The 115343-nt window shown below is 67.7% G+C and carries 104 protein-coding genes, 1 tRNA gene and 1 rRNA gene (1 of these 106 running past the window's edge); 67 read left to right on the forward strand and 39 right to left on the reverse strand.

Annotated features, from left to right (window positions below; genetic code table 11):
* Positions 1–39: 39 nt before the first annotated feature.
* The 13 genes from rrf to C566_RS0100065 all read left to right on the forward strand — a co-directional run bounded on the left by rrf (position 40) and on the right by C566_RS0100065 (position 13151).
* A 5S ribosomal RNA gene (rrf, locus tag C566_RS0100005) occupies positions 40–156 on the forward strand.
* Positions 157–523: 367 nt separating this feature from the next.
* On the forward strand, positions 524–2617 hold the full coding sequence (locus C566_RS22840; RefSeq protein ID WP_026266228.1) for a hypothetical protein: 2094 nt from the start codon (positions 524–526) through the stop codon (positions 2615–2617).
* Between the two features lie 4 nt (positions 2618–2621).
* The gene (locus tag C566_RS0100015; RefSeq protein WP_018772272.1) at positions 2622–3611 is read left to right on the forward strand and encodes an HAD-IIA family hydrolase; all 990 of its coding nucleotides are present in this window, start codon (positions 2622–2624) and stop codon (positions 3609–3611) included.
* 9 nt (positions 3612–3620) lie between these two features.
* Positions 3621–4001, forward strand: coding sequence for a hypothetical protein (locus C566_RS22845; protein ID WP_196802312.1), 381 nt, complete (start codon positions 3621–3623; stop codon positions 3999–4001).
* A complete protein-coding gene (locus tag C566_RS0100025; protein WP_018772274.1) occupies positions 3998–4810 on the forward strand; it encodes a TlyA family rRNA (cytidine-2'-O)-methyltransferase in 813 nt (270 codons plus the stop codon). The genes C566_RS22845 and C566_RS0100025 overlap by 4 nt, the downstream gene beginning before the upstream one ends.
* A gap of 22 nt (positions 4811–4832) precedes the next feature.
* Positions 4833–5858 (forward strand): NAD kinase, encoded by a 1026-nt coding sequence (locus tag C566_RS0100030; protein WP_018772275.1) that lies wholly within the window; start codon positions 4833–4835, stop codon positions 5856–5858.
* Positions 5859–5861: 3 nt separating this feature from the next.
* Entirely contained in the window at positions 5862–7598 is a 1737-nt protein-coding gene (gene recN / locus C566_RS0100035; RefSeq protein ID WP_018772276.1) for a DNA repair protein RecN, read from the forward strand.
* A 99-nt stretch (positions 7599–7697) separates the two neighbouring features.
* A complete protein-coding gene (locus C566_RS20340) occupies positions 7698–9485 on the forward strand; it encodes a CTP synthase (protein ID WP_043465642.1) in 1788 nt (595 codons plus the stop codon).
* A gap of 27 nt (positions 9486–9512) precedes the next feature.
* A complete protein-coding gene (locus C566_RS0100045) occupies positions 9513–10178 on the forward strand; it encodes an NUDIX domain-containing protein (protein ID WP_026266230.1) in 666 nt (221 codons plus the stop codon).
* An 89-nt stretch (positions 10179–10267) separates the two neighbouring features.
* Positions 10268–11218, forward strand: coding sequence for a site-specific tyrosine recombinase XerD (gene xerD, locus C566_RS0100050; protein ID WP_018772280.1), 951 nt, complete (start codon positions 10268–10270; stop codon positions 11216–11218).
* A gap of 129 nt (positions 11219–11347) precedes the next feature.
* Positions 11348–11851: an RNA polymerase sigma factor gene (locus tag C566_RS0100055; RefSeq protein ID WP_043465771.1), complete on the forward strand. Its 504-nt coding sequence runs from the start codon at positions 11348–11350 to the stop codon at positions 11849–11851.
* A 2-nt stretch (positions 11852–11853) separates the two neighbouring features.
* On the forward strand, positions 11854–12633 hold the full coding sequence (locus C566_RS22540; protein ID WP_155846695.1) for a hypothetical protein: 780 nt from the start codon (positions 11854–11856) through the stop codon (positions 12631–12633).
* 35 nt (positions 12634–12668) lie between these two features.
* Positions 12669–13151 carry an 8-oxo-dGTP diphosphatase gene (locus C566_RS0100065; RefSeq protein WP_018772283.1) on the forward strand — a complete coding sequence of 161 codons (483 nt, stop codon included), beginning with the start codon at positions 12669–12671 and terminating at the stop codon, positions 13149–13151.
* Positions 13152–13246: 95 nt separating this feature from the next.
* Here C566_RS0100065 and C566_RS0100070 read toward each other — a convergent pair whose 3' ends face one another.
* The 4 genes from C566_RS0100070 to C566_RS0100085 form a co-directional block, all read right to left on the reverse strand.
* Entirely contained in the window at positions 13247–14386 is a 1140-nt protein-coding gene (locus tag C566_RS0100070; RefSeq protein WP_018772284.1) for a bifunctional 2-methylcitrate synthase/citrate synthase, read from the reverse strand.
* 62 nt (positions 14387–14448) lie between these two features.
* Entirely contained in the window at positions 14449–15351 is a 903-nt protein-coding gene (gene prpB, locus C566_RS0100075; RefSeq protein ID WP_018772285.1) for a methylisocitrate lyase, read from the reverse strand.
* Complete coding sequence (locus C566_RS0100080; protein ID WP_018772286.1) at positions 15352–16872, reverse strand: MmgE/PrpD family protein; 1521 nt, start codon at positions 16870–16872, stop codon at positions 15352–15354. It lies immediately after the preceding gene.
* Entirely contained in the window at positions 16865–17524 is a 660-nt protein-coding gene (locus tag C566_RS0100085; protein ID WP_018772287.1) for a GntR family transcriptional regulator, read from the reverse strand. The genes C566_RS0100080 and C566_RS0100085 overlap by 8 nt, the downstream gene beginning before the upstream one ends.
* Before the next feature lie 187 nt (positions 17525–17711).
* Here C566_RS0100085 and C566_RS0100090 point away from each other — a divergent pair, with 187 nt between their 5' ends.
* Positions 17712–19622 carry an AMP-binding protein gene (locus tag C566_RS0100090; RefSeq protein ID WP_018772288.1) on the forward strand — a complete coding sequence of 637 codons (1911 nt, stop codon included), beginning with the start codon at positions 17712–17714 and terminating at the stop codon, positions 19620–19622.
* Between the two features lie 92 nt (positions 19623–19714).
* On the opposite strand, the gene C566_RS0100095 is transcribed toward C566_RS0100090, so the two are convergent.
* Both C566_RS0100095 and C566_RS0100100 read right to left on the reverse strand, forming a co-directional pair.
* On the reverse strand, positions 19715–20434 hold the full coding sequence (locus C566_RS0100095; RefSeq protein ID WP_018772289.1) for a response regulator: 720 nt from the start codon (positions 20432–20434) through the stop codon (positions 19715–19717).
* Positions 20431–22143 (reverse strand): sensor histidine kinase, encoded by a 1713-nt coding sequence (locus tag C566_RS0100100; RefSeq protein WP_018772290.1) that lies wholly within the window; start codon positions 22141–22143, stop codon positions 20431–20433. The genes C566_RS0100095 and C566_RS0100100 overlap by 4 nt, the downstream gene beginning before the upstream one ends.
* A 137-nt stretch (positions 22144–22280) precedes the next feature.
* Here C566_RS0100100 and C566_RS0100105 point away from each other — a divergent pair, with 137 nt between their 5' ends.
* The gene (locus tag C566_RS0100105; RefSeq protein WP_018772291.1) at positions 22281–23645 is read left to right on the forward strand and encodes a C4-dicarboxylate transporter DctA; all 1365 of its coding nucleotides are present in this window, start codon (positions 22281–22283) and stop codon (positions 23643–23645) included.
* 122 nt (positions 23646–23767) lie between these two features.
* Here the strand turns inward: C566_RS0100105 and C566_RS0100110 are convergent, their stop codons facing one another.
* From C566_RS0100110 to C566_RS0100120, 3 genes are read right to left on the reverse strand one after another with little or no spacing between them, the layout of a single operon-like run.
* Entirely contained in the window at positions 23768–24517 is a 750-nt protein-coding gene (locus C566_RS0100110; RefSeq protein ID WP_018772292.1) for an ABC transporter ATP-binding protein, read from the reverse strand.
* Positions 24510–25616 carry a FecCD family ABC transporter permease gene (locus C566_RS0100115; protein ID WP_231386223.1) on the reverse strand — a complete coding sequence of 369 codons (1107 nt, stop codon included), beginning with the start codon at positions 25614–25616 and terminating at the stop codon, positions 24510–24512. Before C566_RS0100115 ends, C566_RS0100110 begins: the two co-directional genes overlap by 8 nt.
* Complete coding sequence (locus tag C566_RS0100120; RefSeq protein ID WP_081627220.1) at positions 25576–26775, reverse strand: ABC transporter substrate-binding protein; 1200 nt, start codon at positions 26773–26775, stop codon at positions 25576–25578. Before C566_RS0100120 ends, C566_RS0100115 begins: the two co-directional genes overlap by 41 nt.
* A 194-nt stretch (positions 26776–26969) precedes the next feature.
* Here C566_RS0100120 and C566_RS0100125 point away from each other — a divergent pair, with 194 nt between their 5' ends.
* On the forward strand, positions 26970–27740 hold the full coding sequence (locus tag C566_RS0100125; protein WP_018772295.1) for a DUF6390 family protein: 771 nt from the start codon (positions 26970–26972) through the stop codon (positions 27738–27740).
* A 52-nt stretch (positions 27741–27792) separates the two neighbouring features.
* Here the strand turns inward: C566_RS0100125 and C566_RS0100130 are convergent, their stop codons facing one another.
* From C566_RS0100130 to C566_RS0100180, 11 genes are read right to left on the reverse strand one after another with little or no spacing between them, the layout of a single operon-like run.
* The gene (locus C566_RS0100130; RefSeq protein WP_026266232.1) at positions 27793–28050 is read right to left on the reverse strand and encodes a HypC/HybG/HupF family hydrogenase formation chaperone; all 258 of its coding nucleotides are present in this window, start codon (positions 28048–28050) and stop codon (positions 27793–27795) included.
* Positions 28051–28063: 13 nt separating this feature from the next.
* A complete protein-coding gene (locus C566_RS0100135; protein WP_018772297.1) occupies positions 28064–28636 on the reverse strand; it encodes a hydrogenase maturation protease in 573 nt (190 codons plus the stop codon).
* A gap of 8 nt (positions 28637–28644) precedes the next feature.
* Positions 28645–28764: a DUF6893 family small protein gene (locus C566_RS23415; RefSeq protein WP_018772298.1), complete on the reverse strand. Its 120-nt coding sequence runs from the start codon at positions 28762–28764 to the stop codon at positions 28645–28647.
* Positions 28761–30317: a hypothetical protein gene (locus C566_RS0100145; protein ID WP_018772299.1), complete on the reverse strand. Its 1557-nt coding sequence runs from the start codon at positions 30315–30317 to the stop codon at positions 28761–28763. Before C566_RS0100145 ends, C566_RS23415 begins: the two co-directional genes overlap by 4 nt.
* A complete protein-coding gene (locus C566_RS0100150; RefSeq protein ID WP_018772300.1) occupies positions 30314–30955 on the reverse strand; it encodes a DUF6084 family protein in 642 nt (213 codons plus the stop codon). Before C566_RS0100150 ends, C566_RS0100145 begins: the two co-directional genes overlap by 4 nt.
* Positions 30948–31670, reverse strand: coding sequence for a DUF5947 family protein (locus C566_RS0100155; protein ID WP_018772301.1), 723 nt, complete (start codon positions 31668–31670; stop codon positions 30948–30950). Before C566_RS0100155 ends, C566_RS0100150 begins: the two co-directional genes overlap by 8 nt.
* A 43-nt stretch (positions 31671–31713) precedes the next feature.
* Positions 31714–32688, reverse strand: a complete 975-nt coding sequence (locus tag C566_RS0100160) for a NifU family protein (protein WP_026266233.1) — start codon at positions 32686–32688, stop codon at positions 31714–31716.
* Positions 32689–32694: 6 nt separating this feature from the next.
* Complete coding sequence (locus C566_RS0100165) at positions 32695–34488, reverse strand: nickel-dependent hydrogenase large subunit (RefSeq protein WP_018772303.1); 1794 nt, start codon at positions 34486–34488, stop codon at positions 32695–32697.
* 25 nt (positions 34489–34513) lie between these two features.
* Positions 34514–35572, reverse strand: coding sequence for a hydrogenase expression protein HypE (locus C566_RS0100170; protein ID WP_026266234.1), 1059 nt, complete (start codon positions 35570–35572; stop codon positions 34514–34516).
* A 56-nt stretch (positions 35573–35628) separates the two neighbouring features.
* Entirely contained in the window at positions 35629–36591 is a 963-nt protein-coding gene (hypB, locus tag C566_RS0100175) for a hydrogenase nickel incorporation protein HypB (protein ID WP_018772305.1), read from the reverse strand.
* Between the two features lie 2 nt (positions 36592–36593).
* A complete protein-coding gene (locus C566_RS0100180; RefSeq protein WP_018772306.1) occupies positions 36594–36923 on the reverse strand; it encodes a hydrogenase maturation nickel metallochaperone HypA/HybF in 330 nt (109 codons plus the stop codon).
* Positions 36924–37268: 345 nt separating this feature from the next.
* On the opposite strand from C566_RS0100180, the gene C566_RS0100185 reads away from it, so the two are divergent.
* From C566_RS0100185 to C566_RS0100225, 9 genes are all read left to right on the forward strand, one after another.
* Positions 37269–38168: a ParA family protein gene (locus C566_RS0100185; protein WP_018772307.1), complete on the forward strand. Its 900-nt coding sequence runs from the start codon at positions 37269–37271 to the stop codon at positions 38166–38168.
* A 44-nt stretch (positions 38169–38212) separates the two neighbouring features.
* Entirely contained in the window at positions 38213–39109 is an 897-nt protein-coding gene (locus C566_RS0100190) for a segregation and condensation protein A (protein WP_018772308.1), read from the forward strand.
* Between the two features lie 74 nt (positions 39110–39183).
* Positions 39184–39792: an SMC-Scp complex subunit ScpB gene (gene scpB, locus C566_RS0100195; protein ID WP_051082232.1), complete on the forward strand. Its 609-nt coding sequence runs from the start codon at positions 39184–39186 to the stop codon at positions 39790–39792.
* Positions 39793–39921: 129 nt separating this feature from the next.
* Positions 39922–41181 (forward strand): pseudouridine synthase, encoded by a 1260-nt coding sequence (locus C566_RS0100200; protein ID WP_018772310.1) that lies wholly within the window; start codon positions 39922–39924, stop codon positions 41179–41181.
* A 2-nt stretch (positions 41182–41183) separates the two neighbouring features.
* On the forward strand, positions 41184–42293 hold the full coding sequence (locus C566_RS0100205; protein WP_018772311.1) for a prephenate dehydrogenase: 1110 nt from the start codon (positions 41184–41186) through the stop codon (positions 42291–42293).
* Positions 42293–43036: a (d)CMP kinase gene (gene cmk / locus C566_RS20345; protein WP_018772312.1), complete on the forward strand. Its 744-nt coding sequence runs from the start codon at positions 42293–42295 to the stop codon at positions 43034–43036. Before C566_RS0100205 ends, cmk begins: the two co-directional genes overlap by 1 nt.
* Before the next feature lie 73 nt (positions 43037–43109).
* Entirely contained in the window at positions 43110–43790 is a 681-nt protein-coding gene (locus C566_RS0100215; RefSeq protein WP_018772313.1) for a lysophospholipid acyltransferase family protein, read from the forward strand.
* Positions 43787–45337, forward strand: coding sequence for a ribosome biogenesis GTPase Der (der, locus tag C566_RS0100220; RefSeq protein ID WP_018772314.1), 1551 nt, complete (start codon positions 43787–43789; stop codon positions 45335–45337). The genes C566_RS0100215 and der overlap by 4 nt, the downstream gene beginning before the upstream one ends.
* Before the next feature lie 148 nt (positions 45338–45485).
* Positions 45486–45562: transfer RNA gene (locus C566_RS0100225), tRNA-Pro, on the forward strand.
* Positions 45563–45670: 108 nt separating this feature from the next.
* On the opposite strand, the gene C566_RS0100230 is transcribed toward C566_RS0100225, so the two are convergent.
* Complete coding sequence (locus C566_RS0100230) at positions 45671–46540, reverse strand: Fpg/Nei family DNA glycosylase (protein WP_018772315.1); 870 nt, start codon at positions 46538–46540, stop codon at positions 45671–45673.
* A 196-nt stretch (positions 46541–46736) separates the two neighbouring features.
* Between C566_RS0100230 and gcvH the strand changes: the two genes are divergently transcribed.
* The 5 genes from gcvH to C566_RS0100260 all read left to right on the forward strand — a co-directional run bounded on the left by gcvH (position 46737) and on the right by C566_RS0100260 (position 49951).
* Positions 46737–47123 carry a glycine cleavage system protein GcvH gene (gene gcvH / locus C566_RS0100235; RefSeq protein WP_018772316.1) on the forward strand — a complete coding sequence of 129 codons (387 nt, stop codon included), beginning with the start codon at positions 46737–46739 and terminating at the stop codon, positions 47121–47123.
* Between the two features lie 160 nt (positions 47124–47283).
* Positions 47284–47760: an FHA domain-containing protein gene (locus C566_RS20350; protein ID WP_018772317.1), complete on the forward strand. Its 477-nt coding sequence runs from the start codon at positions 47284–47286 to the stop codon at positions 47758–47760.
* Between the two features lie 17 nt (positions 47761–47777).
* Positions 47778–48500, forward strand: a complete 723-nt coding sequence (gene ftsR, locus C566_RS0100250) for a transcriptional regulator FtsR (RefSeq protein ID WP_026266235.1) — start codon at positions 47778–47780, stop codon at positions 48498–48500.
* Entirely contained in the window at positions 48500–49003 is a 504-nt protein-coding gene (locus tag C566_RS0100255) for a bifunctional nuclease family protein (protein ID WP_018772319.1), read from the forward strand. Before ftsR ends, C566_RS0100255 begins: the two co-directional genes overlap by 1 nt.
* Positions 49004–49354: 351 nt before the next feature.
* Positions 49355–49951 carry a MerR family transcriptional regulator gene (locus C566_RS0100260; protein WP_018772320.1) on the forward strand — a complete coding sequence of 199 codons (597 nt, stop codon included), beginning with the start codon at positions 49355–49357 and terminating at the stop codon, positions 49949–49951.
* 98 nt (positions 49952–50049) lie between these two features.
* Here the strand turns inward: C566_RS0100260 and C566_RS0100265 are convergent, their stop codons facing one another.
* Positions 50050–50919, reverse strand: a complete 870-nt coding sequence (locus C566_RS0100265; RefSeq protein ID WP_026266236.1) for a ParA family protein — start codon at positions 50917–50919, stop codon at positions 50050–50052.
* Positions 50920–51236: 317 nt separating this feature from the next.
* Here C566_RS0100265 and C566_RS0100270 point away from each other — a divergent pair, with 317 nt between their 5' ends.
* Positions 51237–54632 (forward strand): pyruvate carboxylase, encoded by a 3396-nt coding sequence (locus C566_RS0100270; RefSeq protein ID WP_018772322.1) that lies wholly within the window; start codon positions 51237–51239, stop codon positions 54630–54632.
* A 194-nt stretch (positions 54633–54826) separates the two neighbouring features.
* On the opposite strand, the gene C566_RS0100275 is transcribed toward C566_RS0100270, so the two are convergent.
* Positions 54827–56647, reverse strand: a complete 1821-nt coding sequence (locus C566_RS0100275; RefSeq protein ID WP_018772323.1) for an AMP-dependent synthetase/ligase — start codon at positions 56645–56647, stop codon at positions 54827–54829.
* Positions 56648–56857: 210 nt separating this feature from the next.
* On the opposite strand from C566_RS0100275, the gene C566_RS0100280 reads away from it, so the two are divergent.
* Positions 56858–57952 (forward strand): ROK family glucokinase, encoded by a 1095-nt coding sequence (locus tag C566_RS0100280; RefSeq protein WP_018772324.1) that lies wholly within the window; start codon positions 56858–56860, stop codon positions 57950–57952.
* Between the two features lie 58 nt (positions 57953–58010).
* On the opposite strand, the gene C566_RS0100285 is transcribed toward C566_RS0100280, so the two are convergent.
* The 3 genes from C566_RS0100285 to C566_RS0100295 are packed head-to-tail and all read right to left on the reverse strand — an operon-like array spanning position 58011 to position 60341.
* Positions 58011–58748 (reverse strand): hypothetical protein, encoded by a 738-nt coding sequence (locus C566_RS0100285; protein ID WP_018772325.1) that lies wholly within the window; start codon positions 58746–58748, stop codon positions 58011–58013.
* Complete coding sequence (locus tag C566_RS0100290; protein ID WP_018772326.1) at positions 58741–59544, reverse strand: alpha/beta hydrolase; 804 nt, start codon at positions 59542–59544, stop codon at positions 58741–58743. Before C566_RS0100290 ends, C566_RS0100285 begins: the two co-directional genes overlap by 8 nt.
* On the reverse strand, positions 59541–60341 hold the full coding sequence (locus tag C566_RS0100295) for an alpha/beta hydrolase (RefSeq protein WP_018772327.1): 801 nt from the start codon (positions 60339–60341) through the stop codon (positions 59541–59543). The genes C566_RS0100290 and C566_RS0100295 overlap by 4 nt, the downstream gene beginning before the upstream one ends.
* Positions 60342–60453: 112 nt before the next feature.
* On the opposite strand from C566_RS0100295, the gene C566_RS0100300 reads away from it, so the two are divergent.
* Positions 60454–61308: a lysophospholipid acyltransferase family protein gene (locus C566_RS0100300; RefSeq protein ID WP_018772328.1), complete on the forward strand. Its 855-nt coding sequence runs from the start codon at positions 60454–60456 to the stop codon at positions 61306–61308.
* Positions 61309–61392: 84 nt separating this feature from the next.
* Positions 61393–62787 carry a class II 3-deoxy-7-phosphoheptulonate synthase gene (locus C566_RS0100305; RefSeq protein ID WP_043465645.1) on the forward strand — a complete coding sequence of 465 codons (1395 nt, stop codon included), beginning with the start codon at positions 61393–61395 and terminating at the stop codon, positions 62785–62787.
* A gap of 164 nt (positions 62788–62951) precedes the next feature.
* Here the strand turns inward: C566_RS0100305 and C566_RS0100310 are convergent, their stop codons facing one another.
* Positions 62952–65114, reverse strand: coding sequence for a Stk1 family PASTA domain-containing Ser/Thr kinase (locus C566_RS0100310; protein WP_026266237.1), 2163 nt, complete (start codon positions 65112–65114; stop codon positions 62952–62954).
* Positions 65115–65230: 116 nt separating this feature from the next.
* Positions 65231–66628, reverse strand: coding sequence for a lytic transglycosylase domain-containing protein (locus C566_RS0100315; RefSeq protein ID WP_018772331.1), 1398 nt, complete (start codon positions 66626–66628; stop codon positions 65231–65233).
* A gap of 307 nt (positions 66629–66935) precedes the next feature.
* On the opposite strand from C566_RS0100315, the gene C566_RS0100320 reads away from it, so the two are divergent.
* Positions 66936–67289 carry an Rv2175c family DNA-binding protein gene (locus C566_RS0100320; protein WP_026266238.1) on the forward strand — a complete coding sequence of 118 codons (354 nt, stop codon included), beginning with the start codon at positions 66936–66938 and terminating at the stop codon, positions 67287–67289.
* Between the two features lie 124 nt (positions 67290–67413).
* On the opposite strand, the gene C566_RS0100325 is transcribed toward C566_RS0100320, so the two are convergent.
* Positions 67414–68508, reverse strand: coding sequence for a polyprenyl synthetase family protein (locus tag C566_RS0100325; RefSeq protein ID WP_018772333.1), 1095 nt, complete (start codon positions 68506–68508; stop codon positions 67414–67416).
* Positions 68505–69032, reverse strand: coding sequence for a hypothetical protein (locus tag C566_RS0100330; protein WP_018772334.1), 528 nt, complete (start codon positions 69030–69032; stop codon positions 68505–68507). The genes C566_RS0100325 and C566_RS0100330 overlap by 4 nt, the downstream gene beginning before the upstream one ends.
* A gap of 211 nt (positions 69033–69243) precedes the next feature.
* On the opposite strand from C566_RS0100330, the gene dinB reads away from it, so the two are divergent.
* From dinB to dnaE, 23 genes are all read left to right on the forward strand, one after another.
* Positions 69244–70404 carry a DNA polymerase IV gene (gene dinB, locus C566_RS0100335; RefSeq protein ID WP_043423214.1) on the forward strand — a complete coding sequence of 387 codons (1161 nt, stop codon included), beginning with the start codon at positions 69244–69246 and terminating at the stop codon, positions 70402–70404.
* Between the two features lie 294 nt (positions 70405–70698).
* Positions 70699–71070, forward strand: a complete 372-nt coding sequence (locus C566_RS0100340; RefSeq protein WP_026266239.1) for a DUF3040 domain-containing protein — start codon at positions 70699–70701, stop codon at positions 71068–71070.
* Between the two features lie 436 nt (positions 71071–71506).
* A complete protein-coding gene (mraZ, locus tag C566_RS0100345) occupies positions 71507–71935 on the forward strand; it encodes a division/cell wall cluster transcriptional repressor MraZ (protein ID WP_026266240.1) in 429 nt (142 codons plus the stop codon).
* A gap of 209 nt (positions 71936–72144) precedes the next feature.
* Positions 72145–73143: a 16S rRNA (cytosine(1402)-N(4))-methyltransferase RsmH gene (gene rsmH, locus C566_RS0100350; protein WP_018772338.1), complete on the forward strand. Its 999-nt coding sequence runs from the start codon at positions 72145–72147 to the stop codon at positions 73141–73143.
* Positions 73140–73826 (forward strand): hypothetical protein, encoded by a 687-nt coding sequence (locus tag C566_RS0100355; protein ID WP_018772339.1) that lies wholly within the window; start codon positions 73140–73142, stop codon positions 73824–73826. The genes rsmH and C566_RS0100355 overlap by 4 nt, the downstream gene beginning before the upstream one ends.
* Positions 73827–73867: 41 nt before the next feature.
* On the forward strand, positions 73868–75673 hold the full coding sequence (locus C566_RS0100360; protein WP_018772340.1) for a peptidoglycan D,D-transpeptidase FtsI family protein: 1806 nt from the start codon (positions 73868–73870) through the stop codon (positions 75671–75673).
* A 180-nt stretch (positions 75674–75853) separates the two neighbouring features.
* Entirely contained in the window at positions 75854–77527 is a 1674-nt protein-coding gene (locus C566_RS0100365; RefSeq protein ID WP_018772341.1) for a UDP-N-acetylmuramoyl-L-alanyl-D-glutamate--2,6-diaminopimelate ligase, read from the forward strand.
* Between the two features lie 6 nt (positions 77528–77533).
* Positions 77534–79102, forward strand: coding sequence for a UDP-N-acetylmuramoyl-tripeptide--D-alanyl-D-alanine ligase (locus C566_RS0100370; RefSeq protein WP_018772342.1), 1569 nt, complete (start codon positions 77534–77536; stop codon positions 79100–79102).
* Positions 79099–80208: a phospho-N-acetylmuramoyl-pentapeptide-transferase gene (gene mraY, locus C566_RS0100375; protein WP_018772343.1), complete on the forward strand. Its 1110-nt coding sequence runs from the start codon at positions 79099–79101 to the stop codon at positions 80206–80208. The genes C566_RS0100370 and mraY overlap by 4 nt, the downstream gene beginning before the upstream one ends.
* Positions 80190–81791, forward strand: a complete 1602-nt coding sequence (gene murD / locus C566_RS0100380; protein ID WP_051082202.1) for a UDP-N-acetylmuramoyl-L-alanine--D-glutamate ligase — start codon at positions 80190–80192, stop codon at positions 81789–81791. Before mraY ends, murD begins: the two co-directional genes overlap by 19 nt.
* 2 nt (positions 81792–81793) lie before the next feature.
* Complete coding sequence (gene ftsW, locus C566_RS0100385) at positions 81794–83353, forward strand: putative lipid II flippase FtsW (RefSeq protein WP_018772345.1); 1560 nt, start codon at positions 81794–81796, stop codon at positions 83351–83353.
* A gap of 10 nt (positions 83354–83363) precedes the next feature.
* Positions 83364–84521 (forward strand): undecaprenyldiphospho-muramoylpentapeptide beta-N-acetylglucosaminyltransferase, encoded by a 1158-nt coding sequence (murG, locus tag C566_RS0100390; RefSeq protein ID WP_018772346.1) that lies wholly within the window; start codon positions 83364–83366, stop codon positions 84519–84521.
* 4 nt (positions 84522–84525) lie between these two features.
* A complete protein-coding gene (gene murC, locus C566_RS0100395) occupies positions 84526–85926 on the forward strand; it encodes a UDP-N-acetylmuramate--L-alanine ligase (protein WP_018772347.1) in 1401 nt (466 codons plus the stop codon).
* Complete coding sequence (locus C566_RS0100400) at positions 85919–86845, forward strand: cell division protein FtsQ/DivIB (protein WP_018772348.1); 927 nt, start codon at positions 85919–85921, stop codon at positions 86843–86845. Before murC ends, C566_RS0100400 begins: the two co-directional genes overlap by 8 nt.
* Positions 86846–87099: 254 nt before the next feature.
* Positions 87100–88317, forward strand: a complete 1218-nt coding sequence (gene ftsZ / locus C566_RS0100405; protein ID WP_026266241.1) for a cell division protein FtsZ — start codon at positions 87100–87102, stop codon at positions 88315–88317.
* 125 nt (positions 88318–88442) lie between these two features.
* Positions 88443–89201: a polyphenol oxidase family protein gene (locus C566_RS20355; RefSeq protein ID WP_051082203.1), complete on the forward strand. Its 759-nt coding sequence runs from the start codon at positions 88443–88445 to the stop codon at positions 89199–89201.
* A gap of 94 nt (positions 89202–89295) precedes the next feature.
* Positions 89296–90000: a YggS family pyridoxal phosphate-dependent enzyme gene (locus tag C566_RS0100415; protein WP_043465798.1), complete on the forward strand. Its 705-nt coding sequence runs from the start codon at positions 89296–89298 to the stop codon at positions 89998–90000.
* Positions 90001–90087: 87 nt separating this feature from the next.
* Complete coding sequence (locus tag C566_RS0100420; RefSeq protein ID WP_026266243.1) at positions 90088–90618, forward strand: cell division protein SepF; 531 nt, start codon at positions 90088–90090, stop codon at positions 90616–90618.
* 137 nt (positions 90619–90755) lie between these two features.
* Positions 90756–91064, forward strand: a complete 309-nt coding sequence (locus tag C566_RS0100425; RefSeq protein ID WP_018772353.1) for a YggT family protein — start codon at positions 90756–90758, stop codon at positions 91062–91064.
* Between the two features lie 166 nt (positions 91065–91230).
* On the forward strand, positions 91231–91926 hold the full coding sequence (locus C566_RS0100430; RefSeq protein ID WP_018772354.1) for a DivIVA domain-containing protein: 696 nt from the start codon (positions 91231–91233) through the stop codon (positions 91924–91926).
* Positions 91927–92078: 152 nt separating this feature from the next.
* Positions 92079–92657, forward strand: a complete 579-nt coding sequence (gene lspA / locus C566_RS0100435) for a signal peptidase II (RefSeq protein ID WP_026266244.1) — start codon at positions 92079–92081, stop codon at positions 92655–92657.
* A gap of 25 nt (positions 92658–92682) precedes the next feature.
* Entirely contained in the window at positions 92683–93651 is a 969-nt protein-coding gene (locus tag C566_RS0100440) for an RluA family pseudouridine synthase (RefSeq protein WP_018772356.1), read from the forward strand.
* 133 nt (positions 93652–93784) lie between these two features.
* On the forward strand, positions 93785–97342 hold the full coding sequence (gene dnaE / locus C566_RS0100445; protein ID WP_018772357.1) for a DNA polymerase III subunit alpha: 3558 nt from the start codon (positions 93785–93787) through the stop codon (positions 97340–97342).
* Between the two features lie 95 nt (positions 97343–97437).
* Here dnaE and C566_RS0100450 read toward each other — a convergent pair whose 3' ends face one another.
* From C566_RS0100450 to C566_RS0100465, 4 genes are all read right to left on the reverse strand, one after another.
* Positions 97438–98295: an anti-sigma factor gene (locus C566_RS0100450; protein ID WP_018772358.1), complete on the reverse strand. Its 858-nt coding sequence runs from the start codon at positions 98293–98295 to the stop codon at positions 97438–97440.
* Entirely contained in the window at positions 98282–98854 is a 573-nt protein-coding gene (locus tag C566_RS0100455; RefSeq protein ID WP_018772359.1) for an RNA polymerase sigma factor, read from the reverse strand. The genes C566_RS0100450 and C566_RS0100455 overlap by 14 nt, the downstream gene beginning before the upstream one ends.
* Before the next feature lie 182 nt (positions 98855–99036).
* A complete protein-coding gene (locus C566_RS0100460) occupies positions 99037–99747 on the reverse strand; it encodes a DUF4397 domain-containing protein (protein ID WP_018772360.1) in 711 nt (236 codons plus the stop codon).
* 125 nt (positions 99748–99872) lie between these two features.
* Entirely contained in the window at positions 99873–100331 is a 459-nt protein-coding gene (locus C566_RS0100465) for a flavin reductase family protein (RefSeq protein ID WP_018772361.1), read from the reverse strand.
* A 195-nt stretch (positions 100332–100526) separates the two neighbouring features.
* On the opposite strand from C566_RS0100465, the gene C566_RS0100470 reads away from it, so the two are divergent.
* The 3 genes from C566_RS0100470 to nrdR all read left to right on the forward strand — a co-directional run bounded on the left by C566_RS0100470 (position 100527) and on the right by nrdR (position 103122).
* Positions 100527–101102, forward strand: a complete 576-nt coding sequence (locus C566_RS0100470; RefSeq protein WP_018772362.1) for a hypothetical protein — start codon at positions 100527–100529, stop codon at positions 101100–101102.
* Between the two features lie 29 nt (positions 101103–101131).
* A complete protein-coding gene (gene hisD / locus C566_RS0100475) occupies positions 101132–102484 on the forward strand; it encodes a histidinol dehydrogenase (protein ID WP_018772363.1) in 1353 nt (450 codons plus the stop codon).
* A 134-nt stretch (positions 102485–102618) separates the two neighbouring features.
* Positions 102619–103122: a transcriptional regulator NrdR gene (gene nrdR, locus C566_RS0100480; protein WP_018772364.1), complete on the forward strand. Its 504-nt coding sequence runs from the start codon at positions 102619–102621 to the stop codon at positions 103120–103122.
* A gap of 210 nt (positions 103123–103332) precedes the next feature.
* Here the strand turns inward: nrdR and ppgK are convergent, their stop codons facing one another.
* Both ppgK and map read right to left on the reverse strand, forming a co-directional pair.
* Positions 103333–104136, reverse strand: a complete 804-nt coding sequence (gene ppgK / locus C566_RS0100485) for a polyphosphate--glucose phosphotransferase (protein WP_018772365.1) — start codon at positions 104134–104136, stop codon at positions 103333–103335.
* A 97-nt stretch (positions 104137–104233) separates the two neighbouring features.
* The gene (map, locus tag C566_RS0100490) at positions 104234–105112 is read right to left on the reverse strand and encodes a type I methionyl aminopeptidase (RefSeq protein ID WP_026266247.1); all 879 of its coding nucleotides are present in this window, start codon (positions 105110–105112) and stop codon (positions 104234–104236) included.
* A 191-nt stretch (positions 105113–105303) separates the two neighbouring features.
* On the opposite strand from map, the gene C566_RS22545 reads away from it, so the two are divergent.
* Together C566_RS22545 and C566_RS20360 are read left to right on the forward strand one after the other, a co-directional pair.
* Positions 105304–105468, forward strand: coding sequence for an SPOR domain-containing protein (locus tag C566_RS22545; RefSeq protein ID WP_018772367.1), 165 nt, complete (start codon positions 105304–105306; stop codon positions 105466–105468).
* Positions 105469–105612: 144 nt separating this feature from the next.
* A complete protein-coding gene (locus C566_RS20360) occupies positions 105613–107646 on the forward strand; it encodes a phage holin family protein (protein WP_018772368.1) in 2034 nt (677 codons plus the stop codon).
* Positions 107647–107695: 49 nt separating this feature from the next.
* Here the strand turns inward: C566_RS20360 and C566_RS0100505 are convergent, their stop codons facing one another.
* The 3 genes from C566_RS0100505 to panB form a co-directional block, all read right to left on the reverse strand.
* On the reverse strand, positions 107696–108463 hold the full coding sequence (locus C566_RS0100505) for an MBL fold metallo-hydrolase (RefSeq protein ID WP_018772369.1): 768 nt from the start codon (positions 108461–108463) through the stop codon (positions 107696–107698).
* Between the two features lie 23 nt (positions 108464–108486).
* Positions 108487–108876, reverse strand: a complete 390-nt coding sequence (locus C566_RS0100510; RefSeq protein WP_018772370.1) for an SHOCT domain-containing protein — start codon at positions 108874–108876, stop codon at positions 108487–108489.
* A 205-nt stretch (positions 108877–109081) separates the two neighbouring features.
* Positions 109082–110035: a 3-methyl-2-oxobutanoate hydroxymethyltransferase gene (gene panB / locus C566_RS0100515; protein WP_018772371.1), complete on the reverse strand. Its 954-nt coding sequence runs from the start codon at positions 110033–110035 to the stop codon at positions 109082–109084.
* 262 nt (positions 110036–110297) lie between these two features.
* Here panB and glnA point away from each other — a divergent pair, with 262 nt between their 5' ends.
* From glnA to C566_RS0100535, 4 genes are all read left to right on the forward strand, one after another.
* Positions 110298–111638: a type I glutamate--ammonia ligase gene (gene glnA / locus C566_RS0100520; RefSeq protein ID WP_018772372.1), complete on the forward strand. Its 1341-nt coding sequence runs from the start codon at positions 110298–110300 to the stop codon at positions 111636–111638.
* A gap of 9 nt (positions 111639–111647) precedes the next feature.
* A complete protein-coding gene (locus C566_RS0100525) occupies positions 111648–114659 on the forward strand; it encodes a bifunctional [glutamine synthetase] adenylyltransferase/[glutamine synthetase]-adenylyl-L-tyrosine phosphorylase (RefSeq protein ID WP_018772373.1) in 3012 nt (1003 codons plus the stop codon).
* Positions 114660–114731: 72 nt separating this feature from the next.
* Positions 114732–115148 carry a VOC family protein gene (locus C566_RS0100530; protein ID WP_026266248.1) on the forward strand — a complete coding sequence of 139 codons (417 nt, stop codon included), beginning with the start codon at positions 114732–114734 and terminating at the stop codon, positions 115146–115148.
* Between the two features lie 76 nt (positions 115149–115224).
* Positions 115225–115343, forward strand: the start of a protein-coding gene (locus tag C566_RS0100535; protein WP_018772375.1) for a GNAT family N-acetyltransferase. The gene runs 397 nt beyond the window's last position; only the first 119 of its 516 coding nucleotides appear in the window; it begins with the start codon at positions 115225–115227; the stop codon falls past the right edge of the window.

The raw sequence follows: 115343 nt of genomic DNA on the forward strand, positions 1-115343 counted from the left end.
CCCCACCCCCAACCAACGGGCCGGTGGCGGAGCAAGGGTTACGGCGGTCATAGCGTGGGGGAAACGCCCGGTCCCATCCCGAACCCGGAAGCTAAGACCCACAGCGCCGATGGTACTGCACCCGGGAGGGTGTGGGAGAGTAGGTCACCGCCGGAACACCATTCAGGTCGAGGACCCCAACCACCAGGTTGGGGTCCTCCCGCATTTAACCCACAAACACGCTCAGGGCCCGACCCGGATCTGAAGTGGGGAAGAGGCCACAACCGCCGTCGAACACCAACTGCCTGTCACCCACCTGCCGCCAGCCGGAGGCCGCGGACACAAGTGCCGCAGGAGGTTGTGAGACTTCCCACCGCGGGCCCCGTTGGCGCGATGCCGTTAGCCGGGGGCGGGTTGCTCGCCTAGAATTGGGGGAGATGTACGGACTTCGAAGCGCTTGATTTCGGGTTGCGTAGGAAACGAAACACGGAACAGAGCGGCTGCGATTGCGCCAGTGGTCAGCTCGCAACAGGAGGATTCCAGCATGGCTGAGCACAATGATGGCAACCGCGGCGGCAAGGCCCACGGCAACTCTGGCGGACGCAGTTCCGGTGGAGCCCCTTTCCGCGGCACCAGCAACTCCGGCGGCGATCCCCGCGGATTCCGTTCCAGGGAAGACCGCGACCGTAAGCCGTACGGTGATCGTGCTCCGCGCGAAGGCGGGGATCAGCGAGGCTTCGGAAACAGCGAGCGTAAGCCCTACAGCGGTGGCGGTGAGCGTAAGCCCTATGGTGACCGTGCTCCCCGTGAGGGCGGTGGCCAGCGCAGCTTCGGTGGCGACAGCCGCCCGTCCTATGGCGAGCGTAAGCCCTACAGCGGCGGTGGCGATCGTGACCGCAAGCCCTATGGTGACCGTGCCCCGCGTGAAGGCGGAGAGCAGCGCGGCTTCGGCGGCGGCGAGCGTAAGCCGTATGCCGGCGGTGAGCGCAAGCCCTATGGTGACCGTGCCCCGCGTGAGGGCGGTGGCCAGCGCAGCTTCGGTGGCGATAGCCGCCCGTCCTACGGTGACCGTAAGCCGTACAGCGGGGGCGGTGAGCGCAAGCCGTATGGTGATCGTGCCCCGCGTGAAGGCGGAGAGCAGCGCAGCTTCGGTGGCGATAGCCGCCCGTCCTATGGTGACCGTAAGCCGTACAGTGGCGGCGGCGACCGGGATCGTAAGCCCTATGGCGACCGGGCTCCCCGTGAAGGCGGGGGCCAGCGCAGCTTCGGTGGCGGTGAACGTCCGTCCTATGGTGACCGTAAGCCGTACAGCGGCGGCGGCGACCGGGATCGTAAGCCCTATGGCGACCGGGCTCCCCGTGAAGGTGGCGGCCAGCGTAGCTTCGGTGGCGGCGCCGACCGTGACCGCAAGCCGTACGGCAGCGGCGAGAACCGCAAGCCCTTCGGCACCCGCGAGGATCGTCCCGCACGGGGCTTCGACCGTGGTGACTCAGGCCCGCGCCAGTATGGGCGCGACCGCCCCGAGGACCGTCCGGTTCGCGTGCCCAATGCCCGCGATCTCCGCAGCGCCAACCGCCCGGACCGGGAACGTTCACCCCAGATCGACGGGGACGTCACGGGCAAGGAACTTGACCGCGCCACGCAGCACCAGATCAAGACCCTCGAAGGCACCAGCGCCGAATGGGTGGCCCGCCACCTCGTCATGGCCGGACGGCTCCTGGACGAGGAACCTGAGCTGGCCTTCCAGCATGCCCTGGCAGCCAGCCGCCGCGGCGGACGCCTTGCGTCCGTCCGCGAAGCTGTCGGCCTGACGGCCTACGCAGCCGGCCACTACGGTGAAGCCCTCCGGGAGTTCCGGACCTACCGCCGGATCAGCGGCTCCAACATGCACCTGCCGGTGATGGCCGACTGCGAACGGGGCCTTGGCCGCCCGGACCGTGCCCTGGACATGGCCCGGTCCGACGAAGCCAAGGATCTCGACGCCCCCGGCAAGGTGGAACTGGCTATCGTCGCAGCCGGGGCCCGCACCGACCTCGGGCAGCTCGACGCCGCGGTTTCCGAACTGGAAATCCCGCAGTTGGACATCAACCGCGCCTTTTCCTACAGCCCCCGGCTGTTCCGTGCCTACGCTGACGCACTCACGGCAGCCGGCCGCGCAGCCGAAGCCGACAAATGGCAACGCCAGGCGACTGTGGCAGAAAACGCGCTGGGCCTTGGGGCTGACGAGGAACCCGACATCATCGATCTCGGCTGGGACGAGGAAGAAGAAGCCCGCGAGGAGGAACGGCAGCGCCGCCTCCGGGCGCAGGAGCATGCCGACACGCACGCCGGAACCGAAGAGCGCGCCCCGCGTGCCGCCGCTGCTGCTGCCGCGGCAGAAACCACCGGCGCCGCAGCCGGAGTGGCCGGCTTGAACGCGGGCGACGAGCCCGCCAGTGACGACAGTGCCGACGACGCCGAAGCCGACTACTTCGAGTCTGACGACGCCGAATCTGACCTGGACTCAGTGGAAACCGACGTGCTCGACGAAGCTGACGACGAAGCCGATGATGAAGCGGCCCTGGAACCGAACGCTGACGCGGACCAGGAACTCCTGGACGAGTCAGAGCCTGCCCGGCACGAACGTGTGGAGGACTAATCGCATGACGGGTACCGCCTTGATCTCCACCTTTGATGCCCTGCTCTCCGACCTCGATGGCGTTGTCTATGCCGGCCCCAACGCCATCCCCGGGGCCGTCGAGTCGCTGCGTCGACTGGCAGGGGTCGGCGTCGGGCTGGGCTACGTCACCAACAACGCCTCCCGTTCTCCCGCGCAGGTGGCCCAACACCTGCGCGATCTCGGCGCCCCCGCCGAAGACCACCAGGTGGTGAGTTCCTCGCAGGCGGCGGCAGCGCTACTGGCGTCGCTGCTGCCGGCCGGAGCGCACGTGCTGATCACGGGCAGTGCCGCACTGGCCCAGGAAATTGAACTGGTTGGCCTGGTCCCTGTCCGCGGCGCGGAGGATGACCCCGTCGCCGTCGTGCAGGGCTTTAGCCCGGAACTTGGGTGGAAAGACCTCGCCGAGGCGTCGTACGTCGTCGCCGGCGGCGCCCTCTGGGTGGCCACCAACACGGACTGGTCCATTCCCCAGGCGCGCGGAATCGCCCCCGGCAACGGGACGCTCGTCGCGGCCGTGGCGGCCGCGACCGGCAAGAGCCCGGTCGTGGCAGGCAAACCCGAAGCCCCGCTGTTCCACACGGCCGCCAAGCGGCTGGCGGCGGACCGGCCGCTGGTCGTCGGTGACCGCCTGGACACCGACATCCTGGGCGGCAACAACGCCGGTTTCGCCACCGTCGCTGTGCTGACCGGAGTGGACACCAGGGAATCGATCCTCGCCGCACGGTCTGTGGAACGCCCCGATTTCCTCATCCATGACCTGACCGGCCTGTACGCGCCATACCCTGCCGTAGAGCACGACGCCGGGCGGTTCCGCAGCGGCACGGCCTCGGCGATCGTGCGGGGGCAGTCCGTCCACATCAGCGGCGACCCCGCCGACCTCGATTCGTGGCGTGCCGCCTGCTCGGCCTGGTGGGCCGCGAACCCCGAGACGACCAGCGCACTGGCTCCGGTCCTCGAGTGGTCCGATCACTAGGCTGGACACATGAGCGAGCTACACCCGGGACTAAACCAAGCCCCACACCAACAGCCGGCTGGGGCGCCGACCGCGTCCGACGTCGCGTGGCCAGAGCTGCCGTCCGAACAGTTCCCGGCGGACTTGCGTGGGCATGCGGCACCAGAACATACGGCACCAGAACACGCGGCGCCAGGACAACAAGCCGGAGAGCGGCAGGCAGCAGTCCTGGACCCGGCCGTCAACGCTGTTCTGGACCTCCTCGGGGCCGTGCGGCAGACGCCGGTGTCCGGGCACGGCGAAGTCTATGCCGGCATGCACGATGCCCTGTTGGAGGCCCTGAACGAAGACGTCGCCGGCCACGCCGGCGTGGCGCGCCGTATCCACGCCGCGGGGGACGGGGGATCGTGAGCCGGCTGGACCAGGCGCTTGTCAGCCGGGGGCTTGCCAGGTCCCGGACCCATGCCGCCCGGCTGATTTCCGAGGGCAAGGTGAGCTCCGGCGGCGAGGTCCTCGCCAAGGCGTCACTGCAGGTGGCGGATGACGCCGCGCTGGACGTCACGGCCTCGGCCGAGGACGGCTACGTCAGCCGCGCCGGGCACAAGCTGGCCGGCGCGCTGGATGCCTTTCCCGCCATCGACGTCGCAGGCAAACGGTGCCTCGACGCCGGTGCCTCCACCGGCGGGTTCACCGATGTGCTGCTTCGGCGCGGTGCCGCCCAGGTGGTGGCCGTCGACGTGGGGCACGGCCAGCTGGTGCCGGAAATCCGGAATGACCCGAGGGTTTCCGTGCACGAAGGACTCAACGTCCGTTACATGGCGCCCGCGGAAATCGGCGGGCCGGCTGCGCTGACGGTGGCTGATCTGTCCTTCATCTCGCTGACGCTTGTGGTGGCGCCACTCGCGGCCTGCACCGCACCCGGCGGCGACCTCGTCCTCATGGTCAAACCACAGTTCGAGATCGGCAAGGATCGGCTGGGCCGGACCGGCGTGGTCACCTCGGAACGCGAACGCCGGCTCGCCGTGGGCAAAGTGGCTGCCGCCGCCGTGGACGCGGGCCTGGCCCTGTCAGGCCTCGCCCAAAGCCCGCTGCCGGGCCAGGACGGCAATGTCGAATACTTCCTGTGGATAAAACGCGCGATGTCGGAAGTCCCGCCTAAGATCGAGGAGCGGGACGCAGCCGTTGCTGCGTTGCTCGGAACAATCTGGCCGAACCACTAGTACCACCAGAAGGCGGAACCTGATGAGCAGGCGTGTCCTGATCCTGGCCCACACAGGGCGCGAGGAGTCCCTCAAGGCTGCCTGGGAAGCGTGTGCCCTGCTGCACGAATCCGGTCTGGTCCCCGTGCTGCAGGAGAACGAGCTCGGGGACATGGTCCGCTTCTTCGGCCGGCTCGACCACCCGGTCGAGGTCCTTCACGACCACGTGAAGCTGCCCGAGGTGGAACTGGTCATGGTGCTCGGCGGGGACGGCACCATTCTCCGGGCCGCCGAACTGGTCCGCGAAGTCGACGTGCCGCTGCTCGGAGTGAACCTCGGCCACGTGGGGTTCCTGGCCGAGAGCGAACGGGCCGACCTCGACCAGACCGTCGAGTGGATCGCCAGCCGTGACTACACGGTGGAGGAGCGCATGACGATCGACGTCCAGGTCTGGGTCCGCGGTCAGAAGATCTGGCACACCTGGGCCCTGAACGAGGCCGCGATCGAAAAGGGCAACCGGGAACGGATGCTGGAGGTGGTCACCGAAGTCGACGAACGCCCCCTGACCTCATTCGGCTGCGACGGCGTGGTCCTGGCCACGCCCACAGGCTCCACGGCCTACGCGTTTTCCGCCGGCGGTCCCGTGGTGTGGCCCGAGGTCGAGGCCCTCCTGATCGTGCCGATCAGCGCCCATGCCCTCTTCGCGAAGCCGCTCGTGGTCTCGCCCCGGTCCAGGCTCGCGGTCGAGATCCTGAACCGCACCGATGCCCAGGGCGTCCTCTGGTGCGACGGCCGCCGCTCGGTGGATCTGCCGCCCGGCGCACGCGTCGAAGTGACCCGCTCCGCGACGCCCGTCCGGCTGGCCAGGACGCACCAGACCCCCTTCTCGGGCAGGCTCGTGCGCAAGTTCCAGCTCCCCATCCAGGGCTGGCGCGGCCCCGTGCCCCAAACCCGGGCCATCCACACCGGCCCCCTCCCGATCATCCGCACGCCCCGTCCCATGCCGCCGCTGCCCTCGCCGCGCCACGAGGGAACTGCTGACGGGCCCGACCCCTCGACTGGGAAGTGAACCATGCTTGAAGAACTGCGTATCCGCGACCTCGGCGTCATCACCGACGCCACCCTGCCGCTGGGCCCGGGCCTCAGCGTGGTGACCGGTGAAACCGGCGCCGGCAAGACCATGGTGGTCACCGCCGTCGGGCTGCTCCTCGGCGCCAGGTCCGACGCCGGCGCCGTCCGCAGCGGCGCGAAGAGCGCCTCGGCCGAGGCCGTGCTGAAGCTCGACGCGGGCCACGCTGCCGTCGCGCGGTCCCGGGAAGCCGGGGCCGAGGTGGAGGAGTTCGACGGCGGTGTGGAACTGCTGCTTGCCCGCAGCGTCGGAGCCGACGGCCGCAGCCGCGCCTATCTGGGCGGACGCGCCGCGCCGGTCGGCGTGCTGGCCGAAATTGGCGAAACCCTCGTGGTGGTGCACGGACAGTCAGACCAGATCCGGCTCAAAAGCCCAGTGGCGCAACGCGGCGCCCTGGACAAGTTCGCGGGCGAGAGCCTTGCGGCCGCACTTGCCGCCTATCAGGACCTCCACGCCCACTGGCATGCCAGCCAGGGCGAACTGGACTCCCTGCGCAGTGCCGCGCGTGAACGCCTCCGCGAGGCCGAGTCGCTGCAGGTTGCCCTGGCCGAGATCGACGCCGTGGACCCGCAGCCGGGGGAGGACGATGCCCTCAAGGCCGAGGCCGTGAAACTGGCCAACGTCGAGGAACTGCGGATCGCGGCCAGCACCGCCCACCAGGCGCTCATCGCCGAGGACTTCGGTGAAGAAGCCGACGCCACCACCCTCGTGGACGCCGCCAAACGCACCCTGGAGCACGTAGCCGAACACGACGAGGAGCTGGGCTCTGCCGCGGCACGGCTGGCCGAGGTCGGTTTCCTGCTCAACGACATTGCTGCGGAACTCGCCAGCTACCAGGCCGCCCTTGACACGGAGGGCCCGGAACGGCTCGCCGAAATCGAAGACCGCCGGGCCGCGCTGGCCAAGCTGGTCCGCAAGTACGCGCCGAGCATCGACGAGGTGCTGGTCTGGGCCGCAGAGGCCCGGGCCCGGCACGAGGAACTTCAGGACGACTCCACCCGGATCGAATCGCTGGACGCCGAGGTCGCCCGGGCCGAAACCGAGCTCCGGAAGAAGGCCGCCGCGATCAGCAAGGCCCGCACGAAGGCAGCCAAAGACCTCTCCGCCCGGGTCAGCGCCGAGCTCACGGCGCTGGCCATGGCAGATGCCACCCTGATCATCAACGTGGAGCCCACAGGCCAGCTGGGTCCGTTCGGGGCCGATGAGATCTCCTTCCTGCTGCAGCCGCACTCCGGCGCTCCGGCCCGGCCGCTGGGCAAAGGCGCCTCGGGCGGTGAACTCTCCCGCGTCATGCTCGCCATCGAGGTGGTGCTGGCCGCCGTCGACCCCGTCCCGACGTTTGTCTTCGACGAGGTCGACGCCGGCGTAGGCGGCCGTGCCGCCGTCGAGATCGGGCGCCGGCTGGCGATGCTGGCCCAGCACGTCCAGGTCCTCGTGGTGACCCACCTGCCGCAGGTGGCCGCGTTCGCGAACCAGCACATCAGGGTCACCAAGACCTCCGTGCGGGGCGCTGACGGCGCTACCGCCACCGGCTTCACCTCCAGCGACGTGCAGCTGCTGGACGAGGCCGAGCGCGTCCGCGAGTTGGCCCGCATGCTGGCCGGCCAAGAGGACTCCGAATCAGCACAGGCCCACGCCCAGGAGCTGCTGGACGACGCCAAACTCCTCCCGCAGAGCTAGGCGGCCCGGAGGGACCTCCGCAAGGAATCCCGCAAGGACCGCTGCTAGGACAACAATCACATCGGGATCCCGCCAAGGAACCCGTGGAAGGCCGAATTGATGATAAGCTCAAACCCCGTGGTGCAGCGATCAAACTCTCGTGTAAATTCCCGGTTTCCGGGCTCGTCCAAGACGACCAAACACATCTTCGTCACCGGTGGTGTAGCGTCCTCGCTCGGTAAGGGACTGACGGCTTCGAGCCTCGGCCACCTCCTGCGGGCACGCGGTTTGTCTGTAACAATGCAAAAGCTCGATCCCTATTTGAATGTGGATCCGGGCACGATGAACCCCTTCCAGCACGGCGAAGTCTTCGTCACTGACGACGGCGCCGAAACGGACCTGGACATCGGCCACTACGAGCGCTTCCTCGATGAAAACCTCGAAGGATCGGCCAACGTCACAACCGGCCAGGTCTACTCGACCGTCATCGCGAAGGAACGCCGCGGCGAATACCTCGGCGACACCGTCCAGGTCATCCCGCACATCACCGATGAGATCAAGCGGCGCATGCGGCTTCCCGCCGAGGGCAAGAACGCCCCCGACGTCATCATCACCGAAATCGGCGGCACGGTGGGCGACATCGAGTCCCAGCCGTTCCTCGAATCCGCCCGCCAGGTCCGCCAGGACATCGGCCGCGGAAATGTGTTCTTCCTCCACGTGTCCCTCGTGCCGTACATCGGCCCGTCGCAGGAGCTGAAGACCAAGCCGACGCAGCACTCCGTTGCCGCGCTGCGCTCCATCGGCATCCAGCCCGAGGCAATCGTGATCCGGTCGGACCGCGAAGTCCCGCAGCCGATGCGCGACAAGATCGGCCGCATGTGCGACGTCGACATCGACGCCGTGATCGGCTGCCCGGACGCACCGAGCATCTACGACATCCCGAAGACCCTGCACTCCCAGGGCCTGGATTCGTACATCGTCCGCGCCCTGGACCTGCCGTTCAAGGATGTGGACTGGACCAGCTGGGACAAGCTGCTCGACGCCGTCCACAACCCGAAGCACGAAGTTGAGATCGCGCTCGTGGGCAAGTACATCGACCTGCCGGACGCCTACTTGTCCGTCACGGAGGCCCTGCGCGCCGGCGGCTTCGCCAACGACACCAAGGTCAAGATCCGCTGGGTCCCCTCGGACGAATGCGAAACCCGCGAAGGCGCCGTGCAGTCCCTGGCCGGCGTCGACGCCATCTGCGTTCCGGGTGGCTTCGGCATCCGCGGCCTGGAAGGCAAACTCGGCGCCCTGAAGTACGCCCGCGAAACCAAGCTCCCCGTCCTGGGCCTGTGCCTGGGCCTGCAGTGCATGGTGATCGAGTACGCCCGCAACGTAGTCGGCCTCGAGGGAGCATCCTCGTCCGAGTTCGAGCCGGACTCCAAGTACCCCGTCATCGCCACGATGGAAGAGCAGCTGGACATCGTTGACGGCAAGGGCGACCTCGGCGGCACCATGCGCCTGGGCCTGTACGAAGCCAAGCTCGACGAAGGCTCTGTCGTCGCCGAGACCTACGGCGCCACGAAGGTCAGCGAACGGCACCGCCACCGCTACGAGGTCAACAACAAGTACCGCGACCAGATCGCCGCGAAGGGCCTGTCGTTCTCCGGAACGTCGCCCGATGGCAAGCTGGTCGAGTTCGTTGAACTTCCCCGCGACGTCCACCCGTACTACGTGGCCACGCAGGCGCACCCCGAGCTCAGCTCGCGGCCCACGCGCCCGCACCCGCTGTTCGCGGGCCTGATCGAGGCTGCCCTTGGCCACCAGCGGGCCGCCAACGCCACGCCCGCTGCAAGCAGCAGCGCCAAGGCCGATGCCCCGGCACCCGCGCCCAAGCCCTCGTCGGCAGCAGTGTCCAAGTAATTTCCAACTGAATCAAAGGACGGCGCGATGCCCGGTATGTCTGAGACCCCCAATGCTGCACGGCAGGTTTCGGATGAGCCGAGCCCGCGCCGTCTTTTGTCATCCCGGAAGGTGTACGAAGGCAGGATCTGGGACGTCGTCAGCGACAGTTTCCAGCTCAACGACGACGGCGACACCCTGGTCCGGGACTACATCGACCATCCCGGCGCGGTGGCGGTTCTCCCGATGAACGACGACGGCGACGTGCTGCTGCTCCGGCAGTACCGGCACCCCGTCGGCATGGACCTCTGGGAGATCCCCGCCGGGCTGCTTGACGTCGAAGGGGAGGATTTCGTCGTCGGGGCCGCCCGCGAACTGGCCGAGGAAGCGGACCTCGTGGCGGACCGCTGGAACGTGCTGGCGGACTTCTTCAACTCCCCGGGCTCCTCCAGCGAGGCCATCCGCATCTACCTGGCCCGCGGCCTGAGCGAGGTGCCCGGACATGAGCGGCACGTCCGCACCGACGAGGAAGCCGAAATCGAACTGCACTGGACCCCGCTGGACGAGGCCGTGCAGGCGGTCCTTGACGGCCGCCTGCACAACCCGTCCGCCGTCGTCGGCGTCCTGGCCGCTGCCGCCGCCCGCGCGGGCAACTTTGAAAGCCTCCGCCCGGCCGACGCGCCCTGGCCCGCCCATCCCAGCCAGCGCCGCTAGTGGAACCGCTGATTGCCGAGCCGCCGGCTCCTGTTCAACATCCGGCCCCGGCGCAGGCAGCTGCCCCCGGGCGCCCGCCCGCCCGGCCGTTGACGGCGATCGACCGCGCAATCACTGATTACCTGCAGCACATGGGCGTGGAGCGGGGCCTCGCGGCCAACACCCTCTCCGCCTACCGGCGGGACCTGGCCCGCTACGCCAGGCATCTGGCCCACGCCGGCCGGGAGCGACCGGCCGAGATCACCCGGCACGACGTCACCGGTTTCGTTCAGGCGCTCTCCGACGGGTCCGACGGCGGCTCCGCCCTGGGCATCCGTTCGGCGGCCCGGACGGTGGTGGCCGTGCGCGGACTCCACAAGTTCTGGGCCCTCGAAGGCGTCACGTCCACCGACCCGGCCAGCGACGTCCACCCGCCCATGCCCGGCAAGCGGCTGCCCAAGGCCATCAGCGTCGACGAGGTCACCCGGATCCTGGAGGCGGCCGGTACGGATACAGCAACCGGCCTGCGCGACCGCGCGCTGCTCGAGTTCCTCTATTCCACCGGTGCCCGCATCAGCGAAGCCGTGGGCCTGGATGTTGACGACATCTCCCTGCACACCGCCGGCGAGTCAGATGGAAGCGACGGGCCCGCGATCGTCAGGCTCTTCGGCAAGGGCTCCAAGGAACGCCTCGTCCCGCTGGGGTCCTACGGGGCACGCGCCCTGGACGCCTACCTCGTCCGCGGCCGGCCCCTGCTGGCCGCTAAAGGCAAGGGCACCCCTGCCCTGTTCCTCAACGCCCGCGGCGGCAGGATCAGCCGGCAAAGCGCCTGGACCATTTTGAAGGCGGCGGCGGACAAGGCCCACATCACCAAAGACGTTTCGCCGCACACGCTGCGGCACTCCTTCGCCACCCACCTGCTGGAAGGCGGCGCCGATGTCCGGGTGGTCCAGGAACTGCTGGGGCACGCCTCGGTGACCACCACGCAGGTCTACACCCAGGTGACGGCCGATACGCTGCGGGAGATCTACGCCGCCGCGCACCCGCGCGCCCTGGGCTAAGGCAAAGTCCGCCGGTCCGGCACGGTGCGCCGGCTCCTGCAAACTTTTTTGCCGGTCCGTGTAAGAAAACACCATTCACGGGACACTTACACATCAGGAAGAAGTCATCCGATGTCCGGGGGAACCACCATGTTGGCTGCCAAAGAGCAAGCATTCATTGATCTGCACACTCAGCACTCCGCGCGCGTATATCGCTACATTGCCTGCCGTATCAGTGACCGGCACCGCGCCGAGGAACTGGCTGCGGACGTCTTCAGAATCGCCTGGGAAAAGGAGCTCGCCGAACCGCCCGGCATTGGCTGGCTGTTGGCGACGGCCCGGAATGTAATCGGCAATGAGTACAAGGGCCGCCGTCGCCGCCAGGAACTCGTCGAACGGCTCAAAGATGAGGTCCGCCACCAAGTCCCCGAGCCGAACGATGAAGAACGGGCCGCCGTGGCAGAGGTGCTGGTTCAACTCAGGGAGCGGGACCGCGAGGTCCTCATGCTCAGCTACTGGGACGAGCTGACCGTCACTGAACTGGCGCAGACGCTGGGATGTTCTTCTTCCGCGGCTGCGGTTCGCCTGCACCGTGCACGCCGGGCGTTCGCGAAAGCTGCCCCCTCACATCTGATGACCGAACGGAAGGACTAGCCATGGACCGCATCGAACAGCTCATGAAGGATGCGAAACCTCGGGTGGGAGCGCCGGGAGCAGAGCCCGGAAGCGACCCTGCCCGCTCGATCGTATTTTCCACGGATCCGAATATCGTTCGTTTGGCAGGGCGCACTCCGGCACGACGCAATGCCGTGCGGGCTGCGGCCGCAACTGTACTGGCCGCTGCGGCCGTCGTTGGCGCGGTGGTTGTCGGCGGCAATCTGATGCCGCAACCAGCACCCGGGCCGGCCCGGACGGGCATCCCGGCGCCGACAGTCTCCGCCAGCCCGTCGCCGTCGTCCCCAACCCCGTCCACTGCCTCACCGGCCGCATCGTCCCCCACAGCCAGTGCCGCAGCCGGAGCCTTGAGCACCGGCGGCGTCGCCTGCACCATGGCGAACGTCGACCAGCAGCGCAATGACCAGCAACGGGCAATCCAACCGATTCCCGCCGCAGAGCAGGCTTACTACACGGTGCTGGGCTGTGCCGATGGCTGGCTCGCGTATTCCATCTCTGATGACGGGGTCCGGGCGCTCGGGCTCGACGGCGGCAACGCGTGGTATCAGATTGCCAAATTGCAGAACGGGCGCTTCCTCTGCGACTTCCGGCAGGAATGGTCCAGCGTCTTCACCTGGAAGTTCCAGGCTTTGAACAATGATGTCTCGCAAAACGGGCAGCAAGTCACGCCGCAGCAGGCCATGGACAAGGAATTCGCGGACAAGGGGATACCCGTCGAACTGAGGCCGCAGCTTGTCGGCGACGGTCCGGCGGCAGGATAGCGCCGGCAGCCTGCGGCAGCTATAGGGTTGGGCACATGAAGCTCACTCCAGTCACTCTCTGCTTCCCGCTCCGTGATGCGGGGACCGGCACCGAGGTGCTGCTGGGCCTGAAAAGGACCGGCTTCGGCATCGGCAAAATCGTGGGCATCGGCGGCCACGTGGAGCCGGGGGAGAGCGACGCCGAGGCAGTGGTCCGCGAGGTCTGGGAAGAGGCCGGCATCGTGGTGCTCCAAGAGGACCTGGCCCACGCCGGCATCGTCGAGTTCATCTTTCCCGCTAGGCCCGACTGGAACATGTCGTGCCGGCTCTTCACCACCCGGCGGTGGGAAGGCGAACCCGCCGAGAGCCCGGAAATCACGCCCGAGTGGTTCGACGCAGCGTTCTTGCCGCTGGAGCGGATGTGGCAGGATGCGGGGCACTGGCTGCCCCCGGCGCTGGCAGGTGAAACGATCGACGTCGTCGTGGTCCTCAACGAGGACAACGAGACCGTGGCGTCGGTCCGGATCCCGCCACGCTGAGGTCCGGGACGAAGCAGCACGGGCCGGCCACCCATCAATGGGTGGCCGGCCCGTGCTGGCTGTCCGGTCTCGTGTGCGTTTCGCAGGAAGCCCTGCTACGCCAGGTGCCGTTCCTCGACGCCGTTGTACTCGCTCAGCGGACGGATCAGGGAGTTCGAATCCAGCTGCTCCATGATGTGCGCCGTCCAGCCCGTGATGCGGCTGGCGACGAACAGCGGAGTGAAGGTGGCGGTGTCGAAGCCCATGAGGTGGTACGTGGGTCCGGTCGGGTAGTCGAGGTTCGGTTTGATCCCCTTCGCCTCATCCATCGCCGTTTCGAGCCCGTTGTACAGGCCCAGCAGCTCCGGCCGTCCGTAGTGCGCGATCATCTTGTCCAGGGCGGCCTTCATGGTGGGCACCCGGGAGTCGCCGTGCTTATAGACGCGGTGGCCGAAGCCCATGACCTTCTTCTTGTGGGCCAGGGCGTCCTCCATCCAGGCCTTGGCCCGGACGTGGGCGTCCTCCAGTGACTCCTCCGGCCGGATGCCGATCTCGTCAAAGGTGTGCATGACGGCCTCGTTGGCCCCGCCGTGCAGCGAGCCTTTGAGGGCGCCGATGGCGCCGGTCACGGCCGAGTGCAGGTCCGAGAGCGTGGACGTGATCACGCGGGCCGTGAAAGTGGAGGCATTGAAGGAGTGCTCGGCGTACAAGATCATGGAGACATTGAATGCGTCGACTACTTCGGGGACGGCTTCCTCACCAAACGTCATCCAGAGGAAGTTGGCGTCGTAACCCAGGTCCTCGCGGGGTTCCACCACGTCCTGGCCGCGTCGGCGCCGCTGGTCGTAGGCCACCACGGCCGGCATTGCCGCGAACAGATCGATGGCCTTGGCCAGGTTGGCTTCGCGCGAGGCGTCCTCGGCGAGGGGGTGCCGGGCCCCCAACACCGAGGTGGCAGTCCGGCAGACATCCATGGGGTGCGCGGTGGTGGGCAGCGCGTCAATCACCTGTTTGACGACCGGATCCAGGGCGCGCCCGGCGCGTTCCCGGGCGGTGAACTCCGCGAGCTGCTCCGCGTTGGGCAGCTCGCCGTTCCAGAGCAGGTACGCGACTTCCTCGAAGCTGCACTTGGCAGCCAGTTCCTGGACAGGGTAGCCGCGGTACAGCAGCGAGTTCGTGTCCGGGTTGACCTTGGAGACCGCGGTGTAGTCCACCACGACGCCGGCGAGGCCCTTTTTAATGTCCTGTTCAGCCATGCTGAAACTCCTTTGTTCCTAACGCCTGTATACCGGCACGTGCCGGAGGTTCTGTGCGGGGCTTACTTGCCGGGGATCTGGAAATTAAAGACTCCGGTATCGAAACGGTTGTAAGCCTCGTAATCAACGAGATCGTACAAACGCGCACGGGTCAGCATGCTTCCAACCTGTGCCTCCTGGGTTCCGTCGGCCTTAATCGATTCCAGAGTACGCTCCGCAGCGCCCATGGCACTACGGAGCAGCGTCACCGGATAAATGACCATATTGACGCCGACGCCGGCCAGCTCCTCCACGGTGAACAGGGCACTCTGGCCGAATTCGGTCATGTTGGCCAGGATCGGGACGTCGACGGCGTCGCGGATGGCCTGGAATTCGGCCAGGTCCTTCATCGCCTCGGGGAAGATCGCGTCCGCGCCGGCTTCCACGAGCGCTTTGGCGCGCTCCTGGGCGGCCTCGAGCCCGTCCGTGGCGCGGATGTCGGTGCGGGCCATGATCAGGAAGTTCGGGTCCCGGCGGGCGTCGGCCGCGGCCCGGATCCGCTTGGTGGCGGTCTCCAGGTCCACGACGTTCTTCCCGTCGAGGTGGCCGCAGCGCTTGGGGTTGAACTGGTCCTCGATGTGGCAGCCGGCCAGGCCGGCGTTCTCGAGTTCCTGGACCGACCGGGCCACGTTCATGGGCTCGCCGAAGCCGGTGTCGGCGTCGACGATAGCCGGCAGGTCCGTCATCCGGGCGATTTGCCCGGCGCGGGTGGCCACCTCCGTGAGGGTGGTCAGCCCGATGTCCGGCAGGCCCAGGTCATTGGCGAGGACGGCGCCGGAAATGTACACCCCGGCGAAGCCCTTCTCCTCGATCAGCCGCGCCGAGAGCGGGTTGAACGCGCCGGGGAACTGGGCGATGGTGCCGGAGGCGAGGAGTTCGCGGAACCGGATGCGCTTCTGCTCCGGCGTGACCTTCGAATACAACATTTAGAAGAGTCCCTTCGGGGCGCCGGCGAGGTCGATCACGCCGTCGGCGGCCTGGATGTTCAGCTGGTCCAGCTCGCCGGCGGCGAGCTCGGGGAGCCGCGCAGCGGCGGCAAGGAAGCGCTCGATCTCCTCATCGGCCACCAGGCCGGCGGCGAGGGTGCGGAACTTGTTGACGTACTGCTCCCGGGCGAACGGCCGGGCGCCCAGCGGGTGGGCATCGGCGACGGCGATCGACTCGGTGATGACCGTGCCGTCCTTGAGCGTGATCTCCACGGTGCCGCCGAAGGCCTTCTCGGCGATGTCCAGGGAGTGGTAGCGCCGGGTCCATTCCGGATCCTCGACCGTGGTGACCTTGTGCCAGAGTTCCACGGTGTCGGGGCGGGCGGCGCGTTCCGGGGCGTAGGAGTCCACGTGGTGCCAGGTGCCGTCCTGCAGGGCGACGGTGAAAATGTACGGGATCGAGTGGTCCAGCGTCTCGCGGCTGGCCGTGGGATCGTACTTCTGCGGGTCGTTGGCGCCGGAGCCGATCACGTAGTGCGTGTGGTGGCTGGTCTTGATCAGCACGGACTCGACGTTGGCCGGGTCGGTGACCTCGGGGTGTTCGCCGTTGAGCTTGCGGGCGAGGTCGATCCACGCCTGGGCCTGGTATTCGGCCGAGTGTTCCTTGGTGTAGGTGTCCATGATGGCCCGCTTGGCCTCGCCGGCCTCGGGCAGCGGCACGGTGTAGGAGGCGTCCGGGCCGTCCAGCATCCAGGCGATCACGCCGTCTTCGCCCTCGTAGATCGGCACGGGGGAGGTCTGGCCGCGCATCGCCCGGTCCGCGGATTCGACGGCCATCTTGCCGGCGAACGCGGGGGCGTGCGCCTTCCAGGTTGAGATTTCGCCCTTGCGGGACTGCCGGGTGGCGGTGGTGGTGTGCAGCGCCTGGCCGATGGACTGGAAGATGGTCTCGACGTCGAGGCCCAGCAGTGTGCCGATGCCGGCGGCGGCGGACGGGCCGAGGTGGGCCACGTGGTCGATCTTGTGCTTGTGCAGGCAGATGGCCTTGACCAGGTTGACCTGGATCTCGTAGCCGGTAGAGATCCCGCGGACCAGGTCCCGGCCGCTGGAGCCGACGTGCTGGGCGACGGCCAGGATCGGAGGGATGTTGTCACCCGGGTGCGAGTAATCCGCGGCCAGGAACGTGTCGTGGTAATCGAGTTCACGGACCGCGACGCCGTTGGCCCAGGCGGCCCATTCGGGGGAGACGCGTTCCTCGATGCCAAAGACCTTGGAGCCCTTGCCGCCGGTGCTGGGGCCGTGGGTGAGGGCCTGGGCGCGGGCCGCGACGATCGGGGCGCGGTTCAGCGACGCGATCGCCACCGACGCGTTGTCGATGATCCGGTTGATCACCATGTCGGTGACCTCATCGGTGACCTCCACGGGATCCGCGGCGACCTTGGCGATCTTGTAAGCGAGCTGGTCCTCGCGGCCCAGGTTTTCCTCGCTCTTGTAAACGCGGACGTGGTGTTCCTTAACCATGGTGCTCCCTTTGCTGAGGTGTATGGGTGGCTTTGACGTGCGAAAGACTGCGGTGCAGGTGAAGCGTGGTGGCGGCCTCGGCCAGGCGCGGGTTCCCGGCTGCGATCGCCTCGGCGATGGCCGCGTGCTCGGCGGCCGCGGCCGTAAGCCGGGCGGCGTCGTCGGCGGCCAGGCGCCGGACGCGCACGAGGTGGACGCGGAGGCTGCGCATGGCCTGGACGAGATAGGCGTTGGAGATGGCGGCGTCGATGGCCGCGTCCAGCCGTCCGACCAGCCCGTAGTAGTCGTGCAGGGCCGGATCCTGCCCGCCGATGAGTTCCGGCGCCTGGAGCAGTTCGCGCCGCAGCTGTTCGAACGTTGCGGGGTCGCCGCGCTCGGCGGCCAGGGCCGCGGCCCTGCCTTCGAGGGTTTCGCGCAGTTCGAACAGTTCGTCGATGTCGTCCAGTGAAATGTCGGTGACGACGACGCCGCGCCCGCCCGCCGTCGTCGTCAGCCCTTCGGCCGTGAGCCGGCTCAGGGCCTCCCGCAGCGGGGTGCGGGAGATGCCGAGGCGCTCCGACTGTTCCACCTCCGCGAGCACGGTTCCGGGCAGGAGGCGCCATTCGATTATGTCGTCGCGCAGGGCCGCGTAGGCCTTGTCGCTGGCGCGCATCCGGCCTCCTTCGATGGTGGCTTTGTCGGGGTGGAACACCAATAGTGTATACACGCAACGGCGCTTTGCCCAGTAATTGCCGGTTGAATCGGAGAAATGGCTGAGTTCTGTATACATAAGCCTTGTATCGCCGGTGTGCCCCGGTTTACCATGGCTGGATCACAACGTCGTGGACAGGATGTACGTCATGGTCACCAAGAGCTACCGGGCCGCCTACGAACGGAGCCTGGAACATCCCGCAGAGTTCTGGCTGGAGGCCGCGGAAGGGATCTCCTGGCAGACGCCACCGCGGCAGGCCCTCGATGCGGGCCGGGCGCCGCTCTACGACTGGTTTCCGGACGGGGTCCTGAACACGTCGTACAACGCCCTCGACCGGCACGTCGCCCAGGGCCGGGGCGAGCAGGACGCCCTGGTCTACGACTCTGCGATGTTGGGCATCCGGCAGAGCTACACCTATGCGGAACTGACCGACCTCGTGGCCCGGTTCGCCGGTGTCCTGCGCCGCAGCGGCGTCGGCAAGGGCGACCGTGTGGTGATCTACATGCCGATGATCCCCGAGGCGGCGATCGCGATGCTCGCCACCGCCCGGCTCGGCGCCGTGCACTCGGTCGTCTTCGGCGGGTTCGCCCCCAAGGAACTTGCCGCCCGCATCCGCGACGCGGCCCCGGCGGCGGTGGTGACGGCGTCCGGCGGCATCGAGCCGTCGCGCCGGATTGAGTACCTGCCCGCCGTCGCCGAGGCCCTCGGCATCGCCGGCGCCCCGGACACGCCCGTCCTGGTCAAGGCCAGGGACGGCTTCAGTTCGTCTGTTTCCTCCATGGCGGCCGGGCACCCCGGGTGGCTCGACTGGGACGCCGAGATGGCTTCCGCCGAGGCGGCCGCGCCGGTGGACGTCGCGGCGACGGACCCGCTGTACATCCTCTACACCTCGGGCACCACCGGCTCGCCCAAGGGCGTGGTGCGGGACAACGGCGGCCACGCCGTGGCCCTGAAATGGACCATGGAAAACCTCTACGACGTCGGCCCCGGCGACGTCATGTGGACCGCCTCGGATGTCGGCTGGGTGGTGGGCCACTCCTACATTGTGTACGGGCCGCTGCTGGCCGGTGCCACCACCGTGCTGTACGAAGGCAAGCCGGTGGGCACGCCCGACGCCGGCGCCTTCTGGCGGGTCATCCAGGACCACAAGGTCAACGTGCTGTTCACGGCGCCGACCGCGCTGCGGGCCATCCGCAAGGCCGACCCGGAGGGCCGGCTCCTGGACAAGTACGATATTTCCAGCCTGCGCACCCTGTTCGCGGCCGGCGAGCGGCTGGACACCGACACCTTCCACTGGGCCTCCCGGGTGCTCGGTGTTCCGGTGGTCGATCACTGGTGGCAGACGGAGACGGGCTGGGCCATCTGCGCCAACCCGCGCGGCCTCGGCGGACTGCCGATCAAGGCCGGCTCGCCGAGTGTCCCGATGCCCGGCTTCAGGCTCAACATCGTCGACGGCGCGGGCGGGGACGTCGAGGCCGGCACGGAAGGCAACATCGTCCTGCGCCTGCCGCTGCCGCCCGGCACCCTCACCACGCTCTGGCGCAACGACGACCGCTACATTTCCTCCTACCTGCAGGCGTTCGATGGCTACTACGCCACCGGCGACTCCGGTTACCGGGACGAGGACGGCTATGTCTTTGTCATGGGCCGCACCGACGACATCATCAACGTCGCCGGGCACCGGCTCTCCACCGGCGCCATGGAACAGGTGATCGGCCAGCACCCGGCGGTCGCCGAATGCGCGGTGATCGGCCTCGCCGACCCGCTCAAGGGCCAGCGGCCCAGCGGCTACGTGGTCCTCAAATCCGGAGTGGACGTTGAGGAGGACATCCTGGCCAAGGACCTGATCGCCCTGGTCCGGCGCGACATCGGGCCCGTGGCGGACTTCAAGCACGTCACCGTGGTGGACGCCCTGCCCAAGACCCGCTCGGGCAAGATCCTGCGCAAGACCATGCGCCAGATCGCCGACGGCGAGAACTACGTGGTGCCCTCCACGATCGAGGACGCCGGCGTGATCGAGGCGCTGCTCGAGACCCTGCGCCCTGCCGCCAGTGAGTGACCGGGGCAGCCTTGTGGTCTAGTGATAGTGGCACTAACCGGAATCATTGTCGTCAAGTGCCCCTCCATGGCGGGAACGGGGGCGCGGCAGGCCTACGTCTGCGGCCGGTTCCAGCGGTATTCGTTCTCCGGCCGGCCGGGGGTGCCGTAGCGGGCGGCGCGGGAGACTGTGCCGGCGTCGGCGAGGTACTCGAGGTAGCGCCGGGCGGTGACCCGGGACATGCCAAGCGACTCCATGACCTCGCTGGCCGACACCGCCCCGGCCTGGTGCTTGATGAAGTCCTTTACTGATTCCAGGGTGGAGACGGACAAACCCTTGGGCAGCGACACTTCGGAGGGGGCCCGCAGGCTCGCGAAGGCCTGGTCCACATCACTTTGGGAGGCCCCGGTCCCGGGCTTTCCCGTCCGGGGCGAGGCCAGTTGCTCGCGGAACTGCCTGTAGCTGGCGAGCTTGTCCGCGAACGTGGCGTAGGTAAACGGCTTGATCAGGTACTGGACCACGCCCGTGGCCACCGCGCTGCGGACAATGTTCAGCTCCCGCACGGCGGTGATGGCGATAATGTCCGCGAACAGTCCCGCCGCCCGCATCCGGCGTGCGATATCCAGCCCGTGCAGGTCCGGGAGGTTCATGTCCAGCAGGACGAGCTCCACCGGATTGCCGGCCGCAGAGAATTCGGTGAGCAGGCGCAGGGCGGACTGCCCGTCGGGCGCGGAACCGGCCAAGGTGAAACCGTCCAGCCTCTCGATGTAGGCGGCGTGCGCCGCAGCGGCAATGGGCTCATCTTCGACGACGAGCACCCGGATCTCGCTCATGGCTGTCCCTCTGTTGTGACCGGCGGTGTTGTGACCGGCAGCGTGACGCGGAAGAGTGCTCCGGCCGGGCTGGTGATTGTCATGGTACCGCCCAGCCGCTGGACGGACTGGCGGACGAGGGCCAGGCCGAGGCCGCGTCCGAACGGTCCCGGGGCCTTGGTGCTGAAGCCGTGCCGGAAGACGTCCTCCACGGCCGCCGGGTCGATTCCCGGGCCGCTGTCCTCCACCGTGATCTCCAGGGCGGAGCCGGTGGTCTCGACGGTCAGCTCCACGAGCCTGGGTGCCGGCGCCTCGGCCGCGGCGTCGATGGCATTGTCCAGCAGGTTCCCCAGGATGGCCACGAGGTCCTGCACGGCCAGCCCCGTCACCGCCGTCGAACCGCCGGTATTCAGGGTCAGTTCGACGCCGCGTTCGTGTGCTTCGGCTGCCTTGCCCATGATCAGGGCACCGAGCACCGGTTCCTCGATGGAACTCACCAGGTCATCGCTCAGGCGCTGGCTGAGTTCCAGGTCCTTGGTGGCGAAGTCCAGCGCCTCGGGGCCCCGGCCCAGTTCCATGAGCGAGACGATGGTGTGGAGCCGGTTGGCGTGCTCATGGGTCTGGGCGCGGAGCGCGTCCGAGAGCGTGCGCATGGTCTCGAGTTCACTGCCCAGGGATTCGATTTCGGTTCGGTCCCGGATGGTGGCAACGGTTCCGTAGACAGGAGCGCCGGAGACGGCAGCGCCGGACTCCGCTCCACGTTGGCGGGCGCCGGCAGACTCGGGTCCCACCGCGGGGCCCTGGTTGACCACGAGGATCCGCGAGCCGGTCAGGTGGATCTCATCCAGGGCGGTCCGCCCCGATTCGAAGAGCTCCTTGAGGCTGGGGGCCAAGGGCAACTCGGCGAGGGAGGGCGCCGCCCGGCGCCCGCCCCCCGCAGCGCCGGCGCCGTCCGCGCCGGGAGGGGGACCGCCGTCGGCGGACTGTTTCCTCAGCCCGAGCAGTTCGGCGGCCTGGTCGTTGTACATCACCACTTTGCCCTTGGGGTCGATGAGGATCACGCCCTCACGCACCGAATGCAGCACCGATTCGTAGTACGCGAAGAGCTGGCCCAGCTCTTCCGGGCCCCAGCCGCGGGTTACCCGGCGCAGGTACCGGCCCAGGAGCCAGGCCGCCGCCGAACCGCCAGCCAGCAGCGCCAGGCTGATGGCCAGCAGCGCCGGCAGCCGGCCGGAGAGTGCAACGTCCACCGTCCGGACCGTCACGCCCGCGGCCACGAGCGCCCGGACCTTGCCGTCGGCATCCTTGACCGGGGCGATGGTGCGCACCGACGGGCCGAGGGTACCGGCCATGACCTCCGTGAACACCTGCCCATGGAGGGCCGCGTCGATGGAGCCGATATACGGTTTGCCCAGTTCCTCATCGCGCGGGTGGGTCCAGCGGGTACGGTCCGGGGCCATGATCGTGACGAAATCCGCGTCGGCGTCGTTCATGATCTTCAGGGCGTACGGCTGCAGCAGGGCCGTGGGATTGGCCGTGTCCGCCGCCGCCAGGACGAAGGGGGCATCGGCGACGGTGGTGGCGATGCCGGCCATCCGGCGTCCGGCCTCCTCATAGGCGTGATCGCGCGCGTCGAGGAACACCGCCGTGCCTACGATGGCCGTCAGGGCCACCACGAACAGCAGATTGGCCGCAAACAGCCTGCGGGCGATGCTCCAGCGCCGGATCATCAACACCTTCCATGACCAATATGAACGCAAGGGTGATGCGCGTCACCTTCTCATCAATGATGGGGTTACACGCAAGAAGGACAAGAGCGGACCACAGCCAGGACCGCACCAAGTCCAGCCTATCCAAGGAGAACACCATGGCCTCTCAACGAGGAGAGTCAGCAGCACCGGCCGCCGCTCCGGCCAAGAAGCGCAAGGGACTGGACAAGTCCCACTACCTCTACATCGCTGTCATCGTCGCCGTGATTGCGGGTGCCGTTATCGGTCTGCTGTTCCCCGAGGTCGGCAAATCCCTCAAGCCGCTCGGCGACGGCTTCATCAAACTCATCAAGATGATGATCGCGCCCGTGATCTTCTGCACGATCGTGCTGGGCATCGGCTCCATCGCCAAGGCGGCCACGGTCGGCAAGGTCGGCGGCCTGGCGCTCGCCTACTTTGTGGTCATGTCCACGTTCGCCCTGGCGATCGGCCTCGTGGTCGGCAACCTGATCCACCCGGGCGAGGGCCTCAAGCTCGCCCCCTATGATCCGAACAAGAAGGCCGCAGCCGACAGCACCGTTGACTTCCTGCTGGGCATCATCCCGGGCGACATTCCCGTGTTGCCGACGCTCCTCGCCGCGATCCTGGTCGGCTTCGCGCTGCAGAAGATGGGCCCGCAGGGAGCCCCGATCCTCAAGGCCGTCGGTTACGGACAGGCCCTCGTGTTCCGCATCCTCATCATGATCATGTGGCTGGCCCCGGTCGGAGCCTTCGGCGCGATCGCCGCGGTGGTCGGTGCCACCGGCTTCCAGGCCATCATCAGCATGGCGACCCTGATGGGCGCCTTCTACATCACCTGCGCCCTGTTCATCGTCGTGATCCTCGGCGGTTTGCTCAAGGCGGTCGCGGGCGTCAGCATCTTCAAGCTCATGAAGTACCTCGGCCGCGAATACCTGCTGATCTTCTCCACGTCCTCCTCCGAAGCCGCGCTGCCCCGCCTGATCGCGAAGATGGAACACCTCGGCGTGTCCAAGCCGGTCGTGGGTGTCACGGTCCCCACCGGCTACTCCTTCAACCTGGACGGGACCGCCATCTACCTGACCATGGCCGCGCTGTTCGTCGCCAATGCCATGGGCACGCCGCTGGACCTTGGCGCCCAGGTTTCCCTGCTGGTCTTCATGATCATCGCCTCCAAGGGTGCCGCCGGCGTCACCGGCGCCGGGCTGGCCACGCTGGCCGCCGGACTCCAGGCGCACGCACCCCAACTGCTGGGCGGTGTGGGCATGATCGTCGGCATCGACCGGTTCATGTCCGAGGCGCGCGCCCTGACCAACTTCACCGGCAACGCCGTCGCCACAGTGCTGATCGGCACCTGGGTCAAGGAGATCGACGGCGGACGCGTGGACCGTGTCCTCGCCGGTGCCGAACCGTTCGACGAAGAGACGATGCTGGCCGGCCACTCCGGTGCACAAGACGCCGAACAGCCGGCACAGCCGGCACAACCGGTCCTGGCGCACGCCTGACCGCACGCCTGAACCCACGCCTGAACCGTCCTGATCCCCGGCCGCGGCCGGACCAGACGCACTACCGCTCGGTGACGCCCAAGCGCCCGGCAGCCCAGCTGCCGGGCGCTTGGGCGTTCGGATCAGCCCTCGTCGGCGCCGAACGGGGTGACCACCGTGCGGCGGGGCGTGCCGGCGTCGTCGTAGTTCAGGGTGCTGACGCGGACGCCGTACAGCGCCGAAAGCTGCGCATCCGCGAGGAGCGGCCCGGCGGGCCCGGTCACCACACCCTGGGCGCCCATGAGGACCACCGAGTCTGCGAGGAACAGGGCGTGGTCCGGGTGATGGGTGCTCACGAGCAGCGACATCCCGGTCCGCACAAGTTCCCTCAGGAGTTGGAGGACCCGGACCTGGTTTTTCAGGTCCAGCCCGGTGGACGGCTCATCCAGGACGAGGAGCCGCGAACCGCCGGCGATGGCCCGTGCAATGAGGACCAGCTGCTGCTCGCCCCCGCTCAGGGTCGGAAACAGCCGGTCGGCCAGGGCGGCGATCCCCACCCGGTCCATGGCGTGGAGCGCGGCGGCCCTGTCCCGGCTGCCGGGGGTGCGGAAGACGCCGATGTGGCGGGCACGGCCCATGACCACCATGTCCAGGGCGGGGTAGCCGAACGTGCTGCCGCGCGCCTGGGGAACATAGCCGGCCGTCTCGGACCTGCGCACCGCACCCTCCCGTACGGCCAGCATGCCGGCCGCGCAGCGCACCAGGGTTGTCTTGCCGCTGCCGTTGGGCCCCAGGACCGCGGTCACGGTGCCCGGGGGCACCGAGAAGCTGAGATCCTTGAACACCCAGTTCTGCGGTGAATAGCCAAACCCGGCCCCGCGCAGCTCAAGCACCGTCCCAGATCCTCTCCCGGTTCCGGCGCAACAGTACGAAGAATACCGGTGCCCCGATCAGGGCGGTCAGGACGCCCAACGGGATTTCCCCGGCCGTGGCGGTGCGCGCAATGGTGTCGATGGCGATCAGGTAGGCCCCGCCCAGCAGGAATGAGACCGGCAGCAGCACGCGGTGGTCCGGGCCCACCCACATGCGTGCGAGGTGCGGGATGACCAGCCCCACCCAGCTGATGACGCCGCTGACGGCGACGGCGCCGGCAACCATGAGGGCCACGGCGGCCAGGACCACCCAGCGCAGGGGGCGCGGCCGGAGCCCCAGGGCGGTGGCGTCATCGTCCCCGAGCGAGAGCACATTGATCCGCCACCGCAGGGCCAGCAGGACGACGCCGCCGGCAGCGATCGGAATGAGGGCCACCAGCACTTTCGCCCACGTAGCGGTGGAGACACTGCCGAGCAGCCAGAAGACGATGGCGGGCAGGGTGGTGAACGGGTCCGCCAAATACGTCACCAGGGCCACCAGAGCAGAGAAGAACGAGGCTGTGACGATTCCTCCGAGGACCACCATGAGGATGTGGGCGCCGCCCCGCCCGGACGTGATGAGGAAGACGATTCCCAGTGCCAGCAGCCCGAAGCCGAACGACCCGCCCACGAGGGCGACCGGGCCCAGACCCAGCAGCAGGGCCAGGGCACCGCCGAAGGAGGCCCCCGAGGAGACGCCGATGACCTCCGGGCTGACCAGGGGATTGCGGAACACGGCCTGCAGCGCTGCACCGCCGATTGCGAGGGCGCCGCCGACCAGCAGGGCGAGCAGGACCCTCGGCAACCTGACCAGCAGCACCACGTTTTCCTCGGCCGCGGGAAAGTCCGGGCCGAAGGGAACTATTCGGGAGGCCAGGATCTGTACGACGTGGTCGAGGGGCACGTTGTAGCGGCCGCTGGCGAGGGCCAGCGCGGACACGGCTGCCAGGACGGCGCCTGCGAGCAGGCAGGGACCGATAACCTGGCGCAGCCTCGATCCCCGGCGGCCGCCAGGGTGTCCCGTGGTCAGAGGCTGGGCCTCACGAAGCATCGAACTGCCGGTAGTTGGCCGAGGTGCCATTGGCTTCGGTCCACAGGATCTTGTCCAGCTCCGACGCCGATGGCCGGTAGCGGTACAGGAAATCGAAGTAGTCGTTTGTCTCGTCCCTCAGCGCGGAGCGGTTGCCGGAGGGGAAACTGACATCGGTGAGCCAGCGCCACATCAGCGGTGACTCCTGGCCGGGGGGATCCCAGCGGTAGCCGCCCAGCGGGACCTTGTAGACGCGGCGGGAGCGCACGGCGGAGACGCTTTGCCACACCGGGTTGCCGTAGACGTCGGCGGGCATCGCGTCGTCGAAGTTCCCGAGCAGGATGATCTCCGGATCCCAGGCAAGGACCTGTTCGACGTCCACGCCCACCATGCCCTTGCCCTGGAGGCCCTGCGGGCCGGTGGCGGGGTTGTGTGCCCCGATGAGCTTGATGTAGAAGTCGTTGTAGCTGCCGTTCCCGGCCACCTTGAGTCCGCCGCTGAACCGGTTGAAGTAGATGATGCCCGGGCCGCCGGTGCCGCGGGCGGCGGCCTCGGCCTGGATGGCCTTCTGCTGCCCGTCGCTGCGCGCCTTCATCTGCACAGCCCGGTCCGGGCGCCCCAGCATCGTTGCGAAGAGCGCGGTCCACGTGTCCACGTCCTGCTGCGTGCCGGTGTTCGTAATGCCCAGGACCTTCATCCCGGCCTGTTCCAGCGGTGTCGTCAGTTGCGCATCGCTCCACTGGACCACGACGTCGGGGTTCAGCGCCCGGATGCTTTCGACATTTGGCGTGAAGTCGGTCGTGGCGATGTCGTGCGGGATTTTCAGGGCCTCCGGGTACATGGCGCCCATGGCGCCGTCGCGCATCGCCACCCAGGAGGCGTTGTGCATCCCGGCGAGATGGCCGGCGCCCTGGTCGACGGCGGCCAGCAGGGAGGCGGCCGGCATGGGGATGGTCACCACCCGGGTGACCGGGCGGTCGAAACTCAGGACGGTCCCGCGCTGGTCCGTGACCTGGATCCCGGCAGCGCCGGAGGCGGAACCCGGTGGCGCAGTACCTGCAGTCCCTGCTGGCGGCGTTGACTGCGGCGTTGACTGTGGCGTGGACTGTGGCGATGTGCCGGCCGGGGCGCAGGAAGCGAGGAACAGCGCCCCTCCGCCGTAGAGGGCCGCTGCCAGTACAGATCGTCGGTTGGCTTCGGGGATGCTCATCGGCCTACCTCCCGGGAAGGACCGCGCGCAACGGCCATTCGCTCCGCGCCGGCCACAGCAAGGATCCCGGTGCGGCATTTCCTCACAGCATCCGCCGAATGCGCAGGGGTGTCAATGCCGGAAACGCGGGCATTGTTCGCCGATGGGCGCCGGTGCTAGCCTCGCTGATATCCCCTGTGAAACGAGGCCGCGGGATGGAAATCAACGGCGCCCAACTGTTTGTCCGCTACGCGTATCCGCCGAATTCGCGGGGCAGTTGCGGGCCGCCTGACAGCGACGCGCTGCTGCACTACGGCCAGTCCGGGGTGACCGACGCGGGCCTGCGCGAACTTGCCAAGGGGTTCGCCGGCGCCTGGCCGTATCTGGAGCTCATCGCCGGTGCCACCGGCAACCCGGACCCGCTGGACTACGCAGTGGTGGAGGCCTACTGGGTGGGAAACACGCTGCTGGACACCGTGGGTGTGCGCAGCATCGGCAATTCCATGGAGGACCGCTTCCGCGCACGGACCGGGCATCAGTTCCCGCACCTGATGGAAGGGGTCCTGGCCGGCGGCGTCCCGCACCACAGCTTCCACGTCCTGGAAATCTATCCGTGGACCGGACTCCTGCGCGATGACCGGCGCTCATCCACGGCCCTGAATGTCCTTGACCAATGCCGCATCCGGTGGGGCGAGGTGGTGGCCGTCGAAGGGGACAGCGCCCTCGTGCGCTCGCGGCCCCTTGCGTGGGACGGGATGGAGCTGTCGCTGGGGGAACAGGTGATCGAGACGGCCAAGTATGCCGTGGCCGGGTCCGGCTTCATCGCTGACCTCACGCCCGGGGACATGGTGTCCCTCCACTGGGACTGGGTGTGCGACCGGCTCTCGCCCGCCCAGCTCCACCGGCTCCGGCACTACTTTGCGCGCCACCTCAAGATCGCCAACTCCGGCGTGGAGCACCGCGGCGCCGCGATCGCCCTCGAATAGCGGGCGCCTGTACTTCCGTCAGTGGGGGAGTCCAGTCAGTGGGGAGCGAAGGCTACGGGACCGTGTCGGTGGGGTCCGGGCCCCGTCCCATGAGCTCAAGTCCCGTCATCGCACGGTCGGCACCATCCTGTTCCACGCGCTCCAAGGCGAAGCCCATGTGGATCAGGACCCACGTGCCGCTCGCCAAAGGGCCGTCGTCCAGGAGGCCAATGTTGATTTTGCGCTCCACTCCGGCCACATCCACCAGGGCGAGCTGCCCGTTGTAACCGTCGATCACTTCGATGATCCGGCCCGGTATTCCCAAACACATCCGTGGTTCCTCCTCAGCCAGCTTCATCCGGAGCCGCGCTCGCGGGCGCTGCGTCTGCGTTCGTGATGCGGGCTGTGACCAGGGTGCGGACTGCTTCCACGGCCGCCGGGACGGCACGGGACACGTCCTCGGACAGTCCCATGCCCTCGTCCGTTCGCGCCGCAATGCAGCCGACCAGATAGGTCTCCGGCAACGATCCGCCCAAAACACGGAGGCGGCGGAGGACAGCCAGCGGATCCATGCCATGCGGATCGAAGGCTGGATTGACCCGAAGGCCGGCCGGCGTCAGCGGTCCGCCGCTTTCCAGGTCCTCCGTCCGGATCTTCAGGATCCGGAGCGTTCCGGCGCTTGTGCTCCCGTCCGCCGGGGCCGGGAGCACATCCACGAGCACCAGCGCATCCACCCCGTCCAGGAGATCGTAGGCGAGGTGCAGCCCGCGGATCCCGTAGTCCCGCACCTGGACCTCCTCCGGCGCCCAGCCGGGCAGGCCGGAGACCTCCTCGGCCAGTCGGCGGGCGACGGCCGGTCCAAATCCGTCGTCGCGAAGGAACACGTTCCCCACGCCCGCGACGAGAACCCCGCTCACACCGGGCCTCACATGCTCCGCATGCGCACGTAGCGTTTGATGTCCGGAATTGAACGCAGGCCGACGACGGCTGCCGCCAGGCCCGCGGCCAGCAGGAGCACGACTGTCATGATGCCCAGAGCTTTCATGGTGATGGTTCCTTTCCGTTGTCCGGGGCCGGCGCCGCGTCGAGCGGCACGAGTTCCTCGGGGGCGAAATACAGATACCGGCCGTACCACTCCTGCAGTTCGGCGGCGGGGTCGGCCTCGAGGACCACCGCGACGTGCGTTCCGCCGTCGACGTCGAAGTGGACTCCGGTGACACGCCCCGACTTACCGGCGAAGAAGAGGTCCTGGGCGTCCGCGCGGCGCAGCGGAACAACCCGCACCCGGCTGCCGCGTGAGATCGGGACGCCGTCGATGAAGACGGTGTCCGATTCCGGATCCACGGCAGCGTCCCGCGCGGGATCCCACCACGGCGTGCCGGCGTCGGTGCCCGCGTCGGCGTCGCCGGGAACTGAAAGACCGGGAACTGAAAACTCGGGAACGGAGAACTCGGGAACTGAAAATTCCGGATAGTCCGGGACTGCGGGGCCGGGCAAGCCGCCGCCTCCGGTCCTCCCGGGTCCGCGCGGCTCCGGCAGTTGCACGGAATCGTGCGGATTCCGCAGGATGCCGTGCAGCTGCTGGAGTTCCTCTGCGGTCATGTTTTCGCAGCGTTCGATGATTGCCGCGGCCCGGGCATCGGTTGACCGGGCCTCCGCCTTTTCCTCATCGGTCAGGGTGAGCACCCGCAAGGTCAGGATTTCATCGATCTCCGTCGCATCGAACAGTTCCACGGTGCTTTCCGGTGCCACCGCCGGATGGTCATAAAGGATGATCGGGGACAGGAGCAGGACATCGCGCTGCCCCTCGGGGCCGGCGAGCACAGGCCAGCAGCGGTGCTGGCTGCACGAAGCCGCCGCCGCCGCTGCCCATCCCGGCGGATCGATCACCGACAGGAAATCGGCATCGTGGACGGCGAGCAGGACATGGGCTCCGATGAACGAGTACTCGATCGCGGAACGCTTGTCGGTGGTCGTTGCCGCCGCGTTCTCCACCGTGACCCTGAGCCGCCACAGCGGACCGCGGGCCGGCTCGGCCGCGGCATCGGCTTCGGCGGCCGGCCCCGGCGCCGCCACTTGCGTCGCCATCAGGCGCACCTCACCACGAAGCTCCCGGCGCCGGCGCACGAGCCTGCCGGCGGTGGTGCCGGCGGAGTCCAGCACGGGCTCGATGTCCTCGTTCGCCGGCACGTTGACCTGGGCGCACACGCCCGCGGCCAGCTGGCCGAGACTGAACGGCCCGAGCGTGATCTCCTGATCCGTTGCCTCGTCCCAGCTGAGCCACCGGGAAGCGCCGACGGTAAGTTCGTCGACGGGCGTGAAGCCGTCTTCATCCGCGCGTTCGGCGGTCCGTCTCTGGAGGTGCAGGAAGCGCAGATGTACGTCGACCCGGGCGGCGGCTCCCGGCTGGAGGAGGCAGTCCGCTGCCATGTCCGGCTCTTCGCCGGCACCGGATTCTGCCGCGCCCGGCGGCCCGAGCACCCCGAACTGCCAGCGGGCCTGGTTCTTGGCGGAGGAGGCGCGGTAGGGGTACAGGAGGTACCCCTCGTAAAGGACGGCGTCGGCGACGGCGCGTGCCAGGCTGAGCCCGGTGTTCACGGTACCGGGTCACCCGCCCCGGCCAGCAGCCCCTCGATTGCGCCTTCCCAGGAAATCAGGCCGTGGACCGCCTTGTACCTGGCCAGGGCCGCGAGGACGTCGCGGTCCAGACGGATCCATCCCTGGTTCGGGAAGAATGCGTCCATCAGCGAGCGCCAGGCCGCCACGGGCAGGTCGTACCTCGATTCCCGGTCCCAGGGAACCTGCTCGACGCCGAAGCCCGCCGCGCCGCGCGTGAAAACCGTCCCGGAGAAGAGGAACTCGAGCGGAACCGTCCCGTCCCGCAGGGAGTTCAGGTATTTTGCTGCGGCGACCTCGAAGTCGAACGTGCAGGGCAGCGGCAGGTCAACGTCCACGCTCTCCGCAAATCCCTGGACCAGGACGCCGCTGTGCATCCAGATGAAGGGCTTGAGCGTGGTGGGCCACCGTCCGCGGCTGCCAAAGAGTTCCAGCAGCCCGGCTTCCTCGTCGGCGTCGTAGCCGCGGCGCTGGGCCAGGATCCGCACCTGGCACCGCAGGGCCATGGCATGGACGGCGGCGCCGCTTTTCTCCTGGATCCGCAGGCGTGCAGTCAGCTGGGGCGCGGCCGCAAAGGGCTCCGGGGCGATGTCCAGCACGCTGAATTCGAGCTCAACCATGGCGTCCCTCCGGCTCTGCCGCGGCGGGGGCGGGCCTGCTGCGGCTGCTGATCCGGTCGAAGAATCCCGCGAGCTCCTGGCGGGACTCCTGGCCGCCGTCGAAGCCCTTCCACACCCGCCGCAGGCGGCCCACCAGCTCGTAGCACGCATCGATGGGAACCAAGTGGCAGTCCGCCCGTTCCCGGTCGGGGCCGGGGGAGCGGATCAGCAGGGCCTCCGTGTCAGGGGCGAGCACGGTGATGGCCGGGTTGGACGCCTGGACCGAGGCCCAGGCGTCCAGGGGAAGTTCCGACTCCGTGGCGCCGGCAGGGCTCGGATAGAAGGCGGCAGTCCGGCCAAGGGCCGAGTTGAAGAAGAAGAAGGCCAGCCCCACCGGGATTTCCAGCTCGTCCCACTGGGCCTGGCCGAGCTCGAAGGGTTCGAACGAGAGGTAGCGGTCGGGGACGGAACGGTAGCGCAGATGGGCCGACGAGTCCGTGAACAGCAGATAGCAGGGCCGGCACGTGCACAGCAGGGAGCGGCTCTCCAGATCCACCACGTGCTGGTGGGCGTCCGGGATGGGCTCCGCGCACATCTCGCAGCGCTCGCCGGCAGTCTGGGGCGGGCGGGTGGAAGCTATCCGGCGGAGCACGGCGAGCGCTGATGCGCTGTTTCCGGCGCTGTTGATTCCGGCGCTGCCGGCCGGCTGGCTCCCGGTTCCCGTTGGCGCCGTCATGCCCGGCTCCGTTCCCGTGCTGCGGCGTTCATGTACCGGCCTTTCACAGCGGGTCCGCGGTGGTGGGGACGGCCACCGAGGGAACCCCGTCGCGGAGCAGCAGCGGGAGGGGATCGAGATGCAGCCCCTTGTCCTCCAGGCAGGCCCCGGCCTTCCGAACGTCGAAGTGGCTGCGGCAGTGCGGGCAGCGCAACAGCCCCCCGCCCACCGGGGCCGCCAGCGCCCGCTGCAGCGAGGCGCCAGGCATGGAGTGGGTGCACCGCGGGCAGCGGTCCACAAACGCGTAGACGTCCGGGCCGATCCGGCACGTGAGCACCTCCACGCCCGTCACCAGGAATCCCGCCACGGCTCCGGACTCCAGCTCAGCGAGGGCCGGGACCGCCTGCCACGTGCCTGAGGCCGGCGTGCCGGCGTCGGGGACCGCCCAGTCCGGCGCGGCACCGCGAGTGCCGGCGTCGGGTGGGCCGCCCAGCCCGTCCAGCCGCGAGCGCAGGGCGCCGACCGGGATGAGGGCGGGAACGGCGGCGGGAGCCGCCTCCTCCACTTCGATGCCGGTCACCTCGGGCGCCGCGGATTCGATCGCGTCCTCGACGGCGAGCTTGAGCGTCACTGACGACGACGGACAGCCCTGGCAGCTGCCCAGCAGCCTCAGCCGGACGACGCCTTCTTCGCTGATGCCGAGCAGTTCCACATCCCCGCCGTGCGAGCCGAGGTAGGGCCGGACGGAGTCGAGGGCCCCGGCGACCCTGCCGGGCAGGTCAACGGGGTGCAGCCCGTGGATCAACAGCAGGCCGGACACCAGCGGGTCGGACGTGAGGGCGGACACCGTTCCGGGCCCGAGCACACCCTGCGAATCGAGCACGTGCAGGATTCGTTCCAGCCCGGCGCCGTACAGCTCCGTCACCTGCCGGACCAGTTCCTCCGCCCGCTCCCGGGCCACCGGACCGCCAGCACCCAGCGCGTCCAGGAGGGAACTGATCCGTTCACCTGCCGAGCCCAACAGATTCTCCCGGTCCATGGCCGGCTACTCACCGGTGAGCGACTGCGTGGGGGAGTGCAGCAAGTCCAGCGTCTGCCCGTCGCCGAGGTACATGTGGACGCCGCACGGCAGGCAGGGGTCGAAGCTGCGGACGGTGCGCATAATGTCGATGCCCTTGAAATGATCGCGGTCGTTCTCCTCGAAGATGGGCTGGCCCTGCACCGCGTCCTCATACGGGCCCGGTGTTCCTTCGGAGTCGCGCGGGCTGGCGTTCCAGGGCGTCGGCGGATAGGGATGGTAGTTGGCGATCTTGCCGTCGCGGATCACCATATGGTGCGAGAGCACGCCGCGGACAGCTTCGGTGAACCCGCAGCTGATGGCTTCCTCCGGCACCTCAAAGGACTCCCACGTCTTGGTGCGGCCGGCCCGGATCTCCTCGAGGGCCTTTTCGGCGAAGTGCAGTGCAGCGGCGGCCGCGTAGGCCTGGAAATAGGTCCGGGCGCGGTTCCGCTCCAGCGTGTTGCTCCACTGCGGGATCTTCCATTCCAGGGTCACCGGGCCCTTCAGCGCGGTCTTGGGGAGCTCGATCTGGACGCTGCTGCCCGTTGACTTGAGGTAGCCGGTGTCGACGAACCCGGCAAGGGCGGTCGACCAGAGCCGGGCGAGCGGGCCGCCGCCGGTATCCAGCGCCAGGTTGCTTTCGCCGTCATTCCACCGCGGCGACATCACCCAGCTGTACTTGTCCTCGAGGTCGCGCTTCTGCGGCCGCGGGTTGGTGTGCTGGTTCCAGGGATGCCGGCGGTCCACCGGGTTGCCCAGCGGATCGCGGGTGACGAACATTTCCTGGTCGCCCCAGTCCTCGTAGTAGGACGAGCCCAGCATGATCCGGATCCCAAGGTTGATCCGCACCAGGTCCGTGGTCACGAGTTTGCCGTCCACCACGACGCCGGGGGTGACAAACATCTTCCGGCCCCACTCCGTCATGTCCTTGTAGGCGAAATTGCAGAACTCCGGATCCTGGAAGGATCCCCAGCAGCCCAGCAGGGTCCGCCGCAGCCCCACCTGCTCGTACCCGGGCAGCGCAGCATAGAAGAAGTCGAAGAGGTCATCGTGCATCGGCACGACCTTCTTCATGAACTCCACGTACCGCATGAGCCTGGTGATGTAGTCCGTCATCAGCTGGATCGTCGCCACGGTGCCCACGCCGCCGGGGTAAAGCGTGGAGGGATGGACATGCCGGCCCTCCATCAGGCAAAACATTTCCCGGGTCATCCGGCTCACCTGCAGCGCCTCGCGGTAGAACTCCCCGGTAAACGGGTTCAGCGAGCGCATGATGTCCGCGATGGTGCGGTAGCCGTGCTCGGCGGCATGCGGGGCGGGGGTGTTCTCGGCTTTGGCCAGCACCGACGGGTTGGTTTCGGAGACCATCTTCTCGCAGTAGTCCACGCCGACCAGGTTCTCCTGGAAGATGTTGTGGTCGAACATGTACTCGGCAGCCTCGCCCAGGTTGACGATCCATTCGCCGAGGTGGGGCGGCTTCACCCCGTAGGCCATGTTCTGCGCGTAACAGGAACAGGTGGCGTGGTTGTCGCCACAGATTCCGCAGATCCGGCTCGTGATGAAATGGGCGTCCCGGGGGTCCTTGCCGCGCATAAAGATGGAATAGCCGCGGAAAATCGAGGACGTGCTGTGGCATTCCACCACTTGGTTGTTCTTGAAATCGACCTTGGTGTAGATGCCGAGGCTGCCGACGATCCTCGTGATCGGGTCCCAGGCCATCTCCACCAGGTTCTCGCCCGCGGTACCGTCCGCCGAGGGCATCGGAATCGTCGAAGTCATTGCATTGCCTCTCTGCCTAGCGTCCCTACCAGGTCCGCTTGGCGCCGGTCAGCAGTTCATTACCGGGTTTGCGCCAGCGGGGTTCCTGGTCCAGCGTGTGCTTCGTGATGTTCCGCAGTGTCCTGATGGTCTTGCCGTACGGCATGACCGACGCGGTCGACAGCTTGCCGCCGGGAGGTTCGTCCATGAACGGCATGAATTTGTCCGGGAATCCCGGCATCGTGCAGCCGATGCAGATGCCGCCCACGTTGGGGCAACCGCCGATTCCGTTCATCCAGCCGCGCTTGGGCACGTTGCACTTGACCACCGGTCCCCAGCAGCCGAGCTTGACGATGCACTTCGGGGACCCGTATTCGGTGGCGAAGTCACCCTGTTCGTAGTAGCCCGCGCGGTCGCATCCCTCGTGCACCGTCTGGCCAAATAGCCAGGTCGGCCGGAGCGCCTCATCGAGGGGGATCATGGGGGCCTGCCCGGTGGCCTGGTACAGCAGATACGTCATGGTTTCGGACAGGTTGTCCGGCTGGATGGGGCAGCCCGGGACGCACACGATCGGGATCCCGGCCTTGGACCGCCAGTCATACCCGAGATAGTCGGGCACCCCCATGGCCCCGGTGGGGTTCCCGGCCATGGCATGGATGCCGCCGTAGGTCGCACAGGTCCCGGCGGCGATGATCGCCGTCGCCTTGGGCGCCAGCCGGTCCAGCCACTCGCTGGTGGTGATCGGCTGTCCGGTGTCGAGGTTGTTGCCGAAGGCCGCCCAGTAGCCGCCCGCGGCGTGCAGCTTCTCATTCGGGATGGACCCCTCCACCACCAGCACGAACGGCTCCAGCTCGCCGCGGTCCGCCTTGCGGAACCACTCGAGGAAGTCGTCGGCGCCTTGCTGCGGGCCGCATTCGAAGTCGATCAGCGGCCAGTGCATGGCAATCTTGGGAAGTCCGGGGAGCGCCCCAAGGGCTATCTCCTCGACGCTTGGCTGGGTTGCCGCCGTCAGGGCCACGGAGTCACCGTCGCAACTGAGCCCGGCATTGATCCACAGGACGTGGATCAAGGTTTCTTCCGCTTTCAATGCAGTAGCTGTAGGCATCGTTGCCTCCTTCGGAGCCCGCCCTGTGGCTGCGGCTCGAATGTTGCGTCAGCAGGTCAAACGCGTAGTCCGCCAGAACGCGGCGCACTCCCGGCGGCAGCCGTCGCCAGGTGGGGATTCTTCCGGATCCACTCCAGCCAGCCGTCCATGCCGTCGCCGGTGGTAGCTGACAGGGTCAGGACGTCGACGCCGGGATTCAGCAGGCGCGCCTGGCGCACGCAACGCTCGACGTCGAACTCCACATAGGGGAGCAGGTCTGCTTTGTTGATGATCACCAGGTCGGCAGCCAGGAACATGTGGGGGTATTTCTGCGGTTTGTCATCGCCCTCCGTAACTGAGATCACGACGACCCGGGCCGATTCGCCGAGGTCGAACAATGCCGGGCACACCAGGTTGCCCACGTTTTCGATGAAGAGTGTCGATCCGGGGACCGGGTCCAGCGCACCCAGCGCCCGCTGCAGCATCCCGGCGTCCAGGTGGCAGCCTGCTCCGGTGTTGATTTGGATCACCGGCCGCCCGGTGGACCGGATCCGGTCGGCGTCCAGCGAGGTCTCCTGGTCACCTTCAATGACCCCGATCTCCAGTTCGCCGGCCAGTTCCCTGATGGTCCGGACCAGGAGCGTGGTCTTGCCGGCCCCGGGGGAACTCATGACATTGAAGGCCTGGACGCCGCGTCCTTCCAGCCAGCCCCGGTTCCGTGAGGCCAGGAGGTCGTTCTTGGCGAGAAGGTTCTCCTCAAGGGAGATGAGGGTCCGTCCGTCCGCCGCGGGGCTGTGCCCGGGATCGGCTGTCCCGGGGGACTGCGGATGCTGATGGCCGTGGCCGTGATCGTGGGCATGGCCGTGATCGTGCTCGTGATCGTGCTGATGGCCGTGATCGTGCTCGTGATCGTGGGGATGCGGGTGTTCGTGCGGGGCTGCAGCAGCGTGCGCAGTGTCGTGCACAATTTCGTGCACAGTTCCGTCGAGGTCCGAAATTCTGGTGCCGGCGTCGTCGCCGCATCCGCACGTCGCACACATGTCTACGCAACCTCCACCGAGGTGACCAGGAGTTCCCGGCCACTGACGACTTCGACATCGGCACTGCCGCAGGGGCAGAGCAGAAACATGTCCTCAAGGACGAACTCGTCGCGGCAGCTGCGGCACCTGGCCCGGCCCTCGGATTCATCGATCGTCAGGGTTGCCCCGGCCAGCGGCGTGTCAGCTGAAACGACGTCGAAGCAAAAGCGCACGGCGTCCGGGAGGACGCCGCTCAAGGGTCCGATCCGCAGGTTGACGCCCGTCACGGAGCGGCCGCCGGTCCGGTCCAGGACCGCCTCCACAAGACTTTGCGTGATCGAAAGTTCGTGCATGAGCCGCTGCCACCTCGTCGTTTCAATGTAGGCCTGCGGGGTACAAACTTCAATATGTACGGATCCCCCGAAGCGCGCGCCCGCCTGCCTGCCTCAGCCGCTCGCTGGGTGCCTCCCGGCGTGCCTCACGGCGTGCCTGCCGGCACGCTCAGGCCGCCGGGCCCGCCCCGAGACAACCTTCGACTTCAACCCGAACGTCAAGGCACAGCGTCCGGCCCAGTGTCAAGGTCCGGCGAATACCGGGTCGGGCGCTGTAACCTTGGGAGGAACGCGCTGGGCTCTGGAAGCTTGGACGCGGCACAATGAAGCACGACAATCACCGTCATCGAAAGTGTGGATAGATACGTGAGCAGCGAACAGGGTTCAGCAACTCTGGAAGGCACCGAACTCGATCTGGAAGACGCCGTCATGGGCCCCACCGGGCGGCCCCAACGCGACTTTCCGGAGCCCGCGCCGCTGTCCTCCCACGGTCCTGCGCGGGTCATCGCCATGGTGAACCAGAAGGGCGGGGTGGGCAAAACCACGTCCACCATCAACCTTGCCGCCGCCCTGGCCGAATACGGCCGCCGCGTGCTCCTGGTCGACTTCGATCCGCAGGGCGCCCTGTCCGCCGGCCTGGGCACCAACCCGCACGAGCTCGACCTCACCGTGTACAACGTGCTGATGGACCGCAAAGTGGACATCCGCGACGCCATCCAGAAGACCGGCGTGGAAAACGTGGACCTGCTCCCGGCCAACATCGACCTCTCCGCCGCCGAGGTGCAGCTGGTCAACGAAGTGGCCCGCGAACAGGTCCTGGACCGGGCATTGAAGAAGGTCGAGGACGACTACGACGTCGTCCTGATCGATTGCCAGCCCTCACTCGGCCTGCTCACCGTCAACGCGCTCACCGCCGCCCACGGCGTCATCATCCCGCTGATCTGTGAGTTCTTCGCCCTGCGCGCCGTGGCGCTGCTCGTGGAAACCATCGACAAGGTCCAGGACCGCCTCAATCCGCGCCTGCAGGTCGATGGCGTGCTCGCCACGATGTACGACGCCCGGACCCTGCACGGCCGCGAGGTGATCGCCCGCCTGGTGGAGGCCTTCGGCGACAAGGTCTTCGAAACGGTCATCAAGCGCTCGATCAAATTTGCCGACGCCACGGTCGCGGCCGAGCCCATCACAACCTACGCGGGCAACCACGTCGGTGCCGACGCCTACCGCCGCCTGGCCAAAGAGCTGATCTCGCGCGGCGGCGCGCCCTAGCCAGGATCGTGGCAGGCGCCTTTTCTCCGCCAGCGAATCTCGATATGCCGGCGGAGCTCGACACGCGCGCGGACTCCGCGCTATCCGCGGGCCCCGGCGTCACTGCAGCACCGCCCGTCAGTGCAGAACCGCCCGGGAAAAAGCCCGGATTCGAAGTGAGGCTGGCCAACTTCACCGGCCCGTTCGACCTCCTGCTCGGCCTGATCTCCAAGCATCAGCTGGACATCACCGAGGTGGCGCTGTCCACGGTCACTGACGAATTCATCAAGTACATCAGGGGCCTGCAGCAGCTGGGGGAGGAGTGGGCCCTGGATGAGGCCAGCGAATTCCTGGTGATTGCTGCCACCCTCCTGGACCTCAAAGCGGCCCGGCTGCTGCCCGCGGGCGAGGTCGAGGACGATGAGGACATCGCCCTGCTGGAGGCCCGGGACCTGCTGTTCGCCCGGCTGCTGCAGTACAAGGCCTTCAAACAGGTGGCCGGCATGATCGGCTCCACGCTCGAGCTCGAGGCCCGGCGGTATCCCCGGCAGGTCGCCCTGGAGGGACACTTCGCTGCCCTGCTTCCGGAGCTTCTGTGGCGGCACACCCCGGCGCAGTTCGCTTCCCTGGCCGAGGCGGCCCTCAAACCCAAGGAGGCAGCCCCCACCGAAGTGGGCCTCGCGCACCTGCACGGCGCGCCCGTCAGCGTCAAGGAACAGGCCGAGCTGCTGGGGAACCGGTTACGGCTGGGCACGCCGCTGAGCTTCCGGGCGCTGATCGCCGACGCCGAATCCACGCTGGTGGTGGTGGCGCGGTTCCTGGCGCTGCTGGAGCTGTTCCGCGACCGCGCGGTGGGCTTTGACCAGCTGCTGCCGCTGGGGGAACTGACGGTGCACTGGACGGCCGATACCCAGGGGTGGAGCAGCGAAAACCTGAGCGAAGAATACGAGGACCAACCGTGAACGAACGATTCCCTGACGCTGCCCGCGAGGCGGGGGCGGAAGCCGGGACAGACGCCGGTCCGGACGTCGCGAGCCTGCCAGGGGGCGCCCGGGCGGCCCTCGAGGCCGTCCTGATGGTGATCGACGAACCGGCCACCGCCCCCGCCCTGGCAGCCGGACTGAACTTGACGGTCGACGTCGTCGAGACCCTGCTGGCTGAACTGCAGCGGGAGTATAACGGCTATACTGTTAATGCCCCGGATGCGGATGTCGCCAGCTTCAACGGTAACAATGCCGCCCCCCGGGGTTTTGAATTGCGGAATATCGCCGGAGGCTGGCGGATCTATTCCCGCGCGGAGTTCGCCGAGATCGTTGGCGGATTCGTGCTGGAAGGCCAAACAGCCAGGCTGACGCAGGCGGCGCTCGAAACGCTCGCCGTCATCGCATACCGCCAGCCCGTATCAAGGGCGCGGGTGTCTGCAATTCGAGGAGTCAACGTTGACTCTGTCGTGCGGACGCTGACGCAGCGGGGGCTGATTGAGGATTCGGGAACCGATCCCGAGTCCGGAGCAATCCTGTACCGCACGACATCGTATTTCCTTGAGCGGATGGGAATCGGCTCAGTGGCTGAATTGCCACAGCTTTCCCCACACCTTCCTGGACTGGAAGGCATCGAGGATTTTTACGATGCAGCAAGAATGTAGGCAGTACTTAGGCAGAATCGGTGCAGGCACAACGTCTGCGCGAGAGTATCCACCGGGCAGAACAATTTGCCCGGCCGGCGGGTGTTGTCGGGAGACAGCGGCCGCAGGCCACCAACGTAAGGACGGGTCATGACACAGGCGGGACGCCAGGGTTCACCACGTAACAGTTCGGGACGCAACAGTGCCGGACAAAGCTATTCCGGCCAAAAGCCGGCGCAAGGCGGTTCAGGCCGCGGCGCACAGGGCGGCGCAGGCCGCAGCTCCCAAGGCGGCGCCGGCCGCAGCGGCGGAGCCGGCTACAAGGGCGGCGGAGACCGCCCCTTCAAGCACCCCAAGCCTCGCGAAGAGGCCTTCATCGATCCGGACCTGCAGGGTCCGGACGGCGCGCCGTCGGCTGCCCGCCCGGCTTCCGCTGACTGGAAGTCGAAAGCGCCTTCCGGCAAGGAAGCAGCCCGCAAGGCGGCAGCCCGCAAGCCCGGCTTCGGCAAGGCCCCCGGCACCCCCGGTGCCCTCAAGCCCAAGCCGCGCACCGGCGCCGCCAAGTTCGCCGGTCCCCGCGCCTTCGGCAGCGAACGCTTCGGCCAGAACCTCGGACCGGTGCGCAAACCCGCCCGCAACCGCGGACCGCGCCGCGAGGTGCCGCAGTCTGAGCTGCACGATGCCGACGGCACCCGCCTCCAGAAGGTCATGGCCTCCGCCGGCGTCGCCTCACGGCGCGTCTGCGAGGAAATGATCGCCGAGGGCCGCGTCGAGGTCGACGGCCGGGTGGTCACCGAACTCGGCGTGCGTGTCGACCCGAAGACGGCAGTGATCCACGTCGACGGACTGCGCATCCAGCTGGACGAGAACATGGTCTACATGGTCTTCAACAAGCCCAAGGGCGTCGTCTCCACCATGGAGGACCCGGACGGCCGCCCGTGCATCAGCGACTTTGTCCGCAACCACCACGGCGAACGCCTCTTCCACGTGGGCAGGCTCGACGTCGCCACGGAAGGGCTGCTGCTCCTGACTAACGACGGCGAGCTCGCCAACCGCCTGACGCACCCGTCCTACGAAGTGCCCAAGACCTACCTCGTGCAGGTCCGCGGGCCGTTCCCGCAGGGCGTGGGGGCCGAACTCAAAGGCGGCGTCGAACTCGAGGACGGCATCGCCTCGGTGGACTCCTTCAAGCTCGTCGACTCGACTCCCGGCCACGTGCTGATCGAGGTCGTGCTGCACTCGGGCAAGAACCGGATCGTCCGGCGCATGTTCGACGCCGTCGGCTTCCCCGTGCTGCGCCTGGTGCGCGTCAAGGTCGGCCCCATCGGGCTCGGCGACCAGCGCCAGGGCAGCATCCGCAACCTCGGCAAGCAGGAAGTCGGCCACCTGCTGGCCTCCGTGGGGCTGTAAGCATGTCCGCCTTCCGCACGCACGGCCGCGGCCACCTGAACGGCCCGGTGCTCGTCCTGGGCTCCGGGCTGCTGGGCACCAGCATCGGGCTGGGGCTGCGGGGGCGGGGTGTGGCTGTATTCCTCTCAGACCCCTCGCCGACCAACCAGGCCGTCGCCGTCGACATCGGCGCCGGCCTGCCGCTGGCGCGCCTCGAGGGGGAGGCGCCGGAGCTCGTCGTCGTGGCCGCACCGCCGGATGTCACGGCGGACGTCGTTGCCAAGGCGCTCCAGGACTACCCGCACGCCGTCGTGGTGGACATCGCGAGCGTGAAGGCAGGGATCCTGGCCGATCTCCGCAGCCGCGGAGCGGACCTGGGCCGCTACGTGGGCACCCACCCCATGGCCGGGCGCGAGAAATCCGGCCCGGTCGCGGCCCGGGGCGAGCTGTTCACGTCCATGCCGTGGGTCGTGTGCCCGGCGGAGGAGACTCTGCCGGAGTCGCTGCGGGTGGCGCGTGCGCTGGCCGGCGATCTCGGCGCCGTCGTGTCCGAATTCGCCGCCGACGAGCACGACGCAGCCGTGGCGCTCGTCTCACACCTGCCGCAGGTGATGTCCTCGCTCGTGGCCAGCCGCCTGCAGGGCACGCCCCTGCACGCCCTGTCCCTGGCCGGCAACGGGCTGCGGGATGTCACCCGGATCGCCGCGAGCGATCCCACGCTCTGGGTCCAGATCCTGGGCGCGAACGCGGAAAAGGTGGTGGAGATCCTGCACGGAGTCCGCGAGGACCTCAACCGGCTGATCGGCACCCTGGAGGCCCCGACCGCTCCCGGCGCCAGGCTGGACCTTGCCCAGCTGATCAGCGAAGGCAACGCCGGCCAGTCCCGGATCCCGGGCAAGCACGGCGGACCCCCGCAGGCATACTCGTGGCTGACGGTGCTGGTGGATGACACCCCCGGACAGATCGCCAAGCTGCTGACCGAGATCGGCGAGATCGGCGTCAACGTCGAAGACCTCCGCCTCGACCACTCTTCGGGGCAGAATGTGGGCATGGTGGAAATTTCCGTCCTGCCGAACAAGCACGACCTTTTGATAGAAGCCCTCAACGACCGTGGATGGCGGGTACTCCAGTAATGACCCAGGAACTCATCGAGACAGTGGACGTGCTCCGTCCCGGAAAAAGCCTTGTGGTTGCCATCGATGGCCCCTCCGGCTCCGGCAAATCCAGCGTGAGCAAGGAGGTGGCCCGGCGGCTGAAACTGGCCTACCTCGACACCGGCGCGATGTACCGCGCCCTGACGTGGTTCTGCCTGCAGAGCGGCACGGACCTGGACGACGGGGCCGCCGTCGAGACAGCCGCCGAGACGCTGCCGCTGGAAATCAGCACGAGCCCGCAGGAAGACTACGTCCGCGTCGGCGGCCACGATGTCACCCTGGCCATCCGTGAACCCGCTATTTCCGCGGCAGTCAGCGCCGTCGCCACCACCCTGGGCGCGCGGACGGAACTGATCCGCCGGCAGCGCGAGCTGATCGAAAAGCACCACCGCCGCATGGTGGTGGAGGGCCGGGACATCACCACCGTCGTCGCGCCCCATGCCGAGGTGCGGATGCTGCTGACCGCCAGCGAGGAAGCCCGGCTGCGCCGCCGCGGCATCCAGTTGGGCGGCAGCCAGAACGCCGAGCAGCTGGCAGCCCAGGTCACGCACCGCGATGCCAAGGACTCCACCGTAGTGAACTTCACCACGGCCGCCGACGGCGTCGTGACCCTGGACTCCTCCGAACTGGACTTTGACGGGACGGTCCAGGCCGCCCTCGACATCGTGGACACCGTGGTCAACCACTCTCCTGTTCCGCTCCGGGCCGTCCACGGTGACTGAGGGGCGTGCCGGACTGCCGGAGACAGCGCCCAACTCCCTGCCCGGCCACTGGACGACGGCGTGGAGCCGGCCCGTGGGCTGGATCCTGGACCACCTCGTCTACCGCACCTCGGTCACCGGACGTTCCAACGTCCCGGCGGCCGGTCCCGTGATCTTCGCGGGAAACCACATCAGCTTCCTGGACGGGCCCGTCATGTTCGGCGCCTCGCCCCGGCCCATGCACATCCTCGTCAAGCAGGAGATGTTCACCGGGCTTCTCGGCCGCGTCCTGGCGGCGTCAGGCCAGCTGCCCGTCGACCGCCGCGGCGGCCGTGCGGCGCTGGCCACGGCCCGGAGCCTGCTCGACGCCGGACGGTGTGTCGGGATTCTTCCCGAAGGAACGCGGGGGAGCGGTGAGGCCGCCGCGATCAACAACGGCGTCGCCTGGCTGGCGCTAAACACCCGTGCCACAGTGGTGCCCGTGGCCATCCTGGGCACAAGAATCGGCGGCGAACACCTGGACACGGTGCCCGCACCGCGCCGGCGGCTGCATGTCAGCTTCGGCGGGGCCATCAACGTCAGCCGCAGGCCCGGCGAGACCGGGCGTGTTTCAATGGACAGGGCGGGAACCGAAATCCGGGCCGCATTAGCGCGCCATGTCCAGGACTCAGTACTAAGAACCGGGCAGCCCCTGCCCCACGCGGAATCCCCGCATGAACGTCATGAAGCAGTAGCCGGGACGCCGGCAGATCACCACCTAAGGAAAGTGCAATGAGCGATACGACTCAAACCTCCGGCAATTTTGGCGCCGGCGAAGACGAATACACGCCCACCGGCACCGACCAGGTGGCTGAAAACCTTGCCGCCCTGGACGATGACGAAGCGGAACTCCGCGCGGCCTCGCTGCGTGCCGGGCTGGACGACTACGAGCTCGACGAAGACGACGCCGCCCTGCTGAGCGGCCACTTCGACGACGAGGACTTTGACGGTCCGGTCAAACTGGACCCGGTCCTGGCCATCATCGGCCGGCCCAACGTGGGCAAGTCCACCCTGGTCAACAGGATCCTGGGCCGCCGCGAGGCAGTGGTTGAGGACACCCCCGGCGTCACCCGCGACCGTGTCATGTACTCGGCAAACTGGAACGGCCGCAACTTCACCGTGGTGGACACCGGCGGGTGGGAGCACGATGCCCGCGGCATCCACGCCCGTGTGGCGGAGCAGGCCGAGATGGCCGTGGAACTTGCCGACGCCGTCCTGTTCGTCGTCGACTCCGCCGTGGGCGCAACCGCGACCGACGAAGGCGTCATGAAGATGCTGCGCAAGTCGAAGAAGCCGGTCATCATGGTGGCCAACAAGGTGGACGACTTCGCCCAGGAAGCCGACTCGGCCACCCTGTGGGGCCTGGGCTTCGGCGAACCGTACCCGGTCTCGGCCCTGCACGGCCGCGGCGTGGCCGACCTCCTGGACCACGTCATGGACACCCTCCCGGAGTACTCCCTGATTGAAGGCCTCGAACGCTCCGGCGGACCCCGCCGTATCGCCCTGATCGGCCGCCCGAACGTCGGGAAGTCCTCGCTGCTGAACAAGCTCGCCGGTTCCGAGCGTGTGGTGGTGGACAACACCGCCGGCACCACCCGCGACCCGGTCGACGAATTCATCGAACTCGGCGGACGCACGTGGCGCTTCGTGGACACCGCCGGCATCCGGCGCCGCCAGCACATGGCCCAGGGCGCAGACTTCTACGCCTCCCTGCGGACGCAGAGCGCACTCGAAAAGGCCGAGGTCGCCGTCGTGCTCCTGGCCGTGGACGAAGTGCTCAGCGAGCAGGATGTCCGCATCCTGCAGCTCGCCGTTGAATCCGGCCGCGCCCTGGTGCTCGCCTTCAACAAGTGGGACCTCCTCGACGACGAGCGCCGCCGCTACCTGGAACGCGAAATCGAGCAGGACCTGGCACACGTGGCCTGGGCCCCGCGCGTGAACATTTCGGCCAAGACCGGCTGGCACAAGGACCGGCTCGTTCCGGCCCTGGACGTTGCCCTGGAAAGCTGGGACAAGCGCATCCCCACCGGACGCCTCAACGCGTTCCTGGGCGAACTCGTCGCAGCGCACCCGCACCCGGTCCGCGGCGGCAAGCAGCCGCGCATCCTGTTCGGCACCCAGGCCTCGAGCCGGCCGCCGAAGTTCGTGCTGTTCACTACCGGATTCCTGGATCCGGGATACCGCCGCTTCATCACCCGACGCCTCCGGGAGACCTTCGGCTTCGAGGGCACGCCGATCGAGGTCAACATGCGCGTGCGCGAAAAGCGTGGCAAGAAACGTTAATTCCGACACACCTTGCCGTGACAGCCTGAAATTGTCACAGGCACCCTCCCGGATCGTGTAAGCTTTTGGAGGTGGTTCGGCCGGACTGCTTGGAAGAAAACCTGGAGCGAATCCGGGAGGACTTCCGGGCGGAGAACGGTGGAACCAGCGGGCTGTAGCGCAGCTTGGTAGCGCACTTGACTGGGGGTCAAGGGGTCGCAGGTTCAAATCCTGTCAGCCCGACCAACAGCTGAAACCCCGCCGTTCCTGATGAAGGAATGGCGGGGTTTTCTGTTTCCCGGACACGTGGGCTGCGCAGTGTTCCGCCATTTCAGGAAGCTGCGCGGTTTTCCGCTATTTCAGGAAGCGGGAGGTCCGGCGGTCGGCCAGGATCTTCCCCTTCGTCTGGCATGTCGGGCAGTACTGCAGGGCGGAATCGGCAAAGGAAACCTCCCGGACCGTGTCCCCGCACACCGGACACGGTTCGCCGGTCCGGCCGTGGACCCGCATGTGGCCCCGCTTGGCGTCCTTGAGCTCGTTGGGCGGCTTGCCCTTGGCTTCCGCCACCGCCGTTCCCAGAATGGTGTGGATGGCGTCGTAGAGGCGCTCCACGTCCGTCCGGTCCAGGGACTTGGCGATCGCGAACGGCGAGGTCCTGGCGGCGTGCAGGATCTCGTCGCTGTACGCATTCCCAATCCCGGCGATGATGCCCTGGCTCCGCAGGACGCCCTTGATCTGCTGGGAACTGGAACCGAGAATCCCAGCGAAGGCATCGACGTCGAAGTCCGGACTGAACGGATCCGGTCCGAGCGCCGCGATGCCGGGTACGTCGTGCGGATCGCGGACCACGTAGACCGCCAGGCTCTTTTTAGTGCCCGCCTCGGTCAGGTCCATGCCCATCGGGCCGGAACCGCCCGAGAACGTCAGCCGCAGCGCGATGTGACCCTTGCCCATTTTCAGCTGTGCGTCTGTGGGGGAGTCAGTGAAGCGGACCCAGCCGGCCCGCGCCAAGTGGAAGACAAAGTGCAGCCCGTCCGCTTCCATGCTGACGAATTTGCCGAACCTTCGCACCGCGGTGACCGTATTGCCCTGGAGGTCGGAGTACGGAGGGTCCGCCGTCTTGAGCACGGCGAAGGAGACGGGCTGGATCTTCGTCACCACTGCTCCGCGCAGGTGCTCGTCCAAAAAGTCCGTCAGGGCCGCAACCTCCGGAAGCTCAGGCACGGGCTAGCCCTGGCGTGCCCGGATGGTCCCGGCGCCCCGGTTGTTCACATTCCCGACCTTCAGCGGCGCATGTTCTGCCATCGCACCATCTTCTCAGATGCCTCCCCGGCCACTGCCCGATATGCCTATACTTTCAGCGGCGGCTAGAACAAACGACTGCCGCCGCCCAGGTGATTGACCCGATGAAAGGCCCGTCATGAGCATCATTCCCGAAGACCTGTCCTACACCGCAGAACACGAATGGGTTTCGGCCCCCAATGCCGACGGGGTTGTGCGCGTGGGTATCACCGATTTTGCCCAGGACGCCCTCGGGGATGTGGTCTACGCCCAGATGCCCGAGGTCGGAACCACGATCAAGGCCAACGACGTCGTCGGAGAGGTCGAATCCACCAAGAGCGTCAGCGACATTTACGCCCCGGTGACGGGCGAGGTGGTGGCCCGGAACGAGTCGCTGGACACCGATTCTGCGCTTATTAACTCCGATCCGTACGGTGAGGGCTGGCTGATCGAAATCAAGCTCGCGGAAGCCGACGCGATCGAGTCCCTGCTCAGTGCATCCGAGTATGAACAACAGGTAGGCTAAAGACAGAGGTCATTCGGGCCGGGGCCGCCGGCGAGTGTTGTTGGGATAACAAAACAAAGCCGCGCCCCGCCGAAGGGCCTCATTACCGGGACTGCGAGGCTTTTCCGGACGGCATGCGTTGTTTGCAGGGGGGACACCTGCAACGAATGAGGAGGACTCAATGTTTGGGCACGAACGGAACGACACCGGTGACGGTTACGGCACGGGTGGAGTGAAGGCTTCGGAGACCACGTCGATCAACCTCACTCCGGTGCGCGACGAACCCAATTTCACGCCGAAGCTCTCGACCGAGGAACGGGCAGCGGTCGAGGCCCTTCCCTCCGGATCGGCCCTGCTTGTGGCGCACAGCGGCCCCAACGCCGGTGCGCGGTTCCTGCTGGACTCCGACGTCACGACGGCGGGCCGCCACCCGGACGCCGACATCTTCCTCGACGACGTCACCGTCTCCCGCAGGCACGTTGAATTCCGCCGCACGGCGCGCAGCTTTGAGGTCGTGGACACCGGGAGCCTGAACGGCACCTACGTCAACCATGACCGCGTGGACTCGGTGGAACTGAAGTCCGGCAACGAGGTCCAGATCGGCAAATTCCGCCTCACCTTCTACCTCAGCCCTGCCCGCGCAGCAGGCAACGTCTGATTCCGGGGTAGTTGCCTGTGGCCACGGCACATGCGGATCGGCGCGGACCCCAGGTTCTGAACATCGGGGAAGTCCTGGCTCAATTGAGCGACGACTTCCCCAGCATGACTGCGTCAAAAATCCGGTTCCTTGAAGAAAAGGGACTCATCAACCCGCAGCGGACCCCTGCCGGCTACCGTCAGTATTCCGAGAACGACGTCGAACGGCTGCGCTTCGTCCTCTCACTCCAGCGTGACCAGTATCTGCCGCTGAAGGTCATCAAGGACTACCTTGATGCGATCGACCGGGGCGAACGGCCGGAGAACCTGCCGGCAGGCGTCACGTTGTCCCCGCGGATTGTCTCCGAGGAGCTCGCCTCCGAGCTGCAGAGCCGGGCGCGCCGGCTCAGCGAGGAGCAGCTCCGCGCCGAATCCGGGGCGAGCGTCCCGTTGCTCGAATCCCTCCTGAGCTACGGCCTGATCGGGCACGTCAACGGCAAGTTCGACGAACACGCGCTGCAGGTCGCGCGGGCCTGCGTCCAGCTGGAGAGCCATGGCCTGGAACCCCGCCACCTGCGGCCGTTCCAGGCGGCTGCCGACCGCGAATTCGGGCTCGTGGAGCGTGCGGTGGCCACCCTGACCTCCCGCAAGGACGCAGCCTCCCACGCCCGGGCCGCCGAGGCGGCCCGGGAAATCAGCGACCTCTGCCTGTCCTTGCACCAGGCGCTGGTCCACGACCGCATCTCAAGGATGGACATCTGATGATTGAGGTGGAGATTGTCGGCGTGCGGATTGAGTTGCCGTCCAACCAGCCGCTTGTCCTGCTCAAGGAAATCCATGGGGAGCGCCACGTCCCCATCTGGATCGGGACCCCGGAGGCCAGTGCCATCGCCCTGGCCCAGCAGGGAGTCATCCCGCCCCGGCCGATGACCCACGACCTCCTGGTGGACGTTGTCGAGGCCCTTGGCCACACGATCGTCAGCGTCAACATCGTGGCGGTGGAGGACAACATTTTCTACGGGCAGCTGCAGTTCGAGAACGGAACCACCGTGAGCTCCAGGGCCTCTGATGGCCTGGCGCTGGCCCTGCGTGCCAAGTGTCGGATCTGGTGCGCCGACGCCGTTATGGATGAGGCCGGCGTCCGGATCACCGAACACGACGAGGGCGAGGACACGCACCCCGGACCCGCCGTGGACGAAGAGGGCGAACTGCGGCGCTTCCGCGAGTTCCTTGACGACGTCGAACCCGAAGACTTCGGCGGCTGATCCTGCCCGGGCAGCCGCGCCAGGGAAGCTGACAGGATTGCGGGCGTGCCTGTGACTGGTGAGGTTTCTGAAACCTGCGTGACAGCTGTGGCGGCACCAAACGTTAAAGTCGAGGATGAAACTTTCGACACGCCCGTGGAATAGCCCCAACGTCTTTGACCTTGGGCCCCGGCAGGCCTAACGTCGGAGGTACAAGTTCCCATTGCATACGGTAGCCGCGCAAGTCACACTGGAAAGTGCAGCCCCGGCTGAATTACACGGATGAAGTAATCATCCTGTGTCATGCAGCTGTCCACAACTATTGCTGCCGATGCAACTTACCCAGGGGAACCCACGACAAGGAGGGTCCACGTGAGTCCGAAAGGCGAAGCAGGCGAGCTGAAGCAGGCCGCAACGGCCGGCGTTGCTGTGCCCGCCAGCGGTGCCCAAGGCCTGCTGTTCACCGAGGATCTTCCCGTTCTGGACGAGGACGCGGGCTACCGCGGACCCACCGCCTGCAAGGCGGCCGGCATCACCTACCGCCAACTCGACTACTGGGCCCGCACCGGACTCGTTGAGCCCGCCGTCCGCGGCGCGGCCGGCTCCGGCTCGCAGCGGCTCTACGGCTTCCGCGACATCCTGGTCCTCAAGGTGGTCAAGCGGCTCTTGGACACGGGCGTGTCCCTGCAGCAGATCCGCACCGCCGTGGAGCACCTGCGGGAGCGCGGCGTCGAAGACCTCGCCCAGATCACGCTCATGAGCGACGGTGCGAGCGTCTACGAGTGCACATCGGCCGATGAAGTCATCGATCTCGTCCAGGGCGGCCAGGGGGTGTTCGGCATCGCCGTCGGCCGCGTGTGGCGCGAAGTTGAAGGTAGCCTCGCAGCCCTTCCCAGCGAACACGCCGCGGACCAGTCCTTTCCCGACGACGAACTGAGCAAACGCCGGGCGGCCCGCAAGATCGGCTAGGGCTTCCACCGACAAGACTGAGTACAGACACGACTGAGGCCGCCTCCCGGACAGGGAAGGCGGCCTCAGTCTGTTGGGCTGTATGCGGCAGGCCCTGGCTACCGCAGGCTGCGGTCGCGGACAGTACCGGCCGGGGCCACACCGCCCTGATTCAGCAGGTTCTGCAGCAGGGCATCGAAGAGCCCGGCCGCATTCTTGGCCGAGTCTCCGGGCCAGTGGTGGATGGAGTGGGCCGCGCCCTGGATCTGCTGCCAGTTGGCCTGCTCCGGGATGTGCGGGCTCAGCAGCAGCTGGCCGAACATGGACTCCATCTCCGCAAGCCGGAACGTGTGCTCGGCCGAACTGCTGCGCACCCGGTTGGCCACAATGCCGGCGGGGGACAGCTTGGGGGCGAATTCCTGCCGGAACAGCTGGATGGCGCGCATGGTGCGTTCCGTGCCGGCCACCGAGAAGAGCCCGGGCTCGGCCACCAGGGCCACCTTGTCGCTCGCGGACCACGCCATCCGGGTCAGGCCGTTCAATGACGGCGGGCAATCGACCAGGACGAGTTCATAGTTCCCGGCACCGGCCAGGACAGCAGAGAGCCGGCGGAGGTCGCGCCGGCCCAGGCCGGGCCGGTCGTAGATTCCGGTGTAGGCAGAGCCGACGGCCACGTCCAGGACGGAGGTTGCCGCGCCAGGCTGTTTCCTGCCGTTGGCGCCGCCGCGGCCGTTGAGCCGGGCATGCTCCACCCAGCCGCTGGGAACCACGTTGTCTGCCAGATGTGCCCGCCGCGGCGACTTCAGCATCCTGCCGATATCGAGCTGGTCGTCCGGACTCACGCCCAGGGCGGTGCTGGCGTCAGCGTGCGGGTCAAGGTCGACGACGAGGGTGGGGATGCCGGCGGCCAATGCCGCCGACGCCAGTCCGGTGGTCACGGATGTCTTGCCGACACCGCCTTTGAGGCTGCTGATGCTCACTACTTGCACTTGAAAAACCAATACCTAACGCCGGTTGCCGAGACGGGGTCGTGCCGGCTCCTGCGTTCTTCGGAGCCGGGGCGTGCATGCGCCACCCACCCACTCATCATATGTTGATGCTCCGGCGAAACCCGTTTCATCCGGCGTGGGGCGCCGGAACCCCGCCAATCGGGCCGGCGGGGAGAGCTCCAACGCCGGGGCCCTGCCCATCGGGGCGTCCGTGACGGATAATGCTGTGACGGTCGCCACAATGATTTGTGTTTGCCCGCACAGGTCTTAGACACTGTGAGCACTTACCGATACGCCCGCGATGAAGCAGGAGAAGTATGTTTTCTAAGATTCTGGTGGCCAACCGCGGCGAAATCGCGATTCGCGCTTTCCGCGCGAGCTACGAGCTGGGTGCCAAGACTGTCGCCGTGTTTCCGCACGAGGACCGCAACTCCATTCACCGCCAGAAGGCCGACGAGGCGTATCTGATCGGCGAGGAGGGACATCCGGTCCGGGCGTACCTGGACGTTGATGAGGTGGTGCGCGTCGCCAAGGAGTCCGGCGCGGACGCCATTTACCCCGGTTACGGTTTCCTCTCCGAGAACCCGCGCCTGGCACGGGCCGCGAAGGAGGCCGGCATCACCTTCGTCGGCCCGCCGGCGGAGGTCCTGGAACTCGCGGGCAATAAGGTTGCCGCCCTCGAGGCCGCGCGCAAGGCCGGCGTCCCGGTGCTCAAGTCCAGCCAGCCGTCGAAGGACCTGGACGAACTGATCGCCGCCGCCGATGAAATCGGCTTCCCCATCTTCGCCAAGGCGGTCGCCGGCGGCGGCGGGCGCGGCATGCGCCGCGTGGACACCCGCGAGGCGCTCCCGGAGGCCCTGCAGGCCGCCATGCGCGAAGCCGACGCCGCGTTCGGCGACCCCACCATGTTCCTGGAACAGGCCGTCCTGCGCCCGCGCCACATCGAGGTCCAGATCCTGGCCGACGCCCAGGGCAACATCATGCACCTCTTCGAGCGTGACTGCTCCATCCAGCGCCGCCACCAGAAAGTGGTGGAAATCGCCCCGGCCCCGAACCTCGACGAAGGCATCCGGCAGGCGCTGTACCGCGACGCCGTGAAGTTCGCCAAGGCGCTGAACTACGTCAACGCCGGTACCGTCGAATTCCTTGTCGACACGGTGGGGGAGCGCGCCGGCCAGCACGTGTTCATCGAAATGAACCCGCGCATCCAGGTCGAGCACACGGTGACCGAGGAAGTCACCGACGTCGACCTCGTCCAGGCGCAGCTGCGCATCGCTGCCGGTGAGAGCCTCGCGGACCTGGGCCTGTCCCAGGAGAGCGTCCAGCTCAAGGGCGCCGCCCTGCAGTGCCGCATCACCACGGAGGATCCGGCCAACGGCTTCCGGCCCGACGTCGGCAAGATCACCGGCTACCGCTCGGCCGGCGGCGCCGGCGTCCGGCTCGACGGCGGCACCGTCTACTCGGGTGCGGAGATCAGTCCCCACTTCGACTCCATGCTGGTCAAGCTGACCTGCCGCGGACGCAACTACCCCGCCGCCGTCGCCCGGGCCCGCCGCGCCCTCGCCGAATTCCGCATCCGCGGCGTGTCCACCAACATCTCCTTCCTGCAGGCCGTCCTGGACGATCCCGACTTCGTCGCCGGGGACGTGGCCACCTCGTTCATTGACGAACGGCCCCAACTGCTGAAGGCACGGGTGTCGGCAGACCGCGGCACCAAGTTGCTGACCTGGCTCGCCGACGTCACGGTCAACAAGCCCAACGGCGAACTCAAGGTCCACACGGACCCGGCGGACAAGCTTCCGGCCCTGGATGACGCCGAGGCCCGGCCGGGATCCCGCCAGCGGCTCCTGGAACTCGGCCCGGAAGGTTTTGCCCGCGCCCTGCGCGCGCAGGACGCCGTGGCCGTCACGGACACCACCTTCCGCGACGCGCACCAGTCCCTGCTCGCCACCCGGGTACGCACCCGCGACCTCGTGGCGGCCGGTCCGGCGGAATCCAAGCTGCTCCCGGAACTGCTCTCGGTCGAGGCCTGGGGCGGGGCGACCTACGACGTCGCCCTGCGCTTCCTCGGCGAAGACCCCTGGGACCGGCTCGCCGCCCTGCGCAAGGCCATGCCGAACCTGTGCCTGCAGATGCTGCTCCGCGGCCGCAACACCGTCGGGTACACGCCCTACCCGGAAGAGGTCACGGTGGCGTTCGTCAACGAGGCCGCCGCCACGGGCATCGACATCTTCCGGATCTTCGACGCCCTCAACGACGTCAACCAGATGGCCCCTGCCATCCGGGCCGTCCGCGAGACCGGGACCGCCGTTGCCGAGGTTGCCCTCTGCTACACCGCGGACATGCTGGATCCGGAAGAAACGCTCTACACCCTGGATTACTACCTGGAGCTGGCGCAGAAAATCGTCGACGCCGGGGCGCACATCCTCGCGATCAAGGACATGGCCGGACTGCTGCGTCCGGCTGCCGCGGCACGCCTGGTTTCGGCGCTGCGGGAGCGGTTTGACCTCCCCGTCCACCTGCACACCCACGACACCGCAGGCGGCCAGCTGGCCACGCTCCTCGCGGCCGTGGATGCCGGCGTGGACGCCGTGGACGTGGCCTCGGCCTCCCTGGCCGGAACCACCAGCCAGCCTTCGGCCTCGGCCCTCGTCGCCGCACTGGCCCACACGCCGCGCGACACCGGCCTCAGCCTCGCGAACGTCTGCGCCCTCGAGCCCTACTGGGAGGCCGTCCGCCGGGTCTACGCGCCGTTCGAGTCCGGACTGCCGGGGCCCACAGGCCGGGTTTACCAGCACGAAATTCCGGGCGGCCAGCTGTCCAACCTGCGCCAGCAGGCGATGGCGCTGGGCCTGGGCGAGCGGTTCGAGGCGATCGAGGACATGTACACCGCGGCGGACCGGATCCTCGGCCGCCTGGTGAAGGTGACCCCGTCGTCCAAGGTGGTGGGCGATCTCGCCCTGCACCTGGTGGGCCTCAACGCCGATCCCGCGGACTTCAACGAGAACCCGCAAAAGTACGACGTCCCGGATTCCGTGATCGGTTTCCTCTCCGGCGAGCTCGGTGACCCGCCCGGCGGCTGGCCCGAGCCCTTCCGGACCAAGGCACTGCAGGGCCGCACCGTCAAGGTCCGCGACGTCGAGATCAGCGCCGAGGACAGCGCGGCGCTCAACGGCGATTCCAAGGCCCGGCGGGGCACCCTCAACCGCCTGCTCTTCGCCGGTCCCACCAAGGACTACCTGAAGAGCGTGGAGTCCTACGGCAACCTTTCGGTGCTGGATACGCGCGACTACCTCTTCGGGCTGCAGCGCGGCGCGGAGCACGAGATCGAGCTCGAGAAGGGCGTCCGCCTGATCGCCTCCCTCGAGGCCGTCTCCGAGCCGGACGAGAAGGGCATGCGCACGGTCATGTGCACCCTCAACGGCCAGTCCCGGCCCGTGGTGGTCCGCGACCGTTCAGTGGTGAGCAACGTCAAGGCCGCCGAACGCGCCGACACCTCCCAGCCGGGCCAGGTTGCCTCGCCGTTCGCCGGTGCCGTCACGCTGACCGTCAAGGCCGGGGACACCGTGAAAGCCGGCGACACGGTGGCCACGATCGAGGCCATGAAGATGGAGGCGTCCATCACGACGCCGGTGGCCGGCACCGTCGCGCGGCTCGCCGTCGCCGGGATCGAACAGGTCCAGGGCGGGGATCTGCTGCTCGTCGTCGAATAGCGGCAGCGAAGCAACCCGCACCCCATCACCACAGAAGGGTCCTTCCGGCAGAAGCCGGAAGGACCCTTGTGTTTCTGCCGGACATTGCCTCCCGAACGAAAGCAACGCGGGGTCAGATACGGCCCATCCGGGGGCGCCGGACGGGCCGTATCTGACCCCGCGTTGCTCTGGTGCGGGGTGGTTGCGGTTGCAGCCTAGGCGAGGGTGGGACGCTTGGCGCTGTACATTTCCTCGATCACGTTCTCGAAGTCCTTGAGCACCTGAGCCCGCTTGACCTTCATTGAGGGCGTCAGGTGGCCGGAGGCCTCGGTGAAGTCGGCCGGCACGATCCGGAAGGACTTGATGGCCTCGGCCTGGGACACGGACTGGTTCGCGTGGTTGATGAGCTCCTGGACCGCGGCCTTGACTGTGGGGTTGACGGCAGCCTCAGCGAGCGAGGTCGAGGCCGGGAGCCCGTGGCGGCCCAGCCAGCCGGGCAGGGCTTCTTCATCCAGGGTCACCAGGGCACCAATGAACGGGCGGTTGTCACCGACCACGAGCACCTGCGAGACGAGCGCGTCCGCCCGGATCTGGTCCTCCAGCAGGGCCGGGACGACGTTCTTGCCGCCGGCAGTGACGATGATTTCCTTCTTCCGCCCCGTGATGGTCAGGAACCCCGCCTCGTCCAGCTGGCCGATGTCGCCGGTGCGGAACCAGCCGTCCTCGAAGGTCGCGGCGGACAGGTCATCACGCTTGTAGTAGCCGCGCATGACGCACACGCCCTTGGCGAGAATCTCGCCGTCGTCCGCGATCCTGACGGAGTTGCCCGGAATCGGGGCGCCGACGGTGCCGATCTTGATCAGGTCCGGGGTGTTTACGGTGACCGGCGCCGTGGTTTCGGTCAGCCCGTACCCTTCCAGGATCTGCATGCCGATGCCTTGGAAGAAGTGGCCCAGCCGTTCACCGAGCGGTCCGCCGCCGGAAACGGCATGCGAGACGTTCCCGCCCATGGCGGCCCGGAGCTTGCTGTACACGAGCTTGTCGAAGACGGCGTGCTTGAGCTTCAGCACGAGCCCCACCTTGCCGGCCTGCCGGGCCCGGGAGAATTCGATGGCGGTGTCCGCGGCGCGGTGGAAGATGGCGCCCTTGCCGCCGTCCTCGGCCTTGGTCAGGGCGGAGTTGTAGACCTTCTCGAAAACGCGCGGGACAGCGAGGATGAAGGTCGGTTTGTAGCTCTGCAGGTCCGGCAGCAGGTTCTTGATATCCGGTGTGTGTGCCACCGTGACGCCGGCGGCGACTGCCAGCACGGAGATGAAGCGTGCAAAGACGTGGGCCATGGGCAGGAACATGATGGTCCGGGCCTGCTCGTGGACGATCGTGCCGAGTGACGTGACCAGGGCGTTCTCGGACAGTTCCACGAAGTTGCCGTGCGTCAGCTCGCAGCCCTTGGGCCGGCCGGTGGTGCCCGAGGTGTAGATGATCGTGGCGACATCCGTCAGGGACGCCTGGCTGCGCCGTGCTTCGAGCTCGGCATCGCTGATGCCGGCTCCGGCCGCACGGACCTCGTCCAGGCTGTCGCCCTCGAGCTGCCAGACATGCGCCAGGGCGGTGAGCCCCTCGGAGGTGGCCGCCTGCCGGATGATGTCCTCGTGGTGCGCCGATTCGCCGAACGCGGCCACGGCGCCGGAGTCGCCAAGGTTCCAGGCCACCTGGGAGGGGGAGGAGGTTTCATAGATCGGGACCGAGACGGCGCCGGCGAACCAGATGGCGAAGTCGATCAGGGCCCATTCGTACCGGGTGCGGGACATGATGCCCACCCGGTCACCGGCGGCCACACCGCTGGCCATGAGGCCCTTGGCGAGGGCGGAGACGTCGGCCAGGAAATCCGTGGCGCGGACGTCCTGCCACTGGCCGGCTGCGTCGAGCCGCGAGAACAGTGCAGGGTTGGAGGCCTTGGCCGCCTGGCGCACCACGAGATCGGTGACGTTGGTGTCCGGGTCGACATTCACCAGGGGCGGGACAATGATTTCTCGCACGACAGCTCCTTAGGTATCCATAGGCCCGCAACGGGTACCGCTAAGCCTAGTATGCGGTCCCCCGAAGGTGTGTTCTGCGACACCTACTGGCCAGTAACTTTACGGCCGGTCCCGCGGTTCCGCCAGTCGGGGATGCTGCGGGCGCCGCCGCGGCGTCATGCTGCCGGGCCTTCGCGGCTGCGGCGGCCCCGGCGAATAGAATGGGGCACCATGCAGACACCATCACCCGGCCGGCAGCCCGGCCTGCGCCGCCGGACCGCCGCCTGGCGGAGCCGGACCCTGGCCGGAGCCGCGGCCGCCACGGCCGGGCACGACCTCCGCTCACACCTGCGGCTGGGCCGCAAGGGCCTGGCGATCGGCGTCGACATCGGGGGAACCAAGGTTGCTGCCGGCGTGGTCGATGCCGAGGGCCGGATCCTCAGCCAGGCGAAACGTTCCACGCCGGGCAACGACCCGCGCGCCGTAGAACAGGTCATTGTCGAACTGGTTGCGGAGCTGGGCGCCGGGCACCGGATCTGGTCCGTCGGAATCGGCGCCGCCGGCTGGATGGACCTCGACGGCGGCACTGTCCTCTTCAGCCCGCACCTGGCCTGGCGCAATGAACCGCTGCGCGAGAACCTGCAGCGGCTGCTGCGCCGCCCTGTCCTGCTGACCAACGACGCCGACGCCGCCGCCTGGGCGGAATGGCGCTTCGGCGCCGGGCAGGGACAGAACCGTCTGGTCTGCATCACCCTGGGCACCGGGATCGGCGGCGCCATGGTCATGGACGGACGGCTCGAACGCGGCCGCTTCGGTGTGGCGGGGGAGTTCGGCCACCAGATCATCATGCCGGGCGGGCACCGCTGCGAGTGTGGCAACCGCGGCTGCTGGGAACAATACGCCTCGGGCAATGCGCTCGGCCGCGAGGCCCGGGAACTGGCCGCCGCGAATTCTCCGGTTGCCCAGGAACTGCTCAAGGCCGTGGACGGCGACGTGGGACGCATTACGGGCGTGATCGTGACGGAGCTGGCCAAGGCCGGGGACCAGACCTCCCGCGAACTCCTCGAGGACGTCGGGGAATGGCTGGGCCTTGGCCTGGCGAACCTCGCCGCGGCACTGGACCCCGGCAAGTTCGTCATCGGCGGCGGGCTGTGCGACGCCGGCGAGCTGCTCGTCGCGCCGGCCCGGAAGGCCTTCGCACGGAACCTCACCGGGCGCGGCTTCCGCCCCGCGGCGGAGATCGAACTGGCGGCCCTGGGCCCCAACGCCGGACTGATCGGCGCCGCCGACCTCTCCCGGGTCAGCAGCCGCATGCACACGCAGTAGCGTGCCTAAGTAAGCCCCTGAAACACCAGCGCAGTGGCCGGCGCCATGACCGGGTGGGCTAGATGCGAGCCCCGTCGTCGTGCTCGTCCTTCTCGCCCGGCAGTTTCATGATCAGGAACACCACCGAGGCTGCGAACGCGGCCACCATGCCCACGATCGCCAGCGTCGGGGCCGACCGCCAGAACATCGCCGAGAACACGAGCGCAAGCGGGCCGCCCACCGCGCCAAGCCAGGCAAGGACGGTCAAGGGATCTGCACCGGCCAGGCTGGGCGGCTCCTCCGGGATGAACGCGCCGTCGTCGTCGTCGGCCTCATAGTCCCGGGGGCCGGGGGCCGTGTCCGGTGCCTCGCTGCTGCCCGCAGCCGGATTCCCCGGGGCGGGGGCGAGCCGCTCCTTGGCGGAAAGCTCGATCGGTGCGACGCCGGCGAGACCCAGCGGGTCAAAATCGCGGAACGACCTTGCCGTTGACGAGCCGGTACCTGATCCGGAGCCGGAGCCGGCACCTGATCCAGCGCCGGCGCCACCGGCGGCGCTGTCCGTTCCGCCGGCCGGGCTGCCAGGTGCCTGGTCCTCGCCTGCCCCGACTCCTTCCAGCCTGGCGACCAGATCCAGCCACACGGCGTCGTCATCGGCGGACTGTGCGTCCGGGGCGGCCGGGTCCTGTGCCTCAGGGGGCGGGGTGGTGCCCGGACGCTGGACGCCGGATGCGCCGGCGTCAGCGTCGGGCGCAGCCGTCCCGGCGTCGTCGGGGTCAGGGGTTTCGGGGTCCGGGACTCCGGGGTCCGGTTTAGTCATTGGCCGTGTCCTTCCGGCTGGCGCGGGCGGCGCCCGGACTGGCTGCGGCTGCAACGGACCGGACAAATTCGGCCGTGCCACGGAAGATCTCGGGCGCGTCGTTGTCCATGGTAGCGACGTGGTAGCTGTTTTCCAGCCGGATCACCTCCAGCGGGGCGTTGGTCAACCCGCGGCGCAGGGCCTCCATGCTGGATTCGGACACCACATGATCCACCGTGGAACGGTATACCCGGACCGGAGCCGTGACGCGGGGCAGCAGCCGCACGGTGTCCTTGAACATCTTGTTGAGCTCGTGTGCGGCGGCCACCGGAGTGCGCGGGTATGCGTACTCATCCATGCCCGGTTTGAGGATGTCATTGGCGATCGCCGGGGTGCTCTTGAGGACAAACTTCAAGATGCCGGCCAGCGGGGCGCGGGGATCATCGATGACGAGGCCGGGGTTGACCACCACAACCCCCGCCACGGGGCGGGTGGCCGCAATCCGCAACGCCAGGGCGCCGCCCATGGACAGGCCCGCCACGACTACGACGTCGCATTCTTCCGCAAGCTCCAGGTAGGCAGCGTCCAGGGCAGCATGCCAGTCCTGCCAGCGGGTCTTGGCCAGCTCCTGCCAGCTCGTTCCGTGCCCCGGCAGCAGGGGCAGCCGGACGGCGAACCCGGCACTGGCCAGGGACGACGCCCAGTCCCGCACACCATGCGGGCTGCCGGTGAAGCCGTGGGACACCACGACGCCGGTCCGGGGGATGGTTCCCGTGAACGGGCTGCTGAACGGCGAGTGGTCCGGGAGGATGCTCATGGGGTCTCCGAGGGGGCGCGGGGCGGCGAAATGGCGTGGGTGTGCTGGAGGAAGAAGCGCACTGATTCATCAAAGAGTAGCGGCGCATCGGCGTCCAGGGTGGCAACGTGCCCGCTGTGCGGGAGGGGAACCACTGTGAGTTCCCGGGACCCGAGCCGCCTGCGCAGCAGCGCCAGGGACGACGGCGGGACCACGGCGTCGGTGTCCGACTTGAAGACCAGCGCAGGGGCCCGGACTGCCGGCAGGTCCCGGAGGGTCGCGCCGAACAGCCGGCGCAGCTGGTGGACTGCGGCCAGCGGCGTCAGGGAGTAGTCGCCGTCATCGGTGGTGGTAGCCGTGGAATTCTCCTCCTGAATGGGCGTGGTGGTGCGCTGGAAGTACTTGAGCAGTCCCACGATCCGGACCCTGCGGTCATAGAAGCTCAGGCCGGGGTTGACGGCGGCCACGCCGGCCACGCTGTGGCGGGCCGCGGTACGCAGGGCGATCGTGCCGCCCATGGACAGCCCGGCGACGTAGCAGTCATCGGTCCGGGCGGCCAGGTCCAGGTACGCCGTTTCGAAGCTGCTGTACCAGTCCTGCCAGCCCTGCCGGGCGAGGTCGCGCCAGTGGGTGCCGTGCCCGGGCAGGAGGGGCACCGATACGGCGAAGCCCTGGGCGGCGAGGTGGCGGGCCCACGGCATGACGCTGAGCGGGCTGCCCGTGAAGCCGTGGCAGATGGCCACGCCGGTCCGGGCGTTGGGTCCGTGGCCGGGGTAGCTGAAAGCGGCGGGCGCAGGGGGAGTGCTGCTTTCAGTCATGAGCCCATCGTGTCACCCTTGGCGCCAAAACTCACTAGAGTAAGGTGTCCATTGAAGCCTGGCCGGACCCGATTCGGGCGGCCGGCCAGACGCCTTCCGGAGAGGTCACCGAGTGTTTTATTGGTTCACGAAGACGTTTGTCCTGGGACCGGTGCTGAGGCTGCTGTTCCGGCCCTGGGTCAAGGGCCTCGACAACGTCCCTGCCGAGGGCGCCGCGATCCTTGCCTCGAACCACCTCTCCTTCTCGGATTCCATCTTCATGCCGGTCATGGTGCCGCGGCCGGTCGCGTTCCTGGCCAAATCCGAATACTTCACCGGCACCGGGATCAAGGGCCGGCTGACCGCAGCATTCTTCCGGCTCACCAACCAGCTCCCCATGGACAGGTCCGGGGGCGCCGCGTCCGCGCAGTCCCTCAACGCCGGCATGGACGTGCTCAAGAACGGCTCCCTCCTGGGCATCTACCCAGAGGGGACCCGCAGCCCCGACGGGCGCCTCTACCGCGGCAAGGTGGGCGTTGCCCGCCTTGCGCTGCAGGCCCGCGTCCCGGTCATTCCGGTGGCAATGATCGGAACAGACAAAGTCCAGCCGATCGGCAAGCGCGTGCCCAACATCCGCCGCATCGGCATGATCTTTGGCGAACCGCTCGACTTCAGCCGCTACTACGGGATGGAGGATGACCGGCTGATCCAGCGTTCGGTGACCGACGAGATCATGTATGAACTCATGCGGCTCTCCGGCCAGGAGTACGTGGACGAGTACGCCGCCGCCGTGAAGCTCCGTCTGGCGGGCAAAGCCCAGGACGCGGCCCCGGACAAAGCCCCTGCGGGCCCTGACGCGGTGCAGGATGCGGCCGCCGGAGAAACCCCAAACAAAACCCAGAACGAAAGCCCAAGCAAAACCCCGAACGAAAGCCCGAATGAAACTGCCGCCGGGGAAGCCGGTCCGGAGATTCCCGGCACCGCTTAAGCGGTCCACGGGTGCCATGTGACGGCAAAGGAGCTGCCAATGACAGGCAGGGCCCCCGAACCGCGGCGGGGCAACTATCCTTAGATAGTGACCGAGCTATCTGAGAAACCAGTTTCCCCGCTGACCAGCACCGCCCAGAGCGGAGCCGCCAACTATCCCGGACTGGACAACTGGCGGGAGCTCCCGGCCTCGCAGCAGCCCACCTGGTCGGACCCGGCTGTGTTCGAGGCGTCCGTCAAGGAACTTTCCGTCCTCCCGCCCCTCGTGTTCGCCGGCGAAGTGGACATCCTTCGCGAACGGCTCGCCGCCGCGGCGCAGGGCAAGGCGTTCCTGCTCCAGGGCGGCGACTGCGCCGAGACCTTCGAAGCGGCGACGGCGGACAAGATCAGTGCCCGCGTCCGGACCATCCTGCAGATGGCCGTCGTCCTCACCTACGGCGCGGCCATGCCCGTCATCAAGATGGGCCGCATGGCCGGCCAGTTCGCCAAGCCGCGCTCTTCCAACGATGAAACGCGCGAGGGCGTCACCCTGCCGGCCTACCGCGGCGACATCGTCAACGGCTACGACTTCACGCCCGAGTCCCGCGCCCATGACGCCAGCCGGATGCTGAAGGCCTACCACACCTCCGCCTCGACGCTGAACCTGATCCGCGCCTTCACCCAGGGCGGCTTCGCGGACCTGCGCCTGGTGCACCAGTGGAACAAGGGCTTCACCGAAAACCCGGCCCATGCCCGCTACGAGTCCCTGGCCCGGGACATCGACCGCGCCATCAAGTTCATGTCCTCCTGCGGGGCCGACTTCGAGGCCCTGAAGCGGGTGGAATTCTACGCGAGCCACGAGGCCCTGCTGCTGGACTACGAGCGCGCCCTGACCCGCATCGATTCGCGCACCGGGCTGCCCTACGACACCTCGGCGCACTTCCTGTGGATCGGGGAGCGGACCCGCGAGCTGGACCACGCACACGTTGACTTCCTCTCCTGCGTCCGCAACCCGATCGGCGTGAAGCTCGGCCCCTCGACCAGCGGCGACGACGCCCTGCGCCTGATCGACAAGCTGGATCCGAACCGGGAGCCCGGCCGGCTCACCTTCATCACGCGCATGGGTGCGGGCAACATCCGCGAGAAGCTGCCGGCGATCGTCGAGCGCGTCACCGCCTCCGGGGCGCAGGTCCTTTGGGTCACCGACCCCATGCACGGGAACACGGTCACCTCGCCCAACGGCTACAAGACCCGCAATTTCGACGACGTCATTGACGAGGTGCGCGGATTCTTCGAAGTCCACCACGCGCTCGGCACCGTTCCCGGCGGCCTGCATGTGGAGATGACGGGCGACGACGTCGCCGAATGCCTCGGCGGAGCCGACCCGATCGACCAGGAAGCCTTCCTGGACCGCTACGAGTCGGTCTGCGATCCGCGCCTGAACCACATGCAGTCGCTCGAAATGGCGTTCCTGGTAGCCGGTGCGCTCTCCAAGCGCTGAGGCGCTGACTGAGAGAACGCGTCTGACGAAACGCGTCTGACGAAACGCTTCTGACCGAACGCTGCCTGTCTGAAAACTCCAATAAAAAAGCTCCGCCCGGCTGCAGCAGCCGGGCGGAGCTTTTATGTAGAGCGGGTCGGCCCCTGGGCGGGCGCCGTGTATGGTCAGACCACGGTCAGGGTGATAGTCGAGCCTTCCGGGACAGCCGTATCCACGGGATCCTGGACGCGGACTGTTCCAAAGAATCCGCCCAAATACTCATCGACCTTAACCACGAAGCCAAGTTCTTCGAGTGCCGCCCGGGCTTCCTTGACCTGTTTGCCGATGAAATTGGGCACCTCGACGAGCTTCGGGCCCTTGGAGATGGTCAGGGTGACGGTTCCGCCCTTGGTCAGGTTGCCGGAGGCCGGGTCCTGCGCCAGCACCGCGCCCTTCGGGACGTTCCGGTCGTTGACCAGCTCGGGCGCGACCACGGCCTTCAGGCCGGCGGCTTCCAGGGCACTCACGGCTGCGTCCTGCGCCTGCCCGCGGACATCCGGGACCGGGATGGGCTGCGGGCCCTTGGAGACGGTGAGGCCCACGGGCGTCCCGTGCCTGACCGGGTTGCCGCTGCGCGGAGCCTGGGCAAGGACAGTCCCGGCCGGCGCCTTCTCGTCGAAGGTCTCGGTAATCGGGCCCAAAGCCATCTGGGCGCCGTTGAGCGTGGTCTTGGCCTCGTCCAGGGACTTGCCGGTCAGTTCCGGCAGCGGGAACAGTTCCGGGCCTTTGGACACGGCCAGGGCCACGGGCTGGAACTTGCGGATGACCTCGCCAGCGGTCGGCTCCGAGCCGACCACGAGGCCGGGTGAGATGTCGTCGTCGAAGACATCCTTCACGGTGGATTGGAAGCCGGCGGTGCGGAGCAGGTCCTGGGCCTCGGCAACGGTCTTGTTCGCCACCGGGGGAATGGTTCCCGGTGAGCCCGGACCCATGCCGAAGAACCAGCCGGCGACGGCGGCGAGCAGCGCCGCGACGACGAGCAGGACGATCCAGAGCAAGCCGCGGCGCCGGGGGTTACCCTCGTGCAGGGTCCTGGTGGGCGTGGCCGCGGCGCGCTGGCGCGCCTTCTCCTCGTCCCGGTCCAGCTTGCGCTGGGCGCGTTTGCTGGGGGCTACCGCACCTTCTGCTGGATCGTCGTACCCGGCGGCGCCGTCGTAGGCCGCCTCGTCCGGGGTGGACAGCGGTCCGTAGGCCGGACGCCGCGGGGCGCCGGACATGACGGTGGTCGGGTTGCCGCTGGTGCGGGAGATCATCTCGGTGGGCCGGGCGAGGCCTCCGTACACCTCAGTCTGCAGTTCCGTGGGCACACCGGTGGGGGGCAGCACGTGGGCCGTATCCTGCCCGTCCGACGCCGGGCGGGCACCGCCGGGCGGCCGGTTTGGCGGTGCTGCCACGGCCGGAAGGGCGCTGCGGACAGCCGCCGGCGGCTGGAGGTCGAGTTCGGCGTCGCTGAGGTTGGTCCTGATGTGCCGGAGTTCGGACAACAGGGCGCTGCCGTCGACGGGGCGCTTGTCCGGGTCCCGGCCGGTGCACCACTGGACGAGTTCGTCGATCTCCGCAGCCAGCCCGGGCACCACCAGCGACGGCGCTCCCACAGTGGAATTGACGTGCTGGTAGGCGACCTGGATGGGCACATCGCCTTCGAACGGCTGCCTGCCCGTGATCATTTCGTAGAGCATGATCCCGACCGAATAGATGTCGCTGCGGGCATCTGCCTGCTTCCCCAGGACAAGTTCGGGGGAGAGATAGGCGACAGTCCCGATCAGGGCGCCGGTGCTTGTGGACGTTGAGATAGCGCGTGCCAGGCCGAAGTCGCCGAGCTTGATCCGCCCGTCGTCGGCGATCAGGACGTTTTCGGGCTTGATGTCCCGGTGGATCATGCCGGCGGCGTGCGCGGCGCCGAGGCCTTCGACGACCGGATCGATCAGCGCCAGGGCCAACCGCGGTGACAGGGCGCCTTTGTCATTGAGGACGTCCCGCAACGTGTGGCCCTTGATGAACTCCATGACCAGATAGGCGAGCCGGCCGTCCTCGCCCTGGTCCAGGACGCCCACGACGTGGGGGTGGGAGAGCCGGGCGGCGGCCTTGGCCTCGCGGCCCAGCCGGTCGAGGAACTGCGGGTCGTCGGCCAGGTGGGGATGGAGCACCTTCAGCGCGACATCACGCTCAAGGCGCTGGTCCGTGGCGAGGTACACGGTGGACATCCCGCCGCGGGCAAGCCTGGATTGAACCTGGTAGCGGTTGTCCACCAGGTTCCCTACGAGAGCATCCGACACGTATTCCTGCACCTTACAATCGTAGTCGCTGGACAGAAACGGGCCCGAATCAACATGCGATCCGGGCCCGTAGCGTCACGCTCCGCCGTAAGGGAGCCTGTGCTGGAGTCTGTATTTAGCCGAACAATTTAGCGGAACAGCTGCCGGTTGGCCTTGATGGCGGCGACGTAGCCCTTGGTGTCCTCGTACATGCCGTTCTGGCTCACCGAGTACTGGCCTTGGTAATAGCCGGCGATCGCAGTGTCCACATCCGGGCTCGTGCGGACCAACTGGCGGATGATCGCGATGCCTGCCGTGGCGTTGTCGTACGGATCCAGCAGGTTCAGCTTGCGGCCCACCAGATCGGAGGCCCATTCGCCGGAGGACGGGATGACCTGCATGGTGCCGATCGCATTGGCCGGTGACACCGCACGCTGGTCGAAGCCGGATTCCTGGAAGGCAAAGGCCAGTGCGAGGCTGGCGTCCACGCCCATGCGCCGGGCCGTGTCCGCCACGATCGACTTCATCTGCTGACGGCTGGGCACCGGAGAGGCGTTGAGTAGCGCCTTGTTCTGGTTGGCCGAGCTCACCACCGCGGCCGGGTAGCTGAACCCGAGGAACGTGCTGGGCACGAGGGGCGTGGTGGTGGCAGGCGTGCTCGAGGCCGGTGCGATGGTCGACGCGCCGGGGATGACGAGCTTCTGGCCCGGGTAGATGATGCTCGACATCGTCAGCCGGTTGGCCGACAGGACGTCCGAGAGCCTGACACCGTTGCGGGCCGCGATGCCGGAGAGGGTGTCGCCGGCCTTGATGGTGTAGGAGCCGGAGCTGGCCGGCGCGGGCGCCGACGGCTTGGGTGCGGCGGGAGCGGAGGGGGCCGGCGTGCTGGAACCGCCGCCGACCTTGACCTTCTGGCCGGGATAGATCACCGAGCTCATGCCGAGCCCGTTCCACTTGAAGACCTCCGAAAGCCCAACGCCGTGGCGGGCGGCGATGGCGCTCAGGGTGTCGCCGGGCTTGACGACGTACACGCGGCCCCCGCCCGAGGCGGAAGTCACAGTAGACGTCGCAGGGGCGGTTTTCGCCGGTGCGGACGGTTTGGGCGCTGCCGGGGCCGGCGTCGAGCCCGTGAGCTTGATCTTCTGCCCCGGGTAGATGATGGTGTTCGCCTGCAGATTGTTCAGCTTGAGTACGGCGAAGGTGTCCAGGCCGTAGCGGCCGGCAATGGCACTGATGGTGTCGCCGCGGGCGATCGTGTAGACGGCCGGTGCCGCCGGCTGCGCGGGCCGCAGGGCGCTCGGCAGCGTCACCGGGACGGAGGCGGCCGGGATCACTGCCGCCTTCAAGGATGTCGCCGCGTCAGCTTTTGCCTGGGCGCGCATGGCGGCCGCGAGGGTTGCCGGGACCGAACGCACACGCGGTTCGGCTGCGGCCGGCTGGGCGATCGCCAGGGAGGAAAGCACGACGGCGGGAAGCGCCGCCGTCGTCGCCGCAATAAGCGGCAGGCTGCGCCCCGGACGGAGCTGTGGCGAACGTGAGGTTGTCATTGGAAAGATCCTCTTCTCAGCGGCAACGCTGCGGTCAGGCCGGTAGAACTGGTGTTACCAGTGTGACAAAAGTTATTTCTGTTACAAATGTGATCTATGTGAATGTCTCATGAATTGGCAATTAGCACAAGAACCGTTTGACATTCCGCAATCCCGTTTCCGGTGGAGTGTCGCCCGAAAGTCGTTCCGGCGGAGTCCCGGGTGGAGCCGGGCGGCATTCCGGCGCGGCGGGACGGGCCATGGCCGCGGCGTCATTTCTGCGGATGCCGACTAGGCGGCGGGGCACCGGGCGTGGCAATCTTTATGCGTGAGTAATGTAGAAAGCCTCGTGGGCGAATGGCTGCCCCTGCCCGATGTCGCACAGCTTCTGAACGTATCTATCACTAAGGTCCATGCATTGCTGGACGAGCGTGCGCTGGCGGCCGTGAGAATCGGTGACCGGCGCATTCGGTCCGTGCCTGCGGCTTTCATCCAGGACGGGCATGCCGTGGAGAGCCTGAAAGGCACCATTGTGGTCCTCTCGGACGCCGGGTACTCGGATGAGGAACTGATCAACTGGCTCTTTACGCCGGACGACTCCCTCCGCGGCCGGCCCATTGACGCCCTGCGGGAAGGGCGCAAGACCGAAATCCGCCGCAGGGCGCAGTCACTGGCCTGGTAAGAGCACGCCGGCAGCAACACTGCGCCGGCAGCATCCCCGGACGTGCCATTAAGGGCCGTGCACAGCGCAACCGCCGTGCACGGCCCGCCGCGTTTCCGCGGGCGGTTCTTGCTTTGGGGCCCTATCAGGCGGCGCGGCTGACCGTGGCCTCTGCCAGCCTGCGGAGCGCGGTCTTGGGCAGCTCCTGAAGCGGCAGGAGATCCAGGGCGGCGAAGGCGGCCTTGCCGAATTCCTCGATGAGTACTTCCGTGGCCTGGAGCGCACCGCAGTCCACGATGATCCGCCGGATCTCCTCGATGTCCGCGTCGCTGAGATCGGGGCTGCCCAGCTTGGCGTCGATGAACTCTGATTCGGCCGGCGCGGCCTGGTCCAGGGCGAAGGCGACCAGGACTGTGCGCTTGCCCTCACGGAGATCGTCCCCGGCAGGTTTGCCGGTGGTGACAGGGTCACCGAAGACACCAAGGACATCGTCCCGCAGCTGGAACGCCTCGCCGAGCGGCAGGGCGAAGGCGGAATAGCCGCGCAGCAGCTCGTCGCCGGCGCCAGCCAGGGCGCCGCCGAGGGCGAGCGGGTGCTCGGTGGAATACTTGGCCGATTTGAACCGGATGATGGACTGGGCCCGGCTGACGGCCCCGGCCCGGTCCCGCCTGGGCCCGGCGACTTCTTCCAGGATGTCGAGGTACTGCCCGGCCATTACTTCCGCGCGCATGAGGTTGAAGATCAGCCGTGCCGGGCTGCCGGACGCGGCCCGGTGTCCGATCTCCGTGAACGATTCCTCGCTGAAGGACAGGCAGAGATCCCCGGTCAGGATCGCTGCCGCGTGGCCGAACCGTTCACTGTCCAGCGCCCAGCCCTGGGCCTCGTGCAGTTCAATGAACCTGCGGTGGACGCTGGGGCCGCCCCGGCGGGTGTCCGAGCGGTCAATGATGTCATCGTGGATCAGGGCCGCGGCCTGGAACAGCTCCAAGGCCGAGCCGGCGGTGACCACCTCGGCGGCGCCGGCTTCCCCGCCGGCTCCGCGCCACCCCCAGTAGCACATGAGCGCCCGCAGGCGCTTGCCGCCCGTGACCAGATTCGAGATCGAGCCCATGAGCGGATCGATGTCCTGGGAGATCGAGGACATGACGGCCTGGCGGCTGGTCAGGAACTCGGTGAGCTTGCCGGCGACGGCGGCCACGAAATCCGCCTGCTCGAGCCGCAGCTGTTCGGCGAGACTCACTTGACGGACTCGGCAGCGACGTTCGCGCCGATCGTGAACGTGGACACCCCTGTCGTCTGCATGACGGAGATGTTCACGGTTTCGTTGTCCCCCCGCAGGAAGTCTTTGGATGGCAGGGCGCCGACGGTTTCACCGGGTACGGCCTTGAAGCCCTGTGCCTGGAGCCCCTTGGTGTAGAAAGCCAGGACATCGGCGGCGGGGGCGGTGGTGCTGCCGACCAGTGCCGCGGTTGCCGGCACGGTGGTTTTGTCGAAGCTGCTTGAAACCACCTGCGCCCCGGGCATCAGCGGCAGGAGTTTCTGCGGGAAACCGGGTACCAGGGCACCGACTGTGGCTGATGTGCCGGGCTCCGCGGAAGGGCTGGTGGGAGCCGTGGTGGAGGACTGCGCAGAGGCGTCCGGGGTCGACGCCGGCGACGCCGCCGGGCTCCCGGTGCCGGCAGGCGTGCATGCGGCCAAGGCCAATAGCGCGCCCGCCGCCGCGATGGCGGCTGCGGCACGTTTGCGCTGTCCAAATACCTTCACAGGGACTTTCCTCCTGGGGTTGAAGCGGAATCAGCCTCCAGTTTAGTCAGTCCCCGGGCATAGGATTGAAGACGTGGGGCCGGACGCAGAGAATCAGCAGGGAGCGCAGACGAATATGCACCCCCACGGGCGCCCGAATGCGCAGCCCCGGGTCCAGCCCCCCGGCAGCCCGGGCGGGGATTCCCTGGTGGAACTGCGGCGCAGCAGCATCATGCATGTGGACATGGACGCCTTCTTTGTCTCCGTGGAGCTGCGCAGCCGGCCCGAGCTGAAGGGAAAGCCCGTGATTGTGGGCTATCCGGCGGACCGCTCCGTGGTGCTCTCCGCGTCCTATGAGGCCCGCGCATTCGGCGTCAGATCAGCGATGCCCATGGTGGTGGCGGCTCGCATGTGCCCCTCGGCTGTCATCATCGAGCCCCGCCACAAGCTCTACTACGAAGTGTCCGGCCAGATCATGGCAATCTTCGGTTCCATCACCGACCTCGTCGAGCCACTCAGCGTGGACGAGGCGTTCCTGGATGTCGGGGGAGCCATCCGGCGGCTCGGTCCGCCACGGGAGATTGGCGAACTCATCCGGGCGCGCGTGTTCCGGGAACTGGGCATTACGGCATCGGTGGGCATAGCCGCCAGCAAGTTTGTGGCCAAGATCGCGTCCACCCGCTGCAAACCGGATGGCCTGTTGCTGATCAGGCCGGAGGAAACCGTCCCCTACCTGCACAGCCTTCCCGTCAGTGCGCTCTGGGGAGTCGGCGGCAAGACCGTGGAGGTGCTGGCCCGCCGGGGTATCAGGACGGTGGCGGACGTCGCCGCGTCGCCGCTGCCCTCGCTGCGCAAGCTGCTGGGCGCATCGGGGGAGCACGTCTACCGGCTCTCCTGGGGCATCGATCCGCGGCCCGTGACGCCGGTCCGCCTGGAAAAGAGTATTGGAGCCGAGGAGACATTTGCCACGGACACCGCGGATGACGCACTGCTTCACCGGGAGCTGCTGCGCCTTTCGCACCGGACAGCGGAGCGCCTCCGCGGCGCCGGCATGCACGCCCGCACCGTGGCGCTCAAGCTGCGCTACGCCGACTTTTCCACCATTACCCGCAGCCGCACCGTGAGCACACCGATCGACAGCGCCCAACTCCTTTACGCGGTGGCGGTGCAGCTCCTGGAATCGGTGGGGGAGCGGCCCATGACAGTCCGGCTGGTCGGCATCCGGGCCGAACAGCTGGAAGAGGCCGCCGACGCCCCGCTTCAGCTCAGTCTTGACCGCCGGGACGACAACTGGCGGGCCGCCGAACAGGCCCTCGATGCTGTCGCCCGGAAATTCGGCAACAAGTCCGTTCTTCCGGCCCGGCTCCTGGATTCCGGGGGCACCCCGGAGTGAGCCCGGCGGGAACCTCTGGCGGGGGCGCCTGTTCCCAAGGGTTCCGGCGGCGAAAGGGCCTTAAGACTGTCTTTCAGAACAGGCCGCGACAATCTATCCTTATTAATACCTAGGTTTAGGACTACTGGATCGACCGTTCGGGCGACCTAGCCAGCTGAGACCGGCGCGGGAGAGCTGAATTGACCCTTTTCACCAATGGCGGTGACGGGGGAACCACTTCGGAATCCCGGGCGTTAGGCAATTAGGGCAATGGCCACGTCATGCCCGGACGTTGGCAGACTTGAGGAGGTCGTGATGCCGCTCTCGGAACACGAACAGAAGTTGCTGGAGCAACTTGAGAAGCAGCTGCATGAGGACGACCCAAAGTTTGCAAGCTCGATGGGATCGGTCCCCGGGCGCTCATGGTCCACCCGCCACCTGGTCATCGGCGTGCTCGCGACTCTCGCGGGCGTGCTGCTGTTGTTGGTCGGGGTGTCGATGCAAAACATCTTTGTCGGGGTCCTTGGCTTTGTGGTGATGGGCGCCGGAGTCTATTTCGCCACTATGCGCAGTTCTGCGGTCGGCAAGGCCCGGGCAACGGGCGGCCGCAAGCAGGGCAAGCCCAGGAGTTCGTTCATGAGCAACCTTGAGCAGCGCTGGGACGAACGGCACGGGGGCGAGTCCTGAGCCGCTCTGTGACGGCCCCCTAAAGTCCTCCACTTCCCGCCACCGGCCCGCCGGGGAGCGGCGCGAGACCCGCTTCGGCGGGTCTTTCGCCATTTAACGCGTCAATTTGCCATGCGTTTGCTGCAGCCTTGCGGGGATTTGGCTGCGGTGGGGCCGCAAAAAGGGACGACGGCGCCGAACTATTTCGCTCCGGCGCCGGCCTGCGCCCCCAATCGGTGCGCGGCGTGAGGCAAGCAGGAAAATTCGCTCCACTTTCCCCCACCAGTCTCGATTCCCTGCAAATGCTGGGAATAAAGGGAATAAACATCCGCAGATTTGTCTAAACATCCCGGGCGTGTCGTTGACTGTGGAGCGATGTGGAGTAATGTGGAGGGCGTAAGAGGGTAGTGGCAGCACAGGGGACGTTGGACTTCCTAAAACAGACAGGCGGTGGGCCGTGTTTCTCGGCACACATTCGCCGCGTCTGGATGAAAAAGGTCGAATTATCCTCCCCGCGAAGTTCCGAGAGGAACTTGCCGGCGGGCTGGTTCTCACAAGAGGCCAGGAGCGTTGCATCTACGTCTTCAGTGAGGCGGAATTCGGCCGGGTTCACGAGCAGATGCGGGAGGCTCCAATTTCCTCCAAGCAGGCACGTGACTACATCCGTGTTTTCCTCTCTGGAGCCTCGGACGAGGTACCTGACAAGCAGGGGCGCGTGACGATTCCGCCGGCGCTCCGGGAGTATGCAGGTCTTGGCCGGGAACTCGCCGTCATTGGCGCAGGATCCCGCGCGGAGATCTGGGACGCCCAGGCCTGGAATGAGTACCTGGCCGAAAAGGAAACCGCCTTCTCGGAAACAGACGACGCCATCCCGGGGATTCTCTGAACCCCCACTGATCCACCAGCAAACAACGTTCCTTGATCGAGATCTCCAGCCGCCCATCCGGTTGTTGTCCTGGCTCACTTCCCCGGAGCCAGGCCGGCGCAGGATAGGCGCGGATGGGGATCTGGACCAAGGAACGTTGCGTAAGAGCAGTACCAAGCAACGCGCAACCAGCAAGGCGCAACCAACACGGCCAACGAAAGGATGACGGCATGACGGATCCCGACCAGGCGAAGCCGACGTCCGAACGCCATGTACCGGTCCTCAAGGACCGGTGCATCAATTTGTTGGCCCCCGGCATCGAGGCCGCCCGGAGCCGCGGCGAGACCCCTGTGGTGATCGACGCGACGCTCGGCATGGGCGGTCACTCCGAGGCACTCCTGCAGCGCTTCCCGGACCTTCACCTGATCGGCATCGACCGCGACGAGGAAGCCCTGGCGCTGGCGGGGGCCCGGCTGGCGCCCTTCGAGAACCGGACCGACCTCGTGCACGCCGTCTACGACGAAATCCCGGACGTCCTCGAGGATCTGGGCTTCACCGAAGTCCACGGTGTGCTCATGGACCTTGGCGTCTCATCGCTCCAGCTGGACGAGCGGGAGCGTGGCTTCGCCTACTCCTTCGACGCGCCCCTGGACATGCGGATGGACACCAGCCGCGGGCAGACGGCCGCCGACGTCGTCAATAACTACAGCGAAGAAGAACTCGTCCGGATCATCCGGAAATGGGGCGAAGAGAAGTTCGCCGGCCGCATCGCGAACAGGATCGTGGCCGCGCGCGCCGAAAAGCCCTTCACTACCACCGGCGAACTGGTCGATCAGATCCGGGCCGTGGTGCCAGCCGGTGCCGCCAAATCCGGCGGCCACCCCGCGAAACGCACTTTCCAGGCGCTCCGGATCGAGGTCAACGAGGAACTGGACGTCCTCGAGCGCGCCATCCCGGCAGCGATCGAGGCCATCGCCCTCGGCGGCCGTGTGGTGGTCATGTCCTACCACTCCCTGGAAGACAAGATCGTCAAGGGCTTCTTCCAGGCCGGATCGAAGTCCTCGGCACCGCTCGGCTTCCCGGTCGAGCTCGAAGAGCACAAAGCCGAACTCAAGACCCTGACGAAGGGCACCGAGGTACCCACCGCCGCTGAAATCGCCGAAAACCCCCGCGCAGCTTCCGCCCGGCTGCGCGCCGTCGAACGCATCAAAGCCAGGAGAGCCGCATGAGCACCGCCGCCGTCAACAGCTACCCCGTTGCCCAGGGCGCCACTGCCCGTGCCCTGCCCGGCCTCCGCCCCGGCCTTGACCAGCCCCGCAAGGCACGCACCCCGCTTTCGGTGGTCCGCTCCGTGCCGCGCAAGCGCCGCGCACCATTCGTGGTCCTCTGCTTCGGACTCCTGGCGATTGCCCTCATGGCCGTGCTGGTCCTGAACATCTCCGTCTCCTCTGCCCAGTACCAGCTGGTCCAGCTCCGCAGTGAGCAGACCACCCTGACCAAGCAGAACCAGGACCTCACCCAGCAGGTCCAGAACTTCGACGCCCCGCAGAACCTCGCGGCCAAGGCAACGGAACTGGGCATGGTGGCTTCCGTCGCCAAGGGCCAGATCGATCTCTCGACCCTCAGCGTCACCGGCAAGGCCAAACCGGCGGTCAAGGGTGATGCCCCGGGCGCCGTCATCGCCGCACCGGCCGTCGCCGGGCAGCTCACGGTGGTCCCGCCGGTCACGGAGAACGAGCCTCTCGCCCAGCGCAAGCCGGCGGACACCAAACCGGCGGACACCAAACCGGCCGACACAGTTAAGGCGCCGGCGGCTGCGAAGCCCGCCCCCGCACCGAAACCTGCCGCCCCTGCCGTGGAGCTCCACGGCGGATCGGTGCCCGCCCCCGCACAGAAGACGCCGGGGCAGTAACGTTCACTGACCACCAGCAAGGCAAGCAGCAAGGACTCACCGTGGCGAAGAACTCCGGCAGGGCAAGCAAGGCGAAAGCCCCAAACGCCACCCGGCGGCTCCGCGTGGGGCTCGGCATCATGCTGGCGCTCCTGCTGGTGGTCGGCGGCAAGCTGTTCATGGTCCAGGGCCTGGACATCGGAGGCATGGCTGAGGCCGCCCTCAACAACCGGCTCACGCCCACCGTGCTGCCCGCGGAGCGCGGCAGCATCCTCGATTCCTCCGGCACGGTCCTGGCCAGCAGCGTCATCCGCTACAACGTCGTGGTGGACCAGACCGTCAACACCAAAACCGAGTCCTTCCGCCGGCTCGAGACCATCAACGGCAAGGACGAGCTCGTCAAGGTCACCCGGGACCAGGGCATCTCCGAACTCGCCGCCGTGCTCGGCATGGACCGCGGCACCCTGCGCGATGCCCTGACCGGAACCCAGCGCTACTACATCGTGGCCAAGGACCTGAAGCCGGACATCGAGGACAAGGTGTCCAAGCTGCAGATTCCCGGCATTGTCACCGAAGGCACCAGCAAGCGGGTCTATCCCAACGGCGCCGTGGCCGGCGGAATTGTCGGATTCCTCAAGGACGGCAGCACCGGACAGGCGGGCCTCGAGCAGACCCAGGACGAGATCCTCAAAGGGACACCGGGTAAGCGCCTGTTTGAAATCGGCGCCGACGGACTCCGGATCCCCGTGGGCGTGGACCAATTGACGCCGGCGGTGAACGGCAAGGACATCAAACTCACGCTGAACTCGGACCTGCAGTACTTTTCCCAGCAGGCGATCCAAAGCCAAAAGGACAAGCTCAGCGCCGAGTGGGGAGTAATTGTGGTCCTGGACGCCAAGACCGGCAACATCGTGGCCATGGCCGACACCGACTCCCCGGATCCGAACGACCCCGGCAAGGTTGCCGCCGAGGACCGCGGGGTCCGGGCCGTCACCGCCGCCTACGAGCCCGGCTCGGTGGAGAAGATGATCACGGCCGCAGCCGCGATCCAGGAAGGGAAGTCCAGCCCGCTGGACAGGTTCACCATTCCACCGACCTACACCGTGGACGGACAGACCTTCAGCGACGCGTTCGAACACGGCACCGAGCAACGGACGCTGGCGGGGATTGTCGGCTACTCCATGAACACCGGCACAGTCATGGTGGGCCAGCGCCTGAGCAAGGACCAGCGCTATGACTGGCTGCGGAAGTTCGGCATCGGCGAGGCCCCCGACATCGGTCTGCCGGCCGAATCCAAGGGCATCCTGACCCCGGCCGACCAGTGGGACGGACGCCAGCAATACACCGTTCTCTTCGGCCAGGGCGTCGCCCAAACCACCCTCCAGACCGTCCGGGCCTACCAGAGCATCGCCAACGACGGCGTGATGCTCCAGCCGCGCCTGATCGACAGCTACATCAACCCGGACGACGGTGCCGAGGAAAAAGTCCCGGCCAAGGCCCCGCAGCAGGTTGTCTCCAAGGAGACCGCCAAACAGGTCCGCGACATCCTTGAGAGCGCCGTCACCGAGGGCGAGATCAAGGAAGCCGCGATCGACGGGTACCGGGTGGGCGCCAAGACGGGCACATCCGAATCACCCTGCGACGACGGCAAATCAGGGTTCTGCGGCTATACGGCCTCCATCATCGGAATGGCGCCCATGGACGATCCGCGGTTTATTGTTGAGGTGGTCCTGCAACGGCCCAAGGGAAGCATCTTCGGAATCACCAACGGACCGGTGTTCCGTTCGGTGATGAGCCAGACGCTGCGCACATTCAACGTCCAGCCCTCCACCGGCGAACCCGCGCGGCTGCCGCAGTACGCCAAGTAGCGCCTGTTCCACCCGGCGCCCGGAAGTCACCAGCCGGCGCCACACCCACTGCCTGCGCGCCGGAAACACGTCTGCGTGCGAGGGCCCGATCCACCGGGTCCCGATCAGTTCAGTGCCCGATTCATTCAGTGCCCGATTTCATTCTGTGCCCGATCCACTAGCACCACAACGGAGATCCACTTGTCAGAGCTCACCGACCCCGATGCTTCCGCGCCGTCCGGCCATGACTCCACCCCGGGCTTCCGGCCCACTGCGGTTGCCGCAGTGCCGCTGGCAGCCATCGGCGCGGCGATCGGCGTCGCCGTTCCCGGGGTGTCCGGCTCCGTCCAGGTCACCGGGATCTCCCTGAACTCCCGGTCGGTCCGCCCGGGAGACCTGTACGTGGCCCTGCCGGGCGCCACACGGCACGGGGCCGACTTCGTGTCCCAGGCCGTCGACGCCGGCGCCGTGGCGGTCCTGACAGACGACGCCGGGGCGCGCCTGCTGGCCCTGGGCCATGACATCGCCGTTCCGGTGCTGCTGGCCGACGAGCCGCGCAGCGTGGTCGGCCAGCTGTCCGCACTTATCTACCAGAGCAGGCCCGACGGGGCCGGGGCACCGGCCCTCTTCGGGGTGACAGGCACCAACGGCAAGACCACCACCACCTATTTCATCAATGCCCTGCTGCGGGCGCTGGGCAAGCGGACCGGGCTGATCGGGACGATTGAGATCCTGGCCGGCGGGGAGCCGATCCCGAGCCTGCTGACCACTCCCGAATCCACGGATGTGCACGCCCTGCTGGCGCTCATGCGCGAACGCGGGCTCGATGCCGCCTCCATGGAGGTTTCCTCGCACGCCGTGTCCTTCCACCGCGTCGACGCGGTGGTGTTCGACGTCGCCGGCTTCACGAACCTCACCCAGGACCACCTGGACCTGCACGGGACCATGGAGGAATACTTCCAGACCAAAGCTCGGCTGTTCACGCCGGAACGCGCCCGCGCCGCCGTGGTCACCATCGACGATGACTGGGGCCGGAAGCTCGCGGCCGCCGCCGAAATCCCGGTCACCACCCTGGCCACGGCCGGGACCGACGGCAACGGGCCGGCGGACGCCGACGGCACCGCCGACCGGACCGCGGACTGGACTGTCGTCCGGACCGTCCCGCGGGGCCTCGGCTCCGACTTCGTCCTCCGGCACCGCGACGGCGCCGAGCTGCGCGTCCACACCGGCCTGCCGGGCGGCTTTAACGTCGCCAACGCCGCACTGGCCACAGTGATGGTCCTCGCCGGCGGCCACGAGCCGGCCGCCGTGCAGGCCGCCCTCGACGCCGCCGACCCTTTCACCGTCGCGGTGCCCGGCCGGATGCAGCTCGTGTCCACGGCCCCGGCCGCCGTGGTGGACTTCGCGCACAACCCCGACGCCCTGGCCCGTGCCCTCGAAGCCGTCCGGTCCCCGGAACCCGGATCCAAGGTGATCATCGTTTTCGGCGCCACCGGACAGCGGGACCAGGGCAAACGCCCCGCCATGGGGGCCATCGCGGCCCGGCTGGCGGACACCGTGATTGTCAGCGACGACGATCCCCACGACGAGGACGCGGCGGCCATCCGCGCGGACGTCCTTGCCGGGGCCCTGGCGGCCAAGGACGATGAAGGCCTGGACTGCACGGTCCTGGAGGTCTTCCCGCGCGACGCCGCCATCCTGAAGGCCGTAGAGCTCGCCGGAGCAGGGGACACAATCCTCGTGGCCGGGCGCGGGCACGAGGTGTGGCAGGAAGTCAAGGGAGTCAACCTGGCACTGGATGACCGGGTGGAGCTTCGGAACGCCTTGACAGCACGGGGATTCACCGTTCTCGAAGACCACCGGATAGAGTCCTAAACCGAGATGATTGCATTTACAGCGGCGGAAATCGCCGACATAACCAACGGCCGGCTCGCCGCGGAACCGGGAATTACCCCCGCCTCCGTGGTGACCGACTCCCGCGAGGCCACGGCGGGTTCCCTCTATGTGGCCAAACCGGGGGAGAACGCCGACGGACACGACTTCGTCGGCGCCGCCTTTGACCGGGGCTCCGTGTTGGCGCTCGTGGAGCGCGAAGTGGCCGACGCCGCCGGCACGGGCTATCCCGCCGTCGTCGTTGAGGACGCCGTCCTGGCCATGGGCGCACTGGCCGCCGAAGCCGTCCGCCGGATCCGGGCCAGCCGCGCCGCGGCCGGCGCCGCGTTCACCGTGGTCGGCATCACCGGCTCCGCCGGCAAGACCACCACGAAGGACCTGCTCGCCGGGATCTTCGCGGCCGCCGGCGCCGACGGCGCCACGGTTGCGCCGCAAGGGTCCTACAACGGCGAGATCGGCGTGCCGCTCACGGTCTTCAAAGCCGACTTCGACACCCGCTACCTCGTCATCGAGATGGGCGCCACGGGCATCGGCCACATCCAATACCTCGCGGACATGGTCCGGCCGGAGATCGGCGTCGTCCTCGGCGTCGGCTCCGCCCACGCCGGGGAGTTCGGCGGCGTCGACAACATCGCGGTCGCCAAGGGCGAACTCGTGGAGGCGCTCCCGGCCGGGGGCACCGCCGTGCTGAACCTGGACGACTCCCGCGTCGCCGCGATGGCAGCCCGGACCCGGGCCCGCGTGCTCGGCTTCACCTCACGCGCGGCCGGCACAGACCAGGACCACAGCGTCCAGGCCGATGTGGCCCAGGCCGATGTGGTGAGGGCCGCGGACGTGGAACTGAACGCCGACGGCCACCCGGAATTTGAGCTCTACCTCCCCGCCGACGTCACGGCACAGCAGGAAGCAACCCGGCACCACGTCGCCGCCAAGCTGATCGGCGCCCATCACATGGCCAACCTCCTCGCGGCTGCGGCCGCGGCGCACGCGGCCGGCATCCCCGGCGCGCAGATCGCGGCCTCGCTCAGCGCCCAGACCGCCGCCAGCCGCTGGCGGATGGAGCGCACCGAGCGTCCCGACGGCGTGACCGTCATCAACGACGCCTACAACGCCAACCCGGAGTCCATGCGGGCAGCACTGCGGACATTGGCCGAGCTGGGCCAGGGCCGCCGCACCTGGGCGGTCCTGGGCGCCATGCTGGAACTGGGCCCGGATTCCATCCGCGAGCACATGGCAGTCGGCACCCAGGTGGTGCGGCTGAACATCTCCCGGCTCGTCGTGGTGGGCCGGGAGGCGCGGTCGCTGTACGTCTCAGCCGTCAACGAGGGCTCCTGGGGCGACGAATGCGTTTTCGCCGAGACTGCGGACGAGGCCTACGACCTTCTCCAAGCCGAGCTCCAGCCCGGCGACCTGGTCCTGTTCAAGTCATCGAACGGCATCGGGCTGCGCCACTTGGGGGATCGGATAGCATTACCCCCACGTGCCACCCAAGACTCTCCCGAGCGACCTGCTGAGGGAACTGCCGCAACCGCCAACGAAGGGAGTGCACAGCTGTGATTGCACTGCTGATGGGCGCCGGAATGGCGCTGCTCCTCGCGTTTGTGGGCACCCCGTTGTTCATACGCTTCCTGGTCCGCAAGGGCTACGGCCAATTCATCCGGGACGACGGACCCACCTCCCACCACACCAAGCGGGGCACGCCCACGATGGGCGGCACCGTTGTGGTCGTGGCGGTCCTGGTCAGCTATGGGCTCACGCACCTGATCATGTGGATGATGAACCCGCACTCACCGGGGCCAAGCGCCTCCGGGCTGCTCCTGCTCTTCCTCATGGTGGGCATGGGGCTGGTCGGGTTCCTGGATGACTTCATCAAGATCTCCAAGCAGCGCAGCCTGGGCCTGGATGCCAAGGCCAAGCTGATCCTCCAGGGCGCCGTTGGCATCATCTTTGCCGTGCTGGCGCTGAACTTCCCAAATGCCGCGGGTCTGACCCCTGCTTCCACCCAGATCTCGCTGGTGCGCGATATTCCGTGGCTCAACCTCGCGTTCGCCGGAACCGTGCTCGGCGCCATCTTGTTTGTGCTGTGGTCCAACCTGATCGTCACAGCCGCGACCAACGGCGTGAACCTCACCGACGGCCTCGACGGCCTGGCCGCCGGCGCTTCCGTCATGGTGTTCGGGGCCTACACGCTCATGGGCATCTGGCAAAGCAACCAGGCCTGCGGATCCCCGCGGCAGGCAGGCAGCGGCTGCTACTCGGTCCGCGACCCCCTGGACCTGGCCCTGCTGGCCGCCATCCTGAGCGCGGCGATGGTCGGGTTCCTGTGGTGGAACACCTCGCCCGCGAAGATCTTCATGGGCGACACCGGCTCCCTTGCCATCGGCGGCGCCGTCGCCGCCTTCGCCATCCTGTCCCGCACCGAACTGCTGCTGGCCTTCATCGGCGGGCTTTTCGTCCTCATCACGCTCTCGGTCATCATCCAGGTGGGCTACTTCAAACTCACCAAGGGCAAACGGTTCTTCAAGATGGCACCGCTGCAGCACCACTTCGAGCTCAAGGGCTGGGCCGAAGTCACGGTGGTGGTCCGGTTCTGGATCCTGTCCGGGTTGTTTGTCGCCGCCGGCCTGGGCATCTTCTACGCCGAATGGGTGGTACTGCTGTGACCGGCCCCATCCCCGCCCCGCTCACCACCTCGCCCCGGCTGCAGGGACTCACCACCTGGGATTCCGACTGGTCCGGCCTGCGCGTCGTGGTCACCGGCATCGGCGTCTCCGGCTTCGCCGCCGCCGATACCCTCATTGAACTCGGCGCCCGCGTGGTGGTGGTGGATGCCGCCACCAGCGCCAAGGCGCTGGCCCAGGCCGACACACTCAAGATCGTCGGCGCGGTGGACGTCCTGCTGGGCGAGGAAGCGGTGGAGTCCGTCCCGAAGATCGACGGGCAGAAGCCGGACCTGGTGGTCACGTCCCCGGGCTGGCGCCCGGACCAGGCCCTGCTCGCCGCCGCGGCGCGGGCGCACATCCCGGTGTGGGGCGACGTCGAGCTCGCCTGGCGGCTCCGCGAACGCGAGGGCCGCAAGACCGCCGACTGGCTGGCCATTACCGGCACCAACGGCAAGACCACCACGGTGGGCCTGACCGAGTCCATGCTCCAGGCCGCCGGACTGAAAGCGATCGCCGTAGGCAACGTCGGCACCCCGATCCTGGACGCCCTGCGCGACCCCGTGGACTACGACGCCTTCGCGGTGGAACTGTCCAGTTTCCAGCTGCACTGGAGCCACTCGGTGTCACCGGTGGCCAGCGTGTGCCTCAACGTCGCTGAAGACCACGTGGACTGGCACGGCTCCTACGCCTCCTACCTGGCCGACAAGGCCAAGGTCTACGCGAACACGCAGAAGGCCTGCATCTACAACGCCGAGCAGATCGAGACCGAACGCATGGTCGAGGACGCGGACGTGGTGGAAGGCTGCCGGGCCGTGGGATTCACCACACTGACGCCGGCCATCAGCATGCTCGGCGTCGTGGAGGGACTGCTGGTGGACCGGGCGTTCATCGCAGAACGCAAGGACAGCGCGGCCGAACTCGCCTCGATCGCCGACCTGGGGCCGGTGGCTCCGCGCCACATGGTGGCCAACGCGCTGGCAGCCGCCGCCCTGGTCAGGGCCTACGGGGTGGAGCCATCGGCTGTGCGCCAGGGCCTGCTGAACTACCTACCGGGAGACCACCGGATCCAGCTGGTGGCCCGGCATGAGGGTGTGCTCTGGATCAACGATTCCAAGGCCACCAACCCGCATGCCGCCGCCGCCTCGTTGTCCGCATTCCAGAATGTGGTGTGGATCGCGGGAGGCTTGTCCAAGGGCGTGAACTACGACTCCCTGATCCAGGAACAGGGCAGCCGGCTCAAGGCCGTGGTCCTGATCGGCGCGGACTCCAGCGATCTGCAGGCCGCCCTGAAGCGACACGCGCCGGATGTCCCCGTGATCGGGCAGGGCAAGGGCGAGACTGAAGACGTGCAGACTGCCGGTACGGCCAAAGCCGACGCAGGCCCTTCGCCGATTTTCGGCGAGACTGTGATGGCCCAAGCCGTTGCCTCGGCGGCGCAGCTGGCCGCCTCCGGGGACACCGTGCTGCTGGCCCCGGCGGCTGCTTCCATGGACCAGTTCTCTTCCTATGCTCACCGTGGCGATGCCTTCATCGAAGCTGTCCGCGAGCTCGTGGAAGGGCAGGCTCAGACCAGCGAGGAGTAACAATGGTCAGCACGCCCACACGTACGACGGCGGCACGGCCCGCCGCCGGCGGGGCCACCAGCGGCACCAAGACGCCTTCGGCGGCCCCGACAACGGCCGGCAGGCCCGCCGTCACGCCCGCGGCCCGGGTGCGTGCCTGGAACCGCGGATTCTGGTCCGCATTGGAAGGCACCGGCAAGTCCCGCAACGGATCCACGTACTACCTGATCCTTGGCTCCACCCTGGCCCTGACGGCGATCGGCATCATGATGGTCCTCTCAGCCTCCAGCGTTGAAGCGATCGCCGCGGGGGAGTCGCCGTACTCCGCCGCCCTCAAACAGGGCGGATTCGCCGCGATTGGCGTCTTCGCGATGTTTGTCCTCTCACGCGTGAACGTCGTCTGGCTCAGGCGCTTCGCCTGGCCGCTCATATTCCTGGCCATCGCCCTGCTGGGCCTGGTCCTTCTCGTGGGACGCAGCGCCCTGGGCAACCAGAACTGGATCGACGTCGGACCGTTCACTTTCCAGCCCTCCGAAGCCGCCAAGCTTGCCCTCGCGCTCTGGATGGCCACGGTGCTTGACCGCAAAGCCAAGCTCCTCCACGAATGGCGCCACGCGCTCATTCCGGTCGTGCTCCCGGGCGCCATTGCGGTCCTGGGCCTCATCCTGGCCGGAAACGACCTCGGGACGGCCATGATCGTGATGATCATCGTGGCCGCCGCGCTGTTCTTCGCCGGCGTGCGGCTTTACCTTTTCGGCTTCGCCGGAGCGGTCCTGGCCCTTGGCGCGACGATCCTCGCCGTCACGAGCCCGAACCGGATGTGCCGCATCCTGTCCTGGACGGGCCAGACCTGCGCTGACGGCTCGGACCTGAACTACCAGTCCACCAACGGCCTGTACGGGCTCGCGTCCGGCGGCTGGTTCGGCGTCGGACTGGGCCAGAGCCGGCAGAAGTACAGCTGGATCCCGGAAGCGCACAACGACTTCATTTTCGCGATCATCGGCGAGGAGCTCGGACTGGTCGGCACGCTCGTCGTCCTGGTCCTCTTCGCCATCCTCGGCACCGCCATCTACCGGGTGGTCGTCGCCCAGCACGATGTCTTCCACCGCGTCCTGGCCGGCACGATCATGGTCTGGCTGCTGGGCCAGGCCAGCGTCAACATGGCCGTGGTCACCGGGCTCGCACCCGTGATCGGTGTCCCGTTGCCCTTCATTTCTTACGGCGGCTCCGCCCTGCTGATGTCGCTGTGTGCCATCGGCGTCGTCCTGTCCCTGGCCCGGGCCCAGATGGAACCCGGCATGCAGCCGAAGAAGATGCTCAAGTTCGGCCCGGCCGCCTTCGCCAATTCCGTGCGGAGGGCCCGCGCTGCCCGGGCCGCAAGGACTGCCGCCAGCCGGTCCGCCGCCAGCACCGCCTCCAGCCGATCCGCCGCCCGCACCGCAGCCCGTCCCAAGGCCCCCGCAGGCAAGAACCCCGCAGGCAAGAACCCCGCCAAGCCTCCCGCAACCAAGAACCCCGCCAAGCCTCCCGCAACCAAGAACCCCGCCAAGAACCCTGCCGCCAAGAACCGTACGAAAGCGTAAACAGCCCTTCATGAACACCGAGTCGCCCCTGTCCGTGGTCCTTGCCGGCGGCGGAACCGCCGGCCATATCAGCCCGCTGCTGGCAATCGCCGGCGCCCTCCGGCAGTCCCGCCCCGGAGTGCAGCTCCTGGCTGTCGGGACCCCCGGCGGAATGGAAGCGCGGCTCGTTCCGGCGGCCGGCCTGGACCTCGCCACCATCAGCCGTGTCCCGCTCCCGCGCAAGCCTTCCGCGGACCTGCTGCGGCTGCCGGGCCGGATGGCCGGTGCGGTGAAGCAGGCGGGCTCCATCCTGGATGAGGCAGGCGCCGACGTCCTGGTGGGGGTCGGCGGCTACGTGTGCACGCCGATGTACCTCGCGGCCCGGCGCCGGAGAATCCCGATCGTGGTCCACGAGGCCAACACCCGTCCCGGCCTGGCAAACCGCGTCGGCGCGGCCCTCGGCGCCCACGTGGCAGTGGCCTTCGCCGCGACCAAGCTGGGCCGCGCCGCCCGGCACGTCGGCATGCCCATGCGCCCCGAAATTTCCGGCCTCGACCGCGCGGCTGCCCGGGCCGGTGCACGGCAGGCCCTCGGCCTGGACGCGGACCGGCCGACGCTGATCGTCACCGGCGGCTCCTCGGGCGCCCAGAGCATCAACCGGTCCCTCGCCGCGGCCGTGGGAGGCCTCGCCGACGCCGGAGTGCAGACCCTGCACATCACCGGCCGCGGGAAGTCCGTCCACGACGCCGACGGCAAGCCGCTCGCCGCGCCGGGCTACCGGCAGGTGGAGTACGTGGACGGCATGGAAACCGTCTACGCCGCGGCGGACCTGCTGCTGGCCCGCGCCGGAGCCGCCACGGTCTGCGAGGTGGCCGCCGTGGGCGTGCCCGCCGTCTTCGTCCCCCTGCCCATCGGCAACGGCGAGCAGGCGCTGAACGCCGCGGGCCTTGTCGCCGCAGGAGGCGCGTTGATCGTCGATGACAAGGCCTTCTCCGCGGACTGGATCAACGGCAGCATCATTCCCCTGCTGCAGGACACGGACAGGCTGGCCCGGATGGCCGCCAGCTCCGAACAGCTCGGCATCCGCAACGCGGACCGGCGCATGGCCGATCTCATCCTCGAAGTCGCGTCCTCGAACAAGCACAGCGGGAATCGACACCGCACGAACCAGCACGGCAGGAAGCAGTAGAGCAATGACCCAGCCCCAACACGGCACGCGTGCCCTGGAATCCCTCGGCCGCGTTCACTTCATCGGCATCGGCGGCGTCGGCATGTCCGCCGTTGCCCGCATCATGGTGGCCCGCGGCATCCCGGTGAGCGGCTCCGACGCCAAGTCGCTGCCCGTCATGGCGGACCTCGCCGCCGCCGGGGCGCGGATCGCCGTGGGCTACGCTCCCGGCAACCTGGGAGACGCCCAGACGGTGGTCGCCGGCTCTGCGATCCGGCCCGACAACCCCGAGCTCGCAGCGGCCCGTGCCGCCGGACTCCCTGTGCTGCACCGCTCCGAGGCGCTGGCCGCCACGATGGCCGATGACACCGTGGTGGCAGTCGCCGGAACGCACGGCAAGTCCACCACGACCTCCATGATCACGGTGCTGCTGCAAGGCGCCGGACTGGACCCCTCGTTCGCGATCGGCGCCAACGTCCCGGCGCTCGGGGTCAACGCGGCGCACGGCACGGCGGGGATCTTCGTCGCCGAGGCCGACGAGTCGGACGGCTCCTTCCTGAACTACCGCCCCACGATCGCCGTGGTGACCAACGTCGAGCCGGACCACCTGGACTTCTACGGCACCGCCGAGGCCGTCTATGCCTCCTTTGACAGCTTCACGGCCCTGCTCCCGGCCGACGGCGTCCTGGTGGCGTGCGCGGACGACCCCGGAGCCAGGGCACTGGCCGAGCGCACCGTGGCCCGCGGCAACACCCGCGTGGTCCTGTACGGAACGGCCGACGACGCCGCCATCCGGCTGCACGACGCGGGAGTCGGCCGGATGGGGATCTCGACGACGGCGGGCACGTTCGGCGTCGAACTCCAGGTTCCGGGCCGGCACAACGCGCTCAACGCTGCCGCAGCCTTCGCCGTGGCGATCGAACTCGGCGTCGCGCCGGACACCGCTGCGGCGGCACTGGCCCACTTCTCCGGAGCCTCGCGCCGTTTCGAGTTCAAGGGGGAAGGCCGCGGCGTCCGCGTCTACGACGACTATGCCCACCACCCCACGGAAGTCCGGGCCGCGCTGTCCGCGGCACGGGCGGTCGCCGGGGAGCACAAGGTGCACGTGCTCTTCCAGCCGCACCTGTTTTCCCGGACCCGCGAATTTGCCCGCGAGTTCGCCGAAGCGCTCAACACGGCGGACACGGCCCTGGTCCTGGACATCTATCCTGCCCGCGAGGATCCCATTCCAGGCGTCACCAGCGGGCTGATCGCCGAGCACCTGGGCTCAAGCGGCCGCCTTGTCGGACCCGACGGGGAGGCTGTGCAGGCACTGCTGGCGGCCGCCGGACCGGGGGACATCGTGCTGACCGCCGGCGCCGGTGACGTCACGGCCTACGGGCCGCTGGTTGTCGAGGCCCTGACGGCCGAGGCCGCCGGTGCCTAGCGCCAGGCGCCCCACCTACCGCGGGGGATCCGGCGCCGGCGGAACCGGCGCCGGCACTAATGCCGGAACCGGCTCCCGGCCGCCGTCCGGCGGACCGGGCACGGATGTCATTTCGGCGTCCAAGACCGCCGCGGAGACCGCCGGCGGCCCGGCCCGCAATCCGCAGAACCTGCAGGGCACACCGGACAACGGGCCCGGCAAGGTCCTCTCCTTCCCCGAGCCCAAGGGCAAGCGCCGCCGGCGGATCCTGCTCAGCACCATCGGGATCGTGGCCGTGCTGATGGCCGGCATCGTCGCGGCCGCCGTCTACTCGCCTGTGCTGGCCCTGCGGACGGTCACGGTGGAGGGCACAAAAATGCTGCACCCGGACCAGGTTCAGGCCGCCCTCGCGCCCCTTCAGGGCAAGCCGCTGCCGCAGATCAGCGAGGAGGAGGTCACGGCACTGCTCAAGCCGCTGGTCCAGGTCAAGGGCGTCACCGCGAAGGCGCTGCCGCCCGCCACGTTGCAGGTGCACGTCACCGAGCGCATTCCCGTGGCCCTGGTCAAGCAGGGCAAAACGTTCCAGCTGGTGGACGTCGACGGTGTCCAGCTCAGCACCACCGCCGATGCCGCGTCGGTATCGCTTCCGGTGATCGACGGCGGCAGCGGAACGCTGCCGAAGGACCTGTTCCAGGCCATCACGGCGGTGCTTGGGGCCCTGCCGGCCGATGTGCTGGCCCGGCTCTCCAACGCCTCTGCCGCGTCTGCCGACGCCGTCGAACTCAAACTCGTCGACGGGCAGACAATCGTCTGGGGCAACGCGGGGGAGAAGGAGCTGAAGGCACGGGTCCTGTCTGCCCTCCTGAAGGTCCCGGCCGACCCCAAAAATCCGGTGAAGGTCTACGATGTCAGCGTGCCCCGGCACCCCGTCACGCGGTAGCCGGCAATCGGATCCGCCGCGGGCTGGATGTCCAGCGGACGTCCAGCTGGCCGCGGGACTACTTACAGGGGCTATTTGCCCGGTATTCGCGCGACACGCGGCGCCGGTTATTGAATGTCCCCTGCATAGGAAATACCGTCACAGACATGAGTTACTTGACATAACTATAACCTTCAAGTCGAAGGTTAAGGTTCAAAGCTTCAAGCAGGACTCGATCAGTTTTCGCATTAGTACACGAACAAGGGACACGTAACGTGGCAGCTCCGCAGAATTACTTGGCCGTCATCAAGGTCGTCGGCATCGGCGGCGGTGGCGTGAACGCAGTCAACCGCATGATCGAGGTCGGTCTTCGCGGCGTCGAATTCATCGCCATCAACACCGATGCCCAGGCATTGTTGATGAGCGATGCCGACGTCAAGCTCGACGTCGGGCGTGAGCTGACCCGTGGACTCGGTGCTGGCGCGAACCCTGAAGTTGGCCGGCAGGCCGCGGAGGACCACGCTGATGAAATCGAAGAGGTCATCCGTGGCGCAGACATGGTCTTCGTCACCGCCGGCGAAGGCGGCGGAACCGGCACCGGCGGCGCGCCCGTCGTTGCCCGGATCGCCCGGTCCCTTGGCGCCCTGACCATCGGCGTCGTGACGCGCCCCTTCACGTTCGAAGGCCGCCGCCGGGCCGGCTCCGCCGAGGCCGGCATTGACGCCCTGCGCGATGAAGTCGACACCCTGATCGTGATCCCGAACGACCGCCTGCTCTCCATCAGCGACCGCAACGTCTCGGTCCTGGACGCGTTCCGTTCCGCCGACCAGGTCCTGCTCTCCGGTGTCCAGGGCATCACGGACCTCATCACCACCCCCGGCCTGATCAACCTCGACTTCGCCGACGTCAAGTCGGTCATGCAGGGTGCCGGTTCCGCGCTGATGGGCATCGGTTCCGCCCGCGGCGAAGACCGTGCCGTGAAGGCTGCGGAGCTGGCCATCGCCTCCCCACTGCTGGAAGCATCGATCGACGGCGCGCACGGTGTGCTGCTGTCCATCCAGGGCGGCTCGGACCTTGGCCTCTTCGAAATCAACGAGGCCGCCCGCCTGGTCCAGGAAGTCGCCCACCCGGAGGCGAACATCATCTTCGGCGCCGTGATCGACGACGCCCTTGGCGACGAGGCGCGCGTCACCGTCATCGCCGCCGGCTTCGACGACGTCAAGGCCACCTCGCCGTCCATGGACCAATCCCTGCCGGCCGCGCCGCAGCGCCCCACGTCCGCCGCCCCGGCCCCGGCGCAGGCACCTGCCTCCGCCCCGGTCCAGCCGCTGCACGCCACTGTCGGCGCTTCCGGCTACGGCGGCTGGGGCCAGCAGCGTCCCTCTGCCGTGCCGGCCGATTCGGGCTTCGACGTCGACCTTCCGGCCGTCGTGGAGCCGGACCTGTCCGGCCGGCACTCCGATGACCTGGATGTCCCGGACTTCCTCAAGTAAGTAGCTCGTAACTAGCTCGGCTTCAGCATGGCACCGCCGTCCGGCGGTGCCATGCTGCTTTGCGGCGGGTTACGGTGGATTGTATGAACGCAGGTATTCCGGACATGTTGATGGCGGTGTTGTGATTGTTTTGCTGGCGGGCTGAAGTCCGGCCGGGCGTATGGGTGGCTTTCACCGACGCCACGGCCGGGAACCTGGCACTGCATGTCGGTGATGACCCCGTGGCGGTCCGCCGCCGGCGCGCAGAGCTCGAAGCGGCCGCCGGGCTCGGCGGGCGGTCCTTCCGGTACATGAACCAGGTCCACGGCAGTGACGTCGCCACCATCGTTGGATCCACGGCCGCGGACAGCGCCGGCCAAGATCCGGCCGCGCCCACGGCCGATGCCATGGTCTCCCGGACAGAGCCGCTGGCCGTCCTGGTGGCGGACTGTGTGCCGGTGGTCCTGGTCGGCGAGGACCTGGCCGGGGCGCCGGTGCTGGGCGTCATCCACGCCGGACGGCCCGGCGTCGCCGCCGAGGTGGTGCCCGCCGCCGTCGCCCGCCTCCGGGAGCTCGGCGCGGACCGCATCAGCGCCTGGGTGGGGCCCTCGGTCTGCGGGCGCTGCTACGAGGTCCCCGACCAGCTGCGGGCGGACGTTGCCGCGGCCGTGCCCGCCACCTGGTGCACGACCTCCACCGGCACCCCTGGCCTGGACCTGCCGGCCGGGGTGCGGAGCCAGCTGGAAGCTGCCGGCGTCGCGATCGAATACTCCGGGGGATGCACCCTCGAGGACGACACCCTCTTCTCCTACCGCCGCAACAGCCACACCGGCCGCTTCGCCGGGCTGGCATGGACGGACGGGACACGCGGGACACACCGGGCCAGGGCGCAGGGCCATGACTGAGCCGGTGCAGGGCCCCGACACCAACGCCGTCAATCCCGCCACGGCGCCGGGGGAGCATCATGAGAACCGGACGGACGCGCTGGAAGGCCCCCGCATGGCCCAGCTGGAGGCGAACCTCGCGGCCGTCCGCCGCCGGATCGACGCCGCCGTGGCCGCCGCGGGCCGGCAGGCGACGCCACCGCGCCTGATCGTCGTCACCAAGTTCCATCCTGCGCAGGACGTCCGGCGGCTGGCGTCGCTGGGGGTCACCGACGTCGGGGAGAACCGGGACCAGGAGGCCGCGGAAAAGGCGGCGCAGCTCCAGGACCTGGGCCTGAGCTGGCACTTCATCGGTCAGCTCCAAAGCAAGAAGGCCAAATCCGTGGTGAAGTACGCCGCGTCGGTGCACTCCGTGGACCGGGAAGCTGTGGCCTCCGCCCTGGCCAAGGCGATGGCCGTCGAAAGCGACCGCTCGGGCCGCCCGCCGCTGGACTGTTTCATCCAGGTCAGCCTGGACGAGGACGAAGGGGCGCACCGCGGCGGCGCGGCCCCCGGCGACGTCCCCGCACTGGCCGAACAGCTGGCCGCCGCCCCCGGACTCAGGCTCGCCGGCGTCATGGCCGTTGCCCCGCTCGGGGCGGACCCGGCGGCTGCCTTCGAAAAGCTGGCAGGCATTTCCGGGCGGCTGGCAGAACAATTTCCACACGCCACGGGAATATCCGCCGGCATGAGCCAGGACCTCGAAGAGGCCATCCGCTTCGGGGCGACACACCTGCGCATTGGCTCCGATATTCTCGGTCCGCGTCCGGCCCTGCGGTAAGTTCGACGTATTGGAAGGTAATGGCGGGGATTCCAAGGCTGTCTAGTCACTAAGCGGCCCGCTTACGGACAAGATTAGGAGTCGACCATGGCTGGCGCTCTGCGCAAGACAATGATCTATCTTGGGCTCGCCGACGGCGACGAACACTACGAGTCTGAGCACCCCACACCGCACAAGGATGAGGACGAATCCATGGAGCAGGACCGCGAGGAACGACGTGCGCCGGCGCCCGTCCGCGAGGTCCCCCGGGAAGAGCCTCACGCCGCTGAAGAGGAATATCGCGCACCTGTGACACCCATCAAGCGTGCGGCATCGAGCCGCGAAGAGACCACCGGACTCCGGCAGATCACGACCATCCATCCGCGGTCGTACAACGACGCCAAGCTCATCGGCGAAAGCTTCCGCGACGGCATCCCCGTCATCATGAACGTCACCGACATGGGGGAGGCTGACGCCAAGCGCCTCGTGGACTTCTCCGCCGGTCTTGTTTTCGGCCTCCGCGGCAGCATCGAGCGGGTGACGAACAAGGTCTTCCTGCTCTCGCCGTCGTACATCGAAGTCATTGGCGACGACAAGAAGGTCAGCGAGACGCAGGCAAGTTTCTTCAACCAGAGCTAGGCCCGAATATTCGGTACTGATGCCAGGCGGGGACACCTGCCTGGCATCCGTGCGGAATTATCCGTGTTGAAATAGAAGTAACACTTTCCTTAGGACACTTCGGTATCCGGAATGAACATGGAGATATGAGTTAGCTCATGGGAATTGTTTTGGGGCTCGTCTATATCGCTCTGTTGCTTTTTTTCGTGGCATTGATCATCCGCCTGGTCTACGACTGGGTGCAGATGTTTGCCCGAAGCTGGCGGCCGCGCGGTTTGGCACTCGTGACAGCGCATGCTGTGTATTCGGTCACGGACAAGCCCCTCAAACTGCTCCGCCGGCTCATTCCGCCGCTGCGGCTGGGCGGAATGTCGCTGGACATCGGCTTCCTGCTGCTGTTCGTGGCCGTGAGCGTGGCGATGTGGGTCGTCAAGGGCCTGGTGTACGCCCAGCCGATCGCAGCATAGGCCGCCGCCGCAGCCGGTCAGCGACCTGCCCGGGCCCAGGCCCAAACTGAAAGAAAACTCCGGTTTGACACTGCGGTGTTGAATTAGAGGAACCAGACCATATTTAGGTACCGTAGTTTTGACGGCCGGAAGGCCTACTGACTAACTAGACCAACGAGGTGACCAGATGGCTTTGACGCCAGAAGACGTTGTCAACAAGCGCTTTCAGCCGACCAAGTTCCGCGAAGGCTACGACCAGGACGAGGTTGACGACTTCCTGGACGAGATCGTCGTCGAACTTCGGCGCCTGAACCAGGAGAACGACGAGCTGCGCAAGAAGCTCGCCGAATCCGGCGCCGGCACGCCTGCCAGCTCCGCAGCCGCCGCACCCGTGGTGGAAAAGGTCCCGGCGCCCGTCAAGGCCGAGAAGGAAGACACCGCCAAGGCCGAGGCTGAGGCCAAGGCAAAGGCGGCCGCAGAAGCCGCCAAGAAGAAGGAAGCCGAGCAGGCTGCCAAGGCCGCCCAGGTTGTCGAGCCGGCACGCAGCGCGGCCACCCCGGCGTCGGAGTCCGCTGCCGGCCTGCTCGCCATGGCGCAGCAGATGCACGACAAGCACATCGCCGACGGCGAGCAGCAGCGGGACAAGATCATCGCTGAAGCCCAGATCGAGGCCAGCAGCCTCGTCAACGATGCGCAGGAAAAGTCCCGCAAGATCCTCGGTGCCCTCGAGCAGCAGCGCTCCGTCCTGGAACGCAAGGTCGAGCAGCTTCGCGGCTTCGAGCGCGACTACCGCTCACGCCTGAAGGCCTACATCGAAGGCCAGCTCCGCGACCTGGACGCCCGCGGCTCTGTTGCGGCTCCCGAGGTTGGCGAAGCCAGCTAGGGCAAAAAGCAAGTATTCTGAAAGCCGGTGGCTGAGGATTCCTCGGCCGCCGGCTTTTCCCTTTTCCCGCAACGTGCCGGCACCGGACCAGGTGCCCGGCGCTTGCCGGTACCTGAACCCGGTCCCCGCACTGGCTCCCGATCGAAAGCCCTATGACTGACGCACCATCACCAGACGCCATGCAGCCCGTCGAGGCCGCAGAGCCCGTCCGCGCCCGTCCGCGGCGGGCAAAGCTGTTCGTCCTCTTCGCTGCCTTCGCGGTCTTCGCCTACGTGTTCGACCAGCTGACCAAGCTCTGGGTGACGACCACCATGACCGAGGGCGAGCGGATCCCCGTCTTTCCGCCGTTGCTGCACTGGTTCTACATCCGCAACTCGGGGGCGGCGTTCTCGATCGGCGAGAACGTCACCTGGGTGTTCACGATCATCATGGCGGCTGTGTCTGTCGCGATCCTGCTGCAGCTGCGCAAGCTCGGCTCGCTCTGGTGGGCGCTGGCGCTGGGGCTGCTGCTCGGCGGCGCACTCGGCAACCTGACGGACCGGCTGTTCCGCGAGCCGTCTTTCGCGATGGGCCATGTGGTGGACTTCATCCAGCTGCCAAACTTCGCGATCTTCAACATTGCCGACTCCGCGGTCGTCTCCGCCGTCGTGATCATCTGCCTGCTCACGCTCCGCGGGATTTCCCTGGATGGCTCGCGCCAAACGAAGGATACGGTGGCTAACGATGTCTGAAACTGCCTCAGGAAACGCCGCTGACATGGCGGCCGATATGGCCGGCGAAGCCGGCACCGCACCCGCCGGGCACCACCGCTTCACCGTCACGGAGGACCTCGCCGGTTCCCGCGTGGACGCCGGCCTGGCCAGGCTGATGGACATCTCCCGCTCCCAGGCCGCCGTCCTGATCGCCGAAGGCAACGTCACCAGCAACGCAGGGAAGGTCGGGAAATCCCTCAAGCTCACCCTGGGCACCGTACTCGAGGTCGTGGTGCCGGACCGCAGGGACCCCCTGGAAATCGTGGAGGAAGTAGTGGACGACCTGTTGATCCTGCTGGACGATGACGAATTTGTCGTCATCGACAAACCGGTCGGCGTGGCCGCCCACCCCTCGCCCGGCTGGGTGGGACCCACAGTGGTGGGTGGCCTCGCCGGGCTCGGCTACCGGATTTCGACGTCGGGTGCCCCGGAGCGCGCCGGCATCGTCCACCGGCTCGACGTCGGGACCTCCGGCGTCATGGTGGTCGCCAAGACCGAAAATGCCTACACGGTGCTCAAGCGCGCCTTCAAGGAACGCACCGTGGACAAGGTCTACCACGCCGTCGTCCAGGGCCTTCCCGATCCGCTGGCGGGCACCATCGACGCGCCCATCGGCCGGCACCCGGGCCATGACTGGCGGTTCGCGGTGACTGAGGACGGCCGTGACTCGGTGACGCACTATGAGGTTCTGGAAGCCTTCGGGAAGGCCTCACTCGTTGAGGTGCACCTCGAAACGGGCCGCACCCACCAGATCCGCGTGCACTTCGCGGCCCTGCGCCACCCCTGCGCCGGCGACCTCACCTACGGCGCGGACCCGCGGCTGGCCGCCACCCTCGGGCTGACCCGGCAGTGGCTGCACGCCAGGGAACTGTCCTTCGACCACCCGCGGACAGGGGAGCGGGTTACCGTCGCCAGCGAGTACCCGCAGGACCTGCAGTACGCGCTGACGGTCCTGGAGTCCGGAAACGCCTGAGCCGCACGGCACGGGCGGCCTGAATCCACAGGCATTCTGCCGGGCCGGCGGATCCTGCCGGCCTGGCCGGCAGGATCCGTCCGCACCGCCGTGGCTGCACGCCGCCGTCGCGGCGCGGCACTAGAATGGTGCGGTGACTTCCAGCAACGACTCGTTTGTCCATCTCCACAACCACACCGAGTACTCGATGCTGGACGGTGCCGCCCGGCTCGGTGAGCTATTCGACGAAACCGAGCGGCTCGGCATGCCGGCCCTCGCCACGACGGACCACGGCTACCTGTTCGGGGCCTTCGACTTCTGGAAGCGCGCAACAGACCAGGGCATCAGGCCCATCATCGGCGTCGAAGCCTATGTGACTCCCGGGACCGCCCGCACGGACAAGACCCGTGTGCGCTGGGGCGAGGAACACCAGCGCAAGGACGACATTTCCGGCGGTGGCTCTTACACGCACATGACCCTGCTCAGCTACAACAACGTGGGCATGCGGAACCTCTTCCGGGCCTCCTCGATCGCCTCATTGGACTCGGTCTTCGGCAAATGGCCCCGGCTGGACCGTGAGCTGCTGAACACGTACTCGGAAGGGCTCATCGCCACCACCGGCTGCCCGTCCGGCGAGGTCCAGACCCGGCTGCGGCTCGGCCAGTACCGCGAGGCGCTGGAAGCCGCGGCCGAGTTCCGCGACATCTTCGGTGCCGAGAACTACTTCTGCGAACTCATGGACCACGGCCTGGACATCGAACGGCGCGTCACCGGCGACCTGCTGCGCCTGGCCAAGGACCTGAACCTGCCGCTGGTGGCCACCAACGACCTGCACTACACGCACGAGCACGACGCGAAGGCGCATGAGGCCCTGCTGGCCATCCAGTCCGGCTCCACCCTCCTGGAGCCGACCTACGACAACGGCGGCTCGCGCTTCGCCTTCTCCGGCAGCGGCTACTACCTGAAGTCACCGCAGGAAATGCGCGAGCTGTTCCGCGACCACCCGGAGGCGTGCGACAACACGCTCCTGATCGCCGAACGCTGCGAAGTCTCATTCAACACCGGCGCCAACTACATGCCCCGGTTCCCCTGCCCGGAGGGGGAGGACGAAACGTCCTGGCTGGTCAAGGAAGTGGACAAGGGGCTCCACTACCGCTATCCCCAGGGCATCCCGGACAAGGTCCGCAAGCAGGCCGACTATGAGCTCGAAGTCATCACCTCCATGGGCTTCCCGGGCTACTTCCTGGTGGTGGCCGACTTCATCAACTGGGCCAAGAACAACGGCATCCGGGTCGGTCCCGGGCGTGGCTCCGGTGCTGGCTCCATGGTGGCCTACGCCATGCGCATCACCGACCTTGACCCGCTGCACCACGGCCTGATCTTCGAACGCTTCCTCAACCCGGACCGCGTCTCCATGCCTGACTTCGACGTCGACTTCGATGACCGGCGCCGCTCCGAAGTGATCGACTATGTCACGCGCAAATACGGCGATGAACGCGTGGCGATGATCGTCACGTATGGCACCATCAAGACCAAGCAGGCCCTCAAGGATTCTTCGCGCGTGCTGGGCTACCCGTTCAGCATGGGCGAAACACTGACCAAGGCGCTGCCTCCGGCCGTGATGGCCAAGGACATCCCGCTGGCCGATATCCAGAACCCCCAGTCCAAGCGCTACAGCGAAGCCGGCGACTTCCGCCAGCTGATCAGCACCGACCCGGAGGCCGCCAAGGTCTTCGAAACGGCGCTGGGCATCGAGGGCCTGAAGCGGCAATGGGGCGTGCACGCCGCCGGCGTGATCATGTCCTCGGACCCCATCATCGACGTGATTCCGATCATGCGCCGCTTCCAGGACGGCCAGGTCATCACCCAGTTCGACTACCCGACGTCCGAAGGCCTCGGCCTGATCAAAATGGACTTCCTCGGGCTGCGAAACCTGACGATCATTTCCGATGCCCTCGAAAACATCAAAATGAACCGCGGCATCGACCTCGACCTCGAAACGCTCGAGTTGGATGACACGGCGTCCTACGAGCTGCTGGCCCGGGGAGACACGCTCGGAGTCTTCCAGCTCGACGGCGGCCCCATGCGGTCCCTGCTCAAGCTGATGAAGCCTGACAACTTCGAAGACATCTCCGCCGTGCTGGCCCTCTATCGGCCCGGACCCATGGGCGCCAACGCGCACACCGACTACGCGCTGCGCAAGAACAAGATCCAGGAAGTCATCCCGATCCACCCGGAGCTTGAGGAACCGCTGTCCGAAATCCTCGGCGGGACCTACGGGCTGATCGTGTATCAAGAGCAGGTCATGGCCGTGGCGCAGAAGCTCGCCGGCTATACCCTGGGCCAGGCCGATATCCTGCGCCGCGCCATGGGCAAGAAAAAGAAATCCGAGCTGGACAAGCAGTTCGCCGGTTTCTCCCAGGGCATGCAGGACAACGGCTACTCCATGGCCGCGGTCAAGACCCTCTGGGACATCCTGCTGCCGTTCTCCGACTACGCCTTCAACAAGGCGCACTCGGCCGCCTACGGCGTGATCTCCTACTGGACCGCGTACCTGAAGGCGCACTATGCGCCGGAGTACATGGCCGCCCTGCTGACCTCGGTGGGCGACGACAAGGACAAATCGGCGATCTACCTCAACGAATGCCGGCGCATGGGCATCACGGTGCTGCCGCCCGACGTCAATGAGTCAGCTCTCAACTTCACCCCTGTGGGCACCGACATCCGTTTCGGCATGGGCGCCATCCGCAACGTCGGCGTGAACGCCGTCGAGGCCATGGTGGCGGCGCGCGAAAAAGAAGGCGCCTATACCTCCTTCAAGGACTACCTCCTGAAGGTCCCGGCGGTGGTCTGCAACAAGCGCACCATCGAATCCCTGATCAAGGCCGGCGCCTTCGATTCGCTGGGCCACCCCCGGCGTGCCCTGGCCATGATCCATGAAGAAGCGATCGACTCCGTCATCACCCTCAAGCGCAACGAGGCGATCGGCCAGTTCGACCTCTTCGCCGGCTTTGAGGACCAGGAGCCCGAGGCGTCGCTCAGCACGGAGATCCCGGATCTGCCGGAATGGGAGAAGAAGGACAAGCTGGCGTTCGAGCGCGACATGCTCGGCCTCTACGTCTCCGACCACCCGCTGCAAGGGCTGGAAGGGCTCCTGAGCCAGCACGCCGACCGGTCGATTACTTCGATCATCGCCGAAGACGGGCCGCCGGACGGCTCGATCGTCACCATCGCGGGCATGATCACCTCGCTCAGCCGGAGGATCGCCAAGGCCAGCGGCAACGCCTACGCCCGCGCCGAAATCGAGGACCTCGCCGGTTCCATGGAGGTCATGTTCTTCGGCCAGGTCTACGGCCCCATCGCCTCGGTGCTCGCGGAGGACCTGATCGTGGTGGTCAAGGGCCGCCTGCAGCGGCGCGACGACGGCGCCGTCACCTTGAACTGCATGGAACTCTCTGTGCCGGACCTCAGCGATAGCCAGAACGGGCCCGTGGTGATCACCATGGCCACGCACAAGGCCACCGAGGCCGTGGTCACCGAGCTCGGCGACGTGCTGCGCACCCACCGCGGAAATTCGGAGGTCCGGCTGCACCTGCAAGGCGACACCCGGGTGGAGGTCATGGGCCTGCCGGTGCACCTCCGCGTCAACCCGAGCCCGTCACTGTTCGGCGACCTGAAGGTGCTGCTCGGCCCGACCTGCCTCGATAACTGACATGCAGGGGTTGCTGGCCGCCAGGCAAGGCTGAGTGATCCAGGGCGCCCCGAGTCCCTCCCGCCCCGCCAGGGTTCACGCATGGTATCCGAGGATCAGCTTTGCGGGTTGAGCGTTCCCCGGGCGATGCTGTCGGCGGAGTGGGCCGGGTTCCCGTTGTATGGCTGGTTGGAGACGTCCACGATGGGGTACTGGGCCAGGTCAATGCCGTCCGGGATGGTGAAGCTGCCGGATTCATTGTCGAGGACACCCAGGCTGACCATTCTGGACAGGTCGGCAGAGCCGACCCACACTCCCCGGAATCCGGTGATGTGGTCGTTGGAGAGCCGGATGATCAGGTGCCGGGTTCCATCGGGGAGTTGCTCCACCCGGGCATCTCCGCCCCCGGTATGTGCGGGCAGCGGAGTCAGGGACGTTTGGGCGACGACTGTCGAAGCGGGACCCGACTGGGTGGAGGTGGGTGCGGGAGTGCCGGTGCGTCCGAGCACTCCGGCAGCGGTCCATCCGGCGGCCGTGCCAAGAACGATTCCGGCCGCAGCCGCGATAATCCACAGACCGGGACGGCCATGCCCATCTTTGGCGCTGGGCCGCAGTGGGATCGGTGCCGGCTTCGTGCCGTCGCCGTGGTTCGGGCGCGCCTGCCCCGCGGCAGGTTTCTCCGGTGCGGCTGGCGTCTCCGGGGCAGGGGGCCCAGAGCTGGGCTGGCTCAGGGGATCCGTGGCGAGGGCCGGCGAGAGGCCGAGGGCCTGATGGATGGCAGCCCAGTTCTGGCTGCCGGGTTGCTCGAGTTCGATGCCTGCGGTGTCGAGGGTGGCAACGTGCACGGCATGTTGCAGGCCTCGGAGGGTTTCGCTGCACATGGGGCAGCTGGCGAGGTGGTCGGCGTCGGCGTCCGTGCCCAGGGGCTCGCCAAGGGCCAGCAGACTGAGAAGTTCGGCGTCAAGGTGTTCCATGTTCCACCTCCAGGCGGGTGCGTAAGCGGGTGAGGCTGCGCCGGATGTGGCTTTTGACAGTACCGAGCGGCAGGTTGAGGCGCGACGAGATCTGGTCGTGAGTCAGGTCTTCATAGAACGCCAGCCGCATTATTGCTTGCTGTGGATCCCCTAAGTGCTCCAGTTCTTCGTCCAACGTCAGGCGGTCGGCGACCTCTTCGACGTCCCCGGCATCCGGGCGGGAAGCGGGGACAACGACCAAGAGAGCGGCCGCTTGTTCGAGATGGCGCTGGCGGGAGCGAGCGGACAAGGCGTCGGAAATTGCATTGCGGGTGATCCCGATCAGCCATGCCGGCAGCCGCGCCGCCTCCGGGCGAAAAGTCGTCCGTGATTTCCAGGCCCGAATGAAGACCTCCTGGGTGACGTCGTCGGCAGCGGCACGCTCTCCCAAGGATCTCAGCGCCAGCGTGTAGACGAGCGGACTGAACCGGCGGTACGCCTCCGCGAGGACGCGTTCGTCGCCGCCGGCAAATGCGTGATCGAGACCGGAGTCCCAATCGTGCGATGCGGCAGCCTCCATCAGGTGCTCCTTTGAGCGGCAATGGCCCCTGTTGGACCACATTATGCCGCTCCCGCGGGGACTCCGCCATGCTCGAACCGGGTCAGCCCTCCGGGCTGTCACTGTGCGCGTGCCGGTGGGGCCGCGGTTGATGCGACCCCACCGGGCGAGAAAACAGGGTGCCTGCTGGAGCTCCGGATGGCTTACTCGTCGTGGCCTTTGTGTCCGCGCGAGTCCACTACCTGTACGGCGACCCCAAGGTTGTTGTCGGCGACGCTTCCCCAGGCGTAGACGATGGTGTTTTTCCCCGCAGTGACCTTGACGTCGGCCGGGCCGATCAGCGGGTCAGTGGTTCCCTCGGCTGCGACCGAGGCCGGGACGGTGCCGGCCTTGAGGGTAAGGGTCTTTTGATGCCGGTTGGTGAGTCCCTCAATGACCGCGTTCCCACCGGCCAGGACATCGACGGCGGGGGCCGCAGCGACGTGCCTGACGGTCAGCCTGCCCTTTCCATCCGGACTGGCGGAAGTGCTATTGCTGAAAAGGGTGGCCGTGGGCTTCCCGTCAGCGGCCAGATGAGCGACCGCTGTGTAGTCCCGACCAGCTTCGAGGTCCACCGTGACCGGACCTATCACGGGGTGGTCGGCGCTGGTGGCGTCGGCACCGGTGATGGCGACCTTGTGGTCTCCGTCGGGGACGTTCAACGGCCCGGCCAATGTGCCCGGCGTGAAGTTATCCAGGGTGAGTTTGCCGTCGACCCAGACGTCCACGGTCAGGCCCGGAACGCCGTGGAGGACGGAGAGTTTTGCCGTTCCCTCGTCGCTGTGGTGCCAGGTCCCGGCCTGGGCCGGGGAGGCCAGGGCCACTGCTGCCAGCAGCGTCATTGCTCCGGTGGCTGCAGAGAGTGTCTTGCGCATTTCCAACTCCTCATCGGGGCCCCACTTGGGGGCGGTGGTTGTGCTTACACCCTTACTACCGGCCAGAGGCCGTCGCCGGATGCACCACCGGGGAAGTTTTAATGCGCGGCCCGTCGAGGCGTCTGTCAGATCTCGTAGTCGAGCGGAACGGGCTGGCTGTAGGCCCCCGAGTGGTAGAGCAGGGGAACGCCGTCGTCGCCGACCTGGCCCTCTACCACCTCGACCACCACGACGGCGTTGTTCTCGAAGGAGAGCCGCATCTGGACCTTGCCGATCAGCCAGCCGCTGACCCCCTTGAGCACGGGCACCTCGTGGGGTCCGAGCTCCCAGTGGTCGCCGTCGAACCGGTTGCCGGCCCGGGCGAAACGGTCGGCGAGCTCCTGGTTTTCCAGCCCGAGCATGTGCACGCCAATGTAGGTCGTGTTCGCCACGGCCGGCCACGAGCTGGAGGTCCTGGCCATGTTGAACGTAAAGCGCGGCGGCTTGGCGGACAGTGAGGCCACGGAGGTTGCCGTGAATCCGAACGGAACACCGTTGTGGTTGGCCGTGATGATGGCCACGCCCGCCGCGTGCCGGCGGAACATTTCCCTGAATGTTCCCTCGAAAATACCTTCATCTGTGGCCACTGCGATCCAACTCCCTGCTGCACGTGCGTGTCGTACTTCTACTCTGCCAGCGTATTGCGCAGGGGAATCGAGTGCGGCATTTTCTTTACGTCTCCCGTCATGTGCTGCCGGCCGGCGTCATGCGCCGCGGGAATCCTTGTTACCGTTTGTTGCATGACACAGTCCGCGATAGACGGCCCCGTCCACCACGCCGGGGAACCCGCACAGCCCGCGCATCCCGAGCGGCAGCCCGGACCCGGCGGGACATGGCGGAAGGCCGCGGTCATCGCGGCCGCCGGCATCCCGGTGGGGCTGCTCTGGTGGCTTCTGGCGCCGTCGGGCCTGAATGTCCTGACCGGAAACCCGGACCTCGCCGCCGGCACCAACACCGCCACCTGGCTGCCCCGGGACCTTGTGCTGGCGGGGCTGTGCCTGCTCGCAGGGTGCATCGCCGGGTCATTCGTCGCAGGCAACAAGCACCAACAGCCGGGCCCCGGCGCCGTCATCCTGGTGGTCCTCGCCGGCGCCGTCGGTGCGCTCATCGCCTGGGGAACCGGCGTGCTCAGCGCCCAATGGTGGGGAGCGCCGGCGGATACCTCGGCCAGCGCCAGCGTCGCCTTCTCCCTGCGCTCCTATGCGGTCCTCGCCATCTGGCCGGCAGCGATCGCCCTGGCGATCTTCCTGAACAGCCTCTTCCCGGGCAACGGCGGCAAACCCCGCCGCGGCGGGGCACGTAAAATGGTCGGGTGAGCCTAACTCCTGACAGCCCCGTGACCCCGATGACCGCCGCCCTTAACTTCCGCACGGTGGACGTGCGCGGCGCGCACCTGTCCCTCGCCGGACTCCGCGCAGCCGTGCCCCGGGCACAGTCCGGGACGATGGCCGACGCCGAAGACAAGGTCCTGGACATCATCTCCGCCGTCCGCACGCGGGGCTTCGGCGCACTGCGGGAGCTGGCCCTGGCTTTCGACGGCGTCGAGCAGACCCATCCCCGCGTTCCGGCCGAGGCGCTGCGTGCCGCCCTCGAGAACCTGGATCCCGCCGTGCGCGCGGCCCTGGAGGAATCCATCAAGCGGGCCCGCGCCTTCGCTGACGCCCAGCGCCCGGCGAACATCGACGTCGAACTCGGCGAGGGCGCCGTCGTCAGCCAGAACTGGGTGCCGGTAGCGCGTGTGGGGCTCTATGTCCCCGGCGGCCTGGCGGTCTACCCGTCCTCGGTGATCATGAACGTGGTCCCGGCCCTGGCCGCCGGCGTCGAATCGATTGCCCTGGCCTCGCCGCCGCAAAAGAAATTTGGCGGCCTCCCGCACCCAACGATCCTGGCTGCGGCCTGCCTGCTGGGCATCGAGGAGGTCTACGCGATCGGCGGGGCGCAGGCCATCGCCGCCTTCGCCTACGGCATCCCGGCCGACGCGTCCGACAGCGGCCGCCTCCCCGGGATCGACCCCGTGGATGTCGTCACCGGTCCCGGCAATATCTTCGTGGCCACCGCCAAGCGCCTGGTCAAAGGGGTTGTCGGGATCGATTCCGAGGCCGGCACCACGGAGATCGCGATCCTCGCGGACGCCACCGCCAGCCCGGCCCTCGTGGCCGCGGACCTCATCAGCCAGGCCGAGCACGACCCCAAGGCCGCCTCGGTCCTGTTCACCGACTCCGAGGCCCTCGCCGCCGCTGTCCGCGTGGAGCTTGAGCGGCAGGCAGCTGCCACCAAGCACTCCAGCCGGGTCCGCGAGGCACTTTCGGGCCCGCAATCCGGGGTGGTGCTGGTCGAGGACCTGGAGCAGGGCATTGCCGCCTGCGACGCGTACGCCGCGGAACACCTTGAAATCATGACCGCCGACGCCGCGCGGGTGGCCGGCCGGATCCGCAGCGCCGGTGCCATCTTCGTGGGGGACTACAGCCCCGTGAGCCTGGGCGACTACTGCGCCGGCTCCAACCACGTGCTGCCCACCAGCGGCACCGCGGCCTTCTCGTCCGGGCTGAACGTGACCACGTTCCTGCGCGCCATCCAGGTCATCAACTACAGCCGGGCCGCGTTGGAGCAGGTCAGCGGCCACATCGTCAGCCTCTCCGGCGCTGAGGACCTGCCGGCGCACGGCGAGGCCGTCACGGTGCGGTTCGCCGCCCGGTAGCCGGGCCGCCCCAAACCACTACATGTAGTAATTACAGGCTTGTTATTCAGCTACATCTAGTCGTAAACTGGCACTGATACAGCACGGACACGGCCGGATTGCGACGGCCGGATTGCGACAGGGGAGGAACCGACATGTATTGCCCGTTCTGCCGGAACCCTGATTCGCGCGTCGTGGACAGCCGGATCGCCGACGACGGCTCCGCCATCCGGCGCCGCCGGCAGTGCCCCGAATGCGGCCGCCGGTTCACCACCGTGGAAACCACGAGCCTGACCGTCATCAAGCGCTCCGGGGTCGGCGAGCCGTTCAGCCGCAGCAAGGTCATCAACGGCGTGCGCAAGGCCTGCCAGGGCCGCCCGGTCACCGAGGACGACCTTGCCCTGCTGGCGCAGGAAGTCGAGGAGGCGATCCGGGGCTCCGGCGCCGCCGAAATCGAGGCCCACGAAGTCGGGCTGGCGATCCTGGAGCCGCTGCAGCGCCTCGACGAGGTCGCCTACCTGCGGTTCGCCAGCGTTTACCAGGCCTTCGAATCGCTCGAAGACTTCGAGGCGGCGATTTCCCTGCTTCGCCATGAGGCCGAGACCAAGGGCCGGGACGGTAAGAGCCCGGACAAACGGCCGCTTCAGGCGCCGTCGTAGATTTCCTGATTGTCCTGGTGACTGCGTCCTAGGATCCGCCACGGACTCCGGTGGTGGCAGCGGAGGGGAAGCCGCAGCCACCACCGGCTCCACCTCCCCGCTCCATAAAAAATTGAGCTATCACTCCGGGTCGTTCCCAGCGTTCAGAACGACCCGGAGTGATAGCTCAATTGGCTTTTACAGCTCACTCGCTTTTTGTTTGGCGGGCCTTTATTTGGCCAACTTGTGCTTGAGGGCAATCTCGATGGCGGCGCCCACGATCCCGGCGTCGTTCTTCAGTTCGGCCGGGACGATCGGCGTGCGCAGCTTCAAGTGCGGCAGGTACTCGTCCGCACGCTTGGAGATGCCGCCGCCCACAATGAAGAGTTCGGGGGAGAACAGGAACTCCACGTGGGAGAAGTAGCGCTGCAGCAGCACGCTGTACTGTTCCCAGCTGAGGCCCTCGCGCTCACGGGCCACGGCCGAGGCTTTGGTCTCTGCGTCGAAGCCGTCGATTTCCAGGTGCCCGAGTTCGGCGTTGGGAACCAGTTTCCCGTCGAAGATGAACGCCGAACCGATGCCGGTGCCAAGGGTGATCACCAGCACGGTGCCGGCGACCCCCTCGCCTGCACCGAAGCGGGCCTCGGCGAGTCCGGCGGCGTCGGCGTCGTTGATGACCTCCACGGGGCGGCCGAGACGCGCCGTGAGCATGGCATCGATGTCGGCTTCCAGCCACGACTTGTCCACGTTCGCGGCAGAGTGGACCACGCCGTGCTGAATGATGCCGGGGAACGTGACCCCCACCGGGCTGCTGGGGTCGGGGGCACCGGAACGGGCAGAGAGTTCGGCGACAACCTGCGCGACGACTTCGGCCACGGACTCAGGGGTGGAGGGCTGCGGCGTCGGGAAGCGCACGCGGTCGCCGATCAGCTTCCCCTTCTTCAGGTCCACGATCCCGCCCTTGATTCCGGTCCCGCCGATGTCAATGCCGATCAGGGGGGCGTTCTTCTTCGACTTTTCGTCCTTCTTGGCCAATGTCGTTCCGTTCGTGGCAGGGGCGGGCTGTAGTGGCCGGGCGGGGCCGGCGGTGAAAGAGCAGGTGGTTCCGGGAACTAGCGTGTGGAGCAAACGGTCAGGGCAGCGTGAGGACCTCGGCGCCGGACTCCGTAACGAGCAGGGTGTGCTCGAACTGGGCGGTGCGCTTGCGGTCGCGGGTCACGACGGTCCAGTCATCGGCCCACATGTCCCAGTCAACGGTGCCCAGGGTCAGCATCGGCTCGATCGTGAACACCATACCGGTTTCCATGGTGGTGTTGTATGCGGGGGCCGCGTCATAGTGCGGAATGATCAGCCCGGTGTGGAAGGCTTCGCCAACCCCGTGCCCGGTAAAGTCGCGGACCACGCCGTAGCCGAAGCGTTTTGCGTAGGACTCGATGGTCCGGCCGATCACGTTGATTTCGCGGCCGGGTGCTACCGCCCGGATGGCGCGGTTCAGCGATTCCCGGGTGCGCTCGACGAGGAGGCGGGATTCCTCGTCGACGTCGCCGACCAGGAAGGTGTAGTTGGTGTCGCCATGGACGCCGCCGATGAAGGCCGTGATGTCGATGTTGAGGATGTCGCCGTCCTGGACCACCGTGCTGTCCGGGATTCCGTGGCAGATGACCTCGTTGAGGGAGGAACACAGGGACTTCGGAAAGCCGCGGTATCCGAGGGTGGAGGGGTAGGCGTAGTGGTCCAGCAGGAATTCATGGCCCACCCGGTCCAGCTGGTCGGTGGTGACGCCGGGTTCGATGTGCTTGCCGACCTCCACGATGGCCTGGGCGGCGATCTTGGAGGCGATCCGGATCTTCTCGATGGTCTCTGCCGACTTGACCTCGGACCCTGTGAACTTTGCAGGAGCCGGCTTGCCTACGTATTCCGGACGCGGGATGGACGGCGGTACGGGAAGCTGCGGGCTCACTGTCCCCGGGACCAGCGTGCCGATGGGTGCAGTTGAGGCTAGAGAAGGCATAGATTGATCATATAAGTAGCCGGGCGCAGCCCGGAAAATACAGCCCGGAAAATACAGCCCGGAAAATACAGCCCGGAAAATACAGCCGCAAAATACAAACGCCCACAGCAGGGCAGTACGGCCGGAATAGTGGCAGGACTGCCGCGTGGACACTCAACCCCGGACACGCTCCGGGCCATAAAGGAGCTCCGATGCCCGAATACTGGTACAACGTCAACACCCACGAGATCGAGGAAGACGCGATGTCCGACTGGAGCCAGCTGATCGGACCGTACAAGACCCGTGAGGAAGCCGAACACGCCCTGGAAAAGGTCAAGGCGCGCAACGAGGCGTGGGACAAGGACGAGGACGACTAGCCCGTACGGGCCTGCTGCGCCCGCGGTGGAATCCCGCGGCGACCGCGGACCGGACTTCGCACACGCTGACTGATTTTTCCCAGACCGTGATTCTCACCCTGTGAGGGTGAGTGCCGGCCGGTTGTCGCCCGCCATACTGGGAAAATGCCGACGCGCGTTGCCCGCACCCGCGGCGCCCGAATCTCAGACCTCGCCAGGCTCGCCCTTGCCTGGGCTGCCTCGACGGTAGCCCTCATTATCACCGGCGCCCTGCTGCCGGGGTTCTCTGCGGCCAGCTGGTGGTCATACGCCGCCGTGGCGGCGGCAGCCGGCCTCGTCGGCCTGGTCCTGCGCCCCGTGCTGGTGGAGATCTCGGCCAGGGTGGGCTGGGTGGCAGTGCTTCTTACCGCCCTGGTGGGGCAGGCCCTGATCATGTACGTCGCCATCCGTCTGGTGCCCGGCATCGAGTCGACGCCGTTGACGGCCCTCGCCGCTACCTGGGTCAGTGCCGTCGTGGGCACGCTCATCTCCTGGGCCACCACAGCCGGAACCGATGACGGGCTGATCACCTCGCTGGCCGGAAGGGCACGGCGGCAGGAAACGGTGACCGATCCGGAGGTGGACGGTGTCCTGTTCGTCCAGCTCGACGGGGTCCCCTTCCCGGTGCTGCAGTGGGCGGTCCAGTCCGGGGGAGTGCCCCATCTCCGGCGCTGGCTGGCCTCGGGGGATTACCAGTTCCGTGAATGGACTCCCCAGCTGCCCTGCACCACGCCGGCGAGCCAGATGGGCATTCTGCACGGCACGGTCGACGGGATCCCGGCCTTCCGGTGGTATGACCGTGAGCTCCAACGCGTCCTGGTGGCCAACCGTCCGGCAGACGCCCGGGTGATCGAGGACAGGCACAGCACTGGCCAGGGCCTGCTCTGCGACGACGGCGTCTCCATCTCGAACCTGTTCACCGGTGACGCGCCCCGCTCGTTCTTGACGATGAGCCGGGTGGAGGTCCGGCGCGGCTCCACCCAGACCCGCCGGGCGTTCGCCTGGTTTTTTGCCACCCCTAACGGCTTCATGCGCAGCTTCACGCGGACCGTCGGCGAGATCTTCAAGGAGCGTTGGCAGGCCCGGAGACAGATCAAACGTGACCTCAACCCGCGGGTGCGGCGGGACTGGACCTTCGCCCTGCTGCGGGCTGTCACCAACGGTCTGCTGCGGGACCTGAACACGGCCCTGGTGGCGGAGGAGCTGCGTCGCGGCACGAAGTGCATCTATGTCGACTACGTTGACTACGACGAGATCGCCCACCACGCAGGCATGTTCCGCCCCGAGTCGCTTGCAGCCCTGGATGGTTTGGACCGCACGCTCGGTGCCTTGGCCGAACTCGCCGGGTCCGCTCCCCGCCGCTACCGGCTGGTGGTGCTCTCGGACCACGGCCAGTCCCAAGGCACGCCGTTCGCGGACAAATATGACCAGACGCTTGGCGATCTGTGCGCGGAACTGATGCAGGAACACGTTCAGAACGTGGACGCATCCGTCGAGGGACTCGGGCGGGCGGACTCCATCGCCGGCGACGTCGCCTCTGGCGGATTGTCGGGGAAGCTCGCCGGCCGTGCCGACGAGGTGCTGACCAAGGCACAAGAGACGCCGGCTCCGGGCGACGCCGCCGAGGATCCGGTAGTCGTGTTGGGCTCGGGCAACCTGGGCCTGGTGTACTTGAGGGGTGACCGGCGCCTGAGTCTCCAGGCCCTCGAACATCAGTGGCCGGCCCTGGTCCCCGGCCTGGCGGGCCATCCCGGCGTCGGGTTCGTGGCCGGCATCGATGACGACGGCGGGGCGTGGGCGATCGGAAGCGGTGGGCGCCGCAACATCACCAGTGGGGCAGTGGAGGGCACCGACCCGCTGGCAGGCTTCGGGCCGCATGCGGCGCGGGTGCTGAAGCTCGCGCTGATGCACCCCGAGGCGCCGGATCTCTACGTCAACAGCACGGTGGATCCCGTGACCGGCGACGTCGCAGCCTTCGAAGGCCTCGTGGGATCCCACGGGGGCCTGGGCGGTTGGCAGGACCGCGCCATGCTGATGGGCCCGGCCGATCTCATGGCAGGGCTGCCCGAGCGGATCGAGGGGGCCGGCGAACTCCACCAGGTGCTCGTGGCGATGCTCGAGTCCTGCGGCCAGCGCGCCACGACGGCGTCCCGCGACTAAGCGACTGGTTGGGGATCCCCAGGGGCCGGGCCAGTCCGAGGCCCGCGGCTTACGCGGCTGACACGGGGGCGACCCATGACTCGCCGGGAGCAAGGACGACTGCCGTGCAGCCAGGAGCCTGCTTCGCCACGGCGTCGGCAAACCGGTGCCCGGGCCGCTCGAGCCAGCTCCGGGCAAAGTTGGTGACGAACGGAGGGTGCAGCGTCCCCCAGTGCACCGGCAGGGCAAACCGCGCGCCGCTCATCGCGACAGCCCGGGCGGCGGTCTCTGGAGTCAGGTGGCCCGCCGAGAGCCTCGGTCCCCACCCCCAGACCGGCACCAGGGCGACATCGATCGGGCCTGCCGCCATGGCGGGGAGCGCGGCCATCTCCGGAAACAACCCCGTGTCACCCGCGATCCACACCGTGCCCGACGGGCCACGAACGAGCTGGCCATTCGCGTCGTTGGGACGGTGCGGCATCGGTCGGCTGCGATGCTCGGCCGGCACCTGGCGGATCTGGACCCCGTTGCCTACCGGGGTCCAGCCGTCACCCAAGGAGGCTGTGTGCGCCAGCTTTCGGCGCCGCAGCCAGGCCACGTTCGCCGGCGCGCTCATCAGCACCGCCCCGCGCAGCAGGCGCAGGGAGCGCAACTCGGCGTGGTCGTGGTGCAGATGGGAGAGGAGCACCACGTCCGGTCGGTCCCACGACGCCGGGTCCGGCCGCGGTGCCAGGCGTCGGAGCAGCCCGGCATGGGAACGGAGCAGCGGATCGGTCAAGACCCGAACCCCGTCGAGATCCAGAACCACCGAGGAGTGACCAAGCCAGGTGATTCTCATGTCGGGCGTGGCCCGATTTCGTGTCAGGCCAGGGCCTTGGCCTTGAGGGAATCAAACTCGGTCTGGTTGATGGCTCCGGAATCAAGCAGCGCCCTGGCATCTGCGATCTGGGCGGCCGGGCTGGCCGTCGAGCCTGCGGCCTGCTTGATGTACTCCTGCTGGGCAGCCTGCTGCTGGGCCACAATCTTCATTTGACGATCGGCCATGCTGCGGCCCCGGGCGATCAAGTAGATGAGGGCGCCGAGCCAGGGAACGAAGATCAGCAGGATAACCCAGCCGGCCTTGGCCCAGCCGCTGAGCTCGTGGTCGCTGAACAAGTCCATCAGGCAGCGGAACCACACCATCAGCGCAGCGATCCAGATGAAGAACCAGAAACTCCACAGCAGAACGTCCCAGAAGCTATTCGTGTCCATCGATACTCCTCGAATCGTGTCCGTCGGAGCCTGACCTTACGCGGAGCGCATGAAACCGTCCGGGCCGGCGGAACATCTTGAGGTCCTAATGCAGACCTTAATGGTCAGTGTGCCCGCACTGGAGGCCCAACGCCTCGCCCATGAAGGATGATGTGTTGCCGAAGCGTCCCCTGATGAAGAAGGTCCGGGGCCTGCAGGCGGGGAACTAGAAGGAGTGTTCCGGGCCGGGGAACTGGCCCGAGCGCACGTCGTCGCCGTAGGCTTTTGCGGCATCGCTGAGGGACGTGCGCAGGTCGGCGTACTGCTTGACGAATTTCGCCATCTTTCCGCCGCGCAGGCCGGCCATGTCCTGCCACACCAGGACCTGTCCGGTCGTGGCGCTGCCGGCGCCGATGCCCACCGTGGGGACGTCGACGGCGGCGTCCACGGCGGCCGCCGTGGCGGCCGGGACCATTTCCATGAGCACGCTGAACGCGCCGGCGTCGGCCAGCGCGACGGCGTCGTCGATCAAGCGCTGGGCGTCATCGCCGCGGCCCTGGACGCGGTAGCCGCCGAGGGAGTGCTCGCTCTGCGGGGTGAAACCGATGTGCGCCATGACGGGGATGCCGGCCTGGACCATGGCGCGGACGGTCTCGGCGTAGAACTTTCCGCCTTCGATCTTGACGGCGTGGGCCAGGCCCTCTTTCAGGAACCGGACGCCGGTGGCGACCGCCTGCTGGGCGGAGACCTCGTAGCTGCCGAACGGCAGGTCGGCGACCACCAGGGCCCGTCGCGCGGAGCGGGCGACGGCCCGGCACAGCGGAAGGAGCTCGTCCACCGTCACGGGAAGGCTGGTCTCGTTGCCGAAGACGTTGTTGGAGGCCGAATCGCCCACCAGGAGCACCTCGATGCCTGCCTGGTCAAAGATTTCTGCGCTGTACTGGTCGTACGCGGTGAGCATGGCGAAGCGTTCACCGTTGACCTTGGCCGCCTGGAGATGGTGCGTGCGGATCCTGGCTGCCGGTTTCCGGGCCGCCTCCGCACCCCCGCCGGCGGTCCCGCCGGTGCCACCGGCCGACGTGGCCGATGAGGCGGCCGCTGAAGCCGCTGCCGGGCCGCTGCCGTAGGGGGCCGCAAGTTCTGCGGGCGTGCTGGAATCGGAGCTGTTACTTGAGGCCATGCCACGAGCGTAGTGCGAGACGAAGTGCCGCAGCTACCGGGAGACGCCTTCGTGTGCCGTGAATCACATCACGCGGGCGGTCCGTGCGACGGCGCATTGCCGCCGAGCGCCGCGAATTCGACCGCCTGTATGTTAACGGTGTGTTACGCGGGGGTCCGGCTTCGGTAATCGGTGGCAATGCTTAGTAAAGTGAACCGTGAGCAGCCGCGGGGCCCATGAATGCCGGGCCTGGGGCGGATGGAAGAACCGGAAAGAGGCCAGTATGGACCGCCAGCAAGAGTTTGTCCTGCGGACGATCGAAGAGCGCGACGTGCGGTTTGTGCGCCTGTGGTTCACCGACGTCGTGGGATCGCTCAAGTCCGTGGCCCTGGCCCCGGCCGAGGTGGAAGGCGCCTTCGAGGAAGGACTCGGATTCGACGGTTCCTCGATCGAAGGCCTGGCCCGCGTCTTCGAATCCGACATGCTGGCCCAGCCGGATCCGGCCACGTTCCAGATCCTGCCGTGGCGCGGCGAGACGGAGGCCACATCGCGGATGTTCTGCGACATCCTGACACCCGACGGCGAACCTTCCGCTGCGGACCCACGCAACGTCCTCAAGCGCACCCTGGCCAAGGCCGCGGACATGGGCTTCACCTGCTACACCCACCCCGAGATCGAGTTCTACCTGCTCAAGTCCCAGGAACCCGGCCCCGACGGATCACCCGTCCCCGTGGATGAGGGCGGCTACTTCGACCACGTCCCGGGCGGCGTGGCCCAGGACTTCCGCCGGACCGCCGTGACCATGCTCGAATCGGTCGGCATCTCCGTCGAATTCAGCCACCATGAGGCCGGACCGGGCCAGAACGAAATCGACCTGCGCTACGCCGACGCGCTGCAGACCGCGGACAACATCATGACGTTCCGCACGGTCATCAAGGAAGTCGCGCTGCAGCAGGGCACGTATGCCACCTTCATGCCCAAGCCCTTCACCGCCCACCCGGGTTCCGGCATGCACACCCACTTCTCCCTCTTCGAAGGGGACACCAACGCCTTCTACGAGGCCGGTTCCGAGTTCCAGCTGTCCGAGACGGCGCGCCAGTTCATTGCCGGCATCCTCAAGCACGCCCCCGAATTCACGGCCGTGACCAACCAGTTCGTCAACTCCTACAAGCGGCTCTGGGGCGGGGGAGAGGCGCCGAGCTACCTGAGCTGGGGCCACAACAACCGCTCCGCCCTGGTCCGCGTCCCGCTGTACAAGCCCGGCAAGGGCCAGTCCGCGCGGATCGAATACCGTGGCATCGACTCCGCCGCCAACCCCTACCTGGCCTACGCCGTGCTCCTCGGTGCCGGCCTCAAGGGCATCGAGGAGGGCTACCAGCTCCCCGCCGCGGCCGAGGACGACATCTGGTCGCTGAGCTCGGCGGAACGCCGCGCCATGGGACACGACCCGCTGCCGGCCAGCCTGCACGACGCCATCCGGACCATGGAGGATTCCGAGCTCATGCCGCAGATCCTCGGCGAGCAGGTGTTCGAGCACTTCCTGCGCAACAAGCGTGCAGAATGGCAGGACTACCGCCTCCAGGTGACGCCCTACGAACTGCAGCGCAATCTCGGCATCCTGTAGGTTGCCCCGATGAGCCTGGCACGACGCCTCATTGCCGCCGGCTTCAGCGATCTGGACAAGGGCGAGCGGTTCCTGGCGGCCCGGGAACTGGAGGGACTCGACCAGGACGCCCTTTTCGCGGGGCTGCAGCTGGCGGCCAACCCGGACACGGCCCTGCAGTCCCTGGTCCGGCTGATCGAGAAGCACCCGGAGCTGCGCAAGCTTGCCGTCGCGGACCCGGAAAGCAGCGAACCGCTGTACCGGGTCCTGGGGGCCTCCGAGGCGCTGGGCGAGTTCCTCATCCGCCACCCCGAACACCTCGACGCCTTTGACGTCCGGGTCAGCCCGGAACCGCTGCCCGCCGACACCGTGGCCCTGCGCACCCGGCTGCTGCAGTCGGTCCGGGCCGATCCCAAGTCGGCCCGGCCGGTGGCCGCCCTGAGCGGTCAGGAAGCCTACGCGGCCCTGCGCACCGCCTACCGGCGCGGGCTCGTGGAGCTGGCCATCAAGGACCTGTGCGCGGCCGATCCGCTGGACTTTATGCCCGCCGCGGGTGCGGAACTGGCAGATCTCGCCGGCGCCGCCCTCGAGGCGGCCCTCGCCGTGTCCCGGGCCGAGGCGGCGGAGAAGTTCGACGCCGCGGAGGTGGCCGACGTCGGCCTCGCCGTGATCGGCATGGGCAAATGCGGTGCCCGCGAACTGAACTACATTTCCGACGTCGACGTCATCTACGTGATCGATTCCGGCGCGCTGGAGGAGACCCGGGCCACGACGATCGGCACCGTCCTGGCCTCCGGGATCTCACGCGCGATCATGTCCACGAGCCGCGAACCCGGACTGTGGGAAGTGGATGCGAACCTCCGGCCCGAGGGAAAGTCGGGGCCGCTGGTCCGGACCCTCGCCTCGCATGAGAGCTATTACGCGCGCTGGGCCGAGAGCTGGGAATTCCAGGCCCTGCTGAAGGCCCGGACCATCGCCGGCGACACCGCCCTGGGAGCCCGCTACGAAGCAGCGCTGACGCCCCTGATCTGGTCCTCGGCCGGGCGGGAGGGCTTTGTCGAATCCGTCCGCGCCATGCGCCGCCGCGTCACCGAGCACATTCCAGCCGAGGAGGAACAGCGGCAGATCAAGCTGGGCCGCGGCGGACTGCGCGACGTCGAATTCACCGTCCAGCTGCTGCAGCTCGTGCACGGCAAGTCCGATGAATCGTTGCGCCGCCGGGACACCACCTCGGCCATCGCCGCGCTGTCCGCCGGCGGGTACATCGGCCGCTCCGACGCCGCGGAGTTTGACCGCGACTACCGGTACCTGCGGCTGCTCGAACACAGGATCCAGCTGTTCCAGCTGCGCCGGACGCACCTCATGCCGGTGAACGAGGCGTCATTGCGGTCCCTCGCCAAGGCGGTCCTGGGACCGTTCTCCGCCGAGCGGCCCAAGCCGGACGCCCTGGTCGCGGCGTGGCGAAAAACCAAGCGCTCCGTGCGGGAACTCCACGAACGAATCTTCTACCGGCCCCTGCTCAATACCGTCGCCACCCTGAGCAGCGAAGAGGCACGCCTGACCCCGGAAGCCGCCCAGGGCCGCCTCGCCGCCCTCGGCTACCTCGATCCCCCCGGCGCCATGCGGCACATCGAGGCCCTCACCGCCGGCGTGAGCCGGCGCGCGGCACTCCAGCGCCAGCTCCTGCCCATCCTGCTGGACTGGCTCGCCGACGGCGTTGACCCCGACGCCGGGCTGCTCGCCTTCCGGCGGGTCAGCGAGGCCCTCGGCACAACACACTGGTACCTGGGCATGCTCCGGGATTCGACGGCCGCGGCCGAACGGCTCTGCCACGTGCTCGCCAACTCCCGGCTGATCGCGGACCTGCTGGAGGTTTCGCCCGAATCAGTGGCGTGGCTGGGCACGGACAAGGAACTGGTGCCGCTCAGCTTCGAATCCCAATGGCTTGAGATCACCTCGAAGATGTCCCGGCACGCGGACCCGGAGAGCGCCATGCGGCTGATCCGGCTGATCCGGCGCCGGGAAATCCTCCGGGTCGCCATCGCGGACAGCGCCGGGCTGCTGGACCAGGACCAGGTGGGGGAAGCCCTTGCCGACACCGACCGGGCCGCCGTCCTGGGGGCGCTGCGCGTGGCGGAGACAATCGTCACCGTCGAGGAACCGCTGAAGACCCACGTGCTGGTGGTCGCGATGGGCCGTCAGGGCGGCCGGGAGATCGGCTACGGGTCGGACGCCGACGTCATGTACGTCCACCGCGGGCTCCCCGGCGTGCCGGAAGAGGAGGCACAGGCTCAGGCCCTGCAGATCGTGGGCAAGCTCTCCAGCCTGCTGACCCAGCCGCTCAAACCGGCGATCCTGGCCGAGCGGGTGCTCGCGGTGGACGCGGACCTGCGCCCCGAGGGCAAGAGCGGGCCCATGGTGCGGTCGCTGGAGTCCTATGCCGAGTACTACCGCCGGTGGTCCCTCGTCTGGGAGGCCCAGGCGTTGCTGCGGGCGCGCCCCATGGCCGGCGACGATGCCCTGGCCGAGGACTTCGTGGCGCTGATCGACACCATCCGGTACCCGGAGTCTTTGTCTGACCAGGACGTGCGGGAGGTGCGGCGGGTCAAGGCCAGGGTCGAGGCGGAGCGCCTGCCGCGCGGCGCCGATCCCGCCCGTCACCTGAAGCTTGGCCGGGGCGGGCTGAGCGACGTCGAATGGCTGGCCCAGCTGCTCCAGCTCCGCCACGCCGGCCGGCACCCGGAGCTGCGGACCACGTCCACGGTGGACGCGCTCGAGGCGGCCGCGGCACTGGACCTGATCGACGCCGGGGACACCGTCATCCTCCTCCGGGCCTGGCGGCTGGCGAGCCGGATCCGTTCGGCCAACGTCATCTGGACCGGCCGGCCCTCGGACCTGCTGCCCTCGTCCCGCCGCGACCTTGAGGCGGTGGCCCGCTGGTGCGGCTACGGACAAGGCAACGCCGCGGCGCTGGAGGAGGACTACCTGCGGTTGAGCCGGCGCGCCCGGGCGGTATTCGAGCGGGTCTTCTACGGCCAATAGCGCCCGGCGGCGGCCTGCCGGCTGCAGACAGGGTCTACTGACACTTGCTGCGGGCGGTGCTACCTTGGGCCAATGGCCAGGCAACTTTTTGTGAACCTTCCCGTCCGGAACCTCGATAAGACCGTTGAATTCTTCACGGCGCTGGGATTCTCCTTCAACCCCGACTTCACCGATGAGAACGCCACCTGCATGATCGTCAACGACGGCGCGTACGTGATGCTGCTCGTCGAGTCCTATTTCAAGACCTTCACCTCGAAGTCCGTCGCCGCTACGGCCGGCACCGCCGAGGTCATCATGTCCTTCTCGCTTGAGAGCCGCGAAGCCGTGGACGAGGTCATCCGTACCGCCCTGACCTCCGGGGGCACGGCATCGGAGGAAGCCCAGGACTACGGCTTCATGTACACCCACAGCTTCCAGGACCCTGACGGCCACCTCTGGGAAGTCTTCTGGATGGATCCGGCCGGACCTCCCAAGGACGCTGCGCTGTAGCCGCAGCCCTGTAGCCGCAGTCCTGCAGCCGCAGTCCTGCAGGCAGGGGCGCCGGTGGCGCGGGTACGCTGTCTACATGTCCGGACACGTATGGCTGCTGCCTTTGAAGAACCTCGACGACGACGCCCGGGCAATCAAGCTTGGGGAGATCGCGCTGCTGGAGCTCGGCGAGGGGCAGCAGAAGTTCGTGGGGGA

The organism is Arthrobacter sp. 131MFCol6.1 (genome assembly GCF_000374925.1).
In the GTDB taxonomy this organism is placed as follows: Bacteria; Actinomycetota; Actinomycetes; order Actinomycetales; family Micrococcaceae; genus Arthrobacter.

Bases quoted from the DNA above. Each gene is read 5' to 3' on its own strand.
- C566_RS0100420 (WP_026266243.1), top strand. From the start codon at position 90,088: ATGGCTGGCGCTCTGCGCAAGACAATGATCTATCTTGGGCTCGCCGAC.
- C566_RS0100470 (WP_018772362.1), top strand. From the start codon at position 100,527: ATGACACAGTCCGCGATAGACGGCCCCGTCCACCACGCCGGGGAACCC.
- C566_RS0100530 (WP_026266248.1), top strand. From the start codon at position 114,732: ATGGCCAGGCAACTTTTTGTGAACCTTCCCGTCCGGAACCTCGATAAG.
- rsmH (WP_018772338.1), top strand. From the start codon at position 72,145: ATGACGGATCCCGACCAGGCGAAGCCGACGTCCGAACGCCATGTACCG.
- C566_RS0100120 (WP_081627220.1), bottom strand. From the start codon at position 26,775: ATGAGCATCCCCGAAGCCAACCGACGATCTGTACTGGCAGCGGCCCTC.
- C566_RS0100095 (WP_018772289.1), bottom strand. From the start codon at position 20,434: ATGAGCGAGATCCGGGTGCTCGTCGTCGAAGATGAGCCCATTGCCGCT.
- murD (WP_051082202.1), top strand. From the start codon at position 80,190: ATGGGTGGTACTGCTGTGACCGGCCCCATCCCCGCCCCGCTCACCACC.
- C566_RS20340 (WP_043465642.1), top strand. From the start codon at position 7,698: ATGATAAGCTCAAACCCCGTGGTGCAGCGATCAAACTCTCGTGTAAAT.
- C566_RS0100130 (WP_026266232.1), bottom strand. From the start codon at position 28,050: ATGTGTTTGGGAATACCGGGCCGGATCATCGAAGTGATCGACGGTTAC.
- C566_RS0100455 (WP_018772359.1), bottom strand. From the start codon at position 98,854: ATGGAGGCTGCCGCATCGCACGATTGGGACTCCGGTCTCGATCACGCA.
- C566_RS0100430 (WP_018772354.1), top strand. From the start codon at position 91,231: ATGGCTTTGACGCCAGAAGACGTTGTCAACAAGCGCTTTCAGCCGACC.
- glnA (WP_018772372.1), top strand. From the start codon at position 110,298: ATGGACCGCCAGCAAGAGTTTGTCCTGCGGACGATCGAAGAGCGCGAC.
- C566_RS0100190 (WP_018772308.1), top strand. From the start codon at position 38,213: ATGCCGGCGGAGCTCGACACGCGCGCGGACTCCGCGCTATCCGCGGGC.
- dinB (WP_043423214.1), top strand. From the start codon at position 69,244: ATGCATGTGGACATGGACGCCTTCTTTGTCTCCGTGGAGCTGCGCAGC.
- C566_RS0100510 (WP_018772370.1), bottom strand. From the start codon at position 108,876: ATGGACACGAATAGCTTCTGGGACGTTCTGCTGTGGAGTTTCTGGTTC.
- C566_RS0100425 (WP_018772353.1), top strand. From the start codon at position 90,756: ATGGGAATTGTTTTGGGGCTCGTCTATATCGCTCTGTTGCTTTTTTTC.
- recN (WP_018772276.1), top strand. From the start codon at position 5,862: ATGCTTGAAGAACTGCGTATCCGCGACCTCGGCGTCATCACCGACGCC.
- C566_RS0100280 (WP_018772324.1), top strand. From the start codon at position 56,858: ATGCAGACACCATCACCCGGCCGGCAGCCCGGCCTGCGCCGCCGGACC.
- C566_RS0100255 (WP_018772319.1), top strand. From the start codon at position 48,500: ATGATTGAGGTGGAGATTGTCGGCGTGCGGATTGAGTTGCCGTCCAAC.
- C566_RS0100065 (WP_018772283.1), top strand. From the start codon at position 12,669: ATGAAGCTCACTCCAGTCACTCTCTGCTTCCCGCTCCGTGATGCGGGG.
- C566_RS0100105 (WP_018772291.1), top strand. From the start codon at position 22,281: ATGGCCTCTCAACGAGGAGAGTCAGCAGCACCGGCCGCCGCTCCGGCC.
- hisD (WP_018772363.1), top strand. From the start codon at position 101,132: ATGACCGCCGCCCTTAACTTCCGCACGGTGGACGTGCGCGGCGCGCAC.
- C566_RS0100080 (WP_018772286.1), bottom strand. From the start codon at position 16,872: ATGGTTAAGGAACACCACGTCCGCGTTTACAAGAGCGAGGAAAACCTG.
- C566_RS0100045 (WP_026266230.1), top strand. From the start codon at position 9,513: ATGCCCGGTATGTCTGAGACCCCCAATGCTGCACGGCAGGTTTCGGAT.
- C566_RS0100340 (WP_026266239.1), top strand. From the start codon at position 70,699: ATGCCGCTCTCGGAACACGAACAGAAGTTGCTGGAGCAACTTGAGAAG.
- C566_RS0100170 (WP_026266234.1), bottom strand. From the start codon at position 35,572: ATGCCTACAGCTACTGCATTGAAAGCGGAAGAAACCTTGATCCACGTC.
- hypB (WP_018772305.1), bottom strand. From the start codon at position 36,591: ATGTGTGCGACGTGCGGATGCGGCGACGACGCCGGCACCAGAATTTCG.
- C566_RS0100450 (WP_018772358.1), bottom strand. From the start codon at position 98,295: ATGGAACACCTTGACGCCGAACTTCTCAGTCTGCTGGCCCTTGGCGAG.
- C566_RS0100205 (WP_018772311.1), top strand. From the start codon at position 41,184: ATGTCCGCCTTCCGCACGCACGGCCGCGGCCACCTGAACGGCCCGGTG.
- C566_RS0100070 (WP_018772284.1), bottom strand. From the start codon at position 14,386: ATGGCTGAACAGGACATTAAAAAGGGCCTCGCCGGCGTCGTGGTGGAC.
- cmk (WP_018772312.1), top strand. From the start codon at position 42,293: ATGACCCAGGAACTCATCGAGACAGTGGACGTGCTCCGTCCCGGAAAA.
- C566_RS0100085 (WP_018772287.1), bottom strand. From the start codon at position 17,524: ATGCGCGCCAGCGACAAGGCCTACGCGGCCCTGCGCGACGACATAATC.
- C566_RS0100100 (WP_018772290.1), bottom strand. From the start codon at position 22,143: ATGATCCGGCGCTGGAGCATCGCCCGCAGGCTGTTTGCGGCCAATCTG.
- C566_RS0100165 (WP_018772303.1), bottom strand. From the start codon at position 34,488: ATGACTTCGACGATTCCGATGCCCTCGGCGGACGGTACCGCGGGCGAG.
- C566_RS20360 (WP_018772368.1), top strand. From the start codon at position 105,613: ATGCCGACGCGCGTTGCCCGCACCCGCGGCGCCCGAATCTCAGACCTC.
- C566_RS0100370 (WP_018772342.1), top strand. From the start codon at position 77,534: ATGATTGCATTTACAGCGGCGGAAATCGCCGACATAACCAACGGCCGG.
- C566_RS20350 (WP_018772317.1), top strand. From the start codon at position 47,284: ATGTTTGGGCACGAACGGAACGACACCGGTGACGGTTACGGCACGGGT.
- C566_RS0100115 (WP_231386223.1), bottom strand. From the start codon at position 25,616: ATGGCACCTCGGCCAACTACCGGCAGTTCGATGCTTCGTGAGGCCCAG.
- C566_RS0100295 (WP_018772327.1), bottom strand. From the start codon at position 60,341: ATGACTGAAAGCAGCACTCCCCCTGCGCCCGCCGCTTTCAGCTACCCC.
- C566_RS0100180 (WP_018772306.1), bottom strand. From the start codon at position 36,923: ATGCACGAACTTTCGATCACGCAAAGTCTTGTGGAGGCGGTCCTGGAC.
- C566_RS0100155 (WP_018772301.1), bottom strand. From the start codon at position 31,670: ATGACGGCGCCAACGGGAACCGGGAGCCAGCCGGCCGGCAGCGCCGGA.
- C566_RS0100525 (WP_018772373.1), top strand. From the start codon at position 111,648: ATGAGCCTGGCACGACGCCTCATTGCCGCCGGCTTCAGCGATCTGGAC.
- C566_RS0100505 (WP_018772369.1), bottom strand. From the start codon at position 108,463: ATGAGAATCACCTGGCTTGGTCACTCCTCGGTGGTTCTGGATCTCGAC.
- C566_RS0100290 (WP_018772326.1), bottom strand. From the start codon at position 59,544: ATGAGCATCCTCCCGGACCACTCGCCGTTCAGCAGCCCGTTCACGGGA.
- C566_RS22845 (WP_196802312.1), top strand. From the start codon at position 3,621: ATGAGCGAGCTACACCCGGGACTAAACCAAGCCCCACACCAACAGCCG.
- C566_RS0100355 (WP_018772339.1), top strand. From the start codon at position 73,140: ATGAGCACCGCCGCCGTCAACAGCTACCCCGTTGCCCAGGGCGCCACT.
- C566_RS0100460 (WP_018772360.1), bottom strand. From the start codon at position 99,747: ATGCGCAAGACACTCTCTGCAGCCACCGGAGCAATGACGCTGCTGGCA.
- C566_RS0100440 (WP_018772356.1), top strand. From the start codon at position 92,683: ATGGCGGCCGATATGGCCGGCGAAGCCGGCACCGCACCCGCCGGGCAC.
- C566_RS23415 (WP_018772298.1), bottom strand. From the start codon at position 28,764: ATGAAAGCTCTGGGCATCATGACAGTCGTGCTCCTGCTGGCCGCGGGC.
- C566_RS0100030 (WP_018772275.1), top strand. From the start codon at position 4,833: ATGAGCAGGCGTGTCCTGATCCTGGCCCACACAGGGCGCGAGGAGTCC.
- panB (WP_018772371.1), bottom strand. From the start codon at position 110,035: ATGGCCTCAAGTAACAGCTCCGATTCCAGCACGCCCGCAGAACTTGCG.
- nrdR (WP_018772364.1), top strand. From the start codon at position 102,619: ATGTATTGCCCGTTCTGCCGGAACCCTGATTCGCGCGTCGTGGACAGC.
- der (WP_018772314.1), top strand. From the start codon at position 43,787: ATGAGCGATACGACTCAAACCTCCGGCAATTTTGGCGCCGGCGAAGAC.
- C566_RS22540 (WP_155846695.1), top strand. From the start codon at position 11,854: ATGGACCGCATCGAACAGCTCATGAAGGATGCGAAACCTCGGGTGGGA.
- murG (WP_018772346.1), top strand. From the start codon at position 83,364: ATGAACACCGAGTCGCCCCTGTCCGTGGTCCTTGCCGGCGGCGGAACC.
- C566_RS0100090 (WP_018772288.1), top strand. From the start codon at position 17,712: ATGGTCACCAAGAGCTACCGGGCCGCCTACGAACGGAGCCTGGAACAT.
- lspA (WP_026266244.1), top strand. From the start codon at position 92,079: ATGACTGACGCACCATCACCAGACGCCATGCAGCCCGTCGAGGCCGCA.
- C566_RS0100015 (WP_018772272.1), top strand. From the start codon at position 2,622: ATGACGGGTACCGCCTTGATCTCCACCTTTGATGCCCTGCTCTCCGAC.
- C566_RS0100150 (WP_018772300.1), bottom strand. From the start codon at position 30,955: ATGGTTGAGCTCGAATTCAGCGTGCTGGACATCGCCCCGGAGCCCTTT.
- C566_RS0100125 (WP_018772295.1), top strand. From the start codon at position 26,970: ATGGAAATCAACGGCGCCCAACTGTTTGTCCGCTACGCGTATCCGCCG.
- C566_RS22545 (WP_018772367.1), top strand. From the start codon at position 105,304: ATGCCCGAATACTGGTACAACGTCAACACCCACGAGATCGAGGAAGAC.
- C566_RS22840 (WP_026266228.1), top strand. From the start codon at position 524: ATGGCTGAGCACAATGATGGCAACCGCGGCGGCAAGGCCCACGGCAAC.
- C566_RS0100055 (WP_043465771.1), top strand. From the start codon at position 11,348: ATGTTGGCTGCCAAAGAGCAAGCATTCATTGATCTGCACACTCAGCAC.
- murC (WP_018772347.1), top strand. From the start codon at position 84,526: ATGACCCAGCCCCAACACGGCACGCGTGCCCTGGAATCCCTCGGCCGC.
- map (WP_026266247.1), bottom strand. From the start codon at position 105,112: ATGCCTTCTCTAGCCTCAACTGCACCCATCGGCACGCTGGTCCCGGGG.
- C566_RS0100270 (WP_018772322.1), top strand. From the start codon at position 51,237: ATGTTTTCTAAGATTCTGGTGGCCAACCGCGGCGAAATCGCGATTCGC.
- C566_RS0100465 (WP_018772361.1), bottom strand. From the start codon at position 100,331: ATGTTCCGCCGGCACGCGGCGGGCGTGGCCATCATCACGGCCAACCAC.
- C566_RS0100315 (WP_018772331.1), bottom strand. From the start codon at position 66,628: ATGACAACCTCACGTTCGCCACAGCTCCGTCCGGGGCGCAGCCTGCCG.
- C566_RS0100200 (WP_018772310.1), top strand. From the start codon at position 39,922: ATGACACAGGCGGGACGCCAGGGTTCACCACGTAACAGTTCGGGACGC.
- ftsW (WP_018772345.1), top strand. From the start codon at position 81,794: ATGGTCAGCACGCCCACACGTACGACGGCGGCACGGCCCGCCGCCGGC.
- prpB (WP_018772285.1), bottom strand. From the start codon at position 15,351: ATGTTGTATTCGAAGGTCACGCCGGAGCAGAAGCGCATCCGGTTCCGC.
- C566_RS0100285 (WP_018772325.1), bottom strand. From the start codon at position 58,748: ATGACTAAACCGGACCCCGGAGTCCCGGACCCCGAAACCCCTGACCCC.
- gcvH (WP_018772316.1), top strand. From the start codon at position 46,737: ATGAGCATCATTCCCGAAGACCTGTCCTACACCGCAGAACACGAATGG.
- C566_RS0100160 (WP_026266233.1), bottom strand. From the start codon at position 32,688: ATGGACCGGGAGAATCTGTTGGGCTCGGCAGGTGAACGGATCAGTTCC.
- C566_RS0100415 (WP_043465798.1), top strand. From the start codon at position 89,296: ATGGCCCAGCTGGAGGCGAACCTCGCGGCCGTCCGCCGCCGGATCGAC.